This is a genomic window from Agrobacterium sp. YIC 4121, from assembly GCF_002008205.1.
Lineage (GTDB): Bacteria > Pseudomonadota > Alphaproteobacteria > Rhizobiales > Rhizobiaceae > Agrobacterium > Agrobacterium leguminum.
On record NZ_MRDI01000014.1, the window covers coordinates 53,535 to 144,953 of the forward strand.

Below are 91,419 nucleotides of genomic sequence, written 5' to 3' on the forward strand. Positions count from 1 at the left end.
CTTTTCATCTGGGTGAAAGGCGGCGCAAGACCATGACGGAAACGGTGCAGGACTGGCGCGGCTTTCTCCATGCCAATTCCGGCCCCGGCATTTTTCCCCTGCCGCATCCAAGCTGGCGCAATACCGGCTGGCTGAAAAAGAACCCATGGTTCACCGAGGAACTGCTGCCGGTTCTGCGACAACATGTGGAAATGCGGCTTTAGTGAAACAATTTTCTGTTTTTCTGCAAAAATTAGTGTATTGAAAGGAAATTAATTCAGGAGGATAGACGCATTGGATCGCCTAGACCGTAAGATTTTGCGCATTCTGCAAGAGGATTCCACGCTGGCCGTTGCCGATCTGGCGAAAAAGGTCGGCCTTTCCACGACGCCCTGTTGGCGGCGTATCCAGAAGATGGAGGAAGACGGCGTTATTCGCCGGCGCGTGGCGCTGCTCGATCCGGTCAAGGTAAACACCAAGGTCACGGTTTTCGTCTCCATCCGCACCGCCTCCCATTCCATCGAATGGCTGAAGCGTTTCTCCGAGGTGGTTTCCGAGTTTCCGGAAGTCGTCGAATTTTACCGCATGAGCGGCGATGTCGATTACCTGCTGCGCGTCGTTGTGCCCGATATCGCGGCCTATGACGCCTTCTACAAGCGCATGATCGCCAAGATCGAAATTCGCGACGTGTCCTCCGCCTTCGCGATGGAGCAGATCAAATATACGACCGAGCTGCCGCTCGACTACATGCTGCTGGACAATCCGAAATCCGGCGAGGAGTGATCCGCCGCCGGCCAGTTTTTCGACCAATGCCCTTTCCGGTTGCCGGGGAGGGCATTTTCATTTGCGGGTCGTTTTTCCCGTCGATCTGGCCCGCCAAGGGCTGATCCAGCCGGAAGGTCCATCCCGGTAGCCGCCGCCGGGGCACGACAATTCTATTCCACCCATCGTGGCAAATTCGCACATTCAATTCTCCCGGAGCTGTCTGCGCGCAAACTGCGATTTTGATAAAATCTATCGAATATCTACGCTTTTACTGTCGAAGGATGGAATAGCGAGGGATATCCATATGCTTACACGACGCGGAACATTGGGACTGATTGCAGGTGCGACCGGGGCGGTGTTTCTGCCGCATATCCGGCGGGCGAGTGCCGCAACCGCCACATTGCGGATTGGCTGGCAGAAGAATGGCGTGATAGCGCTCGCGAAAAGCCAGGGCGCGCTCGAAGCGTTGCTGAAGGATCGCGGTATCGAGGTCAAATGGTCGGAATTCTCCTCCGGGCCGCCGCTTCTCGAAGCGCTGGGTGCCGGTGCGCTGGATATCGGCCCGACCGGCGATGTGCCGCCGCTTTTCGCGCAGGCCGCCGGCGGCAATCTGCGTTATGTGGGCACTTACAAAGCGGCGGCCGGCGGATCGGCCATCCTCGTGCAGAAGGATTCGCCGCTGAAGACGCTGGAAGACCTGAAAGGCAGAAAAGTCGCCTTCAAGCGCGGCTCCAGCGCGCATAATGTCACCGTCAAGGCGTTGCGAAAGGCAGGGTTGACGTTGAATGATATTACGCCGGTCGATCTTGCCCCGCCGGATGCGGCCGCCGCCTTCCGAAGCGGTAGCATCGATGCCTGGTCGATCTGGGATCCTTATTTTGCCGTGGCGGAAAAAGAGCCGACGACACGGGTTCTCTCGACCGCCGAAGGCATCGTCGATCCGTGGAGTTATTTCCTTGCCAATGGCGATTTCGTGGAGGCCAATCCCGATCTCGTGCCGTTGATCCTCAAGGAACTGGCGAATGTGGGTGCGAAAGCGCAGGCCAATATCGATGCAACGGCAAAGTCGCTGGCGTCGATCACCGGCGTTCCCGAGGATGTCACCAAGGTCTCGCTAACGCGGCCGGGCGCCGATCTCGGGCGGGTTTCGCTGGTTCCGGATCAAGCCATCGCCTATCAGCAGGCACTTGCGGATGAGTTCTACGATCTGAAGATCGTGCCGAAGAAACTCAACGTGGCGGATATCGTCTGGCGGCCGAAGGCGAGCTGAGCGGGTCGGAAAAGGTAAGTCTCTTCAACCTGCTGGCGGGTGTTGCTGAGAGGTTGATTCAGGAAAATGCCATTCTTGCCGCATAGGGCGAGCCCGTGCCGCTTGTTTCTTCTCCCCGCCGGGGAGAAGTCCGCGGCAGCGGGATGAGGGGGCAAGGGTAGAGATATGCGGAGAGCTAGCCCCCTCATCCGACCCTTCGGGCCACCTTCTCCCCGGGGGGGAGAAGAAAACTGCCGAAACGTCGGGGGCACAAGCCTCCTATGTCGCATCAGCCCTTTAGCTTGGCGATCACCAGATGGCCGGGTGTCGGATTGCCGTCCTGCATGCGCACGTTGATGTCGGTCACCTCGAGAACCTCGAAACCGGTCGCGGCCAGTCTTTCGCGGACATAGGTTTCCGCATGGGCGAAACGCTGGTGCGGGCCGACCATATAGGGGCGTCCGGCCAGGGTTTCTTCGGGCAGGGTTTCCGACGAGAAGATCAGCAGGCCGCCGGCATTGAGGTTTTCGGCGGCGCCGAAAAACAGCGGCTCCAGCGCGCCGAGATAGGGCAGCACATCGGTGGCGGTGATGATGTCGAAAGGCTCGTCGTCGTTATCCTCGAGAAAATCCTCGGCTTCGGCGACGTAGAGCGTCTCGTAGAGGTCCTTCTCATGGGCGATCTCGACCATGTTTTCGGAAATGTCGATGCCGGTGATATCGTCGGCCATGTCGCGTAGCGCTTCACCGGTGAGGCCTGTGCCGCAGCCGAGATCGAGCAGGCGCTTGAAGGGGCCGAGGTTCAGCGTCTGCAGCCGCTGGCGCACCATCATCGGCACGGCATAACCGAGCTGTTCGACAAGAATATCCTCGAAAGCTTCGGCATGCTGGTCGAACAGGGTTTCGACATAGGCGTCGGGCGCCTTTGGCGGGGTTTCGCCCCGGCCCATGGCGGCGATGCGAACGGCCGCTCCACCGTGATCGTCGGGATCGATGGCCAGAACTTCTTCATAGGCCTTCACCGCCGCGTCCACATCGCCGGCTTTTTCAAGCGCGAGCGCGCGGTTATAGGCCTCGGCAAGCGCCTCTTCGTCGATTTTCTGGTTCTTGGTCATCGCGCCTTATCCGTCAGCATCTTCAGTTGAGGTTTGCTGTAAGCTGCATCGGGGACGGGCGCAATATTTATGTGGCGCGATGGCTCAGTGGATGATGAACTCCCCCTTGAGCGCGCGCCATTCCTGCGCCGAGATTACCTGCCGGTGCACGTAGCGGACGGAATGCAGCGGTCCGTCGAGCTTTTCCTTCCAGAATTTGAGGAAGCCATGCATCTCAGGGAAGTCCGGGGCAAGATCATAATCCTGCCAGACATAGGTCTGGAGAACCAGCGGATGATCCGGCAGGCGATAAAATATCTGGGCGGTGGTGAGGCCGTAGCCTCTCAGCATCATTTCCATGTCCTTGTTCATGACGGCGGTTCCCGTTTCCATGATTGCCGATCACAGCGTTACCGCTGTATCGAATATGGGAACACGTCATGGTTAATCCAAGCTTGCCAAAGACATGGCTTGTCACAAAATATTTATATTTTTCAAAATGTTGGCAGCCTTCATTGATGAGTGCTGCCAACGTTGCGACTAGCGCTTGAGATGCCGGGTCAGGCGGGCTTCCAGCCATGCCCAGACATGCCGCAGCGTTTCGACGATCGTCAGGTAGAAGATCGCGGCCCACAGATAGGCCTGATAATCGAAGGTGCGGGAAAAGGCGTAGCGGGTCTGGCCCATAAGGTCGAAGACGGTGACGATAGAGACCACCGCGGAACCCTTGATCATCAGGATGATTTCGTTGCCATAGGGACGCAGCGCCACGATCAGCGCCTGCGGCAGGATGATCTTGCGGAAAGTGACGAGTTTCGACAGGCCGAGCGAGGCGGCGCCCTCATGCTGGCCGCGCGGCACGCTGCGGATCGCGCCGCGCAGGATTTCGGCCTGATAGGCGGCGGTGTTGAGGGTGAGCGACAACAGGCCGCAATACCAGGCCTCGCGGAAGAACCACCACAGGCCGGCGGTTTCCAGCCCCTGGCGGAAACTGCCGAGGCCGTAATAGATCAGGAAAAGCTGCGCCAAAAGCGGCGTGCTGCGGAAGACGTAGACATAGGCATAGGCCAGCGCGCCGATGATGCGGTTTTCCGACATGCGGCCGAAGGCGATCGGCACGGAAAGAATGGCGCCGAGAATGATCGAGCTGCCGACGAGGGTGATGGTGGTGATGAGACCATCGATATAGCGCGGCCCGTAACGCTGGAATTTGTCCCAGTCCCAGCCCTCGATCATGGCGAAGATCAGCCCGGCGGCGAGCAGCAGCCAGAGTGTGATGACGGCGACGCCGACGATGCGCGAAATATTGAGCGGCTTGTCCGCAACGGCCGGGGCGGGGCGGGGGGGAATGAGTTCCTGAATATGGCTCATCGGCTTACCTCCGACTTGCGCGACCAGCGATCGATGAAGCCGATGCCGATGGAGGAAAGCAGCGCGAGGATGAGGTAGAGCAGGCAGGCGATGCTGTAGAAGAAGAAGGCTTCCTTGCTGACGCGGGCGGCAATGCCGGTCTGGCGAACGATATCGGCAAGGCCGATGATCGAGACGTAAGAGGTGTCTTTCAGCAGGATGACCCAGAGATTGGTCATGCCGGGAAGGGCGATCCTGACCAGCTGCGGAATGATGATGAGCACCATGGTGCGGCCCCGCGAAAGCCCCAGTGCCGCACCCGCCTCATATTGCCCCTTCGGTATGGCCTTGAAGGCGGACAGCAGCACTTCGGACGCATAGGACGAAAACACCACGGACAGCGCCACCATGCCCGCCACGAAGGCGTTGATCTCGACCGGACCGGTGATGCCGACATAACCGGCCACCGATTGCAGCAGCATCTGGATGCCGTAATAGACGATGAAGAGCGTCAGGAGTTCCGGCAGGCCGCGGAAGATGGTGGTGTAGATGCCGGTCGCCAGCCGCAGCGATTTTTCTTCCGATTGCGCGGCGAGCGCGATGAGAAAACCGATCAGCAGCCCGACGGGCAGGGTGGCGAGCGCCAGCGAGATGGTGACCTTGACGCCGAAGGCGATTTCATCGCCCCATCCCGCATCGCCACAGGCGACCAGGGTGCTGTTTCCGAAAAGCGAGAAGAGACCGACCGGCCCGCAGAAGGGATCGAGAAGTGTCGAGACATAGGTCCAGAACGCACCTATGGCGGAAAATGCTCCGCTCATGCCAATTTTCCCCTGCGGTCTTAAGCCGCCGTGATTGTTATCGTGACGTTTTCAAACAAAAATGGCGGAAGGGCAAGCCTTCCGCCACGAGATTTCAACAGATCGAACCGGCTTAATCGCCGTAAACGTCGAAATCGAAGTATTTTTTGTTGATCTCCTGATACTTGCCGCTGGCGCGGATACCGGCGATTGCGGCCGTAAACTTGTCAGCCAGCGCCGTGTCGCCCTTGCGCACAGCAATGCCTGCGCCATTGCCGTTGATCTCGGGATCGACCTTGAGCGGCGTCAGGATCTTGCAGCAGGCGCCCGCATCCGTCTTCAGCCATTCCGACAGCACGACGATATCGTCGATGACGGCGTCGATACGGCCATTGGCGATGTCGAGCTTATATTCGTCGGCGGTCGGATACATCTTCACGTCGGCATCGGGGAAATGCTTTTCGGCATAGTTGGAGTGGGTGGTGGAACCCTGCGCGCCGAGCGACTTGCCCTTCAGATCGTCGACGGACTTGATCGGCGAATCCTTCGGCACGGCGATGGCCGGCGGGGTGTTGTAATATTTCTTGGAGAAGTCGACCTTCTCGAGACGCTCGGGCGTGATCGACATGGACGCGATGATGGCGTCGAACTTCTTGGCCTGAAGGGCGGGGATGATGCCGTCCCAGTCATTGGTGACGAAGGTGCATTCGGCCTTCATTTGTTCGCACAGCGCCTTGGCGATGTCGATGTCGAAGCCGGTCAGCGTGCCGTCGGCTTCGAGATTGTTGAAGGGCGGATAGGCGCCTTCGGTGCCGATGACGATCTTGTCCTGCGCGAGGGCAGCACCTGAAAACAGCGAGATGGCGGCAATCGATACGGCTGCGAGCAGACGGGTGGAAATAGGCATTTCGATCCTCTCTTTTGGTCGTTCATCCGCGGTCTGTTGTTGTTTTCAGTGCGGACGCCATGAGCGCAGGGCGCAGCGGATGATACCGCCTGTGGCCTTCAGCGCGGATGCGATTATTCATCCGGTTGGTCAAAAAATGCAACTGCAATATTAGTGACCGCGATTGTGCCGCAGAGCTTCCACGAAAACGCCTTGATCTGTTCATTTCCGGTACAGAAGGCTTTGTCCATCATGGGAACCGAAGTGTGTGCGAGGCGTTGACCAGCGCCTGCACGCGCAGCCGGAATCAAGATGTCGCAAGACTGGCGACCAATAATGGCAGATGAGGAAACACCGATGCTGAAGAAGAACACATTGCTGACGGGGGTGGTTTTCCCCCTCATGTCGCTGGCGATTGCGGTGGAGCCGGCCGCGGCCGGTTTTGCCGGTGCTGCGCGGGCGCAGACGCCCGTGTCGCAGGGGCTTCCCGGCGATGCTGCGACCGGTCAGGTGATTCTGGCGCAGGCGCAGCCGGAAGAACCGAACCCGGAAGAGGAACTGCGCAAGCGTCGCAAGCAGGCCGAAGAGGAGCAGCCGCAGGCCGAGCCCCAACGACAGGAGCGTGCGCCGGAGCCGCAGCGCGAACCGGAGCCCAAGCGCGAAGCCGCGCCTGCCGAACCGCGCCCTGAGCCGCAACGGGAGCCGCAGCCCGAACCCCAGCGGGAACCGCAGCGTGAGGCCCGCCCGGAGCCCGCGCCGGCCGAGCAGCCGCAGGAGCGTCCCCGCAAACCCGAACGCGCGCAGGAGCCGCAGGGCGAGGGCGAACAGCGCCCCGCACGCCAGCGCGAGGCCGCACCCGAAGCCGCACCGGCCGAAGAGCAGCCGAAGGAACGTCCGCGCAAGCCGGAACGGGCCGAGCAGCCCGCAGGTGAGGGCGAGCAGCGTCCCCGCAAGGAGCGCGCGAAGGAACCTGCTGCCGAACAGGAGCCCGCAGCACGCCCTGAAAATGCCGGTGAGCCGGCCAAGCCCCGCGAACCGGCACCCGCCAAAAAGCCACCGGTAGAGGAAAAGGCTCCGGAACAGAAAGCCGAACCGGCCGAAAAAGCCGTTCCGGAGAAAAAGCCGGCCGCCCCCGAGCCTGCCGCGAAGGAAGCACCGGTTCCGACCGAAGCGCCGACGCCCGCGCGTCCGCCGGCACCTGAAGCCCAGCCAAACCCCGCACCGGGTCGTCAGCCCTCGGAACAGCCGCCGGTAGAGGGCCAGGGCAGAACCGAACCCGCAGCCCCGCTGCCAGGCGCGCCAACGCCGCCGCCGAGCGGTACGACAACCGGACAGGCGCCGGCCGGTGAACCCGTTCCCAATCAGGTTGCTGTTCCGCAGACGGAAGCGCCGCCGATGACGAAGGAAGAGCTGGATAAGGCCAAGGCAATCGCCAAGGACCCGTCCAAGACCGCCGATACCGTCATTCTGCCGGTCGACAAGGGCGCCGCCGTTCTTGACAGCGACAAGGAAGTGGAACGCTCCGGCAACCGCCAGACCCGCGAGGAACGCCGTCGCGAACGCGAGCAGGCGGGTGACGTGAAGGTCCCGACCTCCGACGCCGAAGCGCAGCGCGCCGGCGCCGCCGAAGGCAAGGCCCCGCCGCCGCCCGTCAAGATGGAAGCCATCACCTCGCAGCAGGGCGAGCGTGTCGACCGCCGCCCGCAATATGAGCGGCCGGAAGGCGTGCGCGAATGGCAGCCGCGCGAAGGCCGCCCGCGTGACCGTGACCGCGATGCGCCGATCATCCTGCAATTCGGCGACCGTGTCGTGGTGCGCGGCGACGACAACCAGCGCTTCATCCGCGATGGCGGCGAGCCCTACTACGAGCGTCTGCCCGGCGGCCGTGTCCGCGAAACCGTGGAGCGTCGTGACGGAACGCAGGTGGTGACGATCCGCAACCGTTATGGCGACGTGATCCAGCGCTCGCGCATCGACGATCGCGGCCGCGAATATGTGCTGTTCTATGCACCGGAGCTGATGGAAGATCCCGACCGCGACTACGTCTATCGCGATCCGGGCCTCGACCTGCCGCCGATGCGCCTGCGCATTCCCGTGACGGACTACATCATCGACACCTCGAGCGATCCGGACCGCGATTATTATCGCTTCCTGGAGCAGCCGCCGGTCGAGCCGGTGGAGCGTGTCTATTCGCTGGATGAAGTGCGTTATTCGGCCCGTATCCGCGACAAGGTGCGCCGTATCGACCTCGATACCATCACCTTCGCCACCGGCAGCGCCGAAATCCCGATGACGCAGGCCCGTTCGCTGCGCAAGGTGGCGGATGCGATCAACAAGGCGCTGGACAAGAACCCGGGTGAAACCTTCCTGATCGAAGGTCATACCGACGCCGTCGGTTCGGATGAAAGCAACCTCGTGCTTTCCGACGAGCGCGCCGCTTCCGTCGCCAACGTCTTGACCGATGTTTACGGCATTCCGCCGGAAAACCTCGCGACGCAAGGTTATGGTGAGCGTTATCTGAAGGTCCAGACGCTCGGCCCGGAACAGCAGAACCGCCGCGTCACCATCCGCCGCGTGACGCCACTGGTGAAGCCGGTCGCCCAGAACTGATCGGGTTCGACAGGAAAAACAAAGGCCCGGAAGCGCAAGCTCTCCGGGCCTTTTTTGTTGCTTACGATGTCCCCAGCGCCGAGGCGTTTGGCAAAGCTTGATCATCCGCAATCTGTCACCCCGGACCAGATCCGGGGTCCAGCGTGATCAAGTCCTTGATCACGAAAGACTCTTTCACGGCGCAGACGCGCCGTGGCTGGATGCCGGATCTAGTCCGGCATGACGGAGGAGAGGTTTTCGAACCCTGCCGTCACTTGCAAACTTGAGGATAATCCCAAACCCGGCGGTTAATTCAGCGCCACCGCAATCTCCGCTGCCAGCTGCGCATTGTTGCGCACCAGCGCGATATTGGTTTCCAGGCTACGGCCATCCGTCAGGCGGAAGATGTCGCCGAGCAGGTAGGGGGTGACTTCCTTGCCGGTGATATCGTCGCGCTCGGCGTGGGAGATGGCGCGGTTGATGTAGATTTCCATTTCCTCGCGTGGAATTTCGTCCTCTTCCGGTACGGGATTGGCCACCAGCATGCCGCCATCGATGCCGAGCTGTTCGCGGGTTGTCTGGAAATTGGCGATTGCCGCCGGGCTGTTGAGCGAGAGCGGGCTCGGCAGGCCGGAGGAGCGCGACCAGAAAGCCGGGAATTCTTCCGAGCCGAAAGTGACGACCGGCACGCCGTTGGTTTCGAGAACCTCGAGCGTCTTCGGAATATCGAGAATGGCCTTGGCGCCGGCGCAAACGACGATCACGCCGGTCTTCGCAAGCTCGGTCAGATCGGCGGAGATGTCGAATGTCTCTTCAGCGCCCTTGTGCACGCCGCCGATGCCGCCGGTGGCGAAAACGCGGATGCCGGCCCGGGCGGCGGCGATCATGGTGGCGGCCACCGTGGTGGCGCCGGTGCGGCGTTCGGCGATAGCAAAGGCGATATCGGCGCGCGAGACCTTCATGGCGTCGGTGGTCTGGGCCAGCGCCTCGAGCTGGTCCTTCTCAAGGCCGATATGCAGGGTGCCGTGAATGACCGCGATGGTGGCCGGAACCGCACCCTGATCGCGGATGATCTGTTCGACGCTTTCCGCCATCTCGATATTGCCGGGATAGGGCATGCCGTGGGTGATGATGGTCGATTCAAGCGCCACGATCGGCGCACCGCGCTGCTTGGCGGCGGCGACTTCCTGAGAATAGACGATGGGCAGGAGCGGGGAGATAGGGCGGGTCATTTCATCTGTTCCAGTTTTTAAAAGCGGGTTCATGCCAGCATTTCAGCCCGGGGAACAAGCCCCAACATGGCTTCGACACTGTCTTTTGATAGTTCGTGGGAGGTGGCGAAGGGCGATTGCACGGTGATGGCCGCTGCCGCCGCGCCTTGCCTCAACGCTTCCGCAATCGTCTTTCCCTCGGCGATGGCGGCGAGATAACCCGACGCCATCGCGTCGCCCGCGCCGGTCACGTCCTTCACCTCGCGGATGAGGGGCGGATGGAGGATCGCCGTCTCCGTCCTGCTGAAGGCCACCACCTCGCTCGCGCCGTGGGTGACGACGCCGCCGGCAAGCCCGGCCTTGCGCAGGATGTCGGGCCAGTCGCGGACATTGGCCGTCGTTTCGCCGGTGAGCGCGCGGGCTTCCGCCTCGTTCATGAAGAGAATGTCTATATCGCCCAGCACCGCTTTCAGCTTCACCGCCTTGGCGGGGGATATGGCGATGGCCGCCAGCGGCTTTTCGCAGGCGCGGGCGACGAGGCCGAGCGCCGTCAGCGTGTCTTCCGGCAGATTGGCGTCGCAGAGCAGGATGTCGCTCGCCGTGATCGCCTCGCGCACGGCGCGTATCTTGAGGCGGCGCGGGGTGAAGAGCTTGTAGAGGTCCATATCGGCCAGCGCGATGACCAGATTGCCGTCGCGCTCCAGAATGGCGGTGTAGCTAGGCGTGCGGCGGTCGAGGAATGTGAAGGGCGTGTCTTCCACGCCCGCCTGCCGTGCGGCCTCCGCCACCGCCTCACCGGTGACGTCGCCGCCGCGCGGGGCGATGATGCGGACCTGAAAACCGAGGCGGGAAAGATTGCGCGCGGCGTTGAAACCGCCGCCGCCGGCCTCTTCCATCCAGGAGCCAGGGTTGCTCGCGCCGGGCGCCGTCTCAGTCTCGATCATGCCGCGCCTGTCGATATGCGCGCCGCCCAGAACGAGTATTTTCTTCACGCTTGCGTTTCCCTCTTTGGCGGATGGAAAGACCGAACGATTCGGCCTAAAGTGACGTCTTCCTGACCTCGCATCCGGTTTGCGGCCATGGGCCGGGCACGGAAAAACGAAAGCAGAACAAACGACTTATCGCTATTTGTTTTCAATATGCTGGCTCAGCCTTGCGAAATGAGAACAAATAGAGTACATAACGTTTCCATACTGCTTCATTGCCTGTGCGGCTTCAATAACCTAAAGGTGGTTCGGATGGCACAAAATTCTTTGCGTCTCGTAGAGGATAAATCGGTGGATAAAAGCAAGGCACTGGAAGCGGCGCTCTCCCAGATCGAACGGTCGTTCGGCAAGGGATCGATCATGAAGCTCGGTTCCAATGAAAACGTGGTTGAAGTGGAGACCGTTTCGACGGGTTCGCTCAGCCTGGATATCGCGCTCGGCATTGGCGGTCTGCCGAAGGGGCGCATCATTGAAATTTATGGCCCGGAAAGCTCGGGCAAGACGACGCTGGCATTGCAGACCATTGCCGAAGCCCAGAAGAAGGGCGGCATCTGCGCCTTCGTGGACGCCGAACATGCGCTCGATCCGGTCTATGCCCGCAAGCTCGGTGTGGATTTGCAGGGCCTTCTGATCTCGCAGCCCGACACGGGCGAACAGGCGCTGGAAATTACCGATACGCTGGTGCGTTCCGGCGCGGTCGACGTGCTGGTCGTCGACTCCGTTGCGGCGCTGACGCCGCGGGCGGAAATTGAAGGCGAGATGGGCGACAGCCTGCCGGGTCTTCAGGCCCGTCTGATGAGCCAGGCGCTGCGCAAGCTGACCGCGTCGATCTCCAAGTCGAAGTGCATGGTGATCTTCATCAACCAGATCCGCATGAAGATCGGCGTCATGTTCGGTTCGCCGGAAACGACGACGGGCGGTAACGCTCTGAAGTTCTATGCGTCCGTTCGTCTTGACATTCGCCGCATCGGCTCCGTCAAGGAGCGCGAAGAGGTTGTCGGCAACCAGACGCGCGTCAAGGTCGTCAAGAACAAGATGGCGCCGCCCTTCAAGCAGGTGGAATTCGACATCATGTATGGCGAAGGCGTTTCCAAGACCGGCGAGCTTGTCGATCTCGGCGTTAAGGCCGGCATTGTCGAGAAGTCGGGTGCATGGTTCTCCTATAACAGCCAGCGTCTGGGGCAGGGGCGTGAAAACGCCAAGATGTTCCTGCGCGACAATCCGGAAACGGCCAATGAGATCGAACTGGCGCTGCGCCAGAATGCCGGCCTGATCGCCGACCGCTTCCTGCAGAATGGCGGGCCGGACGCCGGCGAAGGCGACGACGGCTCCGACGAAGGCTGACACCTTCCGTGAAGGCTCGGGCATTGCCGCCCGCAGACTTTGCCGAACTGGTATAGATCAAAAAGGGTCGTGCGATTTTTCTTCGCGTGGCCCTTTTTATTTGCCTATATGTCTTGCTTCGCCTCCATGGCTGGACAGGGCCGGGTGCGGACGATAAAAGCCAGTGATTTTGCAATATAGCCATCCTTCGGGGTGGAAGTGATGGACTCCAGCTGTGAGCGGTGTGTGGGCATGAGCGGTGTGAATGAAATTCGGTCGACCTTTCTCGACTACTTCAAGAAGAACGGACACGAGATCGTGCCCTCCAGTCCGCTGGTGCCGCGCAACGATCCCACACTTATGTTCACCAATGCCGGCATGGTGCAGTTCAAGAACGTCTTCACCGGTCTTGAAAGCCGTCCCTATTCCACGGCCGCTTCGGCGCAGAAATGCGTGCGCGCCGGCGGCAAGCATAACGACCTCGACAATGTCGGTTATACCGCCCGCCACCACACGTTTTTCGAAATGCTCGGTAATTTCTCCTTCGGCGATTATTTCAAGGAAGAGGCGATCACCCATGCCTGGAACCTGATCACCAAGGAATTCGGCATCGACCGCAACCGCCTGATGGTCACCGTCTACCACACCGACGACGAGGCCTTTAACCTCTGGAAGAAGATCGCCGGTTTCTCTGACGACCGTATCATCCGCATCCCGACCAGCGACAATTTCTGGGCGATGGGTGATACCGGCCCCTGCGGCCCCTGTTCGGAAATCTTCTACGATCATGGCGATCATATCTGGGGCGGACCGCCCGGCTCGCCGGAAGAAGATGGCGACCGCTTCATCGAAATCTGGAACCTCGTCTTCATGCAATATGAGCAGCTGACGAAGGAAGAGCGCATCGACCTGCCGCGCCCGTCGATCGACACCGGCATGGGTCTTGAGCGTATTTCGGCGCTGCTGCAGGGCAAGCATGACAATTACGATACGGACCTGTTCCGCGCGCTGATTTCCGCTTCCGTGGAAGCGACCGGCGTTCCGGCCGAAGGCGAAAAGCGCGCCAGCCACCGCGTCATCGCTGACCATCTGCGTTCGTCCGCCTTCCTGATCGCCGATGGCGTCCTGCCGTCGAACGAAGGTCGCGGTTATGTTCTGCGCCGCATCATGCGCCGCGCCATGCGCCACGCCGAGCTTCTCGGCGCGCGCGAGCCGCTGATCTACAAGCTTTTGCCGGCGCTTGTGCAGCAGATGGGCCGCGCCTATCCGGAACTGGTCCGTGCCGAGGCGCTGATTTCCGAGACGCTGAAGCTTGAGGAAACCCGTTTCCGCAAGACGCTGGAACGCGGCCTGTCGCTGCTTTCCGATGCCACTTCGACACTTCACAAGGGCGACATGCTGGATGGCGAGACCGCCTTCAAGCTTTACGACACCTATGGCTTCCCGCTGGACCTGACGCAGGATGCGCTGCGCGCCCGCGAAATCGGTGTCGATATTTCCGGTTTCACCGACGCGATGGAGCGCCAGAAGGCCGAAGCCCGCTCGCACTGGGCCGGTTCCGGTGACAAGGCGACCGAGACGATCTGGTTCGAGCTCAAGGAAAAGCTCGGCGCGACCGAGTTCCTTGGTTACGACACGGAAACCGCCGAAGGCGTCATCCTGGCGATCGTCAAGGACGGCAAGTCGGTGGATAGCGCTGCCGATGGCGAGACGGTGCAGGTCGTCGTCAACCAGACGCCGTTTTATGGCGAGTCCGGCGGCCAGATGGGCGATACCGGCGTGATTTCCGGCGACAATGGCGCCTTTGCCGTTTCCGATACTCAGAAGAAGGGCGAAGGCCTCTTTGTGCATTTGGGCACGGTCTCCAAGGGCGGTCTGAAAGTTGGCGATGCCGTTCAGCTGACGGTCGATCATGACCGCCGCTCGCGTCTGCGCGCCAACCATTCCGCCACCCACCTGTTGCACGAGGCGCTGCGCGAAGTGCTCGGCACACACGTTGCTCAAAAGGGTTCGCTGGTTGCGCCCGAGCGCCTGCGCTTCGACGTTTCGCATCCGAAGCCGATGTCGGCCGAGGAGCTGAAGGTCGTCGAAGAGATGGCGAACGAAATCGTGCTGCAGAACTCGCCGGTTGTCACCCGCCTGATGAGCGTCGACGACGCCATTGCCGAGGGCGCCATGGCGCTGTTCGGTGAAAAATACGGTGACGAAGTTCGCGTTGTCTCCATGGGCACCGGCCTGCATGGCGCAAAAGCCAACCGTCCCTATTCCGTCGAGCTTTGCGGCGGCACGCATGTGGCGGCCACCGGCCAGATCGGCCTCATTCGCATTCTCGGCGAAAGCGCCGTCGGTGCGGGCGTGCGCCGTCTCGAAGCCGTGACCGGGCAGGGCGCGCTTGCATATCTGGCCGAACAGGATGAGCGGGTGAAGGCGCTCGCTTCTTCGCTGAAGGTGCAGCCGGGCGATGTACTGTCGCGTGTCGAAGGTCTGCTCGATGAGCGCAAGAAGCTGGAGCGCGAACTTGCCGATGCCCGCCGGAAGCTTGCCATGGGTGGCGGTTCGGCGGATGCCGGCGCAAGCGACGTCAAGCAGGTCGCGGGCGTCAACTTCCTGGCGAAATCCATGTCCGGCATCGATGCCAAGGATCTCAAGGGTCTTGCCGATGAGGCCAAGGCCAATCTCGGCTCGGGCGTCGTGCTGTTGATCGCCGTTTCCGAAGACGGCAAGGCAAGCGCTGTCGCTGCCGTGACCGAAGATCTGACAGCCCGTTTCAGCGCTGTCGATATCGTCCGCACCGCTTCCGCCGCACTTGGCGGCAAGGGCGGCGGCGGTCGCCCTGACATGGCGCAGGCGGGTGGTCCCGATGGCGCAAAGGCGCAGGATGCCATCGAAGCGGTGGCAGCGGCCCTGGCGGCCTAGCCGGTGTATTTTGAAAAGGGCGGGGTTTTACCCGCCCTTTTGCTTTCGGTTCAAGCCGTCCGGTGCAGGGACGGTTGGCGCAGGTCTTCCCGTCTTTCAGCCCGCCGCCTGCAAATCCTTTGCCGCTTCCTCATCTAGTTGTGCTGCCCGCTTGAAGGCCGGGCGGTCGGTGAGGTGGGCCATGTAATCGAGAAAGGCCGGGCGTTTTTCGATGGTGCCGAAATGCAGGCCCCAGCCGACATGGGCGCCGACATAGACATCCGCCGCCGTGAATAGATCGCCGGCGATGAAGCGGTTTTCGCTGACGGCCCGCTCAAGCGTATTCATCACATCCGCATAGCTGCCGCAGCCGGCCATGCGCAGCTTCTCCTTGGGCACTTCGAAACCCATCGCCTTCATGCTCGCTGCCATTTCCAGCGGGCCTGCGGCGAAGAACATCCAGCGATAATAGAGCCCGCGCGCCTTGGGTGTGGGCGCAAGGTTCGCACCGGGAAAGGCATCGGCAAGATAGGCGCAGATCGCTGCCGCCTCGGTAACGATGGTATCGCCGTGTTTGATGGCGGGCACCTTCGCCATCGGATTTATCAGCCGGTAGGCGGGCGATTTCATCGAGGTCTCGAAGCCCAGTATTTCCGTTCTGTAAGGAACGCCCACTTCCTCAAGCATCCATCGCGCGATGCGTCCGCGCGACATGGGGTTGGTGTAGAAGATCAATTCACTCATGCTTTTGCCTCCCCAAGCAAAATCGTTGAAGCATCATGGGAAAACCGATGCGGATTTCGCGCCTGCGCTTTGCATTTTTAAAGTTCGCAACATCCTTCGCGTGTTCCCTAAGATCGCGCCGATGCTCCGATGAACGTTTGACTGTGCCGGGCAAGTTATGTGCAAATAGATGCTGTTTAAGCTTTGTCTTATTGTTGTACTGGCCGCAGCACGCGGAATCGAAGTCTGCGCCTAGTACAACGGCTAATCAAGATACTGTGAACAAAAAAGAAAACCCGGCGCTGAGGCCGGGTTTTGAAGTCGCTGGGAAGGCCGGCTTAAGCCGCCATTGCCTTCTTGAGGTTTTCGTCGATCTTGTCGAGGAAGGCGGTGGTGGAGAGCCAGGGCTGGTCCGGTCCGATGAGGAGCGCCAGATCCTTGGTCATGTAGCCGCTTTCGACGGTGTCGACGCAGACGGTTTCAAGCGTTGCTGCGAACTTTGCCAGTTCCGCATTGTCGTCCAGCTTGGCGCGGTGGGCGAGGCCACGGGTCCAGGCGAATATCGATGCGATCGAGTTGGTCGAGGTTTCCTGACCCTTCTGGTGCTGGCGGTAGTGGCGCGTGACCGTGCCGTGTGCGGCTTCGGCTTCGACCGTGCGACCATCGGGAGACAGGAGAACCGAGGTCATCAGGCCGAGCGAGCCAAAGCCCTGAGCAACCGTATCGGACTGCACGTCGCCATCGTAGTTCTTGCAGGCCCAGATGTAGCCGCCGGACCACTTCAGCGCGGAAGCGACCATGTCGTCGATCAGGCGGTGCTCGTAGGTGATGCCGATTTCGTCGAACTGCTTCTTGAATTCGGTCTGGTAGACTTCTTCGAAGATATCCTTGAAGCGGCCGTCATAGGCCTTGAGGATGGTGTTCTTCGTGGAGAGGTAAACCGGCCACTTGCGCATCAGGCCATAGTTCATGGAGGCGCGGGCGAATTCGCGGATGGATTCGTCGAGGTTGTACATGGCAAGCGCCACGCCGGCGCTCGGGGCGTCGAAGACGTCCTTTTCGATGACCTGGCCGTCTTCACCGACGAACTTGATGGTCAGCTTGCCCTTGCCGGGGAACTTGAAATCGGTTGCCTTGTACTGGTCGCCGAAAGCGTGGCGGCCGACGACGATCGGCTTGGTCCAGCCGGGAACGAGGCGCGGAACGTTCTTGCAGATGATCGGCTCGCGGAAGATGACGCCGCCCAGAATGTTGCGGATCGTGCCGTTCGGGCTCTTCCACATCTGCTTCAGGCCGAATTCCTCGACGCGCTGCTCATCCGGGGTGATGGTCGCGCACTTGATGCCGACGCCATGCTTCTTGATGGCGTGCGCCGCATCGACCGTGACCTGGTCGTTGGTGGCGTCGCGGTTTTCAACCGAGAGGTCGTAATATTCGATGTCGAGATCGAGGTATGGCAGGATCAGCTTGTCCTTGATGAGCTGCCAGATGATACGGGTCATTTCGTCGCCGTCGAGATCGACGACCGGATTGGCTACCTTGATCTTTGCCATGAATTCCTCACCTTCGAAGCTGTGGCGCCAGATGGCGCCGGTATCCGGAAAAATATCCGGTGCGGCTATAGCATCGCGCGCGCCTGAGGCAAAGCCATGGGGGGCGCTTTTTTGGCGCAGCGCAATAACGCTTTGCGCATTGCCAAACCACAATGCCGGAATACAGTCAGGCGAATCGCTTCGCCCGCCTGTCGGGCCTATCCCGGGATCACATCATGCGGAATATTCTGCTTCTGACTGCCGCCGTCCTCTTTTCGCATAGCGCGCTCGCCGCCGGGCCTGCCGATCCAGTCCAGAAGGTGATGGATATCACCGTCAAGAACTGGTCGGGCGAGGCGGAAAACTGGAAATACGTTTTCGACGAGGACATGCTGACCAGCCTTTTCAGCAAGGATTTCGTCGCGCAATATCGCGAAGCCTCCAAGAAGCCGGCTTACGAGGCTGAAAGCGGCGAGACCGGCGATCCCTTCGGTTACGATGTCGTGACGAACTCGCAGGATGGCTGCCCGCTGGCCGATGTTTCCGTGACGCCGGGCGCGGTGAAGGACGGCGTGACAGACGTGACCGCAAAGTTCAAGCTCTGGGCCTGCATGGATGAGGCGGAGATGAAGGCGACGGTTGACGAAGTGCATTTCGACGTCGTCGAGGAAAACGGCCGCCCGGTCATCAGCGATATTCACCGGGTTGGCGATGAGGGCAGGGATTCGCTGCGCGAAGAAATGGCGAATATCATCAAGGGGGAGCAATAAGGCGTGTCTTGCCAGCGGGGTGGAGCCAGGCTTTCTCCGCGCCGGCTTTGATTTTGGCGCCGATCTGTGCCAGTGAAGCGCGCTTTAGCGCGTCGGGCTGAAAATCGATGCGACGCTTCAACACACGGACAAAAGACGATGGCAGGCACAAACAGCGATCTCGAACTTGTGGCGGAAGGCCCGGCGATCATTCTCGTCGAACCGCAGCTCGGCGAAAATATCGGCATGGTGGCGCGGGCCATGGCCAATTTCGGCCTGGCCGAATTGCGTCTGGTCAATCCGCGTGACGGCTGGCCGAGCGAGAAGGCGCGCGCCGCAGCCTCCAAGGCCGATCACGTCATTGACGCCACGAAGGTATTCGAGACGCTGGAAGAAGCGATCAAGGACCTGAACTTCGTTTATGCCACGACCGCGCGTGAGCGCTACGGTTTCAAGCCGGTGCGTGCGCCCGTCACCGCCGCCGATACGCTCAGGGCAAAATTCAAGGCTGGCGAAAAGACCGGTATCCTCTTCGGCCGCGAGCGCTGGGGGCTGACCAATGAGGAAGTGGCGCTGGCCGACGAGATCGTGACATTTCCGGTCAATCCCGCTTTTGCCTCGCTCAATATCGCGCAGGCCGTGCTTTTGATGTCCTATGAATGGATGAAATCCGGCATGGACGATCTGGGAGAGACGCTTTTCCAGTCCGTCGAGCAGCGTCCTTCGACCAAGGAACAGGTTTTCGGCCTGTTCGAACATATCGAGGAAGCGCTGGATGCGCGGGGTTATTTTCATCCCGCTGAAAAAAAGCCGAAAATGGTCGACAATCTGCGCGCCGTGCTGTCGCGACGCGGGTTTTCCGAGCAGGAAATCAGCGTTTTCCGTGGCGTGATCAATTCGCTCGACCGCTTTCCCCGGCAATGGCCGAAGCAGGCGGGAAGGGCAGCGGGGCCGTCGGTTGAGGGAGCAGGGGAGAATGCTGAAGACGAGTGAGGCGGCGGCCGATGTGCTGAAACCGGTGCTGGTGTTCGATTCCGGCATTGGCGGGCTGACCGTGCTGCGCGAGGCGCGGGTGCTGATGCCCGAGCGCGGCTTCATCTATGTGGCCGACGATGCGGGTTTTCCCTATGGCGGCTGGGAGGAGGAAGCGCTGAAGGCGCGCATTCTTTCGCTCTTCGACAAGCTGCTGGACGACTATAGCCCGGAAGTCTGCATCATCGCCTGCAACACCGCCTTCACGCTCGCTGGCGCGGATCTTCGCGCCCGCTTTCCGCAGATGACCTTCGTTGGCACTGTGCCCGCCATCAAGCCGGCGGCGGAGCGCACCCGCTCGGGCCTCGTTGCGGTGCTGGCGACACCGGGTACCGTCAAGCGCGCCTATACGCGCGATCTCATCCAGTCCTTCGCCAGCCAATGTCATGTCCGCCTCGTCGGTTCGGAAAACCTGGCGCGCATGGCGGAAAGCTGGATCAGGGGCGAGCCGGTCTCGGATGAGGCGGTGCTTGCCGAAATCGAACCCTGCTTCATCGACAGCGAGGGAAAACGCACGGATATCGTCGTTCTTGCCTGCACCCATTACCCCTTCATGGCCAATCTGTTTCGCAGGCTGGCGCCATGGCCGGTGGATTGGCTTGACCCCGCCGAGGCGATTGCGCGGCGCGCGCGCCACCTTGTGCCGCTGCCGCAGGATGCCGAGCATCCGGATGGTTTCGATTTTGCCGTCTTCACCTCCGGTAAGCCGGATTTCGCCACCCGGCGGCTGATGCAGGGTTTCGGTCTCAGCGTTTCGGCGGCCTGAGCGCCTGTTGTATTTTTGCATCTGTTTTATCCGTCTTTTGCAATTCGAGATTGCGACCACTTGTCGCGCCGGATTTCTTGTGTAAGATGCACCTTGTCTGTAACCGCTATAAATGGAGGCGTGGAATGACCGATTACATCAATATGCGCCTTAACGGCATGTCAGGCCTTTCCGGCATGTTTATCGGCGGTTATGTGATGCGAGGCATCTCCCTCCGATAAGGCTTATGGCCTGATTTCCCTGCCGTTTGGCATTTTCACTTCGTCCGACATGTGACTTGCGCGTTTGCGTGGCATGAGTGCTGCGCGCACCGTTTCGGCATGTCGTTTTCCATCGATAAAGGACCTGGCCGCTTTGCCGCGCCGGGATGGATTTCCCATGCAGAAAAATCAACCATTGGTAGCATATGCGCTGCCGGATGCGGTCGATCGCTTGTTCGTCACATTCGGTGTCTGGAAAACCCTGAAAGCGGTTCTCATTGCCGCACTGGTGCCGCGTGCACCGCCGACCGATCCTGCCGATCTGCCAGAGCGCCTGCTGGTCGATATCGGCCTTGACCCGTCGCGGGTGAAGCGGCGGCGGGATTGGGAGGTCCCTCACTGGGCGCCCCGGTTTTGATTGGCAAAGGCCTCTCCGGCAAAGAAATGTCGGGGTGGCCGCCGCATCTCTGCCGTTACGTATCGTATAGCGATGCGATACAGGATACGCTGTTCTTATGATCGTCAGTTTCCGACACAAAGGACTGGAAGCTTTTTATCGTTCCGGGACGACCAAGGGTATTCAGCCTGCGCATGCCGCCAAGCTTGGCCGAATACTAACCTTGCTTGAGGTTGCGGCAGGCGTTCCCGATCTTAATCTTCCTGGTCTTAAACTTCATCCGTTAAAGGGTGATATGAGGGGCCACTGGTCCATATGGGTGAATGGAAACTGGCGTGTGACGTTTCGATTTCTGGATAGCGACGTCGAACTTGTCGACTATCAGGATTATCACTTAAGGGAATTGTTCCAATGATGAAATTTCCTGTTCATCCCGGTGAGTTGTTACGGGAAGAGGTTATTGCCGCACTTCAGCTTTCCGTAACAGACGCTGCTGAAAGGCTTGGAATGTCGCGCGTAGCGCTTTCGCGGGTCTTGAACGGACGGGCAGGGGTCAGCCCAGACCTTGCCTTACGGTTGGAGCGGGCGGGGGTCAGCACCGCGCGGGCATGGCTTGCCATGCAGTCGAATTACGATCTTGCACAGGCGATGAAACGTGAGCAGCCGCCCGTTCGTCCGTTGGATGACAGGGCGGCATAATCTTCGAAGATTTGGCTTGATACCTTCTGGTTTTGGTGGCTTGCTCCCAAAGATCAGATAGGGAGATTCCTCATGCCGCTGGAAAACTGGCTGGCCTTCGTGGCCGCATCCGCCATCATGCTCGCCATTCCGGGACCGACGATCCTGCTGGTGATTTCTTATGCGCTGGGCCATGGCCGCAAGGCCAGCACGGCGACGGTGACGGGCGTGGCGCTCGGTGATTTCACCGCGATGACGGCTTCCATGCTGGGGCTCGGCGCGCTGCTTGCCACATCGGCGGCGCTTTTCACCGGGCTTAAATGGATCGGTGCGGCTTACCTCATCTATCTCGGTATCAAGCTGTGGCGTTCGCCGGTCGGCGGCGAGGGGGCGGAAGGGACGGGCGTGACCGGCCGCGAAAGGCCGCTCAAAATCTTCCTGCATGCCTATATCGTCACCGCGCTGAACCCGAAGAGCATCGTGTTCTTCGTGGCCTTTCTGCCGCAGTTTCTGGTGCCGACATTGCCCTTCTGGCCGCAGGTGCTGATTTTTGAAGTCACGTTCCTCGTGCTTGCCACGGTGAATGCGGCGCTTTATGGACTTCTGGCAAGTGCCGCCCGCAATACGATCCGCAAGCCGAAGGTTCAGCGCATCGTCAACCGCACGGGCGGCGGTCTCCTGATCGGCGCCGGCCTCATTACCTTCGGCTGGAAGAGGGCGGTCGCGCCGTAAGGCAGCTCTCGATCGCCTGAAATTCGGACATAACAAAATGGCATTGCCGCATATACTTCTCGCCCTGATCACCGTGTTTTTGTGGGGCTTCAATTTCGTCGCCATCAAGGTCGGCGTCACCGACATGCCGCCTTTATTTCTGACGGGTGTGCGTTATTTCTTTGCAGCCGTGCCGCTGGTATTCTTCCTGCCGAAACCCAATGTGCCGTGGCGTCACATGATCGTGTACGGCATGGCGATGGGCTTCGTGCAGTTCGGCCTGCTTTACCCGGCCATCAAGCTCGGCCTGCCGGCGGGGCTTGCTTCGCTCGTCATGCAGTCGCAGGCCTTCTTCACGCTGGCGCTTGCCGTGGTGTTTCTCGGCGAGCGACCGTTGCCCTCACAGATTCTTGGCGCGATCATCGCTTTTGGCGGGCTCGCGGTCATTGGCGTGGAGCGCATGACGGCGGCAGCGTTGATACCGCTGCTGATGGGGGTCGGCTCGGCCATTGCCTGGGCATGCGGCAACATTGTCAACCGCCGCATCGGCCAGGTGAACGCGGTTTCCTTTGTGGCGTGGACAAGCCTTGTGCCGGTTCTGCCGTTGATTCTGCTTTCGCTGGTGGTGGAAGGACCTGATGCGATTGCGGAAGGCCTGCTCAATGCGACGCCGACGATGGCGTTTGTGGTGATCTACATGGCCTATGGTGCGACCATTGTCGGCGCGGGTATCTGGAGTTACCTGCTTCTGCGGTATCCGGCCGGAACGGTTGCGCCGTTTTCGCTACTGGTGCCTGTTGTCGGTTTCATCAGCGCCTATCTCGCTTTTGCGGAGCATATCACCGTCTTCGAGGTGGTCGGCGCAGCACTGGTCATTCTGGGGCTCGCGCTCAACGTCTTTGGCCGGCGCATCGGCGCTTCACGCTTTTGGGTGAGGTCTACGCAGGGCTAAGAGCGAATTGCCTGTGCATTATCGGCATGGGTGAGACGCAACAGGCATTTTTTTGGTAAAGACCATGTTCGGCCGTCCCTTGAGGGAATCGGTCCTGATATGCAGCACAGGGAATGGAACATTGCAGGTCGGCATCGACATGGGAACCCTATCGGGCGGGCAGCAGGCCAAGCTCGATATCGAGGAATTGCTCGCGACGCGCCTGCTGGTGCAGGGCAATTCCGGTTCCGGCAAGTCGCATCTGCTGCGCCGGCTGCTCGAGCAATCGGCGCAATGGGTGCAGCAGGTCATCATCGATCCCGAAGGTGATTTCGTCACGCTTTCCGACAAGTTCGGTCATGTGGTGGTGGATGGCGAGCGTACCGAAGCGGAGCTTGCCGGCATAGCCAACCGCATTCGCCAGCACCGCGTTTCCTGCGTGCTGACGCTGGAAGGCCTCGATATTGAACAGCAGATGCGGGCCGCCGCCGCCTTCCTCAACGGCATGTTCGATGCGGATCGTGAATATTGGTATCCGGTGCTTGTCGTGGTGGATGAGGCGCAGATGTTTGCGCCCTCCGTCGGCGGCGAGGTTACGGAAGATGCCCGCAAGGCGTCGCTGGGCGCCATGACCAATCTGATGTGCCGTGGCCGTAAGCGCGGTCTTGCCGGCGTCATCGCCACGCAACGTCTTGCGAAGCTCGCCAAGAACGTGGCGGCGGAAGCCTCCAACTTCCTGATGGGCCGCACCTTCCTCGATATCGACATGGCGCGCGCGGCCGATCTGCTCGGCATGGACCGGCGGCAGGCGGAAATGTTCCGCGATCTGCAGCGCGGCAATTTCGTGGCGCTTGGCCCGGCGCTGTCGCGTCGGCCGCTGCCCATCGTCATCGGCCCGGTGGAAACCTCGGCGCGTTCCTCCTCGCCGAAGCTGATGCCGCTGCCGGATGCGCCTGAGGATGTGGAAGACCTGATCTTCACGCCGGATCCGGAAGAGTTTACGCGCGCCGCGGTGCGCCGTACGCCGCCTGCACCGCGCCCGACCAACGACATTCTCGCCGAGCTTTCCCGCTCCACGCCCGCTGCCGTTGGTCCTTCGCCCGAGCCGTCGCTCCGGGCTGGGCAGCCAGAGATGACACCGGAGGAGCGCGAGGAGAAGATCGCCGCGGTGCTTGTCGAAATTCTCGACGATCCGCAATCGGCCTATCGCACCGATGCCGTACTCTATCAGGATTTTCTGGTGCGCGCCCGTATGCGCCGTATTCCCGGCACGCCGATGACGCTGCCGGAATTCCGCCGACAGGTGGCGATTGCCCGCTCCGGCGTGGATGCGGCGATGGCGGCCAGCGAAGGCTGGCAAAAGGCGCTGGAACTGTCGACGTCGGTTTCCGACGACCTGCAGGGCGTTTTCCTGCTTCTGGTCAAGGCCGCTCTCGGCGAGGAGCCTTGTCCTTCGGATGCCCGCATCGCCCGCGCTTATGGCACCCATTCCGCCCGCCGCGCGCGGCGGCTGCTCGGTTATTTCGAGGAGAAGGAGCTTGTGGTGGTGCATGCCGATTTCTCCGGCAAGCGCATCGTGGCTTTCCCCGATCTCGATGCAAAAACCGCACCCGGCGATGCGGATGCGGCTGAGGATGATGCCAGACTGGCGGCGGAGTAATCGCTATTCCGCCAAAATCCGCACGGCGAAGCGGATCGTCGTGTATAGACCGACGAGGCTTAAAGCCAGCACGCAAACAATAGCGGCTATGACAAGTGCCGAGGCCAATCGGTGCGGCCGTTGATAGGGGCGGGTGCTGACATCCGTTTTTACGGGAGCGACCCGGGAGAGCTGCGCCGCTGTCCATCCGCTGCGTTCGAATTCCGGCGAGGCGATAAATTCCGCCAGATGCCGTTGCCGTCTTATGGAAGAGGGCAATTGCGCCAGAAAGCGCTGCGGTTCACGCCGGTTGTTTCTCGACAGGAATATATCGATCGCTTCCCTGAAACGTTCTTCGCGCGCGCCGGAGCAGAACAACATGCGCCCCGCTTCCACGAGGTCGTTCATCTCGAGCAGCACTTCGCCGTATTTTTGAAAGAGCACCAGATCGACTTCAGGATGGCTGAGCCTGCCTTGAAGGATTTCCTTCGCTCGCCAGAGTTTCTGTTCGGAAATGGCTTGGTCAACGGGTTCAAAGGTCATTTTAAAGCAATGAATTGAGAGTTTTTAATATTGTGAAAATAGATTTTGGTATTGGTCGTAATAATGCAGATTATAGGTTTCAGCATCAAAAAAGAAAGAGGAGGCGTCTTCGCCTCCTCAATTTACTGACAAACCTACTCACTCTCGACGTCATCCTTGGGCTTGTCCCTTAATAAAATCGAGACGTTGCAGGTGCTCGGGACAGGCCCGAGCATAACGGAAGAGAGCTTTCAGGACTTTGTCAGTGGTGCGAGGAGGCGTTTCCGCCTCCTCGTCGCATATTCTTACTCGATGGCCTTCGCTTCTTTCCGCGTCGCAATCAACGAACCGATGATGCCGGTTGCAAGGATGGCGACGGTGACGCCGAGAGAGACGGCGGGCGGGATCTTGGCGATGCCCAGCATATCGGCGACGAAAATCTTCGAACCGACGAAGACCAGAACCGCAGCCAGCGCATATTTCAGATAAGCGAAGCGGTGGATGAGGGCGGCGAGCGCAAAGTAAAGGGCGCGCAGACCGAGGATCGCGAAGATGTTCGACGTGTAGACGATAAACGGATCGGTGGTGATCGCGAAGATTGCCGGGATCGAATCGACTGCGAAGATCAGGTCGGCGATTTCGACCATGATGAGCGCCAGGAAGAGCGGCGTCACGAAGGTCTTGAGTTTGCCGGTGGTCTCATCGGTTTCCTTGACGAAGAATTTCTCGCCATGCAGCCTGTTTGTCACCGGAAGGTGACTGCGCAGGAACTTCAGGATGCGGTTATTGCCGATATCGGACTCGTCATGGTCGGACGAGAACAGCATCTTGAGGCCGGTGAAGACGAGGAAGGCCGCGAAGAGATAAAGCACCCAGTGGAAGTTTTCGACGATGGCCGCGCCGCCCGCGATCATGATGCCACGCAGGACGATGACGCCGAGGATGCCCCAGAGCAGCACGCGGTGCTGATATTGGCGGGGAATGGCGAAATAGGAGAAAATCATGGCGATGATGAAGATATTGTCCATCGCCAGGCTTTTTTCGACCACGAAGCCGGTGACATATTCCATCGCCGACTGTTCGCCGGACTGATACCAGATCCAGCCGCCGAAGGCCAAGCCGATGACAATATAGAAGCCCGACATCAGCAGGCTTTCACGAACGCCAATTTCCTTGGAGTTTTTATGCAGCACGCCTAGATCGAGCGCGAGAAGGCCAAGGACGAGGGAAATGAAGACCGCCCACATCCATGTGGGGGTGCCGAGAAAATCCGATAGAAGAAAGTCCATCAGTCAACCTTTAGCCGGACGAGGTTGGCTTTACGGATGGGGGACGTGAAACAGACATATACGTGGCCCCAACCTTAACAAACTCGACATCACGTGTTGTCCGGTAACACGCCAGAGGGGCCCGAGTTCTGATCACGATGGAGAGATGGGTGGGCACTTTCGCTTTTCAAGAGGAGACTTCAGAAAAAAGCGAAAGGCCTTGTTTGACAAATTCGTGAAAGCTCTGTAGAAGCCGCCACAACGCCGGGCAGTGATGTCCGGTGTGTTTTGTTGACTGCCCTGCAGTTTAAGAACTGACGTTCGGCGGTCAATATCACCGACATGTCCCGTGGTTTCTCCATTTGCATGTGAGAAGCCTGTCAGAGGCCCTGAAACGGGCTTCAGAGGAGGGCGTGTTTCCTTAAACCGGTTTGGTAACAGACCGGCATAACCTTTTGAGAAGGAAATACGATGAGCAAGCGCGAATCGGCTAAGTATAAAATTGACCGCCGCATGGGCGAAAACATCTGGGGCCGTCCGAAGTCCCCGGTTAACCGCCGCGAATACGGCCCGGGCCAGCACGGCCAGCGCCGCAAGGGCAAGATGAGCGACTTCGGCACGCAGCTGCGCGCCAAGCAGAAGCTCAAGGGCTACTACGGCGAACTGCGCGAAAAGCAGTTCCGCGCCACCTTCGACGAAGCAAACCGTCGCAAGGGTGACACTTCCGAAAACCTCATCGGCCTGCTCGAGTCGCGTCTGGACGCCATCGTCTACCGCGCCAAGTTCGTTCCTACCGTTTTCGCATCGCGCCAGTTCATCAACCATGGCCACGTCACGGTTAACGGCGTTCGCGTCAACATCGGTTCTTACCGCTGCAAGCCGGGCGACGTTATCGAAGTTCGCCAGAAGTCCAAGCAGCTCGTCACCGTTCTGGAAGCCGTTCAGCTCGCTGAGCGCGACGTTCCGGACTACATCGAAGTTGACCACAACAAGATGGTTGCGACCTACGCCCGCGTTCCGGCTCTCTCCGACGTTCCGTACCCGGTCGTCATGGAACCGCATCTGGTCGTCGAATTCTACTCGCGTTAATCGACGCGTTTCAGTATTCAGGAAGCCGCCCTTCGGGGCGGCTTTTTTGTTTGCGGGGAAGGCTTTGCATGCAGGACATTCAGGCGATCGTCGATTCCATTTACGACAGCATGGCGCCGCGGCTCGGCGAGGGGAAGGTTGCGGATTACATTCCCGAACTTGCCAAGGTCGATCCCAACCAGTTCGGCATCGCCATCACCACTGTCGATGGAACCACCTACACGGCCGGCAATGCGCTGACGCCGTTTTCGATCCAGAGCATCTCCAAGGTCTTCATGCTGACGCTGGCGCTCGGCAAGGCGGGGGAAACGGTGTGGAACCGGGTAGGGCGCGAGCCTTCGGGCTCCTCCTTCAACTCCATCGTCCAGCTGGAGCATGAGCACGGCATCCCACGCAATCCCTTCGTGAACGCCGGCGCGATCGTGGTCACGGATATCGTGCTTGCTGGCCACCAGCCCCGCGAGGCAATCGGTGAGCTTCTGCGTTTCGTGCGTTACCTCGCGGACGATGACACGATCAGCATCGACGATACGGTGGCGAAATCCGAGCAGGCGACAGGGTTCCGCAATTTCGCGCTCGCCAATTTCATGCGCTCCTTCGGCAATCTGCACCATCCCGTCGAATATACGCTCGGCGTTTATTTCCACCAGTGCGCGCTTTCCATGACCTGTGCTCAGCTTTCCCGCGCTGGCCTCTTTCTCGCCAATCGCGGCCGCAATCCGCTGACGGGGCATACGGTTGTGTCGGACCGCCGGGCGCGGCGTATCAATGCGCTGATGCTGACCTGCGGCCATTATGACGGATCGGGCGATTTCGCCTATCATGTTGGTCTGCCGGGCAAGAGCGGTGTGGGCGGCGGCATCCTGGCGGTGGCGCCCGGCAACGCGTCGATTGCGGTCTGGTCGCCGGGTCTCAACAAGGTCGGCAACTCGGCGCTCGGGTCACAGGCGCTGGAAATGCTGGCGACGAAAACCGGCTGGTCGGTATTCGGGGCTTGATATTGCCGGCGGATGGGGGCATTGCCTGCATTAAGAACGGCAGTCGTGCCGGAGCGAGCTGATGATGAACATTCTCACCAAGATCGATGATTTTGTAGATCAGGCCGGGGCCGACCAGATCGGGGCGGATCAGGACGCGTCCGAAGAAAACGGCAGCTCGCATCCCCTGTTCGACAATGCACCGCGATCGGTGTCGTTCAACAAGCTGCGCAAACGGCTGCTGCGCAATGTGCGCCAGGCCTTTACCGATTTCGGCATGCTGAATGGCCAGAAGCGCTGGCTTGTCGGCCTTTCCGGCGGCAAGGACAGCTATGGGCTGCTGGCGCTGCTGCTCGATTTGAAATGGCGTGGCCTTTTGCCGGTGGAACTGATTGCCTGCAATCTCGATCAGGGTCAGCCAAATTTCCCCAAGCACGTGCTGCCGGAGTATCTGGCGAAGATCGGTGTGCCCCATCGCATCGAATATCGCGACACCTATTCCGTGGTGAAGGAAAAGGTGCCTTCGGGCGGCACCTACTGTTCGCTCTGTTCGCGGCTCCGGCGCGGCAATCTCTACCGCATCGCGCGGGAAGAGGGCTGTGACGCACTGCTGCTCGGCCATCACCGCGAGGATATTCTTGAGACCTTCTTCATGAACTTCTTCCACGGCGGCCGGCTGGCTGGCATGCCGGCGAAGCTTTTGAATGACGAGGGCGACCTGATGGTCATGCGCCCGCTTGCCTATTGCGCCGAGGAGGATATGGCGAAATTCGCGGCGGCGATGGAATTCCCGATCATTCCCTGCGACCTCTGCGGCTCGCAGGACGGGCTTCAGCGCAATGCCATGAAGGAGATGCTGGCCGACATCGAACGGCGTATGCCCGGCCGCAAGGACGTGATGCTGAGGGCGCTTGCCCATGTCAATCCGTCGCATCTGCTCGATCCCAAGCTTTTTGATTTTTCGGCGCTTTCTGTCACCGGGGCGTCACCTGAAGAGCGTAGGGAGGCCAACTCCCCCTTATGAAGAAGTGCCCCGCCCGATGAGCCTTTCCGACAAAGATATCGACTTCCTCGTTTCCACCGTCGCCGCTGCCGGCGCGAATGAAATTCTTCCCCGCTTTCGAAACCTGAGCGCCGGTGCGATCTCCGAGAAGACCTCCGCCGTCGATCTCGTCACCGAGGCCGATGTTCTGGCGGAAAAGGCGATCACCGCTGCTCTCCTGCAGCGATTTCCGAAGGCCCACATCGTCGGCGAAGAGGCCTATGAGGCGGACCAATCCGTCATTCCCGCACTTGCCGATGCGCCGCTTGCCTTCGTGATCGACCCCATCGACGGCACTTTCAATTACGCTTCCGGTTTTCCCGCTTTCGGCACGCTGCTTGCGGTCACCGTCAAGGGCGAGACGGTGGCGGGTATCATCCACGATCCGGTGATGGGCGATACAATCGTCGCTTTGAAAGGCGAGGGCGCGTTTCTCAACCGCAGGAACGGTTCGCAGGCGAAGCTCAGGGTAGCCGATCCCGCGCCATTGTCCGACATGGTCGGCATCTTTTCCTGGGGCCACAGCCATCAGGATCGCCGGCCGGTGATTGCGGCCAATATGGCCAAGATCAAGATGGCGCTGTCGCTCAACTGCTCGGCGCATGAATATTGGCTCGCCTCGGCCGGCAAGCTGCATTTCATCGGCCATGAAAAGCTGATGCCGTGGGATCATCTCGCCGGCGTGCTCATTCATCAGGAGGCGGGCGGTTACACGGCCCGTTTCGACAATACGCCCTATCGGCCGGGGCAAACGGAGGGCGGCATTCTGTCTGCTCCCGATAAGGAAAGCTGGAAGATGCTGCGACGGGAAATCGTCGCCTTATAACATCGCGCTCAAATAGAAGGATATCGCCCATGGCTCTCGAACTCGACATCGCCTCTCTTGCCAATGCGCTTCAGGAGGCGGCGGCAGTAGAAATTCTGCCGCGGTTCCGTAATCTGGGCGAAGGCGATGTGCGGATGAAGACCGAGGCGATAGACCTCGTCACCGAAGCCGACGAGGCCGCCGAACGGCTGATCCGTGCGCGTGTGCAGGACATCATGCCGGATGCACTGTTCATCGGCGAAGAGGCGGTGGCGGCGGATGCCTCGCTGCTGGGCAAGCTTGCCGATGCCGATCTTGCCGTGGTGGTCGATCCTATCGACGGCACCTATAATTTCGCTTCCGGCCTGCCGCTTTTCGGCGTGATGATGAGCGTCATCTCCAAGGGTGAGACCGTTGCCGGCCTTATCTTCGATCCGATGGGCAATGATTGGGCGATTGCCGAAAAGGGTTCCGGCGCGTGGCTTTGCAGCGCCGACGGTTCGCAGACGCAGATGTCGGTCGTGCCGGCCCCGGAATTGTCGCAGATGGTCGGCATCGCCAATACCGGCTATTTCGATGTGGAGACACGGCGCAAGATCCTGACGAACCTCGCCGATGTGCGGCTCTTCACCAGCTATCGCTGCGCGGCGCATGAATACCGCCTGTTCTGCGGCGGCCACATGCATTTCCTGATGTATAACAAGCTGATGCCCTGGGACCATCTGGCCGGCACGCTGCTGTCGCAGGAGGCGGGCGCTTACGCGGCACGCCTCGACGGCTCGCCCTATCTGCCGAGCCATGTGGATGGCGGGCTGCTGCTCGCGCCGGATCAGGAGACGTGGGAACTGCTGCGGGAGAAGATTTTTACGGTTTGAGTCCGGAGTGACATTGGATAAATTGAACCGTCAATCAATAAAAAGGGCGCGGAACAGAATTCCGCGCCCTTTCATTTGTCTATCGCCCCTCAGCGGGTCGGCTTGTTATGCGCCTGAAACAGCACGCCCTTTTCACCGATCAGCACGAAGATGAGGCCGACGATGGAGACGGCGAAGAAGCCCGCCACCATGGGCAGCGCCGTGCCGTCGAAAGACTGGCCGATGGCCGCGCCGATCAGCGAGCCGCCGACGGTCCCCATGAAGCCCATGACGGACGATGCGGTGCCGGCGACGTGGCCGAGCGGTTCCATCGCCAGCGAGTTGAAGTTCGAGCCGATCCAGCCGAACTGGAACATGGCGAGCGCAAAGAACACGATGAAGATGGCAAAGGGCATCGGTTCCGGCCCCAGCACCTGCACCAGCAGCCAGACGAAGGTGATGGCGATGAAGCCGAGCAGCGAGCCGTGCGACAGCTTGCGCATGCCGAACCGGCCGACCAGCCTTGCATTGACGAAGGACGAGAAGGCCATGAACAGCGCCACGCCCGCAAAGGCCGCCGCAAACCATGCGCCGAGCCCGTAAATGCCCTTATAGACCTGTTCGACCGAGTTGATGAAGCCGAACAGCGCCCCGAAGATGAAGGTGCTGGAGAGCGTATAACAGAGCGCGATACGGTTGGTGAGCACGATCTTGAAACCGCCGAGGATGGAGCTTGCGGTCAGGGGGCGGATATCGTCCGGATGCAGGGTTTCCGGCAGGCGAAAATACATCCAGGCCGTCACCACGGCGGCAATGGCCGCCATGAAAGCGAAGATCAGGTGCCAGTCACCGAAAAACAGCACGATCTGGCCGGTGCCGGGCGCAATGACCGGCACGACCATGAAGACCATCATGATCAGCGACATGACTTCCGCCATCTGCCGTCCGCCATAGATATCACGCACGATGGAGACCGTGATGACACGCGTGGCCGCCGAACCGATGCCCTGAATGAAACGCAGCATCAGAAGCCCGGAGAAGGACGGTACGAAGACCACGGCTATGGCTGAAACGATGTAGATGGCGAGCCCGACGAACATCGGCTTGCGGCGTCCGAAACGGTCCGAAATCGGTCCGTACAGAAGCTGGGCGATGCCGAAGCCGAGAAGATAGGCGGAAATCACATATTGGCGGTGGTTTTCGTTTTCGACGCCGAGCGAGGCGCCGATTTCCTGAAGACCGGGCAGCATGATGTCGATGGCAAGCGCGTTCAGCGCCATCAGCATCGCGGCAAGCGCGATGAATTCCGTGCGCCCCATCGAGCCTGCGCGCGAAGCGGTGGATTGTGAAAGATTTGTCACAGGATTGCCCCAAAAAGAACGGCAAAGGCGTTGCATGAAGCAACGCCTGGCATAAATTTCTGACAATCAGGGTGGGCCGGATGAACCGGCCGAAATCAGGCCGCGCCGCGGACGCTGATACCCTGTTCTTGGAAGTGGTTTTGAAGTTCGCCGGACTGGAACATCTCTCTTACGATGTCACAGCCGCCGACGAATTCGCCCTTGACGTAGAGCTGCGGGATGGTCGGCCAGTTGGAGTAGTCCTTGATGCCCTGACGGATATCTGCATCGGCAAGCACGTTGATGCCCTTGTAGTCGACGCCGAGATAATCGAGGATCTGTACCACCTGGCCGGAAAAACCGCACTGCGGAAATTGCGGAGTGCCCTTCATGAAAAGAACGATGTCGTTGCTCTTCACTTCGCTGTCGATCATGTCGTGAATGCCGCTCATAGGCTTATTCCTTTCACATGCGGTTCAAGGCCGCTGCTTTCTGTTAGCCTCTAAATAACATGTCGCGGCGCGATTTCCACCCGGAAAGCGTAAAAAACTGCGGGTGTGGCATCGCTGATTGCAGCTCGAAGCTCGGGCTACCAGCGTGTCGTTCTCTTCGGGTAAGAAAAGTCGAGAACGATTTTTCCTATCCGCTCCCACCGTCTGAAGACTGATTGTATCAATACACCTGTTTCGCCTTCCGAAATATGGAATTCGCGAGCGTTGTCGAACGTTATGGCGCGCATGCCGCCCGGCAGCGAGCAATCGTCCTCACAGTCAATCTCCATTTCGCTATAGAAACTGTTCACTTCAATATCGAGAATTAATTTTGGACTTTTCTGGTCCACCAGGCGGCAGGTGTTGCCAGTTCTGCAGAAGGCTGTGCCGGATATCCGATCAGCACCATCAAGCTCCACGACGAAGCCGATCTTGATCTCTTTGCTGCTCTTAACCTCTGCGGCACCTTGTAACGGCCCCGAAATCGCCAGTAGTAAAACGGCGGGAAGCAGGGGGAGGCGATACATCATCGATATCGTTGTCTGCTGCGGGCGGCGGCGGTGCGCCTTTTGCTCACCTGCTTCTTGGCCGGCTTGGGTTTGATGGCGGCGTTGATCGCGGCTTCCAGAACCGAGCCGACGATGCCGCCGGCAAGCGAGCCGGTGCTTTTCGTCCGACGCGCGCGGCGCGTCTTGCGGATGCCGGTCTTGGTGAGGATTTCAGACAGCGCGCCCTTGACGACGCCGTTGAGTACTTGATCGACGATGCCAGACAAATTTCCCTCACCGATAAATAAATCACATTTCCGTCGCGATTTTTACTATACGTGCATCGCCCGCTGTATCAAGCGATCCTTTCGGGTGTCTCTAGCGCGCATTTGCTTTCTTCCGAAACGCAAAAGCGCGCTATCTCTTTGTTTTTACGCATTGTCCTGGGGTAAAAGCGATTGCGCTTTTACTGGAAATGCTCCGGCCGAAGGTTCATGCATGCCAGCCGTCAAGTCACGACTTGTTCTTTATTTCCCCGGTTTCGATCCGCTCGATGCGGCCGCCCATCATCTGCGTTACCAGCGGGCGGCGGCGCTCTCCGGCAAGACATGGAATGTCGATTATGCCGTGGGACCGCTGGAGAATGCGCCCGGGGGCGAAACATTCACGGTTGAGGCCTCGGCGGGCGAATGGCGGACCCGCTCCGACATTTTCGTTTACGACCATAATGCGGTGATATCGCAATTGCGGGATGCACCCGTCTGGCGGCAGATCTGGCTCGGTTTCAAGGCCGGAGCCGGCATTATAGCCGAGGGCGGCGCGGCGCGTTACTTCCGCCACGCCTGGCGTTTTGGGCTGTTCTTCATCTTTCCGTTCCTGCTGATGCTTGTCGGCGGCGCCCTTGCGGCGGCTATTGCCCTGTCGCCGTGGCTTTTCGCTTTACCTCTCTGGCTCTTGGCGATCAGCTTTCCCGTCGCCGCCCTGTTTTTCGTGAAGGCTTTCCTGCCGTTTGCGGAGCGGTTTCACACCCTGCATCTTTATGCGGACTGGCGGTTCGCGCTCGCGGTCGGCCGCGATGAGCCGATTGCCCGCGACTGGATCGAGGAGAGGGCGGCACTTGTTCTGACGGCGCTGGAGCAGCCCTCGGACGAGGTTCTGGTGGTTTCCCACAGCATGGGTGCCAGCCTTGCGCTTGCCGTGATCGGCCGCGTGCTGGAGCTGAAGCCGAATGCGCTGGATGGCCGGAAACTGTCCTTTGCGACCTTGGGCGGGGCGGCGCTGCAATGTGCGTTCCTGTCGAGCGCCGACCGGCTTCGCCAAAGCGTCGGCACGATTGCTCGTCACCCAGAGGTGACATGGTTCGATATCCAGTGCCTGACCGATCCTATTCATCTCTACCGATGCAATACCGTTGGCCTGACCGGTCACAGGGATGCGCCGCAGCCGAAGATCGTGCCGATCCGTTTCAAGCATTCGCTCTCGCCGGACCGTTATAAGAAGAACAAGCGCAACTTCCTGCGCATGCACCGGCAATATGTTCTGGGGCCGGACCGCAGATCCGGTTACGATTTTACCCTGCTGACGGCGGGGCCTTTGCCTGCCGCCTCTTTCGCCGCTCTGGATTCGCAGACGCCGCCCGTTTTGTAAGCGGCGACGACCCATTCGGCCGGACATTAAAAAAGGCCCGCGTGAGAGTATCACGCGGGCCTTGATTTATTCCGCAGGTTTCACGCTCTGCCGCAGGCGGGACAGAGACGGTCCGTTGCCGGAACCGCTTTCACGGGCGTTATCATTCGGGAGCCGAGGTCTGCAGGGCAAGAGCATGCAGAACGCCGCCCATATTGCCCTTCAGCGCGTCATAGACCATTTGGTGCTGCTGCACGCGGGTCTTGCCCTTGAATGCTTCCGCAACGACTTCCGCCGCGTAATGATCGCCATCACCGGCCAGATCGCGGATCGTGACCTTTGCCCCGGGAATTCCCGCCTTAATCATGTCTTCAATGTCGCCGGGTTTCATGGGCATGGTGCTTCTCCTTAATTCATTCTGCGGCGAGCAAAGTTTCGCCGTCCATGAATTGAGGGAACCACGATTCATAGGCCAAGTGCAATTCTTTAATCTCGACAGCCCGCGCCGTGCCCAGCTTTACGGTGGAACCGCCGGTAACGCCGATGACCGGGCAGGAAACGCCCGCCGCCTTCGCCGCAGTCTGCACCTCGTCGAGATCGGCCTTTTTGACCGTCAGAACGTAACGGCCCTGATCTTCGCCATAGAAGGTGAGGACCGGGTTGTGGCCTTCGACCGCGTCGATGGTCGCGCCGATGCCCGACGAAATCGCCATTTCGGCGACTGCAAGCGCCAGACCGCCCGAGGAGCAATCGTGAACGGCGGTGGCAAGACCGTCGGTAATCAGGCTGCGGACGAAATCGCCGTTGTTCTTTTCAGCGGCCAGATCGACATGCGGCGCCGGGCCATCTGTTCGGCCATGAATGTCACGCATGTAAACCGACTGGGCGATGTGTGTGCCGAGGCCGGCAGGGGCGCCGACGAGCAGCACCACTTCGTCAGCTGCGGCGAAACGGATGCGCGCCATGCGGCCCCAGTCCTTCAGCAGGCCGACACCGCCGATGGTGGGGGTGGGCAGGATCGCCTGACCGTTGGTCTCGTTATAGAGCGAGACGTTGCCGGAAACGATCGGGAACTCCAGCACACGGCAGGCTTCGCCGATGCCCTTGATGGCATGGACCAGCTGGCTCATGATCTCGGGCTTTTCCGGATTGCCGAAATTGAGGTTGTCGGTGGCCGCAAGCGGCAGAGCGCCGGTTGCGGTGATGTTGCGCCAGCATTCTGCCACGGCCTGCTTGCCGCCTTCGAAGGGATCGGCCTCGACATAACGCGGTGTGACGTCGGAGGAGAAGGCGAGTGCCTTCTTGTCATGACCTTCGACACGAACAACGCCGGCATCGCCGCCCGGCAGCTGCAGCGAATTGCCCTGGATCAGCGTGTCATACTGCTCGTAAACCCAGCGGCGCGAGGAATTGTTGGCTGAACCGACGAGCGATACCAGCGCATCGGCGATATCGGCGGCGGGGACGTCGTTTTCCGAAAGCGGCGCAGGCACCTTGGCGGGCGTCCACGGGCGGTCATATTCCGGAGCCTGATCGCCCAGTTCCTTGATCGGCAGGTTGGCGACTTCCTCGCCATTGTGCAGCACGCGGAAACGCAGGTCGTCGGTGGTCTTGCCGACGATGGCGAAGTCCAGACCCCACTTGACGAAGATTGCCTTGGCGACTTCTTCCTTGGAGGGTTCGAGAACCATGAGCATACGCTCCTGGCTTTCCGACAGCATCATTTCGTAAGCCGTCATGCGCTCTTCGCGCACCGGTACGGCGTTCAAGTCAAGCTCGATGCCGAGATCGCCCTTGGCGCCCATTTCAACGGCCGAGCAGGTGAGGCCGGCCGCACCCATGTCCTGAATGGCGATGACCGCACCGGTCTTCATCAGCTCAAGGCAGGCTTCCAACAGGCACTTTTCGGTGAAGGGGTCGCCGACCTGAACGGTCGGGCGCTTTTCCTCAATGGATTCGTCGAATTCGGCGGACGCCATGGTCGCGCCGCCGACGCCGTCGCGGCCGGTCTTTGCACCGAGATAAACGACCGGCAGGCCAACGCCCTTGGCTTCCGAAAGGAAGATCGCGTTGGACTTGGCAAGGCCGGCGGCAAAGGCGTTGACGAGGATGTTGCCGTTATAACGCGGGTCGAATTCCACTTCGCCGCCGACCGTTGGCACACCGAAGGAGTTGCCGTAGCCGCCAACACCGGCAACGACGCCGGCCACGAGGTGGCGGGTCTTCGGGTGGTCGGGCGCGCCGAAACGCAGGGCGTTCATGGCCGCGATCGGGCGGGCGCCCATGGTGAAGACGTCGCGCAGAATGCCGCCAACGCCCGTTGCCGCGCCCTGATAGGGCTCGATATAGGAGGGGTGGTTGTGGCTCTCCATCTTGAAGACGACGCAGTCGCCATCATCGATATCGACCACGCCGGCGTTCTCGCCGGGGCCCTGAATGACGCGCGGACCCTTGGTCGGCAGGGTCTTCAGCCACTTCTTGGAGGACTTGTAGGAGCAGTGCTCGTTCCACATGGCCGAGAAGATGCCAAGCTCGGTAAAGCTCGGCTCCCGTCCGATCAGGTCGAGGATACGCTGGTATTCGTCGGGCTTCAGCCCGTGGGATGCAACGAGTTCCGGGGTGATCTTGATGGAGTTTGAGATAGACATAGGTCTCACGCGGTTCGAGCCGAGGAAAGTTTCCGGTTCTTTAGCGCAAGAGGCTCGATGGTGCGACAGGAAAATGCGCGGTTTTACCCGCAAAACGCTGCTTTCTTGGCTTCTTCAGAACCTGTAACCGACCATAAGGCCTACGCGCGTGAGCCCGTCATTCGGGCCGTCGCACAGATTGGCGTGTGATGCATGCTCGATCTGGGTCGAAATATTCCATTTATTATCGAAACGATAGCCGATCGCCGCATATTCGTGGAAAAGCACCCGGCAGCCGAATTCCGCACCGGTTTCGCCGGCACTGTTTCTCAGCTTGCCATCGTGCCAGAGGCCGCCAAAACCGAAATCGAGAAAGATCTTCGGGTTGAGATCGAAGGTCCAGTTGACACCGCCGTAAATGGTATTCGCCGAGCCCTCAGTGCCGATCTCGCCACCGATATGCAGCCGCGGGCGGGAGAGTTTTTGGCCGAGCGTTACCGCAGATGCACTGGCGAAGGGATCAAAATAGACGGTGAAGGCCGGGAAGATGCCATCCTCACCGCCATTGTCGTGATTGGAAATCGAGGTGGTTGCGCCGAAGCGCAATTCGTCGAAGACGGTGCCTTCCGCAGCAGTGGCGGGCATGATGCCGATAAAGACACATGCCGCGAGAAGGATCGCCAGCGTGAAACACGCCCTCATACCTGTGGAACCGAATGCTGCCATCGAATCATTCCCCACCTCGAATTGCGGAAAGGATGGCAGGTTTGTCGGCGTGGTAAATGATAAGTTACTGAATTAAGCCGGGTGTTGCAGGAAAGACTCTCTGCCCTCTAGGCAACGCTTTCGTAACCGGCGGAGCCGTTGTCGAGAAGGTGGCGCAGGATGTCGAGGGCATGGGTCAACTCTTGCTGGTTCGATGGACCGGAAAGGCTGACGCGCACCCGATGGAAAACCTTGTCGGTGCGGCCGGCCTTGAACTCATCCTCGTCATCGATCAGCACGCCTTCTTTCATCGCCGCGTTTCGGAACGTGCCGGAAAGCCAGGGTTCGGGCAGTCTCAGCCACAGGAAGGCGATATCGGGCAGCGAATTGAAATCCAGTCCGGCGAAGGCCCGCCGGGCAATCGCCTCCCGCTGATTGATCTCGGCGATACAATCCTTGCGAATGTCGTCGGCGTCGCCACTATTGACGAGGCGCGCATTCAGTTCGGCCAGCATGAAGGGCAGGCCGCCCGTCATCATCGAGTGGGAAATACGGATGCGCGAGGAATATTGCGCGGGGCAGGCGACCCAGCCGCCGCGCACGCCGGCGGCGACGGATTTCGACAGGCCGCCGACGACGAAGGTAATGTCGGGCGCAAATTCTGCGATCAGCGGGATCGCATCGCGCGTCATCGCGCCATAAAGATTGTCCTCGACGATCCACACGCCGTAACGACGGGCGACATCGGCAATCGCGCGGCGGCGCTCTTCCGGCAGGGTCGCGCAGGTCGGGTTCTGGCCGGCCGACATCAGGAAGATCATCTTGGGGTGCTGCTGGGCGCAGACGCGTTCGAAATCATCCGGGACAATGCCGTTCTCATCCGCCTCCACCAGCGTCACCCGCCGGCCGGCAAGGGCGGCGCTGCGGCTGATGTGGGAATAGGTGACGGGTTCGAAGACGATGCGGTCGCCCGGCGCGGTCATCGCCGACATCACGCTCATCACCGCCGCATGGGCGCCAAGCGTCGAAACGATGTTTTCCGGCTTCGGCGACCAGCCATTCTGGGAAAGCCAGCGAACGCCCGCCATGCACCAGTTGTCGGGAAAAGAGCGGGCATAATTGGTAATGTCCTGGGGATGCTCTCTGGTTACCGCCTCGATGTGTCTGGCGATCAGCACGCTCTGGCCGACATCCGGCGCAGCGGTGGTGTTCAACCGGAATTCGGCGCTGGTGTCGACGGCATGGCGCGTGCTGCCGAAGGCGGCCGTTGCCGACTCCATGGGCAATGACGGGGCAGGGGTCTTGCGCTCATTGACATAGGTGCCGCGTCCGACCTCACCGCTGACGAGCCCGCGCTCGTGGATGAGCGCATAGGCCCGGCTGATTGTGCCGATTGTCACACCGAGATCGTAAGCAAGATTGCGCTGCGGCGGCAGTTTCGAGCCGGCCTGCAGGGTGCCGTCGGAAATCGCGCCTTCGATACTGTCGGCGAGGCGCAGGTAAATCGGGCCGTCGCCCTCGGTAATGTCGGGAAGCCAATTTGTCATGGTGACAATTTATGCATTGTATCTATCCTCAAGTCAATTGTATTTATTGTCTGCATTGAATGAGGCTAAACGCACGGAGACAATAGGTGCAATATGCGCAAGATGGATCAATACCTTTCGACAGCGGATACACTCTATCCTGATGGCTACGAACGGGAACGCGTGTTCCGCGATGCCGGCGACATGGTCGCACCGGCGCCCTTTCCGGCCAAGATCGCCCGCACGCTTATTGGTCGCCTGATTGCGGGCATATCCTCATGGCAGCGGAAACGTCAGGGGCGCTTCGCCCTGCGGGAGCTTTCGGACGATCTGCTGGACGATATCGGCGTTACGCGGGATGAAGCCTTGAGGGAGGCGGCAAAATCCCGGCTCTTCTCCTGGCCGCCGCGGCCCCTTTGATTTTTTGTCGGAGAGCGGCGCCTTCTTTCCCCGGCGCCAAGCAGCCATTCGGCAACCCGCCACGCCAATCCCAACCGGCGCTGGCGGGTTTTTTTATGCCGACCGCGTTCTCACGGGTGCCGGTGCCTGTCGATCAGCAGCCCTTGCCGCCGTTCGCCCAGCGCTTGACGTCGGCTGCGATGCGGCCGGAAAGGGCTTCGTTCATCACGGGGCCGAAAGCATCGAGCTTTGCCGGGTTGCCTTCTGCCTGAACCACCAGCATGGGGCGCGATTCCGGGCTGTTGCGCGGCACGAGCAGGATGCGCGGACGGCCGGAGAAGGAGTTGAGTTCCGGCGCCAGGCGATAGGCCTTGAACGCCGCGTCGCCCGATTTGAACCAGCAGGCATTCGCGCCAAGCGCGATCCGTTCCATGGTCGGCAGGGCCGCGCGGGAGACGGAGGAGGAAGGCTGCGGTTTCGGCTGGCAAGCCGCGAGTGCGGCGGCAGCGAGGATCAGTCCGGTGGCTTTATAGGCATTGTGTCGAAGAATGCGGGGCATCAGGTCATCCAGAAGAAAAGCCGAAACATAGCCGGAAGCCGGCATCAAAAAAGGCGGGTTTGAAACCCGCCTTTGTCTATCAGGCTGCGATGACGCCAAGCGCCGAAGCGAAGAGGCCGCGGCCGTCATTGCCGCCATGGGCGGCTTCGATCAGGTTTTCCGGGTGTGGCATCATGCCGAGAACGTTGCCCTTGGTGTTGATGACGCCTGCAATGTCGTTCAGCGAACCGTTGGGATTGGTGCCCTCGGCATAACGGAACACCACCTGTCCGTTGCCTTCAACCGACTTCAGCTCATCCGCATCAAGGAAGTAGTTGCCATCGTGATGGGCGACGGGGCAGCGCAGGATCTGGCCCTTGTCGTAAGCGCGGGTGAAATCCGTGTCGTTGTTGGCGACTTCGAGCTTCACTTCGCGGCAGACGAATTTCAGCGAGGCGTTGCGCATCAGCGCGCCCGGCAGCATGCCCGCCTCGACCAAAATCTGGAAGCCGTTGCAGACGCCGAGAACCTTGACGCCCTTTTCGGCCTTTTCACGAATGGCCTGCATGACCGGCATGCGGGCGGCGATGGCGCCGCAACGCAGATAGTCACCATAGGAGAAGCCGCCCGGGATGACGATCAAGTCGACGTCGGGAATATCCGTTTCCGTCTGCCAAATGGTGACGGGCGCGCTTCCGGAGATTTTCGTCAGCGCCGCGATCATGTCGCGGTCGCGGTTGAGGCCGGGAAGTTGGACGACAGCGGATTTCATCGGAGCGGCTCCTGCGGCTTTAGAGGATGGCGATGGCGTAGTTTTCGATGACCGTGTTGGCCAGCAGCTTTTCGCACATTGCCTTCAGGTCGGTCTCGGCCTTGGCCTTGTCGGCGCCTTCCAGCTCCAGGTCGAAGACCTTGCCCTGACGGACATGGCCAACGCCACCGAAACCGAGGCTGCCGAGCGCGCCTTCGATTGCCTTGCCCTGCGGATCGAGAACGCCGTTCTTCAGCGTAACAGTCACCCGTGCCTTGATCACCTGATCTTCTCCTGATTTTACCCTTGCGGTGTCGATATTATTTCACGAGGCCGATATTACTTCACGAGGACAGGGCCGGTGCCGCGGATCGGTTCGTTTTCATTGATGATGCCGAGACGGCGCGCGACTTCGGAATAGGCTTCGAGAAGCCCGCCCATGTCGCGGCGGAACAGGTCCTTGTCCATCTTTTTCTGGGTTTCGATGTCCCACAGGCGGCAGCTATCGGGCGAAATCTCGTCGGCGAGGATGATGCGCATCATGTCGCCTTCGAAAAGGCGGCCGCATTCGATCTTGAAATCGACGAGCTGGATGCCGACACCGAGGAACAGACCGGACAGGAAGTCGTTGACGCGGATGGCGAGCGCCATGATGTCGTCAAGCTCGGCGGGGTTGGCCCAGCCGAAAGCCGTGATGTGCTCTTCGGAGACCATCGGGTCTTCCAGCTCATCCGACTTGTAATAGAATTCGATGATGGAGCGCGGCAGAACCACGCCTTCCTCGATGCCGAGGCGCTTCGACAGCGAGCCGGCAGCGACATTGCGCACGACGACTTCGAGCGGGATCATCTCCACTTCCTTGATCAACTGCTCACGCATGTTGAGGCGGCGAATGAAGTGCGTGGGAATGCCGATCTTGTTCAGATGCGTGAAGACGTATTCGCAGATACGGTTGTTCAGCACGCCCTTGCCGTCAATGACTTCATGCTTCTTCTTGTTGAAGGCGGTCGCATCGTCCTTGAAGAACTGGATAAGCGTGCCTGGCTCCGGACCCTCGTAGAGGATCTTGGCCTTGCCTTCGTAAATACGGCGGCGACGGTTCATAATTGCAGGTCTCTTGGTTGACGCCGATTCTGGTGGCGTTGCGTTTGGTCTTTGAAGCGGTCCCATAAAGGAAAAGAGTGCATTCTACAATGCGGCTCGCATATTTCCCTTCAATTCTTGTGACAGGCCGGGGAAACGGCTGGGCCATGAAATTAGGCTTCCGGGGCCGATCGAAGAGGAGGCGGTCCGCAGGGCCGGCGCCGTCAGGGCTCGACAGCCTTCAGGCGGCTCAAAAACTGCGCGAAGACCATACCGCCTTCCGGCCACGGACCATGGCCGGACTCGGTGTTGATATGGCCGGACATGCCGGCGTCGATCAAAAGCGAGCCCCAGGCGGCGGCAATGTCATCGGCATGTTCATAAGAGCCGAAAGGATCGTTGCGGCTGGCGATGGTGATCGCCGGGAAAGGCAGCGGATCGCGCGGGTAAGGCCCGAACGTCATCAGATGCTTCGGCCGGATATCGGGATTGGCGACATCGGGCGGCGCGACGAGCAGCGCGCCGGATACTTTCCTGCCGATTTCCGGCAGGGCATGGATGACGGTCGGCACACCGAGCGAATGCGCGACGAGGACGATGGGTTTGGTGGAGGCATTGACCTCTTCCACCAGCCGGGCGACCCAGTCTTCCTTCACGGGTTTGGACCATTCGGCCTGCTCGACGCGGCGGGCGGTGGAAAGCTTGCGCTCCCAGCGGCTCTGCCAGTGGTCGGGGCCGGAATTGGTATAACCGGGGACGATCAGGATATCTGCTTCTGAAACTTTCATGCGCCCATATCTGTGTTGCGATGCCGCCGCGATCAAGGTCGCGGCGGCATTAACTTCAAGGTCTCAAACTCAGCTCAAGTCTCAGGCGTTGCCGAAGACGCGGGTGAAGATCGTGTCGACATGCTTGGTGTGGTAGCCGAGGTCGAACTTTTCGCGGATCACCTCTTCGGGAAGTGCGGCGCGCACTTCCTCGTCACCCAGCAGCTCCTCAAGGAAATCGGCGCCCTGTTCCCAGACCTTCATGGCGTTGCGCTGTACCAGACGGTAAGCGTCTTCGCGCGATACGCCGGCCTGCGTCAGCGCCAGGAGAACGCGCTGCGAATGCACGAGGCCGCGGAACTTGTTCATGTTCTTCAGCATGTTGTCCGGATAGATCACCAGCTTTTCGATGACGCCGGCCAGGCGGTTCAGCGCGAAATCCAGCGTGACAGTGGTGTCGGGGCCGATGGCGCGTTCGACCGAGGAGTGGCTGATATCGCGCTCGTGCCACAGAGCCACGTTTTCCATGGCCGGAACGACCGACATGCGCACCAGACGGGCAAGGCCGGTCAGGTTTTCGGTCAGAACCGGGTTGCGCTTGTGCGGCATGGCGGACGAGCCCTTCTGGCCGGGAGAGAAGAACTCTTCCGCTTCCAGAACCTCGGTGCGCTGCATGTGGCGGATTTCGATGGCGACGTTTTCAATCGACGAAGCGATGACGCCGAGGGTTGCGAAGAACATGGCGTGGCGGTCACGCGGGATGACCTGCGTGGAGACCGGCTCGGGAATTAGGCCGAGCTTGGCACAGACATGTTCTTCGACGCGCGGGTCGATATTGGCGAAGGTGCCGACGGCGCCGGAGATCGCACCCGTGGCGATTTCCGCACGGGCATTAACAAGGCGCTCACGGTTGCGGTGCATCTCGGCATAGAAGCGGGCGAAGGTCAGGCCCATGGTGGTCGGCTCGGCATGGATGCCGTGGCTGCGGCCGATGCGCACCGTGTTCTTGTGTTCGAAGGCGCGGGTCTTCAGCGCCGCCAGCACCCGGTCCATGTCGGCGAGCAGCAGATCGGCGGCGCGTACGAGCTGGATGTTGAGCGTGGTGTCGAGCACGTCCGACGAGGTCATGCCCTGATGCACGAAACGGCTGTCGGGGCCGACAAATTCGGCAAGATGGGTGAGGAAGGCGATGACGTCATGCTTGGTGACGGCTTCGATCTCATCGATGCGGGCGACGTCGAAGGTGGCGCTGCCGCCCTTTTCCCAGATGGTCTGGGCAGCGGACTTCGGGATAACGCCGAGTTCGGCAAGTGCGTCACAGGCATATGCCTCGATCTCGAACCAGATGCGGAACTTTGTTTCCGGCGACCAGATGGCGACCATTTCCGGCCGGGAATAACGAGGGATCATGGCAATGACTTTCTTTGTGGAGGAAATTTGCTGCCCGTTTAGCAAAGTGTTCCGGTAATCTCAATCTATCAAGCTACATGCCTCTGTTGCTCGTTGCGCACGTCGGCAGAGGATCGCGCCCGCAGGCAGGAGCGGAACGATGGCAAAGGGAAAATATAAGCCAGGGCCGAGAATGCAGAACTGGTAAATCGCGCCGAGCGATGTGAAGAGCTGCTGGAAAAACCAGATGCGGGAGAATGCCGGCGCGTGCCATTGCGCATAAAAAATACGGTATTCGAAAGCGAAAAACGCCGCCGCAACTGCCAGCGTGAAAAAAGCGATGGCAAGACAGGCCGCCACGAAACGCAGCGGCAGGGCGGCTGAAGCAGGGAGAAGGTGCAGCGCCGCCATGGCCAGCAGCCAGCCGAAGAGGCCGCCCGCGAAGAAAAGCATGATTATGTCGGCGGCATGGTCGGTTTCCAGCCGGTTCCTGACATAGAGGCCGATAGCGGCGGCGGCGCTGGAACAGACGGCCCAGACAAGCGCGCCGAGCAGCGGAAACAGCGCTGCCGAAGCCGTGTCACGGAAACCCCGCCTGTCGCTTTCCATGCCGATCCCCCAACGCCTTGCCGTGCGCCCTTCGGCGGCGGCGGTTATGTCCGCGCGGCTTCCGCTGCGTGGCGCAGTTGCGCGACCGTCTTGCGGTAGTCGGCAACGCCGTCGCCCTTGAAGATGGCCGAGCCGGCCACCAGCGCATTTGCACCGGCGGCAACGATCGCGCCTGCGGTTTCCGCCGTCACGCCGCCATCCACTTCGAGTTCGATGGGCCGGTCGCCGATCATGGCCTTTGCCGCGCGGATCTTGTCCAGCATGGCCGGAATGAACTTCTGCCCGCCAAAACCGGGGTTGACGCTCATGATCAGGACGAGATCGACGTCATCAAGAACGTTTTCGATAACTGAAAGCGGTGTTGCGGGGTTGAGCGTCACGCCGGCCTTTCTGCCGAGCCCGCGGATCGTCTGCAGCGAGCGGTGCAGGTGAGGCCCGGCTTCGGCATGCACGGTGATGCTGTCGCAGCCCGCCTTGGCGAAGGCTTCGAGATAGGGATCGACGGGCGCGATCATCAGATGGCAGTCGAAGAACGCCATGCTGTGCGGCCGCAGCGCCTTGATGACATCCGGCCCGAAGGAGATATTGGGGACGAAATGGCCATCCATCACATCGAGATGAATCCAGTCCGCGCCCGCTTCCGTGACATCGGCGACTTCCTGTCCGAGCTTGGCGAAATCGGCAGCCAGAATGGACGGGGCTATGCGGATGGGCAGGGACATGGGGCAAACTCCTCTCGACGCGTTGCGTAAGCTGCCTTTAACACCAAGTATCGGGGTTTGAAACGGCCGGTCGCGCGGTTGCCGGCGGTTTTCAGCTGCGTTTCCTCGAATTTTCAGCGGCGCGGGTTTCGCCTATTGTCTTTCAGCCTTGTCCGCCGGTTCGAAGCGCTGGCCGTTCCATCGCTGCAGGCGATAGGGATTGTCCGAAAGGTCATGCGACGGGTTGAAACCGAGATCGCCGAGAACGGTTTTGAAAAGGGTGCCGCCCGCCAGTATCTCCGGCGCGGGTTTCGACTGCGCCTGTGTGGCTTCCGCAAGGGCGGCGGTGAGTTCCGCTGCCGCATAGGCCGGCAGGACGTAACCTTCCGGCTCGATGCCGGCGCCGCGCAGTTCGCCGGCAACCGCCTGGGCCGATGGCAGGGTATCATAGGCCGGGCGGGTGACCGCCAGCACATTCGCGGCCAAGGGGACCGGATTATTGGCCGCATTCATGGCATCGCCGCCGATGAGGGTGAGGGGAATGTTCTCCGACCCGGCGTCTCTGGCAATGATGGCGACGTCGTTGCGTTCCGCGCCGACGAAGACATGGGAAATGCCGGTGCGCGCCAGCCGGCGCACCAGCGCCACCTGCTGTTCCTGGTTGGGACGCATCGTATCGGCAAGGGTGGGCTTCAGACCGTTTTCCTCGAGCGACGAGCGGATGCGGTCGACCAGCTCGCGGCTGTAGATCGTGCCGTCATCCACAAGTCCGATGGAATGTCCCTTCCAGTCGCGCAGGATGATCTCCGCGATCCTGTCCGATTCGGCCCTGTCTGACGGGGCGAGGCGAAAGAGCGGCCAACCGTATTTCAGGGCGTCCTCCATCAGGATCGGCGCGCGGCTGGATAGCGTGATGGCGGGAATGGCGGCCGCTTTCAGCGGCGGCAGAACATCCTGAAGCGTTTCGGTGCACAAGAAACCGATTGCGGCGCTGACCTTGGCGGCCACGAGGCCATCGGCTATCGCGCCGCCGCTGCCATCTTCGCAGCTTTCATGGATTTCGACGACATCCAGCCCGAGCTTTGCCGCCGCCGCCTTCGCGCCCTGCCGTACCTGCTGCCCCAGAAGTTCGTAAGGACCGCTCTGGGGCGCAACAATGCCAATCGATGCCGCGCTTGCTGAGCCCGCAAGGGCAAAACCGGCGATGATCGTTAGCAGGCGAAGTGAAAGCATGACGTGATAGAAATCCTGTTGTCCCGGCTTGATGTTTATCGGCAACAACCGGTTTTCCAAAGGAAAAATACGCGCGCTTCACGGACATTCCCGCAAAACCATCATATTGCCCCGTGTGTCTGCATTGTTTGTGAGGATCAGCTCGCCGATCTTTTGCTGGTTTCCGGGCTTGTGCGCCTGGAGAGCAACTCCTCTCCAAGGCTTTGCTCCACCCACGGCAACTGGGACATAAGATCGTTCCAATCGAAGGATGAGCCGGCGCGGCGGGTCAAATTATTATGCCATCTAGTCAACTCCGCGAAGCGCTGATCGTCGGTTATCCTCACCTCATGGTCGCGGTAAACTTTGTTTATCAATCTTCCGAGCGGATTGATCAGATCCACTAAAAGCTGATGTGAGCTATAGTCTGCGCTCGCCGATTGTCCACCTTCGAACATATCTCCATGTCCCGTCACCAGCCATGATATGTTCACGCCAAATTCCCTGTGGTACGCGGAAAGCAGTTCGGCATCGGGCACGCGTTCGCCCCGCTCATAATGCGCCAGCCCGCTTTTGCTGATTGCCAGTCGGTTGGCGAAGACATCCCGGTCATCGATATCGAACGCCGCCCTCACAGCACGGAGGCGTTTTCCTAGGGCTGTCTTGGGCTCGACTTCTTTCCTGGCCAAATTCCTTCAAATTAAATCACAAATGGAGTTTACAAAAATCCAAATGTAATTTAATCCTCTCTGTGTTCGCATGTCATTCATTGGGAGCGCGTCTGCCAGGACGCACTTGTTTTAATAGGTTATTTAGCACTGTGTTAAAGGCATCAGCAAGATAGAGCGCACGCTTCGTTCCATTGCATAGAATCAAATATCTCGCCGTTGAATGCTTGATGATCGTTCGCGGTCTTCAAGACGATTCGATTGTGAAGCGTTGACGACAATTTCTGGAGACACAGATCTCTAAAAAGGCGGCCGCGATGCGCGTTGAAAGGTCAGGGTTGCTACGCAAAGTATTCGGTTCGGCGACTAAGGGCCTTGCAATGCTCGTTTTGTGCCCATTTATTTTGTTGTTCGCGATTGTCGTGATGGCGATGGTCGTGATTTCCCCCGCGATAAAGCCAAGAGAAGAAAGACATCACTGATCGGAATTTCTTCCACGCCAAATGTATTTGGCAGCCAACGGCGTACCATCATGGAAAGAAAATGGAGAATATTGCCAAAAATATCATACTTTATTTTAGGTGCAGGTTTTTATTATTGGTTTTAATCGTCTCCATTTTAATGTGGGGGCTTATCATTCTTGGCATCCGACTGATTATATCGAAGCTGTAACTGCATGAATTCAGGGATTTAACATCGCAATGGGATGTTGCCTCCGTGCAGCCTCGAGTCTGCGTCGGAAAAAACGCCACATGCGTCAATTTTAAGTTGTTTTTACCGCCGGAGGCTGAAGATGATCGTTGTCGTTGATTTCCCACAGAATCTTAATCATCTACCTGTTTCCAAGGCGGGAAGACGTCAGCGAGGATGAACGACGGTATTGCTTTATAAAACTATTATATTTGTGGAGTAGAGATGCAATTTGGGAAACGTGAGCTATTAATTCTGCCTTCTAGAGTGCAGCCCACAAAAATGCACATTTTATTCCCATTTTCCTAACTTGCTGATATATATTCAAAATATGTAAAGCTTCATGGCGCGCGCAAGTTTTTCCTCGCGGTTTTTTCGCATTTGCGAGAAGATTTGCTTGACGGAAAGTAAATGATTAGCTTAGATGTAACTGTTTCAGGGGACGACTGAAATTGGCTGTAACAGGCCTCGGAAAGTGTTCCGAATATAAGCACTGCCAGACTATATTGCCTTTCATATTCTATTTTTTTCATTACGTATAAACCGCTTCGGGAAACTGGGGCGGTTTTTTACGTGGAGCTAATTTAAGCAATTTAAAATTGAATTAGGAAACTCCTGCGCAAAGACGTTCTTTCATTTTCGAATTTATGGAAAAGATATCGCGCGGAGGGAGCGAAGCCGGCTCCGAAGTACACATCAACATAACTGCTTGATATGCCGGGTGACGGACATTTTCGCCTGCGAGCGAGTTCGGTCGGCCGTCTGTGCGGCTTTATTTCAGGGCGGCCAGGGCGTCCCTGGCAAAGGCGGAGATGGGTTCGGGAAGCTTATCCGGATCGAACCAGCCGATGGCGGAAAGCTTGTCGGGTTCGGTCAGTGCCGGCTCACCCTGCGCATCGTGGGTGACGAAGATCAGCGAAACCCAGTGGTGGCGATCTTCCGGATCGATGAATTCGCTATGGCAGAGGAATTCGACGTTGCCGATCTTGAGCCCGGTTTCTTCTTCGGCCTCGCGGCGTGCCGCGGCGAGGGAAGTTTCAAGGTGATCGACCTTGCCGCCCGGAATGCTCCAGTATCCGGCTTCCGGCGCCTTCAAGCGGCGGCATAAAAGCACGCGGCCGTCACGCATGATGGCGAGGCCGACGCCGACACCCGGAAAATCGAGACCTGGCCTGGCGGTCGGCTTCATGCTGTCCATTCCCGCGGTCAGGCCTTGGCGTTGGCCACGATCAGCATGAAAGCGGGGATGTCGTCGCCGAAACCAACCGGTGTCGGGCCATCGTCATGGTCGCGATAATGGCGGCGGCGGTCGCGGTTGTCGTCATTGGCGTGCAGCGGATTGCGGCTGTTGCGGTCGGAATTGCGCGGGGTCTTTTCCTGCTTGCGTTCTGCTTTCACCTTGTCGTCTCCATGAGCCGCGATGTCCGTGTCCGCAGCGGATTGTGCACCCTGATTGATGTTTTCGACCGGCGCTGCGTCGCGACGGTTGCGGTCGCGGCCCCTGCCGCCCCGTTCCTTGCCCCGGCGGCCGGAATTGCTTTCAAAGCTTTCCATGGGCGCGGGAAGGGTGGAGAGGTCACCGTTCTGCCACTCGATCTTTTCGCCGATCAGCTTTTCGATCGCGTCGAGATACTTCGTGTCGCTCCTGGTGACGATGGTGAAGGCCTTGCCCGAGCGGCCGGCACGACCGGTACGGCCGATGCGGTGGACATAGTCTTCCGAATGAATGGGAATATCGAAGTTGAAGACGTGGCTGACATCGGGGATGTCCAGGCCGCGTGCGGCAACGTCGGAGGCGACGAGCAGCTTCAGATTGCCGTCCTTGAAGTTCTGCAGCATCGTGGTGCGCGAACGCTGGTCCATGTCGCCATGCAGCGCGCCGACGGAAAAACCGTGACGGTCGAGCGAACGGAAGAGGTCGGCCACATCCTTCTTGCGGTTGCAGAAGATGATGGCGTTCTTCAGTTCGGCTTCTTCGGCGCGGACGAGATCGCGCAGCACGGCGCGCTTTTCATAGTCCTTGTTGTGCGCGGCAACGATGCGCTGGGCAACGGTCTTTGCCGTGGAGGAGGGCTTGGCGACCTCGACACGGACGGGGTTCTGCAGGAACCGGTCGGCCAGTTTCTGGATTTCCGGCGGCATGGTGGCCGAGAAGAACAGCGTCTGCCGGGTAAACGGGATCATCTTGGCGATGCGCTCGATATCGGGAATGAAGCCCATATCCAGCATACGGTCGGCTTCGTCGATGACGAGGATTTCCACGCCGGTCATCAAAAGCTTGCCGCGCTCGCAATGGTCGAGAAGGCGGCCGGGGGTGCAGATCAGCACATCGGCGCCGCGCTCAAGCTTGCGGTCCTGGTCTTCGAAGGAAACGCCGCCAATGAGGAGCGCGACGTTCAGCTTGTGATTCTTGCCGTATTTCTCGAAGTTCTCCGCCACCTGCGCTGCCAGCTCACGGGTCGGCTCAAGGATCAGCGTGCGCGGCATTCTGGCGCGGGCGCGGCCCTTCTCGAGCAGGGTGAGCATCGGCAGAACGAAGGACGCGGTTTTGCCCGTGCCGGTCTGTGCGATACCGCAGATATCACGCTTTTCCAGCGCCGGCGGAATGGCGCCAGCCTGAATGGGTGTCGGCGTCGTGTAGCCGGCATCTGCAATAGCGGAAAGAACTTTTTGGCTCAGGCCAAGATCAGAGAATGTTGTCAAAGGAAGAACTTTTTCCGTTCTGGTTCGGTAAGAACACCTGCGTGCCGCGACGGCACTTGCAAAGACTTGGCGCGGGGATATGCCCAAATTGCCGGAAAGTCAAGGAAACAACGGGAAAAGCGCGCGAAACAGCGGGGTTCGGGCGGGGCATCTTGGCCTTTGGTGCAGATTTCAGCGATTTATCGTAAAAAGCGCAAAAAAAGCATTAAAATCGGGCTGCTATTTTAAATAGGTTTTGAGTTCCGTTCCGGCGATCAGGAACCGCATCGGATCGACTGGCGTATCGTTGCGGCGCACCTCGTAATGCACATGCGGACCGGTGGAGCGGCCGGTACTGCCGGCGCGGCCGATGACGTCGCCGGCCTCGACCCTGTCGCCGGCTTTCACCAGAATCGCGGAGAGATGGCCGAATCGCGTCGAGACGCCCTGGCCGTGATCGATTTCTACCATATTGCCGTAGCCGCCGGAATTTTCCGCGACCGTCACCTTGCCCGCGCCGGTGGATTTGACGTCAGCACCGGTTTCAGCACGAAAATCGATGCCGGTATGCAGGGCCGGGCGGCCGAGAAACGGATCCATCCGGTTGCCGAATCGGCTGGTGATCGCCCGGCCAGGGGCCGGGTTGCCGAAGGGCAGGGTGGTCGCGGTTTCCTTGACGATGTCGAGCCGGTTCAACGCATTGTCGAGATTGGTGAGCGACAGGTTGAAAGGATCGGTGTCACCGCGCTCGGGGTCGGCATAGGGGCCGCCTATGTCATCGTTGCCGTTCTCTTCGATTTTCAGGCCTGCCTGCCGGATGATGTCCTGCATCGCATTCGCCTTGTCCTCGGCGTCGCTGGTCAGTCTGGCGATGCGCGATATCTGCTGGCGTTCGATATCCTTCAGCGACAGTGTCACCTTGGAAAACACCCGGTCGGCCCGGTCGGACGGCGTTTCGCCGGCTTCGGGTATATAGGCGGCGCGTCTGTCCGATGTGGCCGGCTTTTCCACCTGCGGCTTGCGTGGCGTCATCAGCTTTTCGATGGCTGAAAGGCCGCCGGAGAGGTCAGCGCGTTTTTCCGGCGCCATGGCGTTCGAAAGAGAAGAGGGTGCGGCCGGGGAGGCGGCGATGCCGGAATTTTCGGCGCGCTCCAGCAATTCGCTCATGCGGCCGTGCCGCGAGGTCAGCGCCGCCTGCTGTTCCAGCAGCTTTTCCACTTTCTTTTCAACGACCTGTTGATCGAGCAATTGCCGGGAGGTGACACGGTCCACCTGAGCTCTCAGCGCTGCAATGCGGTCTTCATAGTCGTTCTGCATGCGGGTCTGGCGGGCCATGGTCGCGCCGATCAGGTCGTCACGCAAAATGAGATAGCCTGTGGCTCCGAGATAACCGAGCGAGAAAAGGCCGATCGTGCAGCCGGCAAGCGCCGCCATCCACGGACGGATGGTCATGTGCCGCACCCTGTCGCCGCGCGCGAGAATGAGCACGTGAGGCTCACGCTTTTTGCCGAATACCCGGTTTTCCGCCGTATCAGTCACAATCTCTCTCCGGACTGGCCGATTTCTTAAGGGAAATCATAATTCGTTAAGGTTAACGAAGTTTTGCCGGAGAGGCTTTTTGGCGGTGTCGGCTATTGGCTGACGGATGTGAGCGAGCGGTAAAAGGAAGGCGTCAGGCCGGCCTCGGCGCGGGCGATGTCGTTGAAGGGCGGTTTCAAAGGGCCGCGGAAATTCGCGCGCACCAGCTGCCTGAAGGTTGCGGCCGGGTCCTTCTTTTCACGGGCGCACAGGAACCGGAACCATTTCGCGCCGATGGCGACATGGCCCTTTTCGTCATTATAGATGACATCGAGAACGGCGGCGCTTTCGAGATCGCCCGTCTCACGCATCTTCGCCTGCAGGGAAGGGGTGACGTCCAGTCCGCGCGCTTCCAGGATGAGCGGGACGACGGCGAGCCGTGCGGTGAGATCGTTGCGGGTGGAATGCGCGGCCTGCCAGAGCCCGTCATGGGCCGGCAGATCGCCATAGTCGGCGCCGAGGCTTCTCAGCCTGTCCCGCACCAGCCGGAAATGTTTCGCCTCCTCGAAGGCGACCTGCATCCAGCCGTCGAAAAAGGAATGCGGCACGGGCTCGCTGGCATAACGGGCGACGATATCGAGCGCGAGATCGACGGCGTTGAGTTCGATATGGGCTATGGCGTGCAGCAGCGCGATGCGGCCCCTGACGCTGTGTAGGGAGCGGCGTTCCACGGCGGTTGGCGGCACGAGTTCCGGCTTCTCGGGCCTGCCCGGCCGCTCGGGCAGCGGCGGGTCGAGAGGCGAGCGCAGCGACAGACGGCGCTCGAACCAGCGTGTCGCCGTTTCCTGCGCGAGTGCGGTCTTTCTGTCGAGATCGGCGCTCACGATGGCATCCGTCGCGCCGCCTCGCAGCGAGATGATTTTGAACGGGGGCGTCACGACGGGTTGGTCCCTCAGAGCTTCTTCACGGCCTCGAGAACGGCCTGGGCATGGCCCGCGACCTTAACCTTGTTCCAGATTTCCGCGATTTTTCCATCCGGGGCAACGAGGACGGTCGTGCGTTCGACACCCATGTATTTTTTGCCATACATGCTTTTTTCCTTCCAGACGCCATAGGCTTCCAGAACCTTCCTCTCCTCGTCGGAAGCGAGCATGACGGAAAGCGAATGTTTTGCCGCAAACTTGTCGTGGCTTTTAACGCTGTCGGGCGAAATGCCGATGACGACGGCGTTGGCTGCCTCGAATTCGCCGCCCAGCGCGCTGAAGTCGATGGCTTCTGCGGTGCAGCCGGAAGTATCGTCCTTCGGATAGAAATAGAGGATGACGGCCTTGCCTTGCAGTTTGGACAATGTCACCGTCCCTTCACCGTTGCGGGGCAAAGTAAAATCGGGAGCCGGGCCGCCAATCGTCAAGTCTGTCATAATCTACCTTTCTTTCGCCGGGATGTTGAGGAAAAGTCGCCACATTCGATATATAGCGAAACCGCGCGTCGTCCAGATCACTATTTAGATTTCAGGTCGAACGATCTTAAATCTCAATCGTTATCCGGGCTAAAGAATTAAAGCGGGATTCCGGACGAAAACCGCTTACACTTTTCGCCATCCCGCTTCGGTGTTGCGGCGAAACAAAGCTATTCAAGGGCAAACACGGGCGTATGGCTGAAGTCAGGGGTGAAAAGGTCAAGTTCGGCAGACGCGATATCATTGCGCTGCACGATCTTCCTTCGGCGCAGGCCGAAGATCCCATCATCGTGCATTGCCCGGCGCCGCGCTCCATGGTGCGCGCCTTCATCAAGATTTTCGCAGCGCTTTTCGTGCTGGCCTTCCTGTCCATCGGCGGCATCATTCTTTCCGTCGAGACAGGATCGATCGACGCGACGCTTTCCAGCCAGGCGCAGCAGGCGCTGGAAAGGGCGCTCGGCCCCCATTACAGCGCGCGGATCGGTTCTTCGGCGATCAGGTTTTCCACCGGGCTGCGCCTTGCGCTGGTGGCGGAGGACGTGGATATCATCGAGAAGGAATCCGGCCAGCATATGAGCCGGGCGCGGGCAATCGGCATGGCGCTCGATCCGCTTGCGCTTCTGACCGGCCGTGTCTCGGTGGAGAGCCTCGAGGCCGACGGGATGGAGCTCGATACGGCGCTTTTGCCCAAGGGTAACGGGTTCGATCTCGCCAGCGTCAAGCTCGACGCCGTGCCGCAGCAATTGCAGGAGGCCTTCGGGCAGCTCGACAAGCTCGCTCAGGCTTTTCTGAGCAGCGGAACCGAGGAAATCGATATTTCCAGCGTTTCGATTCACCTGCCACCCGGAGAGTTGGGCAAGCCGCGCACCGTCGAAGTGCGTGAACTGTCGCTGACGCCCGATCAGCAGGGCGGATATTCGCTCGATGGAGAAACGCTATTCAACGGTGAAATTGCCAGCGTGTCGCTGCAGACTTCGGGATCTGGTGGCCGAATAGACGGTTTTGAAGCCCGCATCGACGGTTTCGATATCGGCCCGTTTCTTGAGAAATACGATCCCGACGGAAATCTCCATGAAGGCCTGAACGTCAAGACGGGTATCAATATTGTCGCTCGGCGCGCCATGGAAGGGCAGGAGCCACAGCTGGAGATCGCGCTCGGCCTCGGCAATGGAACGCTGATGATCGGCGGTGAGTCCCAGACCTTTACGGCTGGCAACGTCCATGCGCGTTATGACTTTGCCAAAAGCACCCTTGTCATCGACAATTCGCGGCTGGAGCTTGGGCGGACAATTCTTCCGGTCGCCGGTGAAATCAGCGATACGGAAGAAGGTTTCGGCCTTTCGCTGCGGATCGACAACGCCGTTGCTTCGTCCGAAGCTTCGGGCGAGGCCCCGGTTCCTTTCAGCCTGAAGGCGGACGGGCATTTTACGGCGGCGACGAAGCAGCTCGACGTTCCCTCGCTTTATGTGACAGGCCCGCTCGGAGACATGGCGGGATCGCTGAAAATCCGGTTCGGCCAGGGGTCGCCGGAAATCAGCTTCGGCGGGCAGATTCCGAAGATGGAGGCCACGGCGGTCAAGCAGCTCTGGCCGTTCTGGATGGCGCACAAGCCGCGCGACTGGGTGGTCTCCAATCTCTACGGCGGCACCGTCACCAATGGTTCAATCGCTATCTTCATACCGCAAGGGCGGATGTGCGGCCCCGGTTGCCCGCTGGTGCTCGGCGAAAGCGAAATGCAGATCCGTTTCGATATAGACGATACGCGTCTCAATACCACCGGCGACATTCCACCGTTGCGCGATGTCGACGCGCATTTCGATCTCGTGGGCGGCAAGATGGCCGTCGATATCAAGCGGGGAACATCCTATTTCCCGTCGAACCGGTCGCTTGCGCTGGAAAACAGCCGTTTTCTCATTTCCGCTGTTTACGACAAGCCGCTGCTCGGAAATCTCGAACTGAACGTTTCGGGCTCGGCCGATGCCGTGGCCGAGCTTGCGGCGCTCAAACCCATCAATGCGCTCAAGAATACGCAGTTCAAGCCGGAGGATTTCACCGGCGATGTCAAAGCCCATGCTAACCTGACCGTTGGCCTGCTTTCCAGCCATAACCCGCCTCCGCCGGTGTGGACGGCCGATCTCGATCTGAAGAACCTGTCGCTGACCAAGCCCTTTGCGGGCCACAAGGTGACTGCGCTCGACGGTTTCATGACGCTGGACGACCGACAGCTCAAACTGGAGGGCAGAGGCCGCGTGGACGACGTGCCGATGGACATCGTGATGACGGAGCCGGTGAGTAAGAACAGCGATATCGCGCCGACGCTGTCGCTGAAGGCAAGCTTGAACGAAACGCAGGTTGCCAAGCTCGCTCCGGAACTTTCCACGGTCCTCGGCGGCACGACGGCGATTGAAATCGACGGCGCCGACCCGAAACGCCAGGATATCCGGCTCGATCTGACCAAGGCGTCGATCATTCTGCCGGGGCTCGGCTGGAGCAAGGGCATCGGCATTCCCGCCAGCGCCGCCTTCACCATGGAAATGGGAGACGGGCGCACGACGATCAGCGACTTCTCGCTCGACGGCGACGGCTTCGGCGCTGCCGGCGATATCGCCTTCAGCAAGAACGGGCTGATTTCCGCCGATCTCAGCCGCGTGCAGCTTTCGCCCTCCGATAATTACGCCGTTTCGGTCGCCGCTTCGAAGAACGGCTATATCATCAATGCATCGGGGAAATCCGCCGATGTCAGGCCTTTCCTCTCGAAGCTTCGCAGCTCTTCCGGCAGCGGCGACGGGACGTCGCGTTCGCAGCCATCCCTTGCCATCAAGACGCAATTCGACAAGGTCTACGGGTTCAACGATGAAATCCTTGCCAATGTCAGTTCCGATGTCAGCGTGCGGGATGGCAAGGTTCGCTCCGTCGATTTCCGTGGCGTCACCGGCAACGGCCAGGCGGTGGTGGCGCAGACTGTCAATCGCGGGGCGACGGGAACCGTGACGCTGACCAGCAGCGATGCGGGTTCGCTTGCCCGTTTCGCCAATATCTACAGCCGCATTCGTGGCGGCCTTCTCAACCTTGCGCTGACGACCTCCAATGGCAGCGACTGGAGCGGATCGCTCGACCTGCGCAATTTTGCCGTCGTCAACGAAGCCAAGCTGCAGGACATTGTCGCCACGCCGACGGGCGAGGACGGCAGGAGCCTCAACAATGCGGTGCGCCGCAATATCGATGTCAGCTCGGAAAAATTCCAGCGCGGTTTTGCCCGGGTCGTTTACGTCAACGGTTCGGTGGCGGTGGAAAACGGCGTCGTGCGCGGCGAGCAGATTGGTGCGACTTTCCAGGGGCTTTTGAAGGACCAGAGCGGCCGTATGGACATGACCGGCACCTTCATGCCCGCCTATGGCCTGAACCGGCTGTTCGGCGAGCTGCCCTTCATCGGCATCTTCCTCGGCAATGGCCGCGACCGGGGCTTGCTCGGCATCACTTTCAAGCTCTCCGGCCAGACGGACCAGCCGAAGCTGACGATCAATCCGCTTTCGCTGATCGCGCCGGGCGTCTTCCGGCAGATTTTCGAGTTCCAATAAAAAAAGGGCCGCTTTCGCGGCCCTTGGTAACAGGTCTGGCGCGGGTGTCACGCCGGGCGAACCAGAACGTGCTTCTTCTTGCCGACCGACAGCTTGATGACGCCGTCGCCGGTGATTTCACCGGAACCGACCGTCTGGCGCTCATCCGAAACGCCAATGTCGTTGATCTTTACCGCACCGCCCTGAACGTGGCGGCGGGCCTCGCCGTTCGAGCCGGCGAGGCCGGCGCGGACGATGAGCGACAGGACGCCGAGGCCGGCTTCGAGTTCGGATGCCGGAACCTCGATGGAGGGCAGGTTTTCGGCGAGCGCACCTTCTTCGAAGGTCTTGCGCGCCGTCTCGGCCGCTTCTTCCGCCGCCGCGCGGCCATGCAGGATGGCCGTCACTTCGGTCGCGAGGATTTTCTTCGCCTCGTTGATCTCCGATCCGCCAAGGGCGGCGAGACGGGCGATCTCATCCATCGGCAGCGTGGTGAAGAGTTTCGCAAAGCGAACCACGTCCGCATCTTCCGTGTTGCGCCAGTATTGCCAGAAATCATAGACCGGCAGCAGGTCCTTGTTCAGCCACACCGCGCCGGAAGCCGACTTGCCCATCTTCGCACCGGAGGAGGTGGTCAGAAGCGGCGAGGTCAGGGCGTAGAGCTGCGGTGTCCCCATGCGGTGACCGAGATCGATGCCGTTGATGATGTTGCCCCACTGGTCGGAACCGCCCATCTGCAGGCGGCAGCCGGTGCGCTGGTTCAGCTCCACGAAATCGTAGGCCTGCAGGATCATGTAGTTGAATTCGAGGAAGGACAGTGACTGTTCGCGGTCGAGGCGCGTCTTCACGCTGTCGAAGGACAGCATGCGGTTGACCGAGAAGTGGCGGCCGACATCGCGCAGGAATTCGAGGTAGTTGAGGCCGCGCAGCCAGTCGGCATTGTTGATCATCAGTGCCGGGTTCTCGGCGCGATCGTAATCGAGGTAGTTGGCGAAGACATGCTTGAGCGAGGTGATGTTGTCTTCGATCATGTCGATGGTCATCAGCTTGCGGGCCTCTTCCTTGAAGGAGGGATCGCCGACCATGCCGGTGCCGCCGCCCATCAGCGAGATCGGCTGGTGGCCGGTCTTCTGCATCCAGTGCAGCATCATGATCTGGGTGAGGTGGCCGACATGCAAACTCGAAGCCGTCGGGTCATAGCCGATATAGGCGGTCACGGTTTCCTTGGCGAACAGTTCGTCGAGACCTGCCTCATCGGAGATCTGGTGAATGAAGCCGCGCTCATCGAGCGTGCGGAGGAAATCGGACTTGAACCTGGACATAACCTTTTACTTTCTGGTTTGATCTTTGCGGCCATCGAAAACCAATGACCGTCGCGGCTTTATCATTGTTTTTTGAAATGTGCACCCGTTTCGGCCATGAATGTCGGGATTCAAGCAAGCATGATTCGAGATTGCAGGGGAGCGGCAGGTGGGCGAGGTCAAAACGGCAATCGGGCTGATGAGCGGCACATCGATGGACGGCATCGATATTGCCCTTTTGCGCACGGATGGCGAAAGCGTGGTTCGGCATGGGCCGAGTGGGTATTTCCCCTATGATCCGGGCCTGCGCGCCATCTGGCAGAAGGCATTGGTCACCGCCAAAGCCATTCGTGAACGACGCGAACGTCCCGGCGATCTGGGTGAGGCCGAGCGCAAGCTGACGCTTGCCCATGCGGCGGCGGTGAAATCCTTCCTCCATCGTCACCGGCTCCAGCCCGGCGATATCGATGTGATCGGCTTTCACGGTCAGACGGTGCTGCACCGCCCGGACGAGGCGCTGACCGTGCAGATCGGCGACGGCGCGCTTCTGGCATCCGAAACCGGCATCGATGTGGTTTACGACATGCGGGCAAACGACATGGTCCATGGCGGGCAGGGCGCGCCGCTGATCCCGGCCTATCACATGGCGCTTTCCGCTAATCTGCCCGATGGGTTCGAAACGCCGGCCGTCTTCGTCAATATCGGCGGCATCTCCAATCTCACCTATATCGGTGAGGCGGGGCGGCTTGCCGCTTTCGACAGCGGCCCCGGCAATATGCTGATCGACCAGTGGATCGAGGCGCATACGGGCAAGGCCTTCGACAAGGGCGGCAAGACGGCGGCGGGTGGCAGCGTCGTCGCGTCGCTGGTGGTGCGTTATATGGAGAGCCCGTTTTTTTCAGCCAATATCCGTCGGTCGCTGGACCGCAGCGATTTCGTGCCGCCGAAAAAGGGGGAGGTCTCACTGGCGGATGGGGCGCGGACGCTGGCGCATCTGACGGGGGCTGCCATTCTGAAGTCGGCAAGTTATCTGCCGGAGGCGGCGAGGACCTACGTGGTCTGTGGTGGTGGGCGGTTGAACCCGGTGATCATGGAGGAGTTTGGTAACCTTGCCGCCAAGGTCGGCGCACGTGTGATTGCGGCGGAAGAGGCGGGGTTCGATGGCGGCGCGATGGAGGCGGAGGCCTGGGCCTATCTGGCGGTTCGGTCGGTCAAGGGTTTGCCGCTGACCTATCCCGGTACGACAGGGGTGAAGGAGCCGGTGACGGGTGGGGTATTGGTGCGGGGGTAGTTGAGAACGGCGGGCTTGGCTTACCCCCCTCTGCCCTGCCGGGCATCTCCCCCTCAAGGGGGGAGATCGAATCGTGGCGACCTTCTGGTCATTTTCGACGTAGAAACTTGGGCGAGGAGCAGGCGTCTAGCTGATCTCCCCCCCTTGAGGGGGAGATGCCCGGCAGGGCAGAGGGGGGTAAGCCACACCCACCATCGATCATTGTCTTTAGATCAAAACCTACCCTGCCAATGCTCGGCCAATCACCGAATGCGCTTGGCCGCCGGTTCCGGCACCAGTTCGCCATTGAGGCGGCGGTCGAGATAGTCCTCGCATTCGCCCATCAGGTCGTCCACCTTGCCGTTGAAGAAGTGGTTGGCGCCGGGAACGGTGCGGTGGGTGATGAGGATGCCCTTCTGGGTCTTCAGCTTCTCCACCAGACCGTTCACATCCTTCTCAGGCGCGACCTTGTCGCTATCGCCGTTGATGATGAGGCCCGACGACGGGCATGGGGCGAGGAAGGAGAAGTCGTAGGTGTTGGGCTGCGGCGCAATCGACATGAAACCTTCGATTTCCGGGCGGCGCATCAGGAGCTGCATGCCGATCCAGGCGCCGAAGGAGTAACCCGCGACCCAGCAGCTTTTCGAATCGGGATGCAGGCTCTGCACCCAGTCGAGCGCGGAAGCGGCATCGGAAAGCTCGCCGGCGCCATGGTCGAATTCGCCCTGGCTGCGGCCGATGGAGCGGAAATTGAACCGGAGCGTCGTGAAGCCGCGCTTCTGGAAAAGATAGAAGAGCTGATAGACGATCTGGTTGTTCATCGTGCCGCCGAACTGCGGGTGCGGATGAAGGATGATCGCGATCGGCGCGCTCTTTTCCTTGGAGGGTTGATAACGGCCTTCGAGGCGACCCGCAGGGCCGTTAAAGATGACTTCGGGCATTGGTACTCCGGTCGTGTTTTTTCATTCTCCAACCGCATTCTTCCGATGAGAAGACTTGACGAACTGTGTCATCTTTTCTAGAACGCAGTTTAGAATAATTCGAAACTTTGCGTGTGCTAAAGCACTCGGGTGGTGTCATAAGGCAAGCGCAACTGTAATTTCAAGAAAAATGCGTTTTGGCGCATTGAAGATTGGATGAAGCCTCATCGTCATGACGGTTTTGACGCGGACATATATGGACTGGAACGCGACGGCGCCGCTTTTGCCCGCCGTGCGCGATGTTCTCGTCTCCGCGCTCGATCTTGCCGGCAATCCGTCTTCCGTGCACCGGGAAGGGCGTGCCGCCCGCGCCGCCGTTGAGGGCGCCCGCCGCGAGGTTGCGGCACTTGTTGGCGCTGAGGCTGCCCATGTCACCTTTACCAGCGGCGCGACGGAAGCCGCCAATCTGGTGCTGACACCGGATTTCAGGATGGGGCGCGCTCCAGTGCGCTATGGCCATCTTTATGTTTCAGCCATCGAGCATCCTGCCTTTCGCGAAGGCGGCCGGTTCGGCAAGGCTGACGTTACGGAAATTCCCGTTACGTCAGCGGGCGTCATCGATCTTGCGGCACTTCAGACGCTGCTGTCTTCGCACGACGCTTCCGCCGGCCTGCCGATGGTTGCCTTCATGCTGGTGAACAATGAGACCGGCATCCTCCAGCCGGTGGCGGAAGCCGCGCGGCTGGTGCATGCGGCGGGTGGATTGATGGTGGTTGATGCCGTTCAAGCGGCTGGCCGGGTTCCGCTCGATATCAATGCGCTCGATGCCGATTTCCTTGTTGTCTCGTCCCACAAGCTCGGTGGCCCCAAGGGGGCTGGCGCTCTCATCTCGCGCGGCGAGGTGATGATGCCGAAGCCGCTTATTCATGGCGGCGGGCAGGAAAAGGGGCATCGTTCCGGTACGGAAAATACCCTGTCGGTTATCGGTTTTGGCGCCGCTGCCGCTGTTGCTGCCAAGAATCTCGAGGTTGAAGCGGCGCGTCTTGCCGCTCTGCGGGCGCGGCTGGAAGACGGCATGCGGGTGAGCGCACCGGATGTGATCATCCACGGCGAGGACGTTGCCCGCGTCGGTAATACCACGTTTTTCACCCTGCCGGGCCTGAAGGCGGAAACGGGGCAGATCGCCTTCGATATAGAAGGTATTGCGCTGTCGGCCGGTTCGGCCTGCTCATCCGGCAAGGTGGGGGAAAGCCATGTGCTGACGGCTATGGGGCGCGATCCCAAGCTCGGCGCGCTCCGGATTTCCCTTGGCCACGCGACGGACGAGGCGGACATCGAACGGACGCTTGCGGCGTTTGCGAAAATTGCCGGGCGGCGCAGGCTTTCCGGTCAAGCCGCTTAAAATGCGGCAAAGAATTGCGGAATAGCAATTTTCCGCTTGCCGGGATGTGTGAAAAGCGCCATCCCGCACTTACATGGGTATAAGCTCCGCCCCGCTTAACGGCGCGGTGACATTGCCCGAAGATGGATAAGGCGGCTTTCCGCCTTGATACGTTGACAAGCCACCGGACCTTGGCTCCGGCGAGATTGGAGAACGACATGGCAGCGGTTCAGGAAACGATCGATCAGGTCCGCCAGATCGATGTGGACCAGTATAAATACGGCTTCGAAACCAATATCGAAGTCGACAAGGCCCCGAAGGGTCTTTCGGAAGAGGTGATCCGTTTCATCTCGGCCAAGAAGCAGGAGCCGGAATGGATGCTGGAATGGCGTCTTGAGGCTTACAAGCGCTGGCTGACGATGGAAGAGCCGACCTGGGCGCGCGTCAGCTACCCCAAGATCGACTTCAACGATCTCTATTATTACGCCGCGCCGAAAAGCACGCCCGGCCCGAAGTCGCTCGATGAAGTCGACCCGGAGCTGCTGAAGGTCTATGAAAAGCTCGGCATTCCGCTGAAAGAACAGGAAATCCTCGCTGGCGTCGAAAAGCGTCAGGTTGCGGTGGATGCCGTGTTCGACAGTGTCTCCGTCGTCACCACCTTCAAGGCGGAACTGGCGAAGGCCGGCGTGATCTTCATGTCGATCTCGGAAGCCGTGCGCGAGCATCCGGAGCTGGTGAAGAAATATCTCGGCTCGGTCGTGCCGACGACGGACAATTTCTACGCGACGCTGAACTCGGCCGTCTTCACTGACGGTTCCTTCGTGTTTGTGCCGAAGGGCGTGCGGTGCCCGATGGAGCTTTCCACCTATTTCCGCATCAACGAAAAGAACACCGGCCAGTTCGAGCGCACGCTGATCATCGCCGAAGAGGGTGCCTACGTCTCCTATCTGGAAGGCTGCACCGCGCCGCAGCGCGACGAGAACCAGCTTCACGCCGCCGTGGTTGAACTCGTGGCTCTCGACGATGCCGAAATCAAATATTCCACCGTCCAGAACTGGTATCCGGGCGACAAGGAAGGCAAGGGCGGCATCTACAACTTCGTGACCAAGCGTGGCGATTGCCGCGGCAACCGTTCGAAGATTTCGTGGACGCAGGTGGAAACCGGCTCGGCCATCACCTGGAAATACCCGTCCTGCATTCTGCGCGGCGATGACAGCCGTGGCGAATTCTATTCGATCGCGGTCTCCAATGGCCATCAGCAGATCGATAGCGGCACCAAGATGATCCATCTCGGCAAGAACACGTCGAGCCGCATCATCGCCAAGGGTATCGCCGCCGGCTTTTCGGAAAACGTCTATCGCGGCCAGGTGTCGGCCCACCGCAAGGCGACCAACACGCGTAACTTCACGCAGTGCGACAGCTTGCTGATCGGCGACAAGTGCGGCGCGCATACCGTGCCCTATATCGAGGCGAAGAACTCCTCCGCTCACTTCGAGCATGAGGCGACGACGTCGAAGATTTCCGAAGACCAGCTGTTCTATTGCCTGCAGCGGGGCATCCCGGAAGAAGCGGCCATCGCGCTCATCGTCAACGGTTTCGTGAAGGAAGTCATTCAGGAGCTGCCGATGGAATTTGCCGTGGAAGCGCAGAAGCTGATCGGCATTTCGCTGGAAGGGTCCGTGGGTTAACTCTTGCTCGACGTCATCCTCGGGCTTGTCCCGAGGATCTACGGCCCTTGGCCTGAGCAGAGACAACCCACTTCCTGGATCCTCGGGTCAAGCCCGAGGATGACGGATGAGAGATTTGAGACAAGCCCTGACGGGGCGCACGAGGCGGTCCTTGAAACCGCACCATGAACAGGAACAAAACCATGCTTGAAATCATCGACCTGCACGCAAAGATCGCCGACACCGAAACCGAGATCATCAAGGGTCTCAACCTGAAGGTTGCCGCTGGTGAAGTCGCCGCCATCATGGGCCCGAACGGTTCCGGCAAGTCGACGCTGTCCTACATCCTGTCGGGCCGCGAAGATTATGAAGTCACCTCCGGTGACATTCTCTATAACGGCGAAAGCATTCTGGAGCTGGACGCGGCCGAGCGGGCTGCCAAGGGCATTTTCCTTGCCTTCCAGTACCCGGTCGAAATTCCCGGCGTCGCCACCATGCAGTTCCTGAAGGTTGCGATGAATGAGCAGCGCAAGGCGCGCGGCGAGTCGGAGCTGACGACGCCGGACTTCATCCGCCGCGTCAAGGAAGCGGCCGGCGATCTGAAGATCGACATGGAGATGCTGAAGCGTCCGCTGAACGTCGGCTTCTCCGGCGGTGAGAAGAAGCGCGCCGAAATCCTGCAGATGGCGCTCTTGGAGCCGAAGCTCTGCGTTCTCGACGAAACCGATAGCGGCCTCGACATCGACGCCCTGAAGATCGTGGCTGACGGCGTCAACGCGCTGAAGTCGCCGGATCGCGCGACCGTCGTCATCACGCACTATCAGCGTCTGCTCGATTATATCGTGCCTGACAGCGTGCACGTTCTCTACAAGGGCAAGATCATCCGCTCGGGTGACAAGGCTCTTGCGCTGGAGCTGGAAAACAATGGTTACGCCGACATCATCGGTGAAGCGGCCTAAGCCAGAGGCCAGGAGGTGATGTCCATGAACATTCAAGCTACCAACCGGCTGACGCCAGCGGAAACCGCGCTGGTCGACGCTTACACCGCCAAGTTCAGCGAATTGCCGGGCGACGGCGCTGTTGTTGCTGCCCGTGACGTGCTGTTCGACGATCTGAAGACCGGCGGTCTTCCGACCCGCCGCATCGAGGCGTGGCACTATACCGATCTGAAAAGCCTGCTGCGCGCCGTTCCGGAAGACCGGCCCGCGCCCGTTATCGAGAAGCAGGCGCCGACGGTTGCCGGCTCGCTGGTTGCCTATGTGCAGCATGGCGCGGCCGATATCGGCAAGATCGAAGACGTCCGTGTTTCGCGCTTTGCAGAAAGCCTGCTCGACGGTTCCGCTGCCGCCGGCCTCGCTGAAGCCAGCAAGGATGACGCGATTGGCCGCATCAATGGCAGCTTCGTGCGCGATGGCCTGGTGCTCGAGATCCCGGCCGATGCCGAGATCGAGAAGCCGATCGAATTGCAGGCGATCCATGGCGCAGGCCAGGTTCACAGCCGCTTCCCGGTCCGTTTCGGCAAGGGTTCCAAGGCAACCGTCATCGAGCGTCACCTTTCGGTGACTTCGGATGCGGCCTTTGTTTCCTCCGTCAGCGACATCGTCGTCGAAGACGGCGCGGAAGTGACCTGGATCATCTTGCAGCAACAGGGTGCAGCCGATATTCATCTTGGCCAGCTGCGCATGAAAATTGGAGCGGATGCCAAGATTCGCCTGTTCATTGTCAATGCCGGCGGCAAGCTGGTGCGGCAGGAACTGCGCATCGACGTGGAAGGCGAGGGCACGGACCTCATCGTTCGCGGTGTCAACCTGCTGGGTGGCGAAACCCATACCGACGTGACGATGGTTCTTGGCCACAACGTGCCGAACACGACCTCGACGGAAGTGTTCCGCAACGTGGTGTTCGACCGTGCCAAGGGCATTTTCCAGGGCATGATCCGGGTGGCGCCCGATGCCCAGAAGACCGACGCGAAGATGGCCTGCAATACGCTGCTGATGTCTGACGATGGCGAGTTCTCGGCAAAGCCGGAACTGGAAATCTTCGCCGATGACGTTCAGTGCGGCCATGGTGCGACGGTTGCCGATATCAGCGACAACCATCTCTACTACCTGATGGCGCGCGGTGTGCCGCGGGCAAAGGCGCGGGCGATGCTCGTCAACGCCTTCGTCGCCGAGATCGTCGAGGAACTGGAAGAAGAAAATCTGGTAGAGGCGCTGGAGACGATTATCTCCGGCTGGCTGGAACATCATGCCTGAGAGCGAACGCGCCGCAGTGGCGGCCCCCTATGACATCGAAGCCGTGCGCCGGGATTTCCCGATCCTGTCGCGCGAAGTCTATGGCAAGCCGCTGGTCTATCTCGACAACGGCGCGTCCGCTCAAAAACCGCAGGTGGTGATCGACGCCGTTTCGCATGCCTATGCCAATGAGTATGCGAATGTGCATCGCGGCCTGCATTTCCTCTCCAATGCCGCAACCGACGCCTATGAGGCGGCGCGCGAAAAGGTGCGCCGGTTCCTCAATGCCGGTTCGGTGGATGAGATTGTCTTCACCAAATCCTCGACAGAAGCGATCAATACGGTCGCTTACGGTTATGGCATGCCGAAGATCGGCGAGGGCGACGAGATCGTCATCTCGATCATGGAGCACCACTCCAATATCGTGCCGTGGCATTTCATCCGCGAACGGCAGGGCGCCAAGCTCGTATGGGTGCCTGTGGATGATGACGGCGCGTTTCATATCGAGGCTTTCGAAAAGAGCCTGACGGAGCGCACCAAGCTCGTTGCCATCACCCATATGTCGAATGCGCTCGGCACCATCGTGCCGGTCAAGGAAATTTGCCGCATTGCGCATGAGCGCGGCATTCCGGTGTTGGTCGACGGTTCGCAGGGTGCGGTTCACATGCCGGTCGATGTGCGCGATATCGATTGCGACTGGTATGTGATGACCGGCCACAAGCTTTACGGTCCCTCGGGCATCGGCGTGCTTTATGGCAAGGCCGACCGGCTGCGCGAGATGCGGCCGTTCCAGGGCGGCGGGGAGATGATCCTCGACGTTACCGAAGACAATGTCACCTATAACGAGCCGCCGCACCGTTTCGAAGCCGGCACGCCACCCATCGTGCAGGCGATCGGTCTCGGTTACGCGCTTGATTACATGGACAATCTCGGCCGCGCCGCGATTGCAGCACACGAGGCTGATCTTGCCGCTTACGCCGCCGAGCGTCTGCGCGAGATCAATTCGCTGCGCATCATCGGGAATGCGCCTGACAAGGGCGGCATCTTCTCCTTCGAGCTTGAGGGCATTCATGCCCATGATGTCTCGATGGTGATCGACCGGCGCGGCGTTGCCGTGCGTGCGGGCACCCATTGCGCCATGCCGCTCTTGAAACGCTTCGGCGTCACCTCCACATGCCGGGCATCGTTCGGCCTTTACAATACCCGCGCCGAAGTAGACTCTCTTGTTGAGGCGCTGGAATATGCGCGCAAATTTTTCGCCTGATATCGGGATTTGAGAGATCAGGATTGAGGTTTAAGACCATGACTGCCGAAGCCACTGCAAAGACCCAGGATGCGACCGAAGCTCAGGAAAAGGTTTCGACCATTCCGCCGGATGAGCTGGCACGCCTCAGCGACGACGTGATTGCGGCGCTGAAGACCGTCTACGACCCGGAAATTCCGGCCGATATCTTCGAACTCGGTCTCGTCTACAAGATCGACATCGAGGACGACCGGATGGTCAAGATCGTCATGACGCTGACGGCCCCCGGTTGCCCGGTGGCCGGTGAAATGCCGGGCTGGGTGGAAAATGCCGTCGGTGCCGTCGAGGGTGTTTCCGGTGTCGTGGTCGAAATGACCTTCGACCCGCCATGGACGCCGGACCGCATGTCGGAAGAAGCACAGGTCGCTGTCGGCTGGTACTGACGTGATTTTGACGGGTGTCATCCCTTGATGACACTCTCAGGCGCACTTAAATTGAAATCCATAAGCATCGAGCCTTGAACTCGATTGTCGAAGGAGAAATGAGCCCATGGGCTTTGCGATCATGACCATGACCGGAGCTGCCGCCTCGCGCGTTAAAGCAATCGTCGAAAATTCCGGACCGGATGCCAGGGGCGTGCGCGTCGGCATCAAGAAGGGCGGCTGCGCGGGCATGGAATATACCATCGACCTCGTGACCGAGCCGGACGCGAAGGACGATCTGGTGGAATTCGAAGGCGCGAAGGTCTGGGTTCAGCCTTCCGCCGTGCTTTATCTGCTCGGTACGCAGATGGATTTCGAAGTGACCAAGATGCGCTCCGGTTTCACTTTCAATAATCCGAACCAGACATCCGCCTGCGGCTGCGGTGAATCGGTTGAGCTGAAGCCCGCCGATCTGGCGGCGCTGGCAAAGCAGCGTGAGGCAGAGGCCAACGTTTGATTGGCCGCACTGCATTTCCGATCAGCAGGATGACTGCTGTTTCAGCGTATCGATAAAATCCGCCAGCGGATGAATCGATGGCGTCGTCATCAACAGCGGCTCGAGAGCGGCCGCGATCATTGCGCAATCCTCCTTGGCAAGCGGCCGAAGGCTCGAAGTGATCTTGTTGTAGTCGGGCGTCCCGCATGACGCGAGGGAGCGATTGATCACAAACAGCTCCGTCTGTCCGTCAATCCGTTCGACGAAGAGGGCGAGCGAACCGCCGTCTGCGGCAGCGGCGCTATCCGATACCGATTTGAACATCCAAACTCCATCCGGTAAACTTGAGGGCGAGCCTATCCGATTGACGCCCTGACGCAAGGTCAGCGCGGATATCGGATATTCTGCGAGGTTTGGCGGTAGGTGCGGAACCGCCCGCCGCCCATGCTGGAAGGCGTTCGGATCGCCGGCGGGATTGATCGTGGGGAGTGAACCGGAATGGACATCAGTAGCGCCTCGATTGATATCTGGACGATAGGGCTGATCGTCGCCAGCGTCGTGGCTGGCCTGACGCTGATTGCCGGTATTGTTTGCCTTGCGTTTTACCGGGAGGAGATAAAGGGATCTGCGGTATCCAAGGGTGATGCGTTGAACAGCCCCCCGCTCGAACGGACCGAGGGTGGAGACTGGCCGACAGCGCATGGTGACGGGAGTGGGGGAGCGCATCATTGAACAGGCAGACGATTTGATGAGGTCGCAACCCGATAATATTGCGAATGCGAAAGCCGCGGTGCGAGAGGCATTCGCGAGTGTTACGCTGGGTGGCGGCGTCGGCCTCTCCGAGGCGCAGGCGCTTGATGATTATGCGAACAATGAGGTTCGCGCCGCATGTCGTGCTGGCGATGAGAAGAATGATTGGGCCGCGATCCCGCTGAAGGACATCAACAGACACTCCGGCAGCCCCGCCTTCCTTGATGCTGAAGGAATGCGATTTCATTTGCCCGCCTATATGATCGCCGATCTCGATGGCGACTACAGGCACGAATTCGCACCCTATTTGCGCGGATGCCAGGAGAGGTTTTCCTTACTGACCCCGTTGCAACGGAATGCCGTGGAAATATATCTCCGCGCCATCAGCGAGAAGGAAAACCTGCCGTCCTGTCAGGACGACATAGAGCGCGCGCTCGAAGAGTGGATGGATAGTGCACGCTCGCCGGTGAGCGACTAAAGCGGATCGGGTCAATTGCAGGAAAGAGACAAAGCAGGTTGCGGTTTGAACGCCGGCTTTCATTCATGCCGCAAGGCTTCTATCGGGCTCAGGCTCGCCGCCCGTCGTGCCGGGAAGTAGCCGAAAATCACCCCGATGGCCGCCGAAAAGGCGAAGGCGAGGAAGATGATCGACGGGCTGGTGACGAAGGGCACGTTGAGATAACCCACGACGGCATAAGCAAGGCCGAGGCCGGTGAGGATGCCGACAAGGCCGCCGAAGGCCGACAGCATGACGGCTTCCACCAGAAACTGCGTCAGCACCTGTTTTTCCAGTGCGCCGATGGCAAGGCGAATGCCGATCTCGCGCGTGCGCTCCGTCACAGACACCAGCATGATGTTCATGATGCCGATGCCGCCGACCAGAAGGCTGACGGCCGCGACTGCACCGAGAAGTCCGGTCAGTAGCGTCGTCGTGCCGGTCATGGCTGAGGCGATCTGCGTCATGTCGTTGACGGTGAAATCATCCTCGCGGCCGATGCCGATGCGGCGGCGCTCGCGCAGCAGGTTTTGCAGGTCGCTCTGCACCTTGGCAGTCGATACGCCGTCCTGCGCAGAGACCATGATCGAGGAAATGGTGGTGGTGCCGCCGATGCGCCGCTGGTGGATTTTCAGCGGCATGATGATCGTGTCGTCCTGATCGTCGCCGAGGCCGGACTGGCCTTTCCTGCCCAGCACACCGATGACGGGGCAGGAGATGTTGCTGACGCGGATCGTCTGCCCCACCGGGTTTTCCGCACCGAACAGTTCCTGCCGCACCGTTTCGCCGACGATGCAGCCGATCTGGCCGCCGCGATCTTCGGCGGGCTGGAAATCGCGGCCGAGCGCGATGGTCCAGTCCTGCGCGATCAGATAGTCGTTGGTGGTGCCGATGACGCTTGTCTGGTGGTTTTTGCCGCCGAAAATGACGGTTGCGGCAGAGCTGCGGTTCTGCGGTGCGACGGCGCGGATGCCGCTTATCTGGTTGCGGATGGCCTCGACATCGCGGTCATCGAAGCGCTTGGCTTCGGTGCTGGCCCTTCCGGGGCCGAACTGGCCGGGGCGAACGAACAGCATGTTGGTGCCGAGCCGCGAGAGTTCCGATTTCACCTGTTCGGTCGTGCCGTTGCCGATGGTGACCATGGCGATGACGGCGGCCACGCCGATGACGACACCGAGCACGGTGAGGAAGGAGCGCAGCAGGTTGCGACTGATGGCGCGCAGCGCAAGACGCGACGTTTCAAAGAACATCGGCGGTCTCCTTTTTGTCCGTCGCACTGTCGGAGGCGAGGTGGCCATCGACGAAACGCAGGAGGCGTCCGGCATGGGCGGCGATATCTTCTTCATGGGTGACCATGACCACCGTGATGCCCCTGTCGCGGTTGAGCGCGGTAATCAATTCCATGATTTCGATGCTGGTTTTCGTATCGAGATTTCCGGTCGGCTCGTCGGCCAGAAGCAAAGCGGGGCGGGTGACGATTGCGCGGGCAATGGCCACGCGCTGCTGCTGGCCGCCGGAAAGCTCCTGCGTGGTGTGGTCCTCGCGGCCTTTCAGGCCCACCTGCGCCAGCGCCTCCATGGCGCGCGCGCGCCGCTCCGAGGCCTTCATGCCGCGATAGATTAGCGGCAGCTCGACATTCTCCACCGCCGAGGTGCGCGAGAGAAGGTTGAAGCCCTGAAACACGAAACCCAGCATATGCCGGCGCAGCAGCGTCAGGTGCTCATTGTCGAAGCCGCTGGTCGGCACGCCCTGAAACAGATACTCGCCAGCTGTGGGCACATCCAGACAGCCGATGATGTTCATCGAAGTGGATTTGCCCGAGCCTGATGGACCCATGATGGCGACGAATTCCTTTTCACGAATGGAAAGGCTGACGCCATCGAGCGCACGGATCGTCGCTTCGCCGCGTCCATATTGCTTGACGACATCGCGAAATTCGATGAGCGGCGGCTGTTGCATGCGGTTCTCCTGCGTCAACCGGCGTTGCGGGCCGTTGCGTCGGTAATCACCTGGTCATCGACTTTGAGTTCGCCCGATTTCACCACGGTATGCTGACCGTCGGTGGAGCCGGTTTCGATGGCGACGGAGACCGGATTGTTGTTGCGCAGCACCCACACCGTTCGTTTACCGGTTACCGCCTTCGCGGCATCGCGGCCCTGCGATCGGCCCATGCGGGGAGGGCGGAACAGGCTCATCAACCCGCCGCCACGGGAGGCGGATTCGCGCGGCGGCGTGTATCGCAGTGCCGAATTCGGCACCAGCAGCGTGTCCTTGATTTCCTCGACGACGATATTGGCCGTCGCCGTCATGCCGGGGCGCAACAACAGTTCCGCATTGTCGACGGTCAATATGCCCTTGTAGGTCACCACGTTGGAAACGGTTTCAGAGGCGAAACGAACGGTTTCTATCTCGGCCGGAAAACTGCGGTCTGGATAGGCATCGACGTTGAAGGTGGCTTTCTGCCCGGTCTCGACCTTGCCGACATCGGCCTCATCAACCGAAACCTGCAATTCCATGTGGCGCAGATCGCCGGCGATGGTGAAGAGCACCGGCGCGTTCAGCGAGGAGGCAACGGTGGCGCCGGGGTCAACGCTGCGGGTGAGGATGACGCCATCGATGGGTGAGACGATCTTGGCCTTGCCGAGATTGACCTCGGCGAGCCGCAGATCCGCTTCCGCCGAAAGCACGGTTGCCTCATTCACTTCCAGCGTCGCAGCGGCGGCATCGTGGGTGAACTGTGCCGCATCCAGATCCTGCTGGCTGGACACACGGTTCTGCACCAGGGATCGCAGGCGCTCCATGGACGTCTTTGCCGAGCCGAGATCGGCGCGCGCCTTCAGCACATTGGCTTTGGCAGAGGCGAGTTTTGCGCGGGCGCTCTGGACGTCGGCCTCCAGCTTGTTGGTATCCAGCTCCGCTAGAACGTCTCCGGCCTTGACCGGGGTATTATAGGTGACGTTGACCTTGCGCACGGTGCCGGAGAGTTCGCTCGATATATCGACCTGATCCGTCGGCTGAACCGAGCCGGTGGAGGTGACGATGACCGAGAGATCGCCCTGACGCGCCGCTTCCGTGGTATAGCTATAGGCGACGCCTGCCGCACGTGACTGGTAATAATAACCAAGGCCCCCGCCAATCAGCACAAGGGCTGCTGCGGCATAGAGATACCGACGCGACTTTTTCTTGCGGCCGTTTCTGTTCGTTCCCAGAATCTCGCGCAGATCGGGCTGGCTGTTTTCGGTATCGCTGCCACTCGTATTGGCGTCATTCATTCTCGTCACCCGCAAAGTTCAAAATACCACAGAGGGTTGTCGCCGCTCTCCAGTTTGTCCGTCCATCTGTCGCCGTTGTATTCCTCTGATTGTGGGAAGTGACATAGCTTGCCCCAAGGGTGAAGTGAAAACTTGGTAATATTTATGATAGTTCTGGTCTGCTAGAGATAAATCCGGGAAGATCGATGCCATAAACGCGGCTGAGCTCTCAGCAGCGATAGTCAGGACGAAAATAGAATGAACGACAATGTGGTGAAGTTCCGCAAACCGGTGCCGCCGAAGAAGCCACGCGAACCAATGGGACCAAAAGCGAAGAAGGCCCTGACGATCGTGGCCGTGATCGCTTTCTTCGTGGCTGCGTGGGGTTATTTTTCGTTTGTAGGGCAGGGGTGACGCGATCCCGTGTGCGACGGAATCCGGACGTGATGTATGACGGCGATATTGGGAATTGACGCTGCCTGGACGGCGACCGAGCCGAGCGGCGTCGCGCTGGTTGTCAAGGATGGCTCATGCTGGCGGCTGCGCGCGGTTGCCCCCTCTTACGATCATTTTCTTGCACGACAATACGGGGCATCAGCCCGTAGTGACCGCCCTCGTGGTTCGATTGCACAGGCGACAGAACTTCTAGATGCCGCCGAAGCGCTTGGCGGATGCAAGGTCAACCTTGTCGCGGTTGATATGCCGCTTTCACATGCCCCGATAACGGCTCGACGCGTTTCGGACAACAGGGTTTCCTCGGCTTATGGTGCCCGCCATTGCGGCACGCACACCCCAAATGCTCTAAGGCCGGGGAAGATAAGCGACGATCTAAAAATCTCCTTCGAACACGCAGGATATCCACTCCTGACGACGGAGGTCTGCGAGCGCGGTCTGCTTGAGGTCTATCCCCACCCCGCATTGGTCGAGCTGACGCAATCGGAGAAGCGGCTCCCCTATAAACACTCGAAGATTGGCAGCTATTGGCGATCAGACACCATTCCCGTTCGGCGCACGAAACTGGTTGAAGTCTGGCGTTCGATTGTGGCGCATCTCGATGCCCGCATTGGCAATGTCGCCGATGCTCTCGCCATTCCTCCCATCGGCGTGCGAACATGGGAGATGAAGGCTTTCGAAGACATGATGGATGCAGTGGTTTGCGCCTGGATTGGCATCTGCGTTCTGGAGGGCGATGCCATCTCTTATGGCGACGAGACGTCCGCAATCTGGATTCCGGCAGTGCAGTGAAGGTTTGCGCCTCGGAGGGAAGATGGCGACCCCTGCAGGACTCGAACCTGCGACCTACTGCTTAGAAGGCAGTTGCTCTATCCAGTTGAGCTAAGGGGCCGTCATGCCGGGCAATCGATACTCCGGCAAGAACTTTGATCGTCGTGTTTCAGTGCGTCCAGGGCTGGGTGCGGTTGAAACGGAAGTTATCGGTGTAGGAAACCACCTTGCGGGTCGCTTCCTTCGGCTGGATGACGCGGTATTCGATGCCCTTGCGCTGGGCATAGGCTTCGGCCTGTTCCTGCGTCTCGAATGTCAGCTTGAGCTGCTGCTTCATGTCGGAACTGGAGGTGTAGCCCATGATCGGATCGATCTTGCGCGGAACCTCGGCGTCGAATTCCAGAACCCAGACATTGGTCTTCGCCTTGCCGGATTGCATGGCGGTTTTTGCAGGGCGGTAAATCTTCGCAGACATGTCGAAACTGCTCCGGTTGGACAGCGGGGCGAAACACCCCGAATTATTCATCACGTACCTGAATAGAATAACCAAATCGTGTCAGGAACGTTGAATTTGAAATGGACTGACTTCAGGTGAGAGTCAAGACGATTATCCCCTTGCCGTCCGATCGTGCGCTGCCGTTTCGAGGTTACGTTTTGCTCATCGGGGCCGTGGCTGAACAAAGATGAATTTCCCTGTTGCGGACTGCGGGTGAACCGTGTATTCCCCAGCCATCGCCTCGGCGGAGTGTAGCGCAGTCTGGTAGCGCATCTGGTTTGGGACCAGAGGGTCGGGAGTTCGAATCTCTCCACTCCGACCATTTTAAAGCAAAACATCAGCTTTCCGGCGTAACTTCTTCCAAATAGCTCTGATTTATTCCGCGGACGGACCAGCCAGGGTGCTCTCTGCCGTGCCGATCGTCATGACATTGCCGCGCCATGCCACCGCGCTGCCGATCCAGCTTCGCGCCCAGACGACGGGCATGATCATGTCGCGGGCGATCATCGCCGGCAGCGTATGGAGCGATACCGGCCAGCGGTTGAGGGCTGCAAGCGCAAGTTCCGGCACGTACATGAGGGCGAGGACGGCAAAGGCGGTTGCGGCGAGGTTTACATCCATCATGACGGCGGCGGCGAGCGCGAAGAGAAGCGGGGGAAGCGCGCCGGTGAGGATTTCCGGCGCGAAATATTGCGGGAAGGTCACGCGTCGCAGCCGCGCCCAGCGGGTCTGGCGCGACCAGATCTCGCCGGCATGGCGCTGGCCGAGCGGCTGTTCGAAGGGGGCGCAGACCAGATGCACCTTGCGGCCGGCGCTTCGCACCAGCTTCGTCGAGGCGGCGTCTTCGGCGATTTCAGCGGCCAGTGCGCGAATGCCGCCATTGTCTTCCAGAAACGGCTTGTTCCACAACATCGACTTGCCCTGTGCGAAACCCATGCCGATGGCTTCCGCCGCATATTGCCAGCGGCCCTGCGAGCCATTGAGGAAGGCGCATTCCACATGCGCCCAGAAACCCGCAGGCCGGGAGCCGAGCGGCGGCGAGCAGACGAGCCCGCTTTCCTGCCGCCAGGCCGACATCATGGTCGCAATATAGGATTTCGGCATCAGCACATTGGAATCGGCCAGAATTACCCACTCATGCCGGGCGGCCCGCCAGCCCTTGACGCAATTGTTCAGTTTCGGATTGGCGCTGATGCGGTCATCGCCAATGAGCAACTGCATGGAAACCGAGGGGAAGGCGGCTTGCGCTTTGCGAACCTCCTCTATCACCGGATCGAATTCATCGGCGACGCAGAACAGCAGCTCATAATCGGGCCAGTTGAGCTCGAAGGCGCGCGACAGCGTCAGGGGCGTGAAGTTCTCCACGCCGCGCAGCGGCACCACAAGCGAGACAGGCGGCTTTTGCCGGACAAGATCGTTTTCCGCGTCCCGTCTCGTCAGTCGCCAGCCGGCCAGAACGATGCCGAGAAGATTGAAGCCGAGGAGCAGAATTGCGCAAAGGGCAAAGACAGTTTCCATGCTGGCCAGTTCCACTCCCAAGCTTTTGGCGGTCTGCGCGCCAATCGATTCCATGGAATTCGTCTCTGCCGATTATAACGTTTGCGTGACAGTTACATGTCATCATCGGCCGGTGTGCAGGCTGCGCCGTGCATGGAGGCGTCGCAGAGGCCGCGCGCAAAAGAAAAAGCCCTCCGCATGGAAGGGCCCAATCGTCATGACGGTCGATGAATTTTAGTGGACGTTCAGGATATGGGCATGACTGCTTGCGATGAGAAACGATTCCCGTGCCTTCTCGATGTCGCATCTGCCGGCGATGGCATCGAGGCAGTTCCTGCGCGCCTCTTCATATTCCGGCCCGTGTTCCTCGGGCCAACGATACATCAGCATGTCCAGCGCCACCAGCGGGCTGTAGATTTCCACCGCGACACACAGCGGCAGGTGGATCGCCACCGGCTTCATCCACGAGGCGTGGTGACACGGCTCCGTTCTGTTAATCAGCATGTCATTCTCCTCCCTGTTTTACCTGCCTTGAAGGCCTTTCACACTCCCATGCGCGAAATGCCCGCCTCACGAAATGGTTCCCGATCACCTAAAATGTGATCGATCAGGGGGTTCCAATTTTCCAAGATGAATGGAAGATGAACAAATAGATGAACCGGAGATGAACAAAACCGCCCTCAGGGCGTTGTTATGTCCATAAGAAGGAGAACGCATATGTTCAATTTGTCAGGCATTCAGGAAAGCTTCTTCGGAGACCGCATGGCCGGCGTATGCCAGGCAATCACATCGGCTCTGGCCTTCGAATCGGGTCTCGAGAAGTCACGCATTTCCGCAACCGTCGAAAATGATGTCATCTATCTGGAAGGCACGGCCGATTCGGTCGAGGCGATCGACATTGCCATCAACCTTGCCGCTTCCATTTCCAATTGCCGGATTCTGAGCCATATCGAGCCGGTCTACTGAATATTGCGCCAGCCGGGCGAAACCTCGTCCGGCTCCTTCAGACGCAATAACGCGGCAACGTCATTTCCGGTTGCCGATTTGCGCGCTGCGAACCATATCGCCCGGCTTGATGCCATAGCGCTTCGAAGTGCCGCCATTCAGTTCAAGCACAAATTTTACTGGCCCGCGGGAGCTGATGATAGCTTCCGAATGCGGAACCGCGTTTTCGTGAATATGGGTAATGCGGCCGTCGCGGCCAATAAAAAGCATGTCGAGCGGAATAAGCGTGTTCCGCATCCACATGGCGACATCACGCGGTTCACCGAAATCGAACAGCATGCCGTTTTCAGGCGGCATGCTCTTGCGGAACATCAGGCCCTGTTCGCGCTGGGCATTGTTCAGCGCCAGTTCCGCGGTGAAATCGTGGCTCTTTCCCCCGGCGGTTTCAATCTGCAGCGGTTCGGAGGTGAATGTCTGCTGTTGCTGGGCCTGCGCGGCGGCGGCGAGCGTGAAAAAAAGAAGCGCCATAACGGCGCTTTTCACCATATGGGGCAGGGCGGGCATCAATGCGACATCCCGATGGAAACCGGGTTGTCGGGGTGGATTTCCGCCGCCATCAGGCCCTTGTCGCCATCGCCGTAACGCACCAGCACCACCTGGCCGGGGCGAAGCTCCGTCAGGCCGAAACGGCGCAGGGTTTCCATATGCACGAAAATATCTTCCGTTCCTTCGCCGCGCGTCAGGAAGCCGAAACCCTTTGTGCGGTTGAACCACTTGACGATGGCGCGCTCAAGCCCGCTCGAAGGCGTTACCTGCACATGGGTGCGCACCGGCGGCAGCTGCGAGGGGTGAACGGCGGTCGACTGGTCCATGGACAGGATGCGGAAGGCCTGGAAACCGCGGTCGCGCCGCTGGATGAGGGCGACGATGCGCGTGCCTTCAAGAATTGTCTGGTAACCGTCGCGGCGCAGGCAGGAGACGTGCAGCAGCACATCCTGCGTGCCGTTGTCGGGCACGATGAAGCCGAAACCCTTGGCGACATCGAACCACTTCACGACACCGGTAATTTCGGTCAGGTCCACGGCATCGCCCGAAAGGTCCTCGACATCGACTATCGTTTTCGATGACATCCTATCAGCCATATCCTGCCAACCCCTCGATTACGCGCCATACACCGGTCAACTGATTCCTGTGCGCCAGATTAACATCTTGGTAACGGTTTCACGCAAGCCCTAGTTTTTGATTTACGCAGCTGCTTTTATGTCGCCGTCCTTGTCCGGGGCTTGCCATCATGCGTTTAACGGCTCCGGACCCGTGTAATTGAGAGGAAGAAAATGCGGTATCTGCACACAATGGTTCGCGTCAAAGACCTTGGCGAATCACTGAAATTCTATCGCGACCTGCTGGGTCTTGAGGAAATACGCCGAATCGAGAACGAAAAAGGCCGATTCACTCTCGTGTTTCTTGCGGCGCGCGACGACATTGCTGCGGCGAAGGAAAACAAGGCGCCGTGCCTCGAACTCACCTATAATTGGGATACCGAGGATTATACCGGCGGCCGCAACTTCGGTCATCTGGCTTACGAGGTCGACAATATCTACGATTTCTGCGCCCGGCTTCAGCAGAACGGCATCGTCATCAACCGGCCGCCGCGTGACGGGCACATGGCCTTCGTGCGCTCGCCGGATGGCATTTCCTTCGAAATTCTGCAGAAGGGCGAAAGCCTCGCACCAGCCGAACCGTGGATATCTATGCAGAATACCGGTTCCTGGTAGGGATTTTCCGGTGAGCAGCGGCGTTTTCGGGTGCTCTTGCCTTGTCCCAAGGGGATGAGGCATAGTCCGCGAATCAAAACGGCCAGTCCCGTTTTGGGGAAGCACACGCGCCCGTTCCCGTGCTGCTGTTGGAAATGCAAGATACGGAGGCCACCCATGACAACTGTCGAGAGCGCGAAAGGACGTCTGGTCCGTCAGCGTCTCGTCATCGCGGTTTCGCTGCTCGGGCTTTCCGGATGCGTTTCGGCAGTGACCGACGACGAGATGGCCGCCGCGACCAAAAAGCCGGAAATTTTCGCACAACAGAAGCCGCAGACCGCCGCTTCAACTGCTGCGGCCGGCGCGCAACAGGGACATTATGTGGATCCGGCCGTGGCATCGGCGGCAGGAGCGGCCGCGTCAGCCCAGCCGCAGGCATCGGGCGGCCCGGCGCAGGCTTATGGCGCCGCCCCCGATATCGGCGGATTGACGACGCAGCCAACGGCGATTTCCGCAGGAACGACAAGCATTTATTCCACCGCATCCGCAGCGCTTGTCAGTGCTGCAGGGGCGCCGGGCACGGCCGCCGCTGCGGGCGCTTCGTCCCAGAGAATCGTTCCCGCCGTCAGCAGCGTTTATTCGGCGCCGGTGCAGGCGGCGCAGCCGCAACCGGTGGCAGCGCCGGCTCAGGTCCCGCCAGCCGCACAGGCGCCGGCGGAACAGCACAGCGAAAATCGTCAGCCGGCATCCGTACCCGTGCCGCAGTCGGCATCGGAACAGCTCGCGGCCGTTACCGCGCAACCAGCCGTGGACGCCAGGGCGGCGGGCGAGGGGCAGGAAAGCGAGGGTAAGGGCGTGACGCTTGCGGCATTTTTCGCCGGTGCGGCCAAAAAGCGCCTGCCGAAAATGATTGAAAGCGGCACGGCCGGCAATACGCAGGTCGCCGCATTGCCCGGCGTTTCGGACGGGACGATGGGCATTGCCCTTTCCGGCCGCTCGATGATGTCAGACGAATTCGACGACGCCCATCTCGATGAAGAGGATGACCAGCCGACCGGCCTGATGAAGCTAGCCTCGCTCTCCGGCCTCACCCGCGTCGCCCCGAACGGGCTTTTCCTGCAGACGGACCGGGTCGAAGTCGGCTGTTTCAAGCCGGAACTGGTGCGGATGATCAAGGATGTGGAGCGCCACTATAACAGCCCGGCGATCGTCACCTCGGGCTATCGTCCGCCAAAGGGCATAAGGCAGGGTTCCAAGCACTACACCTGCGATGCCGCCGACATCCAGATCAAGGGCGTCTCCAAATGGGAGCTTGCCACCTATCTACGTTCCCTGCCGGAACGCGGTGGCGTCGGCACCTATTGCCACACCGAATCGGTCCACATGGACACGGGCGAGCCAAGAGACTGGAACTGGCGCTGCCGCCGTACTGCCGCGCGCAAGTGATATCCTGATTGGATTTGCGTGAATACTGACTGAGATTTCGGCCTGAGGAAATATCTCGAGCGATTGAAACGATTGCCCGGTCATGCCGGGGCGTTAGCGCCGAGCCGTGCCCCTTATTGCAGTGGTTGTTCTGAAACCCGGGCTTGCGGTGGATATCGTTATTTTGCGCTCGGAGACTGCGGCCGAATCTTTTCCATTACCGCCGGAGTTCGGCCACCTTCGGCGCTAACTCTTTGTGAAATATCTGAAAATTGTATTTGAAGGTGGTGAGAGCGCAGGGATTCGAACCCTGGACCTACTGATTAAAAGTCAGTTGCTCTACCGGCTGAGCTACGCTCTCCCGTGTCGGGGCTTGGCTGCCCTTCGGAAGTGCGCGGAACATATGTAGAGCGATCCGTTCGGTCAACCCAAAAAAAGCGGTTTCGACAATCAATCCGGTTTTTTTTGTCGCACCCCCGAAAAGGTGATTGGAGAGAGGGGGCGGCTGGGGATAAAACCGGCTTCAGACATGTCGGCCGGACGGGTGAAATCCTTTTGCAGCAATGACATGCAAGAAAATGAAGCGTGAAGTGCCGGCGAAGCTCGAGAATCGCGGCGGCTTTGCGGAATGCGGAGTTCTTTCTTGTCGATTGCCGATATTTCCCTGTTCAGCGCGCTTCTGGCCGGCGCTCTTTCGTTTCTGTCGCCCTGCGTTCTGCCGCTGGTGCCGCCTTATCTCTGTTATATGGCGGGTGTTTCGGTCGAGCAGTTCAGGACGGAAGATACCGCGCCGCGACCGGAGATTCGCAGGGCCGTGCTGTTTTCGGCCTTCTTCTTCACGCTCGGTTTCGCCACGGTCTTCGTGGCGCTGGGGGCCGGCGCCTCGACGATCGGTACGCTTCTGCGCCAGAATCTCGATATTCTCGCCAAGATCGGCGGTTTCATCATCATTCTGATGGGTCTGAATTTCCTCGGCGTGTTTCGCATTGGCCTGTTTTCGCGCGAGGCGCGGTTTCAGGGGGCGGGCAAGCCTGCCACGCTTTCCGGGGCCTATGTCATGGGTCTTGCCTTCGCCTTCGGCTGGACGCCCTGCATTGGCCCGGTTCTGGGGGCTATTCTCGGCGTCGCCGCCGCGCGCGATACGGTTGGCGACGGTGCGGCGCTGCTTGCGGTCTATTCCCTCGGCCTTGCGGTGCCGTTCTGGATCGCGGCGGCGTTTTCCGGCTCCTTCATGCGTTTTCTCGTCCGCTTCCGCCGCCATCTCGGCCTCGTGGAAAAGCTGCTCGGCGTATTGCTGGTGCTGACCGGTCTCGCTTTCATGTCCGGTTTTATCACCAATGTGGCGATCTGGTTCCAGGAGACCTTTCCGATCCTGATGCAAATCGGCTAAGCCTCCCGCTGGAGTTGCTTGCGGGGGAAACATAGTGACGGATATCGTCGGATTGCTGTTACCGTTTTTCGGCCTGATCTTCATCGGCTACGGGGCGGCGCGCATCACGAAGCAGCCCGTCGAGGCGATGGGCTGGCTGAACACTTTCATCATCTATGCGGCGCTTCCGGCGCTGTTTTTCAAGCTGGTGTCGAAAACGCCGGTGGAAGAACTGGCGCGGATGGATTTCGTCGCGGCCAGTCTCGCCTGCACCTATGGCATTTTCTTGGCTGTGTTCCTGATCGGCCGGTTCGTGCGGAAAAACAGCCTTGCCGAAACCACGATCCAGAGTTTCGCGGCAAGCTACGGCAATATAGGTTATATGGGGCCGGGGCTTGCGCTTCTGGCGCTTGGCGAAAGGGCGGCGGTGCCGGTGGCGCTGATCGTCTGTCTGGAAAATGCCGCCCATTTCATCGTCGCGCCGGCGATGATGGCGGTTGCGGGCGGTGACAAGCGCTCTCCGGCAAGGCTTGCGCTGGATGTGGCGCGCAAGGTCATCACCCATCCCTTCATCGTCTCCGTCATCGCCGGCTTTCTCGCCGCGTCGCTGTCATGGCAGCCGCCGGAGGCGGTGCAGCGGCTGGTGGATTATCTGGCGCAATCGGCGGCGCCCTGCGCATTGTTTGCCATGGGCGTGACGCTGGCGCTTCGGCCGATGAAACGGGTGCCGGTGGAAATCAGCTATATCGTGCCGGCAAAGCTGATCCTGCATCCGCTCGCCGCTTATCTCGTGCTCTCGTCGCTCGGGCGGTTCGAGCCGGTGTGGATCTATTCGGCCGTTCTTTTGGCCGCGCTGCCGACCGCGACGAATGTTTTCGTCATCGGCCAGCAATATCACGTCTGGCAGGAGCGGGCGTCGGCAACGATCCTGATTTCGACGGTGCTTTCGGTCCTCACGCTGACCGGCGTGGTGTATTTCATCCAGCCTTTTTGAAGCTGCCGAACAGCAGCGAGGGCAGGGCCTTCAGCCCACGGCCCGGTTCGATGCCCTCGCGCATGACCATGCTTCTAAGCGTGCCGATGCCGGAAAGCACGTGCAGGCCCGCCGCGCGCGCCATCTGAACCGGCAGGAGGTCGGAAAGCAGAGAGCGGTTCAGAAGATCGACGCTCAGCGTGCGGCTATAGACATCCGCCCGCCGCCTGCGGTCGAAGCTACTGCCGGCATCGGCCGCAACCGGCCGGTCGGAGACGGCGCTCAGCAATTCCGTCAGTGCGATGATGTCGCGCAGGCTGAGGTTCAGCCCCTGCGCGCCGATGGGCGGAAAACCATGTGCGGCCTCGCCGATCAGGGCGACGCGGCCCTTACCGAAGCGGTGTGCGGTCATGGAAGAGAGCGGCCATGCCTGCACGCTGTCCTCGACGGTGACGGCTCCCAGCATGGACTGCATTCGCTCCTCGACCCGGAGGCTGAGCGCTTCCAGCGGCAGCGCCGTCAATTCCTCCGCCTGTTGCGGGGTGACGACCCAGACGAGGCTGGAGCGGTTGCCGGGCAGGGGAACCTGGGTGAAAGGGCCGGTGGGGGTGTGGAATTCCGTCGAGACATTGCCATGCGACCGGCTATGGCCGAAGTTCAAAACAATGGCCGTCTGCGGATAGGACCAGGATTTGACGCCGATGCCGGCAGCATCCCGCACCATGGATTTGCGGCCATCCGCGCCGATGACGAAATCGGCGGAGAGCGTTTCGCCATTTGCAAGCGTCACCGTCACGCGGTCGTTGCCAATGTCGATTGTCTCGGCGGTGGCATCGAGGCGGGTAATATTGTGTTCCTGTTCGACCGCTTCGCTCAGAACGCCGAGCAGCGCCTCGTTGGGGATGTTCCAGCCGAAGGCGTCCAGCCCGATTTCGGACGAACGGAACTGCACGGTGGGTGCACGCAGCAGGCGGTCGGTGCCGTCGATGATCTGCATGGTGGAAAAGCGTGCGGCTGACGGCGCGATGCGCGACCACAGGCCGAGACGGTCCATGAAGCGGATGGACTGGTCCATCAGCGCCGTGGTGCGCTGGTCCTTCCTGTCGCTGGAAGGTGCAACGAGCGCCACGTGGCGGCCCGCCCGCGCCAGCGCGATGGCCGCGATCTGGCCCGCAAGTCCCGCACCGGTGATGGCGATATCGAAGTGTCTCATGGTCCTGATCCGTTGTTATTTCCAAAGCATCATAAAGGCTTTGGTCGGGTAAATCCACTTCGGTCCCGGAACATCCGGTTGTGAAGATTCGTTGGTTGTGCCGCGATATTAGTCTTAGGATAAGCGGATTGAGCCGGTTGCAAAGCGTGGTGAATGGCCGCATACCGGAATGAACAGGCGGATGAAAAAACGGGGCACAGACGCTGACTATGAAAATTTTCAACTATAAGCGTGTTCCCTACGCGGAAATCCGCGCCTTTTCCGTCCATATGCTCACGGCCTCCGGCTCGTTCCTGGCTTTTCTCGGCGTGGTCGCCGCAGCCGAACACCGTTTCGTTGACATGTTCTGGTGGCTGGGGCTTGCGCTTCTGGTGGATGGCATCGACGGTCCCATCGCCCGCAAGGTCAGGGTGAAGGAAGTGCTGCCCAACTGGTCTGGCGATACGCTCGATAATATCATCGACTATGTTACCTATGTGCTGCTGCCCGCCTTTGCGCTTTATCAGAAGGGCATGATCGGCGAGCCGCTGTCCTTCGTGGCCGCCGGCATGATCGTCGTGTCGAGCGCCATTTATTATGCCGACATGGGCATGAAGACGGACGAATATTTCTTCTCCGGCTTTCCGGTAGTGTGGAACATGGTGGTGTTCACCCTGTTTGTCATGGACGCCAGCGCCACCACGGCGATGATTGTCGTTACCGTTTCGGTGTTTTTGACATTCCTGCCGATCAACTTCCTGCATCCAGTGCGGGTGAAGCGATTGCGGCCGCTCAATCTCGCCGTGGTCTTCATCTGGTGCGCGCTTGGCGGTTATTCGCTGCTGATGCATTTCGAAACCCCGACCTGGGCCGTGATCGGCTTTGTGGCGAGCGGCATCTATCTTTATTGCATCGGTGGAATATTGCAGTTTTTCCCCTCGCTCGGCGCGAAATGAGAAAAGGGTAAAGCCGTTTATTGCTTGTGCAAATTGCATTTAAGCGGCTTCTTTTTCAGTTGTGCGCAGCAGCAAAACCGTTATCAATAAGTTCTGATCGCGTATCATTGCATACTTTTTGGCGCGGGATTGGGAACAATGACCGCAACCGTTTGAAACGCCTCGAAGAAGGCATGACGGTTGGTGAGAGAGGGAACTCGTGACTGGAACTTTGGCGCCGGAGGCCGTGCCTCTCCTGTCCGTTCGCAAGCTGACCAAGCTGTTCGGCAATTTCGCCGCCTGCAACGGCATCGATCTCGATATTGCGCCGGGCGAAATCCACGCGCTTCTGGGTGAAAACGGCGCGGGCAAATCCACGCTCGTCAAGATGCTGTTCGGCGTTCTCGCCCCGACCGAGGGCAATATTATCTGGCAGGGCCAGCCGGTTTCCGTAGGCTCACCCAGCGAGGCCCGCAGGCTCGGTATCGGCATGGTGTTCCAGCATTTTTCGCTGTTCGAGGCGCTGACGGTCGCTGAAAACATCGCCCTGTCGCTCGATCCGAAAATTTCATTGAAGGAAATCGCCGGGCAAGCGGAAAAGCTGTCGCGCGCCTATGGTCTGCCGCTCGATCCCAATGCGCATGTGGCCGATCTTTCGGTCGGCGAGCGCCAGCGCATCGAAATCGTCCGAGCGCTTCTACAGAATCCGCGCCTGATCATTCTTGACGAGCCGACCTCGGTGCTGACGCCGCAGGAGGCCGACAAGCTGTTCGAGACGCTGGAGAAGCTGAAAGCCGAAGGCCGTTCCGTACTTTATATCAGCCATCGTCTCGAAGAGGTGCAGCGCATCTGCGACCGTGCGACCGTTCTGCGTCACGGCAAGGTGACGGGGGCCTGCGATCCGCGCAGGGAAACGCCGGCATCGTTGGCGCGCATGATGGTGGGCAGCGATGTCGCAAGCGTTTCGCGGGCCACGGGCGAGGCGCTGGGTGCGCCGCAGATCGAGGTCATGGGGCTTTCGGTCGCGCCGCGCACGCCTTTTGCCGTGGCGTTGAAATCGATTTCCATGACCGTACGCGCCGGCGAGGTGCTGGCGATTGCCGGCGTTGCCGGAAACGGGCAGGGCGAGCTGTTCGATGCGCTTTCGGGCGAATATCCGGTCTATAATAACGATGCGATCCATCTGCGCGGCAAGCCGGTCGGCCGTATTGGCATCAATGGCCGCCGGCTGATGGGCGCGGGTTTTGTGCCGGAAGAGCGCCATGGCCACGCCGCCGTTCCCGGCATGAGCCTTTCCGACAATCTGTTGCTGGCGCGGGCGCGCTCCGACCGCAAGGCGTTTCTGACCGGCGGTTTCCTGCGCATCGTGCGTGGCTCAGTCATTAAGGCGGCGGCGCGGCGTATTTCGGAAACCATGGATGTGCGCAAGAGTGGGGCAGACCCGCTGGCCGGGTCGCTATCCGGCGGCAACCTGCAGAAATTCATCGTCGGGCGCGAGCTTGACCGCCAGCCTGCCGTGCTGGTGGTCAATCAGCCGACGTGGGGCGTGGATGCGGGTGCGGCAAGCCGCATTCGCCAGGCGCTTGTCGATCTTGCCAAAGCGGGTTCGGCCGTCATCGTCATCAGCCAGGATCTCGATGAAATATTCGAAGTCGCCACCAATATCGCGGTCATTTCCGACGGCAAGCTCTCCGATGCCCATCCGGTGGAAGAGATGACGCTTGAAAAGATCGGCCTTTTGATGGGCGGCATTCACACGTCACATTCGGGAGCCGCCCAGCATGCGCATTGAGCTTGAAAAACGCGCGGGGGTTTCGAAGCTTTTCACCCTGCTTTCTCCGCTTCTGGCGCTCACGCTGACGCTGCTTGTCGGCGCCGTCATGTTCGCCATGCTCGGCAAAAATCCGGCTCACGCGCTTTACGCCTTTTTCGTCGAGCCGCTGCTGGAAGTCTGGTCGCTGCACGAGCTGGCGATCAAGGCCGCGCCGCTGATCCTGATCGGAGTCGGCCTGTCGATCTGTTATCGCTCCAATAACTGGAATATTGGCGCGGAGGGGCAGTTCACCATCGGCGCGATCACCGGCTCCATCCTGCCGGTGCTTTATCCGGACTGGCATTCGCCGCTGCTTTTGCCTTTGATGCTGGTGATGGGCGCCGTGGGCGGCGCGCTTTATGCCGGTATTCCCGCACTTTTGAAGACGAAGTTCAACACCAACGAAATCCTCGTCAGCCTGATGCTGGTCTATGTCGCGCAGCTTTTCCTCGACTGGCTGACACGCGGCATCTGGCGCGATCCGGGCGGTTACAACTTCCCGCAGACCAAGCCGTTCAACGACAGCGCCGTTCTGCCGGAAATGCTGGCATCGGGCCGTGCGCATTGGGGTTTCGTTTTCGCCATCGTCGCGGCCATCGCGCTGTGGTTCATGATGCGCTACATGCTGAAGGGCTTCGAGGTCACCGTGCTCGGCCAGTCGGCGCGGGCAGGGCGCTTCGCCGGTTTTTCCTCCAGCCGCATGGTGTGGTTTTCGCTGCTGCTCTCCGGTGCGCTGGCGGGGCTTGCGGGCATATCGGAGGCTTCCGGTTCCATTGGCCATCTCCAGCCCAGCATTTCGCCGGGTTACGGCTTTACCGCCATCATCGTCGCCTTTCTCGGCCGTCTCAATCCGCTCGGCATCATCCTTTCCGGGCTGGTGCTGGCGCTGACCTATCTCGGCGGCGAGGCGGCGCAGCTTTCGATTGGTGTCTCCGACAAGGTGACGCGCGTGTTTCAGGGGCTGATGCTGTTCTTCGTGCTGTCCTGCGATACGCTGATCTTCTATCGCATCAGGGTCGTCTTTTCCGGCAAGGCGCATCGTAAAGAAGGAGCGGCATGATGGATATGCTTCAGGCCATTCTCCTCACCGTCATCACCGCCGCCACGCCGCTCGTTATCGCCGCTTCCGGCGAGCTGGTGACGGAGCGCTCCGGTGTCCTCAATCTCGGTGTCGAGGGCATGATGATCATGGGTGCGGTCTGTGCTTTCGCGGCCGCGCATATGACCGGATCTCCCTATCTCGGCATTCTCGCCGGCATTGCCTCGGGTGCGGTTTTCTCGCTGCTCTTCGGTTTCCTGACGCTGACGCTCGTTACCAATCAGGTGGCGACGGGCCTTGCGCTCACCATTCTCGGCCTCGGCGTCTCGGGCATGCTGGGTGAAAGTTTCGTCGGCCTGCCGGGTGTGAAACTGCAGCCCATCGTCTTTCCGCTGCTATCGGACATTCCCTTCTTCGGTCCGTTGCTGTTCCGGCAGGATTTGATCTTCTACCTCTCCATCGCGCTTGTCGCCGGCATTGGCTGGTTTCTGTTCAAGAGCCGCACGGGCCTCAAAATCCGCGCCATCGGCGACAGTCACGCTTCGGCCCATGCGCTCGGCATCAATGTCATCCGCACCCGTTATCTCGCCGTCATGTTCGGCGGCGCCTGTGCCGGGCTTGCCGGGGCGCAGCTGTCGCTGGTCTATACGCCGCAATGGGTGGAAAACATGTCGGCCGGGCGCGGGTGGATTGCGCTGGCGCTCGTCGTCTTCGCCTCCTGGCGCCCATGGCGGGTGCTGGCGGGCGGCTATCTGTTCGGCGCCGTCACCATCGGCCAATTGCACGCGCAGGCCTTCGGCATCGGGGTGCCATCGCAACTGCTTTCGGCACTACCTTACCTTGCAACTATTGTCGTGCTGGTCATCATCTCGCATAATCGCCGCACGACCTTGATCAACACGCCGGCCTCGCTTGGCAAATCCTTCGTGCCGGACAGGTGAAGCATTCTCACGTCTCCAAACCAACAGGGGTAAAAATGAAAAAACTGGTCATCGCACTCGCCGCTTCGGTTGCGGCTCTCGGCGGCGTCGTTTCCTCGGCGGAAGCCGCCGACGCCAAGAAGGTCTGCTTCATCTATGTCGGTTCAAAGACCGATGGCGGCTGGACGCAGGCGCATGATATCGGCCGTCAGGAACTGCAGGCGCATTTCGGCGACAAGATCGAAACGCCTTTCCTCGAAAGCGTTCCGGAAGGTCCGGATGCCGAACGCGCCATCGAGCGCATGGCCCGTTCGGGCTGCGAACTGGTGTTCACCACCTCCTTCGGCTTCATGGATGCGACCGTGAAGGTCGCCCAGAAGTTCCCCAAGGTGAAGTTCGAACACGCCACCGGCTTCAAGACCGCCGAAAACGTCGCGACCTACAATTCGCGCTTCTATGAAGGTCGCTACATTCAGGGCCAGATCGCCGCGAAGATGTCGCAGAAGGGTCTCGCCGGCTACATCGCCTCCTTCCCGATCCCGGAAGTGGTGATGGGCATCGACGCCTTCGTGCTCGGTGCGCAGTCCGTCAATCCCGACTTCAAGGTGAAGGTCGTCTGGGCCAACACCTGGTTCGACCCCGGCAAGGAAGCCGATGCCGCCAAGGCGCTGATCGACCAGGGCGTCGACATTCTGACCCAGCACACCGACACCACTGCGCCGATGCAGGTTGCGGCAGAACGCGGCATCAAGGCCTTCGGTCAGGCTTCCGACATGATCGCGGCCGGTCCGAAGACGCAGCTTACCGCCATCAAGGACACCTGGGGCGCCTATTACATCAAGCGCACGCAGGCTCTTCTCGATGGTACCTGGAAGTCCGAATCCGTCTGGGACGGCCTGAAGGACGGCATCCTGACAATGGCGCCCTATACCAACATGCCTGACGACGTGAAGAAGATGGCCGAGGATACCGAAGCCAAGATCAAGTCGGGCGAGCTGCACCCCTTCACCGGCCCGGTGAAGAAGCAGGACGGTTCGGAATGGCTGAAGGCGGGTGAAAAGGCCGAGGACGGCGTTCTGCTCGGCCTCAACTTCTACGTCGCGGGCGTGGACGACAAGCTGCCGCAATAACGGGATTTGCTGGCACTTTTGGCTTGCAGTTTGCGTCGCATCCGCACTTCGTCACCCCGGACTTGATCCGGGGTCCAGTGCGATCAAGTCCTTGATCGCGAAAGACTCATTTCTCACGGCGCAGACGCGCCGTGGCTGGATGCCGGATCTAGTCCGGCATGACGGAGGAGAGATTTGACGCCTGTTATCACAATTGAGGCCGCGCATGAAATTCATGTGCGGCCTTTGTTATTTTCATATGTTTTACGCCGTGGACGAAGTTTGCCTTTGCTTTTCAGGCGACTTGATGTTTTTCACTATATTCTGACTTGAGATATACACGTCTGGCGCGATTTTTTAAGATCGCCAACCGAACGGAAGGACATGGCACTTGCAGCGCGGAATGCTCGATGCGGCTATCGGTTTTCGAAAGCTGCAGACAAATCATGCACAGGTCGTTCACAAGCTCGGTCTCGATATCGTGTCCGGCACCTTCAAGACGGGTGATATCCTGCCGGGCGATGCCGAGCTGATGGAGCGGCTGAAAGTATCACGCACAGTGCTGCGCGAAGCGATGAAGACGCTGACCGCCAAGGGCATGATTTCCCCCAAGGCGCGTATCGGCACCCGGGTGACGGAGCGCGAAAGCTGGAACATGTTCGACAGCGAAGTGCTGCTCTGGCATTTCGAGGCGGGCGTCAGCGACGAGTTTCTGCTGCATCTTTACGATATCCGTCAGGCCTTCGAGCCATATGGTGCGGGGCTTGCCGCGACGCGGGCAAAGGACGCGGATATCGCCAAGCTCGCCGCTTATGCCAACGAGATGGGCAATACGGCCTATTCAAAGGAAAAGCGCGCGCTTGCGGATATGAATTTCCATGTCCTCATCACCGAAATGTCCGGCAATCCGTTCATGCGCACCGTCGGTTCGCTGATAAAGGCGGCTCTGGTGGGTATTTTCCGGATGAGCAACCCGGAAACCGATCCCAATGAGATTTCCGACGTCTCCGCCTCCCACCTGCGGCTCGTGGAGGCGTTTCGCCTGCGCGATGAGGCCGCAGCGCGCCGCGAGATGGAAAGGCTGATCGAAAACGGCCGCCAGCAGGTGCTGGAATTCACTGCCCGTAACCCCCGGCGATAAATCAGACCGCGGGAGCGGGATGCGATCCCGTGCCAATCACGTTTGATGAAAATCGGTGCGGAAATTTGGTGCAGATTTGCATGGTTTCTTAAGTGGGCCGCCGTTATAGCAATTCCGGAATGAAATTACCGATGCGCCCGTTCGTTTTGCCGGACGGCGTGAAGTCAAACATATGCCGCCGTCCTGGCCGCCCTGCGGTCGGTGACTGGGTGTTGGAGGTCTTATGGAGCGCAGCTCTCTAGCCGTTATTCTCGCAGCGGGCGACAGCACGCGCATGAAATCGTCGAAA

The 91,419-nt window shown here is 59.9% G+C and carries 92 protein-coding genes and 3 tRNA genes (1 of these 95 cut by a window edge); 47 read left to right on the forward strand and 48 right to left on the reverse strand.

Annotation, left to right across the window (positions count from 1 at the left end):
* The 3 genes from BTE54_RS13340 to BTE54_RS13350 all read left to right on the forward strand — a co-directional run.
* Positions 1-203: the 3' portion of a uracil-DNA glycosylase family protein gene (locus tag BTE54_RS13340; protein ID WP_198939139.1), read on the forward strand. 442 nt of this gene lie to the left of the window's left edge; the window shows 203 of its 645 coding nt (coding positions 443-645); its start codon lies off the left edge, out of view; the stop codon is at positions 201-203.
* A gap of 70 nt (positions 204-273) precedes the next feature.
* Positions 274-762, forward strand: a complete 489-nt coding sequence (locus tag BTE54_RS13345; protein ID WP_003507846.1) for an Lrp/AsnC family transcriptional regulator — start codon at positions 274-276, stop codon at positions 760-762.
* Between the two features lie 286 nt (positions 763-1,048).
* Positions 1,049-2,014: an aliphatic sulfonate ABC transporter substrate-binding protein gene (locus BTE54_RS13350; RefSeq protein ID WP_078052761.1), complete on the forward strand. Its 966-nt coding sequence runs from the start codon at positions 1,049-1,051 to the stop codon at positions 2,012-2,014.
* A gap of 268 nt (positions 2,015-2,282) precedes the next feature.
* On the opposite strand, the gene BTE54_RS13355 is transcribed toward BTE54_RS13350, so the two are convergent.
* The 5 genes from BTE54_RS13355 to BTE54_RS13375 all read right to left on the reverse strand — a co-directional run bounded on the left by BTE54_RS13355 (position 2,283) and on the right by BTE54_RS13375 (position 6,143).
* Positions 2,283-3,107 (reverse strand): class I SAM-dependent methyltransferase, encoded by an 825-nt coding sequence (locus BTE54_RS13355; RefSeq protein ID WP_065655920.1) that lies wholly within the window; start codon positions 3,105-3,107, stop codon positions 2,283-2,285.
* Between the two features lie 84 nt (positions 3,108-3,191).
* Positions 3,192-3,458 (reverse strand): usg protein, encoded by a 267-nt coding sequence (locus BTE54_RS13360; protein WP_003522173.1) that lies wholly within the window; start codon positions 3,456-3,458, stop codon positions 3,192-3,194.
* A 168-nt stretch (positions 3,459-3,626) separates the two neighbouring features.
* Positions 3,627-4,457, reverse strand: a complete 831-nt coding sequence (locus BTE54_RS13365) for an ABC transporter permease (RefSeq protein ID WP_078052762.1) — start codon at positions 4,455-4,457, stop codon at positions 3,627-3,629.
* Complete coding sequence (locus BTE54_RS13370; protein ID WP_078052763.1) at positions 4,454-5,257, reverse strand: ABC transporter permease; 804 nt, start codon at positions 5,255-5,257, stop codon at positions 4,454-4,456. Before BTE54_RS13370 ends, BTE54_RS13365 begins: the two co-directional genes overlap by 4 nt.
* A 112-nt stretch (positions 5,258-5,369) precedes the next feature.
* The gene (locus BTE54_RS13375; protein WP_065655922.1) at positions 5,370-6,143 is read right to left on the reverse strand and encodes an ABC transporter substrate-binding protein; all 774 of its coding nucleotides are present in this window, start codon (positions 6,141-6,143) and stop codon (positions 5,370-5,372) included.
* Between the two features lie 336 nt (positions 6,144-6,479).
* On the opposite strand from BTE54_RS13375, the gene BTE54_RS13385 reads away from it, so the two are divergent.
* Complete coding sequence (locus tag BTE54_RS13385; RefSeq protein ID WP_078052764.1) at positions 6,480-8,732, forward strand: OmpA family protein; 2,253 nt, start codon at positions 6,480-6,482, stop codon at positions 8,730-8,732.
* Between the two features lie 287 nt (positions 8,733-9,019).
* Here the strand turns inward: BTE54_RS13385 and BTE54_RS13390 are convergent, their stop codons facing one another.
* Complete coding sequence (locus BTE54_RS13390; protein WP_065655925.1) at positions 9,020-9,943, reverse strand: pseudouridine-5'-phosphate glycosidase; 924 nt, start codon at positions 9,941-9,943, stop codon at positions 9,020-9,022.
* A 29-nt stretch (positions 9,944-9,972) separates the two neighbouring features.
* Positions 9,973-10,914, reverse strand: coding sequence for a carbohydrate kinase family protein (locus tag BTE54_RS13395; protein WP_065655926.1), 942 nt, complete (start codon positions 10,912-10,914; stop codon positions 9,973-9,975).
* A gap of 246 nt (positions 10,915-11,160) precedes the next feature.
* Between BTE54_RS13395 and recA the strand changes: the two genes are divergently transcribed.
* On the forward strand, positions 11,161-12,252 hold the full coding sequence (gene recA / locus BTE54_RS13400; RefSeq protein ID WP_078052765.1) for a recombinase RecA: 1,092 nt from the start codon (positions 11,161-11,163) through the stop codon (positions 12,250-12,252).
* Between the two features lie 231 nt (positions 12,253-12,483).
* On the forward strand, positions 12,484-15,147 hold the full coding sequence (alaS, locus tag BTE54_RS13405) for an alanine--tRNA ligase (RefSeq protein WP_078052766.1): 2,664 nt from the start codon (positions 12,484-12,486) through the stop codon (positions 15,145-15,147).
* Between the two features lie 96 nt (positions 15,148-15,243).
* Here the strand turns inward: alaS and BTE54_RS13410 are convergent, their stop codons facing one another.
* The gene (locus BTE54_RS13410) at positions 15,244-15,870 is read right to left on the reverse strand and encodes a glutathione S-transferase family protein (protein ID WP_065655929.1); all 627 of its coding nucleotides are present in this window, start codon (positions 15,868-15,870) and stop codon (positions 15,244-15,246) included.
* A gap of 317 nt (positions 15,871-16,187) precedes the next feature.
* On the reverse strand, positions 16,188-17,402 hold the full coding sequence (locus BTE54_RS13415; protein ID WP_035210117.1) for an NADP-dependent isocitrate dehydrogenase: 1,215 nt from the start codon (positions 17,400-17,402) through the stop codon (positions 16,188-16,190).
* Between the two features lie 215 nt (positions 17,403-17,617).
* Here BTE54_RS13415 and BTE54_RS13420 point away from each other — a divergent pair, with 215 nt between their 5' ends.
* The 9 genes from BTE54_RS13420 (at position 17,618) to BTE54_RS13460 (ending at position 24,505) form a co-directional block, all read left to right on the forward strand.
* Complete coding sequence (locus BTE54_RS13420; RefSeq protein ID WP_198939140.1) at positions 17,618-18,151, forward strand: hypothetical protein; 534 nt, start codon at positions 17,618-17,620, stop codon at positions 18,149-18,151.
* Positions 18,152-18,289: 138 nt separating this feature from the next.
* Positions 18,290-19,123, forward strand: a complete 834-nt coding sequence (locus BTE54_RS13425) for an RNA methyltransferase (protein WP_078052767.1) — start codon at positions 18,290-18,292, stop codon at positions 19,121-19,123.
* Entirely contained in the window at positions 19,107-19,928 is an 822-nt protein-coding gene (murI, locus tag BTE54_RS13430) for a glutamate racemase (protein ID WP_078052768.1), read from the forward strand. The genes BTE54_RS13425 and murI overlap by 17 nt, the downstream gene beginning before the upstream one ends.
* 378 nt (positions 19,929-20,306) lie before the next feature.
* The gene (locus BTE54_RS13435) at positions 20,307-20,546 is read left to right on the forward strand and encodes a hypothetical protein (protein ID WP_059760384.1); all 240 of its coding nucleotides are present in this window, start codon (positions 20,307-20,309) and stop codon (positions 20,544-20,546) included.
* Between the two features lie 97 nt (positions 20,547-20,643).
* Complete coding sequence (locus BTE54_RS13440; protein ID WP_078052769.1) at positions 20,644-20,940, forward strand: type II toxin-antitoxin system RelE/ParE family toxin; 297 nt, start codon at positions 20,644-20,646, stop codon at positions 20,938-20,940.
* Positions 20,937-21,224, forward strand: a complete 288-nt coding sequence (locus tag BTE54_RS13445; RefSeq protein WP_020810458.1) for a HigA family addiction module antitoxin — start codon at positions 20,937-20,939, stop codon at positions 21,222-21,224. Before BTE54_RS13440 ends, BTE54_RS13445 begins: the two co-directional genes overlap by 4 nt.
* Positions 21,225-21,296: 72 nt before the next feature.
* Complete coding sequence (locus BTE54_RS13450) at positions 21,297-21,935, forward strand: LysE family translocator (RefSeq protein ID WP_078052770.1); 639 nt, start codon at positions 21,297-21,299, stop codon at positions 21,933-21,935.
* A 37-nt stretch (positions 21,936-21,972) separates the two neighbouring features.
* Complete coding sequence (locus BTE54_RS13455) at positions 21,973-22,866, forward strand: EamA family transporter (protein WP_078052771.1); 894 nt, start codon at positions 21,973-21,975, stop codon at positions 22,864-22,866.
* Positions 22,867-22,987: 121 nt separating this feature from the next.
* Positions 22,988-24,505: an ATP-binding protein gene (locus tag BTE54_RS13460; RefSeq protein WP_198939141.1), complete on the forward strand. Its 1,518-nt coding sequence runs from the start codon at positions 22,988-22,990 to the stop codon at positions 24,503-24,505.
* A 3-nt stretch (positions 24,506-24,508) separates the two neighbouring features.
* On the opposite strand, the gene BTE54_RS13465 is transcribed toward BTE54_RS13460, so the two are convergent.
* Together BTE54_RS13465 and BTE54_RS13470 are read right to left on the reverse strand one after the other, a co-directional pair.
* The gene (locus BTE54_RS13465; protein ID WP_078052772.1) at positions 24,509-25,027 is read right to left on the reverse strand and encodes a hypothetical protein; all 519 of its coding nucleotides are present in this window, start codon (positions 25,025-25,027) and stop codon (positions 24,509-24,511) included.
* A gap of 284 nt (positions 25,028-25,311) precedes the next feature.
* Positions 25,312-26,295 (reverse strand): TerC family protein, encoded by a 984-nt coding sequence (locus tag BTE54_RS13470; protein WP_078052773.1) that lies wholly within the window; start codon positions 26,293-26,295, stop codon positions 25,312-25,314.
* A gap of 450 nt (positions 26,296-26,745) precedes the next feature.
* On the opposite strand from BTE54_RS13470, the gene rpsD reads away from it, so the two are divergent.
* The 5 genes from rpsD to BTE54_RS13495 all read left to right on the forward strand — a co-directional run bounded on the left by rpsD (position 26,746) and on the right by BTE54_RS13495 (position 31,062).
* Positions 26,746-27,363 (forward strand): 30S ribosomal protein S4, encoded by a 618-nt coding sequence (gene rpsD / locus BTE54_RS13475; RefSeq protein WP_003520423.1) that lies wholly within the window; start codon positions 26,746-26,748, stop codon positions 27,361-27,363.
* 68 nt (positions 27,364-27,431) lie between these two features.
* On the forward strand, positions 27,432-28,361 hold the full coding sequence (locus tag BTE54_RS13480) for a glutaminase (RefSeq protein WP_059760375.1): 930 nt from the start codon (positions 27,432-27,434) through the stop codon (positions 28,359-28,361).
* A gap of 61 nt (positions 28,362-28,422) precedes the next feature.
* Positions 28,423-29,364 carry a tRNA 2-thiocytidine(32) synthetase TtcA gene (gene ttcA, locus BTE54_RS13485; RefSeq protein WP_198939142.1) on the forward strand — a complete coding sequence of 314 codons (942 nt, stop codon included), beginning with the start codon at positions 28,423-28,425 and terminating at the stop codon, positions 29,362-29,364.
* 16 nt (positions 29,365-29,380) lie between these two features.
* A complete protein-coding gene (locus BTE54_RS13490) occupies positions 29,381-30,208 on the forward strand; it encodes an inositol monophosphatase family protein (RefSeq protein WP_078052774.1) in 828 nt (275 codons plus the stop codon).
* 29 nt (positions 30,209-30,237) lie between these two features.
* Positions 30,238-31,062 carry an inositol monophosphatase family protein gene (locus BTE54_RS13495; protein WP_078052775.1) on the forward strand — a complete coding sequence of 275 codons (825 nt, stop codon included), beginning with the start codon at positions 30,238-30,240 and terminating at the stop codon, positions 31,060-31,062.
* A gap of 89 nt (positions 31,063-31,151) precedes the next feature.
* On the opposite strand, the gene BTE54_RS13500 is transcribed toward BTE54_RS13495, so the two are convergent.
* From BTE54_RS13500 to BTE54_RS13515, 4 genes are all read right to left on the reverse strand, one after another.
* Positions 31,152-32,360 (reverse strand): multidrug effflux MFS transporter, encoded by a 1,209-nt coding sequence (locus tag BTE54_RS13500; protein ID WP_065655211.1) that lies wholly within the window; start codon positions 32,358-32,360, stop codon positions 31,152-31,154.
* Positions 32,361-32,497: 137 nt separating this feature from the next.
* A complete protein-coding gene (grxD, locus tag BTE54_RS13505) occupies positions 32,498-32,833 on the reverse strand; it encodes a Grx4 family monothiol glutaredoxin (protein ID WP_003520429.1) in 336 nt (111 codons plus the stop codon).
* A gap of 137 nt (positions 32,834-32,970) precedes the next feature.
* Positions 32,971-33,402 carry a hypothetical protein gene (locus BTE54_RS13510; protein ID WP_078052776.1) on the reverse strand — a complete coding sequence of 144 codons (432 nt, stop codon included), beginning with the start codon at positions 33,400-33,402 and terminating at the stop codon, positions 32,971-32,973.
* A complete protein-coding gene (locus BTE54_RS13515) occupies positions 33,399-33,647 on the reverse strand; it encodes a hypothetical protein (RefSeq protein ID WP_078052777.1) in 249 nt (82 codons plus the stop codon). The genes BTE54_RS13510 and BTE54_RS13515 overlap by 4 nt, the downstream gene beginning before the upstream one ends.
* Positions 33,648-33,858: 211 nt before the next feature.
* Here BTE54_RS13515 and BTE54_RS13520 point away from each other — a divergent pair, with 211 nt between their 5' ends.
* A complete protein-coding gene (locus BTE54_RS13520) occupies positions 33,859-35,007 on the forward strand; it encodes a hypothetical protein (RefSeq protein ID WP_078052778.1) in 1,149 nt (382 codons plus the stop codon).
* Positions 35,008-35,149: 142 nt separating this feature from the next.
* Here the strand turns inward: BTE54_RS13520 and BTE54_RS13525 are convergent, their stop codons facing one another.
* The 4 genes from BTE54_RS13525 to BTE54_RS13540 all read right to left on the reverse strand — a co-directional run bounded on the left by BTE54_RS13525 (position 35,150) and on the right by BTE54_RS13540 (position 39,865).
* On the reverse strand, positions 35,150-35,383 hold the full coding sequence (locus BTE54_RS13525; protein ID WP_003507909.1) for a BolA family transcriptional regulator: 234 nt from the start codon (positions 35,381-35,383) through the stop codon (positions 35,150-35,152).
* A 16-nt stretch (positions 35,384-35,399) separates the two neighbouring features.
* A complete protein-coding gene (gene purL, locus BTE54_RS13530; protein WP_078052779.1) occupies positions 35,400-37,634 on the reverse strand; it encodes a phosphoribosylformylglycinamidine synthase subunit PurL in 2,235 nt (744 codons plus the stop codon).
* Positions 37,635-37,748: 114 nt separating this feature from the next.
* Complete coding sequence (locus tag BTE54_RS13535; RefSeq protein ID WP_078052780.1) at positions 37,749-38,339, reverse strand: acyloxyacyl hydrolase; 591 nt, start codon at positions 38,337-38,339, stop codon at positions 37,749-37,751.
* Positions 38,340-38,446: 107 nt separating this feature from the next.
* A complete protein-coding gene (locus BTE54_RS13540; RefSeq protein WP_078052781.1) occupies positions 38,447-39,865 on the reverse strand; it encodes a PLP-dependent aminotransferase family protein in 1,419 nt (472 codons plus the stop codon).
* A gap of 93 nt (positions 39,866-39,958) precedes the next feature.
* Here BTE54_RS13540 and BTE54_RS13545 point away from each other — a divergent pair, with 93 nt between their 5' ends.
* Entirely contained in the window at positions 39,959-40,264 is a 306-nt protein-coding gene (locus BTE54_RS13545; RefSeq protein WP_065655204.1) for a DUF1127 domain-containing protein, read from the forward strand.
* A gap of 133 nt (positions 40,265-40,397) precedes the next feature.
* Here the strand turns inward: BTE54_RS13545 and BTE54_RS13550 are convergent, their stop codons facing one another.
* The 15 genes from BTE54_RS13550 to BTE54_RS13620 all read right to left on the reverse strand — a co-directional run bounded on the left by BTE54_RS13550 (position 40,398) and on the right by BTE54_RS13620 (position 54,271).
* Positions 40,398-40,802, reverse strand: coding sequence for a hypothetical protein (locus tag BTE54_RS13550; RefSeq protein WP_078052815.1), 405 nt, complete (start codon positions 40,800-40,802; stop codon positions 40,398-40,400).
* 79 nt (positions 40,803-40,881) lie between these two features.
* Positions 40,882-41,553, reverse strand: coding sequence for a phosphoribosylformylglycinamidine synthase subunit PurQ (gene purQ / locus BTE54_RS13555; protein WP_065655203.1), 672 nt, complete (start codon positions 41,551-41,553; stop codon positions 40,882-40,884).
* 19 nt (positions 41,554-41,572) lie between these two features.
* Entirely contained in the window at positions 41,573-41,815 is a 243-nt protein-coding gene (purS, locus tag BTE54_RS13560) for a phosphoribosylformylglycinamidine synthase subunit PurS (protein WP_003507918.1), read from the reverse strand.
* 56 nt (positions 41,816-41,871) lie between these two features.
* Positions 41,872-42,636, reverse strand: a complete 765-nt coding sequence (purC, locus tag BTE54_RS13565) for a phosphoribosylaminoimidazolesuccinocarboxamide synthase (RefSeq protein WP_003520440.1) — start codon at positions 42,634-42,636, stop codon at positions 41,872-41,874.
* 203 nt (positions 42,637-42,839) lie between these two features.
* Positions 42,840-43,403 (reverse strand): alpha/beta hydrolase, encoded by a 564-nt coding sequence (locus tag BTE54_RS13570; RefSeq protein WP_078052782.1) that lies wholly within the window; start codon positions 43,401-43,403, stop codon positions 42,840-42,842.
* Positions 43,404-43,484: 81 nt separating this feature from the next.
* The gene (purB, locus tag BTE54_RS13575; RefSeq protein WP_020810926.1) at positions 43,485-44,792 is read right to left on the reverse strand and encodes an adenylosuccinate lyase; all 1,308 of its coding nucleotides are present in this window, start codon (positions 44,790-44,792) and stop codon (positions 43,485-43,487) included.
* A gap of 60 nt (positions 44,793-44,852) precedes the next feature.
* Entirely contained in the window at positions 44,853-45,380 is a 528-nt protein-coding gene (locus tag BTE54_RS13580; protein ID WP_078052783.1) for a hypothetical protein, read from the reverse strand.
* 44 nt (positions 45,381-45,424) lie between these two features.
* Entirely contained in the window at positions 45,425-46,102 is a 678-nt protein-coding gene (gene rpe / locus BTE54_RS13585) for a ribulose-phosphate 3-epimerase (RefSeq protein WP_003520447.1), read from the reverse strand.
* Between the two features lie 132 nt (positions 46,103-46,234).
* Positions 46,235-47,314, reverse strand: coding sequence for an ABC transporter substrate-binding protein (locus tag BTE54_RS13590; protein WP_078052817.1), 1,080 nt, complete (start codon positions 47,312-47,314; stop codon positions 46,235-46,237).
* A gap of 137 nt (positions 47,315-47,451) precedes the next feature.
* Positions 47,452-47,982 carry a helix-turn-helix transcriptional regulator gene (locus tag BTE54_RS13595; protein WP_078052784.1) on the reverse strand — a complete coding sequence of 177 codons (531 nt, stop codon included), beginning with the start codon at positions 47,980-47,982 and terminating at the stop codon, positions 47,452-47,454.
* Positions 47,983-49,423: 1,441 nt separating this feature from the next.
* Entirely contained in the window at positions 49,424-49,849 is a 426-nt protein-coding gene (locus BTE54_RS13600; RefSeq protein ID WP_078052785.1) for an NUDIX domain-containing protein, read from the reverse strand.
* A gap of 8 nt (positions 49,850-49,857) precedes the next feature.
* Positions 49,858-51,354, reverse strand: coding sequence for a DEAD/DEAH box helicase (locus tag BTE54_RS13605; RefSeq protein ID WP_003520451.1), 1,497 nt, complete (start codon positions 51,352-51,354; stop codon positions 49,858-49,860).
* A 219-nt stretch (positions 51,355-51,573) separates the two neighbouring features.
* Positions 51,574-52,872, reverse strand: a complete 1,299-nt coding sequence (locus BTE54_RS13610) for a M23 family metallopeptidase (RefSeq protein ID WP_078052786.1) — start codon at positions 52,870-52,872, stop codon at positions 51,574-51,576.
* Positions 52,873-52,964: 92 nt separating this feature from the next.
* Entirely contained in the window at positions 52,965-53,789 is an 825-nt protein-coding gene (locus BTE54_RS13615) for a ferritin-like domain-containing protein (protein WP_065655196.1), read from the reverse strand.
* A gap of 14 nt (positions 53,790-53,803) precedes the next feature.
* A complete protein-coding gene (locus BTE54_RS13620; RefSeq protein WP_020810868.1) occupies positions 53,804-54,271 on the reverse strand; it encodes a peroxiredoxin in 468 nt (155 codons plus the stop codon).
* Between the two features lie 233 nt (positions 54,272-54,504).
* Here BTE54_RS13620 and BTE54_RS13625 point away from each other — a divergent pair, with 233 nt between their 5' ends.
* Positions 54,505-57,888 carry a DUF3971 domain-containing protein gene (locus BTE54_RS13625; RefSeq protein ID WP_078052787.1) on the forward strand — a complete coding sequence of 1,128 codons (3,384 nt, stop codon included), beginning with the start codon at positions 54,505-54,507 and terminating at the stop codon, positions 57,886-57,888.
* A 47-nt stretch (positions 57,889-57,935) separates the two neighbouring features.
* On the opposite strand, the gene tyrS is transcribed toward BTE54_RS13625, so the two are convergent.
* Positions 57,936-59,189, reverse strand: a complete 1,254-nt coding sequence (gene tyrS / locus BTE54_RS13630; RefSeq protein ID WP_078052788.1) for a tyrosine--tRNA ligase — start codon at positions 59,187-59,189, stop codon at positions 57,936-57,938.
* A 148-nt stretch (positions 59,190-59,337) separates the two neighbouring features.
* Between tyrS and BTE54_RS13635 the strand changes: the two genes are divergently transcribed.
* Positions 59,338-60,459, forward strand: coding sequence for an anhydro-N-acetylmuramic acid kinase (locus BTE54_RS13635; RefSeq protein WP_078052789.1), 1,122 nt, complete (start codon positions 59,338-59,340; stop codon positions 60,457-60,459).
* A gap of 242 nt (positions 60,460-60,701) precedes the next feature.
* On the opposite strand, the gene BTE54_RS13645 is transcribed toward BTE54_RS13635, so the two are convergent.
* Positions 60,702-61,379: an alpha/beta hydrolase gene (locus BTE54_RS13645; RefSeq protein WP_035263309.1), complete on the reverse strand. Its 678-nt coding sequence runs from the start codon at positions 61,377-61,379 to the stop codon at positions 60,702-60,704.
* A gap of 211 nt (positions 61,380-61,590) precedes the next feature.
* On the opposite strand from BTE54_RS13645, the gene BTE54_RS13650 reads away from it, so the two are divergent.
* From BTE54_RS13650 to sufA, 7 genes are all read left to right on the forward strand, one after another.
* Positions 61,591-62,760: a cysteine desulfurase family protein gene (locus tag BTE54_RS13650; protein WP_078052791.1), complete on the forward strand. Its 1,170-nt coding sequence runs from the start codon at positions 61,591-61,593 to the stop codon at positions 62,758-62,760.
* Positions 62,761-62,957: 197 nt separating this feature from the next.
* Positions 62,958-64,427, forward strand: a complete 1,470-nt coding sequence (gene sufB / locus BTE54_RS13655) for a Fe-S cluster assembly protein SufB (RefSeq protein ID WP_006698793.1) — start codon at positions 62,958-62,960, stop codon at positions 64,425-64,427.
* Between the two features lie 182 nt (positions 64,428-64,609).
* The gene (gene sufC, locus BTE54_RS13660) at positions 64,610-65,365 is read left to right on the forward strand and encodes a Fe-S cluster assembly ATPase SufC (RefSeq protein WP_003522658.1); all 756 of its coding nucleotides are present in this window, start codon (positions 64,610-64,612) and stop codon (positions 65,363-65,365) included.
* 24 nt (positions 65,366-65,389) lie between these two features.
* Positions 65,390-66,661 carry a Fe-S cluster assembly protein SufD gene (gene sufD, locus BTE54_RS13665; RefSeq protein WP_078052819.1) on the forward strand — a complete coding sequence of 424 codons (1,272 nt, stop codon included), beginning with the start codon at positions 65,390-65,392 and terminating at the stop codon, positions 66,659-66,661.
* Positions 66,654-67,904, forward strand: coding sequence for a cysteine desulfurase (locus BTE54_RS13670; RefSeq protein WP_078052792.1), 1,251 nt, complete (start codon positions 66,654-66,656; stop codon positions 67,902-67,904). The genes sufD and BTE54_RS13670 overlap by 8 nt, the downstream gene beginning before the upstream one ends.
* A 38-nt stretch (positions 67,905-67,942) precedes the next feature.
* On the forward strand, positions 67,943-68,326 hold the full coding sequence (locus BTE54_RS13675; protein ID WP_003522655.1) for an SUF system Fe-S cluster assembly protein: 384 nt from the start codon (positions 67,943-67,945) through the stop codon (positions 68,324-68,326).
* 106 nt (positions 68,327-68,432) lie between these two features.
* A complete protein-coding gene (gene sufA, locus BTE54_RS13680) occupies positions 68,433-68,822 on the forward strand; it encodes a Fe-S cluster assembly scaffold SufA (protein ID WP_003495415.1) in 390 nt (129 codons plus the stop codon).
* A 21-nt stretch (positions 68,823-68,843) separates the two neighbouring features.
* On the opposite strand, the gene BTE54_RS13685 is transcribed toward sufA, so the two are convergent.
* Entirely contained in the window at positions 68,844-69,125 is a 282-nt protein-coding gene (locus BTE54_RS13685; protein ID WP_078052793.1) for a hypothetical protein, read from the reverse strand.
* Positions 69,126-69,299: 174 nt separating this feature from the next.
* Here BTE54_RS13685 and BTE54_RS13690 point away from each other — a divergent pair, with 174 nt between their 5' ends.
* Together BTE54_RS13690 and BTE54_RS13695 are read left to right on the forward strand one after the other, a co-directional pair.
* Positions 69,300-69,533, forward strand: coding sequence for a hypothetical protein (locus tag BTE54_RS13690; protein WP_065655184.1), 234 nt, complete (start codon positions 69,300-69,302; stop codon positions 69,531-69,533).
* The gene (locus BTE54_RS13695; protein WP_078052794.1) at positions 69,502-70,029 is read left to right on the forward strand and encodes a DUF6714 family protein; all 528 of its coding nucleotides are present in this window, start codon (positions 69,502-69,504) and stop codon (positions 70,027-70,029) included. The genes BTE54_RS13690 and BTE54_RS13695 overlap by 32 nt, the downstream gene beginning before the upstream one ends.
* A gap of 59 nt (positions 70,030-70,088) precedes the next feature.
* Here BTE54_RS13695 and BTE54_RS13700 read toward each other — a convergent pair whose 3' ends face one another.
* Genes BTE54_RS13700 through BTE54_RS13710 form a run of 3 tightly spaced genes read right to left on the reverse strand, consistent with a single transcriptional unit; the run spans position 70,089 to position 73,319 of the window.
* The gene (locus tag BTE54_RS13700; RefSeq protein ID WP_078052795.1) at positions 70,089-71,297 is read right to left on the reverse strand and encodes an ABC transporter permease; all 1,209 of its coding nucleotides are present in this window, start codon (positions 71,295-71,297) and stop codon (positions 70,089-70,091) included.
* Entirely contained in the window at positions 71,287-72,006 is a 720-nt protein-coding gene (locus tag BTE54_RS13705) for an ABC transporter ATP-binding protein (RefSeq protein WP_078052796.1), read from the reverse strand. Before BTE54_RS13705 ends, BTE54_RS13700 begins: the two co-directional genes overlap by 11 nt.
* Before the next feature lie 14 nt (positions 72,007-72,020).
* Positions 72,021-73,319 (reverse strand): efflux RND transporter periplasmic adaptor subunit, encoded by a 1,299-nt coding sequence (locus tag BTE54_RS13710; protein ID WP_078052797.1) that lies wholly within the window; start codon positions 73,317-73,319, stop codon positions 72,021-72,023.
* Between the two features lie 237 nt (positions 73,320-73,556).
* Between BTE54_RS13710 and BTE54_RS13715 the strand changes: the two genes are divergently transcribed.
* Entirely contained in the window at positions 73,557-73,712 is a 156-nt protein-coding gene (locus tag BTE54_RS13715; protein ID WP_078052798.1) for a hypothetical protein, read from the forward strand.
* Between the two features lie 36 nt (positions 73,713-73,748).
* Positions 73,749-74,543: a DUF429 domain-containing protein gene (locus BTE54_RS13720; RefSeq protein WP_237680922.1), complete on the forward strand. Its 795-nt coding sequence runs from the start codon at positions 73,749-73,751 to the stop codon at positions 74,541-74,543.
* Between the two features lie 23 nt (positions 74,544-74,566).
* Here BTE54_RS13720 and BTE54_RS13725 read toward each other — a convergent pair.
* Positions 74,567-74,643: transfer RNA gene (locus BTE54_RS13725), tRNA-Arg, on the reverse strand.
* A 48-nt stretch (positions 74,644-74,691) separates the two neighbouring features.
* Positions 74,692-74,997, reverse strand: a complete 306-nt coding sequence (locus tag BTE54_RS13730; RefSeq protein WP_003507982.1) for an ETC complex I subunit — start codon at positions 74,995-74,997, stop codon at positions 74,692-74,694.
* 266 nt (positions 74,998-75,263) lie between these two features.
* Between BTE54_RS13730 and BTE54_RS13735 the strand changes: the two genes are divergently transcribed.
* A tRNA-Pro gene (locus BTE54_RS13735) sits at positions 75,264-75,340 on the forward strand.
* A 53-nt stretch (positions 75,341-75,393) separates the two neighbouring features.
* Here the strand turns inward: BTE54_RS13735 and BTE54_RS13740 are convergent.
* Complete coding sequence (locus BTE54_RS13740) at positions 75,394-76,536, reverse strand: ceramide glucosyltransferase (RefSeq protein ID WP_078052799.1); 1,143 nt, start codon at positions 76,534-76,536, stop codon at positions 75,394-75,396.
* Positions 76,537-76,749: 213 nt separating this feature from the next.
* Positions 76,750-77,019 carry a DUF982 domain-containing protein gene (locus tag BTE54_RS13750; RefSeq protein WP_003522644.1) on the reverse strand — a complete coding sequence of 90 codons (270 nt, stop codon included), beginning with the start codon at positions 77,017-77,019 and terminating at the stop codon, positions 76,750-76,752.
* Between the two features lie 213 nt (positions 77,020-77,232).
* Between BTE54_RS13750 and BTE54_RS13755 the strand changes: the two genes are divergently transcribed.
* On the forward strand, positions 77,233-77,481 hold the full coding sequence (locus BTE54_RS13755) for a BON domain-containing protein (RefSeq protein WP_003522642.1): 249 nt from the start codon (positions 77,233-77,235) through the stop codon (positions 77,479-77,481).
* A gap of 60 nt (positions 77,482-77,541) precedes the next feature.
* Here the strand turns inward: BTE54_RS13755 and BTE54_RS13760 are convergent, their stop codons facing one another.
* The gene (locus tag BTE54_RS13760; RefSeq protein WP_198939144.1) at positions 77,542-78,024 is read right to left on the reverse strand and encodes a DUF192 domain-containing protein; all 483 of its coding nucleotides are present in this window, start codon (positions 78,022-78,024) and stop codon (positions 77,542-77,544) included.
* Positions 78,024-78,602, reverse strand: coding sequence for a cold-shock protein (locus BTE54_RS13765; RefSeq protein WP_004442353.1), 579 nt, complete (start codon positions 78,600-78,602; stop codon positions 78,024-78,026). Before BTE54_RS13765 ends, BTE54_RS13760 begins: the two co-directional genes overlap by 1 nt.
* Positions 78,603-78,794: 192 nt before the next feature.
* Between BTE54_RS13765 and BTE54_RS13770 the strand changes: the two genes are divergently transcribed.
* Positions 78,795-79,235, forward strand: a complete 441-nt coding sequence (locus BTE54_RS13770; RefSeq protein WP_078052802.1) for a VOC family protein — start codon at positions 78,795-78,797, stop codon at positions 79,233-79,235.
* Positions 79,236-79,391: 156 nt separating this feature from the next.
* Positions 79,392-80,660: a YcbK family protein gene (locus BTE54_RS13775; RefSeq protein ID WP_198939145.1), complete on the forward strand. Its 1,269-nt coding sequence runs from the start codon at positions 79,392-79,394 to the stop codon at positions 80,658-80,660.
* A 264-nt stretch (positions 80,661-80,924) separates the two neighbouring features.
* On the opposite strand, the gene BTE54_RS13780 is transcribed toward BTE54_RS13775, so the two are convergent.
* Positions 80,925-81,000, reverse strand: a tRNA-Lys gene (locus tag BTE54_RS13780).
* Between the two features lie 282 nt (positions 81,001-81,282).
* On the opposite strand from BTE54_RS13780, the gene BTE54_RS13785 reads away from it, so the two are divergent.
* A complete protein-coding gene (locus BTE54_RS13785) occupies positions 81,283-82,029 on the forward strand; it encodes a cytochrome c biogenesis CcdA family protein (protein ID WP_003523449.1) in 747 nt (248 codons plus the stop codon).
* 34 nt (positions 82,030-82,063) lie between these two features.
* Complete coding sequence (locus BTE54_RS13790) at positions 82,064-83,002, forward strand: AEC family transporter (protein WP_078052804.1); 939 nt, start codon at positions 82,064-82,066, stop codon at positions 83,000-83,002.
* Here the strand turns inward: BTE54_RS13790 and BTE54_RS13795 are convergent.
* Positions 82,986-84,194: a UbiH/UbiF family hydroxylase gene (locus BTE54_RS13795; protein ID WP_078052805.1), complete on the reverse strand. Its 1,209-nt coding sequence runs from the start codon at positions 84,192-84,194 to the stop codon at positions 82,986-82,988. The genes BTE54_RS13790 and BTE54_RS13795 overlap by 17 nt on opposite strands.
* A 209-nt stretch (positions 84,195-84,403) precedes the next feature.
* Between BTE54_RS13795 and pcsA the strand changes: the two genes are divergently transcribed.
* From pcsA to BTE54_RS13825, 6 genes are all read left to right on the forward strand, one after another.
* Positions 84,404-85,129, forward strand: coding sequence for a phosphatidylcholine synthase (pcsA, locus tag BTE54_RS13800; RefSeq protein WP_035263562.1), 726 nt, complete (start codon positions 84,404-84,406; stop codon positions 85,127-85,129).
* Positions 85,130-85,340: 211 nt separating this feature from the next.
* Positions 85,341-86,900 (forward strand): ABC transporter ATP-binding protein, encoded by a 1,560-nt coding sequence (locus BTE54_RS13805; RefSeq protein ID WP_198939147.1) that lies wholly within the window; start codon positions 85,341-85,343, stop codon positions 86,898-86,900.
* Positions 86,890-87,981, forward strand: coding sequence for an ABC transporter permease (locus BTE54_RS13810; protein WP_003523441.1), 1,092 nt, complete (start codon positions 86,890-86,892; stop codon positions 87,979-87,981). The genes BTE54_RS13805 and BTE54_RS13810 overlap by 11 nt, the downstream gene beginning before the upstream one ends.
* Positions 87,981-88,901, forward strand: coding sequence for an ABC transporter permease (locus tag BTE54_RS13815; protein WP_170985897.1), 921 nt, complete (start codon positions 87,981-87,983; stop codon positions 88,899-88,901). The genes BTE54_RS13810 and BTE54_RS13815 overlap by 1 nt, the downstream gene beginning before the upstream one ends.
* A gap of 35 nt (positions 88,902-88,936) precedes the next feature.
* Positions 88,937-90,010, forward strand: coding sequence for a BMP family ABC transporter substrate-binding protein (locus BTE54_RS13820; protein WP_003523439.1), 1,074 nt, complete (start codon positions 88,937-88,939; stop codon positions 90,008-90,010).
* A 382-nt stretch (positions 90,011-90,392) separates the two neighbouring features.
* Positions 90,393-91,130: a FadR/GntR family transcriptional regulator gene (locus BTE54_RS13825; protein WP_065655172.1), complete on the forward strand. Its 738-nt coding sequence runs from the start codon at positions 90,393-90,395 to the stop codon at positions 91,128-91,130.
* The last annotated feature ends 289 nt before the right edge of the window (positions 91,131-91,419 follow it).

Coding starts and splice junctions, on each gene's coding strand:
- BTE54_RS13350 (WP_078052761.1), top strand. CDS start 1,049: ATGCTTACACGACGCGGAACATTGGGACTGATTGCAGGTGCGACCGGG.
- BTE54_RS13355 (WP_065655920.1), bottom strand. CDS start 3,107: ATGACCAAGAACCAGAAAATCGACGAAGAGGCGCTTGCCGAGGCCTAT.
- BTE54_RS13360 (WP_003522173.1), bottom strand. CDS start 3,458: ATGAACAAGGACATGGAAATGATGCTGAGAGGCTACGGCCTCACCACC.
- BTE54_RS13365 (WP_078052762.1), bottom strand. CDS start 4,457: ATGAGCCATATTCAGGAACTCATTCCCCCCCGCCCCGCCCCGGCCGTT.
- BTE54_RS13370 (WP_078052763.1), bottom strand. CDS start 5,257: ATGAGCGGAGCATTTTCCGCCATAGGTGCGTTCTGGACCTATGTCTCG.
- BTE54_RS13375 (WP_065655922.1), bottom strand. CDS start 6,143: ATGCCTATTTCCACCCGTCTGCTCGCAGCCGTATCGATTGCCGCCATC.
- BTE54_RS13385 (WP_078052764.1), top strand. CDS start 6,480: ATGCTGAAGAAGAACACATTGCTGACGGGGGTGGTTTTCCCCCTCATG.
- BTE54_RS13390 (WP_065655925.1), bottom strand. CDS start 9,943: ATGACCCGCCCTATCTCCCCGCTCCTGCCCATCGTCTATTCTCAGGAA.
- recA (WP_078052765.1), top strand. CDS start 11,161: ATGGCACAAAATTCTTTGCGTCTCGTAGAGGATAAATCGGTGGATAAA.
- alaS (WP_078052766.1), top strand. CDS start 12,484: ATGAGCGGTGTGAATGAAATTCGGTCGACCTTTCTCGACTACTTCAAG.
- BTE54_RS13410 (WP_065655929.1), bottom strand. CDS start 15,870: ATGAGTGAATTGATCTTCTACACCAACCCCATGTCGCGCGGACGCATC.
- BTE54_RS13415 (WP_035210117.1), bottom strand. CDS start 17,402: ATGGCAAAGATCAAGGTAGCCAATCCGGTCGTCGATCTCGACGGCGAC.
- BTE54_RS13420 (WP_198939140.1), top strand. CDS start 17,618: ATGCGGAATATTCTGCTTCTGACTGCCGCCGTCCTCTTTTCGCATAGC.
- BTE54_RS13425 (WP_078052767.1), top strand. CDS start 18,290: ATGGCAGGCACAAACAGCGATCTCGAACTTGTGGCGGAAGGCCCGGCG.
- murI (WP_078052768.1), top strand. CDS start 19,107: ATGCTGAAGACGAGTGAGGCGGCGGCCGATGTGCTGAAACCGGTGCTG.
- BTE54_RS13435 (WP_059760384.1), top strand. CDS start 20,307: ATGCAGAAAAATCAACCATTGGTAGCATATGCGCTGCCGGATGCGGTC.
- BTE54_RS13440 (WP_078052769.1), top strand. CDS start 20,644: ATGATCGTCAGTTTCCGACACAAAGGACTGGAAGCTTTTTATCGTTCC.
- BTE54_RS13445 (WP_020810458.1), top strand. CDS start 20,937: ATGATGAAATTTCCTGTTCATCCCGGTGAGTTGTTACGGGAAGAGGTT.
- BTE54_RS13450 (WP_078052770.1), top strand. CDS start 21,297: ATGCCGCTGGAAAACTGGCTGGCCTTCGTGGCCGCATCCGCCATCATG.
- BTE54_RS13455 (WP_078052771.1), top strand. CDS start 21,973: ATGGCATTGCCGCATATACTTCTCGCCCTGATCACCGTGTTTTTGTGG.
- BTE54_RS13465 (WP_078052772.1), bottom strand. CDS start 25,027: ATGACCTTTGAACCCGTTGACCAAGCCATTTCCGAACAGAAACTCTGG.
- BTE54_RS13470 (WP_078052773.1), bottom strand. CDS start 26,295: ATGGACTTTCTTCTATCGGATTTTCTCGGCACCCCCACATGGATGTGG.
- rpsD (WP_003520423.1), top strand. CDS start 26,746: ATGAGCAAGCGCGAATCGGCTAAGTATAAAATTGACCGCCGCATGGGC.
- BTE54_RS13480 (WP_059760375.1), top strand. CDS start 27,432: ATGCAGGACATTCAGGCGATCGTCGATTCCATTTACGACAGCATGGCG.
- ttcA (WP_198939142.1), top strand. CDS start 28,423: ATGATGAACATTCTCACCAAGATCGATGATTTTGTAGATCAGGCCGGG.
- BTE54_RS13490 (WP_078052774.1), top strand. CDS start 29,381: ATGAGCCTTTCCGACAAAGATATCGACTTCCTCGTTTCCACCGTCGCC.
- BTE54_RS13495 (WP_078052775.1), top strand. CDS start 30,238: ATGGCTCTCGAACTCGACATCGCCTCTCTTGCCAATGCGCTTCAGGAG.
- BTE54_RS13500 (WP_065655211.1), bottom strand. CDS start 32,360: ATGGGGCGCACGGAATTCATCGCGCTTGCCGCGATGCTGATGGCGCTG.
- grxD (WP_003520429.1), bottom strand. CDS start 32,833: ATGAGCGGCATTCACGACATGATCGACAGCGAAGTGAAGAGCAACGAC.
- BTE54_RS13510 (WP_078052776.1), bottom strand. CDS start 33,402: ATGATGTATCGCCTCCCCCTGCTTCCCGCCGTTTTACTACTGGCGATT.
- BTE54_RS13520 (WP_078052778.1), top strand. CDS start 33,859: ATGCCAGCCGTCAAGTCACGACTTGTTCTTTATTTCCCCGGTTTCGAT.
- BTE54_RS13525 (WP_003507909.1), bottom strand. CDS start 35,383: ATGCCCATGAAACCCGGCGACATTGAAGACATGATTAAGGCGGGAATT.
- purL (WP_078052779.1), bottom strand. CDS start 37,634: ATGTCTATCTCAAACTCCATCAAGATCACCCCGGAACTCGTTGCATCC.
- BTE54_RS13535 (WP_078052780.1), bottom strand. CDS start 38,339: ATGGCAGCATTCGGTTCCACAGGTATGAGGGCGTGTTTCACGCTGGCG.
- BTE54_RS13540 (WP_078052781.1), bottom strand. CDS start 39,865: ATGACAAATTGGCTTCCCGACATTACCGAGGGCGACGGCCCGATTTAC.
- BTE54_RS13545 (WP_065655204.1), top strand. CDS start 39,959: ATGCGCAAGATGGATCAATACCTTTCGACAGCGGATACACTCTATCCT.
- BTE54_RS13550 (WP_078052815.1), bottom strand. CDS start 40,802: ATGCCCCGCATTCTTCGACACAATGCCTATAAAGCCACCGGACTGATC.
- purQ (WP_065655203.1), bottom strand. CDS start 41,553: ATGAAATCCGCTGTCGTCCAACTTCCCGGCCTCAACCGCGACCGCGAC.
- purC (WP_003520440.1), bottom strand. CDS start 42,636: ATGAACCGTCGCCGCCGTATTTACGAAGGCAAGGCCAAGATCCTCTAC.
- BTE54_RS13570 (WP_078052782.1), bottom strand. CDS start 43,403: ATGAAAGTTTCAGAAGCAGATATCCTGATCGTCCCCGGTTATACCAAT.
- purB (WP_020810926.1), bottom strand. CDS start 44,792: ATGATCCCTCGTTATTCCCGGCCGGAAATGGTCGCCATCTGGTCGCCG.
- BTE54_RS13580 (WP_078052783.1), bottom strand. CDS start 45,380: ATGGAAAGCGACAGGCGGGGTTTCCGTGACACGGCTTCGGCAGCGCTG.
- rpe (WP_003520447.1), bottom strand. CDS start 46,102: ATGTCCCTGCCCATCCGCATAGCCCCGTCCATTCTGGCTGCCGATTTC.
- BTE54_RS13590 (WP_078052817.1), bottom strand. CDS start 47,314: ATGCTTTCACTTCGCCTGCTAACGATCATCGCCGGTTTTGCCCTTGCG.
- BTE54_RS13600 (WP_078052785.1), bottom strand. CDS start 49,849: ATGGACAGCATGAAGCCGACCGCCAGGCCAGGTCTCGATTTTCCGGGT.
- BTE54_RS13620 (WP_020810868.1), bottom strand. CDS start 54,271: ATGACAGACTTGACGATTGGCGGCCCGGCTCCCGATTTTACTTTGCCC.
- BTE54_RS13625 (WP_078052787.1), top strand. CDS start 54,505: ATGGCTGAAGTCAGGGGTGAAAAGGTCAAGTTCGGCAGACGCGATATC.
- tyrS (WP_078052788.1), bottom strand. CDS start 59,189: ATGTCCAGGTTCAAGTCCGATTTCCTCCGCACGCTCGATGAGCGCGGC.
- BTE54_RS13645 (WP_035263309.1), bottom strand. CDS start 61,379: ATGCCCGAAGTCATCTTTAACGGCCCTGCGGGTCGCCTCGAAGGCCGT.
- BTE54_RS13650 (WP_078052791.1), top strand. CDS start 61,591: ATGACGGTTTTGACGCGGACATATATGGACTGGAACGCGACGGCGCCG.
- sufB (WP_006698793.1), top strand. CDS start 62,958: ATGGCAGCGGTTCAGGAAACGATCGATCAGGTCCGCCAGATCGATGTG.
- sufC (WP_003522658.1), top strand. CDS start 64,610: ATGCTTGAAATCATCGACCTGCACGCAAAGATCGCCGACACCGAAACC.
- sufD (WP_078052819.1), top strand. CDS start 65,390: ATGAACATTCAAGCTACCAACCGGCTGACGCCAGCGGAAACCGCGCTG.
- BTE54_RS13670 (WP_078052792.1), top strand. CDS start 66,654: ATGCCTGAGAGCGAACGCGCCGCAGTGGCGGCCCCCTATGACATCGAA.
- BTE54_RS13675 (WP_003522655.1), top strand. CDS start 67,943: ATGACTGCCGAAGCCACTGCAAAGACCCAGGATGCGACCGAAGCTCAG.
- sufA (WP_003495415.1), top strand. CDS start 68,433: ATGGGCTTTGCGATCATGACCATGACCGGAGCTGCCGCCTCGCGCGTT.
- BTE54_RS13685 (WP_078052793.1), bottom strand. CDS start 69,125: ATGTTCAAATCGGTATCGGATAGCGCCGCTGCCGCAGACGGCGGTTCG.
- BTE54_RS13690 (WP_065655184.1), top strand. CDS start 69,300: ATGGACATCAGTAGCGCCTCGATTGATATCTGGACGATAGGGCTGATC.
- BTE54_RS13695 (WP_078052794.1), top strand. CDS start 69,502: ATGGTGACGGGAGTGGGGGAGCGCATCATTGAACAGGCAGACGATTTG.
- BTE54_RS13700 (WP_078052795.1), bottom strand. CDS start 71,297: ATGTTCTTTGAAACGTCGCGTCTTGCGCTGCGCGCCATCAGTCGCAAC.
- BTE54_RS13705 (WP_078052796.1), bottom strand. CDS start 72,006: ATGCAACAGCCGCCGCTCATCGAATTTCGCGATGTCGTCAAGCAATAT.
- BTE54_RS13710 (WP_078052797.1), bottom strand. CDS start 73,319: ATGAATGACGCCAATACGAGTGGCAGCGATACCGAAAACAGCCAGCCC.
- BTE54_RS13715 (WP_078052798.1), top strand. CDS start 73,557: ATGAACGACAATGTGGTGAAGTTCCGCAAACCGGTGCCGCCGAAGAAG.
- BTE54_RS13720 (WP_237680922.1), top strand. CDS start 73,749: ATGACGGCGATATTGGGAATTGACGCTGCCTGGACGGCGACCGAGCCG.
- BTE54_RS13730 (WP_003507982.1), bottom strand. CDS start 74,997: ATGTCTGCGAAGATTTACCGCCCTGCAAAAACCGCCATGCAATCCGGC.
- BTE54_RS13740 (WP_078052799.1), bottom strand. CDS start 76,536: ATGGAAACTGTCTTTGCCCTTTGCGCAATTCTGCTCCTCGGCTTCAAT.
- BTE54_RS13750 (WP_003522644.1), bottom strand. CDS start 77,019: ATGCTGATTAACAGAACGGAGCCGTGTCACCACGCCTCGTGGATGAAG.
- BTE54_RS13755 (WP_003522642.1), top strand. CDS start 77,233: ATGTTCAATTTGTCAGGCATTCAGGAAAGCTTCTTCGGAGACCGCATG.
- BTE54_RS13760 (WP_198939144.1), bottom strand. CDS start 78,024: ATGCCCGCCCTGCCCCATATGGTGAAAAGCGCCGTTATGGCGCTTCTT.
- BTE54_RS13765 (WP_004442353.1), bottom strand. CDS start 78,602: ATGGCTGATAGGATGTCATCGAAAACGATAGTCGATGTCGAGGACCTT.
- BTE54_RS13770 (WP_078052802.1), top strand. CDS start 78,795: ATGCGGTATCTGCACACAATGGTTCGCGTCAAAGACCTTGGCGAATCA.
- BTE54_RS13775 (WP_198939145.1), top strand. CDS start 79,392: ATGACAACTGTCGAGAGCGCGAAAGGACGTCTGGTCCGTCAGCGTCTC.
- BTE54_RS13795 (WP_078052805.1), bottom strand. CDS start 84,194: ATGAGACACTTCGATATCGCCATCACCGGTGCGGGACTTGCGGGCCAG.
- pcsA (WP_035263562.1), top strand. CDS start 84,404: ATGAAAATTTTCAACTATAAGCGTGTTCCCTACGCGGAAATCCGCGCC.
- BTE54_RS13810 (WP_003523441.1), top strand. CDS start 86,890: ATGCGCATTGAGCTTGAAAAACGCGCGGGGGTTTCGAAGCTTTTCACC.
- BTE54_RS13815 (WP_170985897.1), top strand. CDS start 87,981: ATGGATATGCTTCAGGCCATTCTCCTCACCGTCATCACCGCCGCCACG.
- BTE54_RS13820 (WP_003523439.1), top strand. CDS start 88,937: ATGAAAAAACTGGTCATCGCACTCGCCGCTTCGGTTGCGGCTCTCGGC.
- BTE54_RS13825 (WP_065655172.1), top strand. CDS start 90,393: ATGCTCGATGCGGCTATCGGTTTTCGAAAGCTGCAGACAAATCATGCA.